The 111,633-nt window shown below is 59.2% G+C and carries 109 protein-coding genes, 1 other RNA gene and 1 pseudogene (1 of these 111 only partly in view); 69 read left to right on the top strand and 42 right to left on the bottom strand.

Annotated elements, in window-relative coordinates:
- Window positions 1–64, bottom strand: the 5' portion of a protein-coding gene (gene gatC, locus ACIGHL_RS10415; RefSeq protein WP_064480528.1) for an Asp-tRNA(Asn)/Glu-tRNA(Gln) amidotransferase subunit GatC. It extends 224 nt beyond the left edge of the window; 64 of the gene's 288 nt are visible here — the first part of the coding sequence; its start codon is at window positions 62–64; the stop codon falls past the left edge of the window.
- A 302-nt stretch (window positions 65–366) separates the two neighbouring features.
- Here gatC and mreB point away from each other — a divergent pair, with 302 nt between their 5' ends.
- The 8 genes from mreB to tldD all read left to right on the top strand — a co-directional run bounded on the left by mreB (window position 367) and on the right by tldD (window position 11,387).
- Window positions 367–1,404 (top strand): rod shape-determining protein MreB, encoded by a 1,038-nt coding sequence (mreB, locus tag ACIGHL_RS10410; protein ID WP_045424672.1) that lies wholly within the window; start codon window positions 367–369, stop codon window positions 1,402–1,404.
- A 121-nt stretch (window positions 1,405–1,525) separates the two neighbouring features.
- A complete protein-coding gene (gene mreC / locus ACIGHL_RS10405) occupies window positions 1,526–2,509 on the top strand; it encodes a rod shape-determining protein MreC (protein WP_216707196.1) in 984 nt (327 codons plus the stop codon).
- Window positions 2,506–2,994 (top strand): rod shape-determining protein MreD, encoded by a 489-nt coding sequence (gene mreD, locus ACIGHL_RS10400; RefSeq protein ID WP_128120057.1) that lies wholly within the window; start codon window positions 2,506–2,508, stop codon window positions 2,992–2,994. The genes mreC and mreD overlap by 4 nt, the downstream gene beginning before the upstream one ends.
- A 69-nt stretch (window positions 2,995–3,063) precedes the next feature.
- A complete protein-coding gene (locus tag ACIGHL_RS10395; RefSeq protein WP_128120056.1) occupies window positions 3,064–3,654 on the top strand; it encodes a Maf family protein in 591 nt (196 codons plus the stop codon).
- Between the two features lie 89 nt (window positions 3,655–3,743).
- Window positions 3,744–5,201 (top strand): ribonuclease G, encoded by a 1,458-nt coding sequence (gene rng / locus ACIGHL_RS10390; protein ID WP_128120055.1) that lies wholly within the window; start codon window positions 3,744–3,746, stop codon window positions 5,199–5,201.
- Between the two features lie 49 nt (window positions 5,202–5,250).
- Window positions 5,251–9,051, top strand: a complete 3,801-nt coding sequence (locus tag ACIGHL_RS10385) for a YhdP family protein (RefSeq protein ID WP_128120054.1) — start codon at window positions 5,251–5,253, stop codon at window positions 9,049–9,051.
- Window positions 9,052–9,096: 45 nt separating this feature from the next.
- On the top strand, window positions 9,097–9,942 hold the full coding sequence (locus tag ACIGHL_RS10380) for a carbon-nitrogen hydrolase family protein (RefSeq protein WP_128120053.1): 846 nt from the start codon (window positions 9,097–9,099) through the stop codon (window positions 9,940–9,942).
- A gap of 2 nt (window positions 9,943–9,944) precedes the next feature.
- Window positions 9,945–11,387, top strand: coding sequence for a metalloprotease TldD (tldD, locus tag ACIGHL_RS10375; RefSeq protein ID WP_128120052.1), 1,443 nt, complete (start codon window positions 9,945–9,947; stop codon window positions 11,385–11,387).
- Window positions 11,388–11,454: 67 nt separating this feature from the next.
- Here the strand turns inward: tldD and yjgA are convergent, their stop codons facing one another.
- A complete protein-coding gene (gene yjgA / locus ACIGHL_RS10370) occupies window positions 11,455–11,976 on the bottom strand; it encodes a ribosome biogenesis factor YjgA (protein WP_128120051.1) in 522 nt (173 codons plus the stop codon).
- Window positions 11,977–12,082: 106 nt separating this feature from the next.
- Between yjgA and pmbA the strand changes: the two genes are divergently transcribed.
- Entirely contained in the window at window positions 12,083–13,429 is a 1,347-nt protein-coding gene (pmbA, locus tag ACIGHL_RS10365; RefSeq protein ID WP_128120050.1) for a metalloprotease PmbA, read from the top strand.
- 96 nt (window positions 13,430–13,525) lie between these two features.
- On the opposite strand, the gene ACIGHL_RS10360 is transcribed toward pmbA, so the two are convergent.
- The 10 genes from ACIGHL_RS10360 to ACIGHL_RS10315 all read right to left on the bottom strand — a co-directional run bounded on the left by ACIGHL_RS10360 (window position 13,526) and on the right by ACIGHL_RS10315 (window position 20,853).
- Window positions 13,526–13,798 carry an HPr family phosphocarrier protein gene (locus tag ACIGHL_RS10360; RefSeq protein ID WP_128120049.1) on the bottom strand — a complete coding sequence of 91 codons (273 nt, stop codon included), beginning with the start codon at window positions 13,796–13,798 and terminating at the stop codon, window positions 13,526–13,528.
- 8 nt (window positions 13,799–13,806) lie between these two features.
- Window positions 13,807–14,664 (bottom strand): RNase adapter RapZ, encoded by an 858-nt coding sequence (rapZ, locus tag ACIGHL_RS10355; protein ID WP_064480521.1) that lies wholly within the window; start codon window positions 14,662–14,664, stop codon window positions 13,807–13,809.
- 329 nt (window positions 14,665–14,993) lie between these two features.
- Window positions 14,994–15,458 (bottom strand): PTS IIA-like nitrogen regulatory protein PtsN, encoded by a 465-nt coding sequence (ptsN, locus tag ACIGHL_RS10350; protein WP_128120048.1) that lies wholly within the window; start codon window positions 15,456–15,458, stop codon window positions 14,994–14,996.
- 6 nt (window positions 15,459–15,464) lie between these two features.
- The gene (hpf, locus tag ACIGHL_RS10345) at window positions 15,465–15,773 is read right to left on the bottom strand and encodes a ribosome hibernation-promoting factor, HPF/YfiA family (protein ID WP_045424707.1); all 309 of its coding nucleotides are present in this window, start codon (window positions 15,771–15,773) and stop codon (window positions 15,465–15,467) included.
- A gap of 79 nt (window positions 15,774–15,852) precedes the next feature.
- A complete protein-coding gene (locus ACIGHL_RS10340; protein WP_128120047.1) occupies window positions 15,853–17,370 on the bottom strand; it encodes an RNA polymerase factor sigma-54 in 1,518 nt (505 codons plus the stop codon).
- Between the two features lie 145 nt (window positions 17,371–17,515).
- Window positions 17,516–18,241, bottom strand: coding sequence for an LPS export ABC transporter ATP-binding protein (gene lptB, locus ACIGHL_RS10335; RefSeq protein ID WP_045424713.1), 726 nt, complete (start codon window positions 18,239–18,241; stop codon window positions 17,516–17,518).
- Window positions 18,241–18,789, bottom strand: coding sequence for a lipopolysaccharide transport periplasmic protein LptA (gene lptA, locus ACIGHL_RS10330; protein ID WP_128120046.1), 549 nt, complete (start codon window positions 18,787–18,789; stop codon window positions 18,241–18,243). Before lptA ends, lptB begins: the two co-directional genes overlap by 1 nt.
- A complete protein-coding gene (lptC, locus tag ACIGHL_RS10325) occupies window positions 18,776–19,348 on the bottom strand; it encodes an LPS export ABC transporter periplasmic protein LptC (protein ID WP_128120045.1) in 573 nt (190 codons plus the stop codon). Before lptC ends, lptA begins: the two co-directional genes overlap by 14 nt.
- A gap of 8 nt (window positions 19,349–19,356) precedes the next feature.
- Window positions 19,357–19,878, bottom strand: coding sequence for a KdsC family phosphatase (locus ACIGHL_RS10320; protein ID WP_128120044.1), 522 nt, complete (start codon window positions 19,876–19,878; stop codon window positions 19,357–19,359).
- Entirely contained in the window at window positions 19,879–20,853 is a 975-nt protein-coding gene (locus tag ACIGHL_RS10315; RefSeq protein WP_128120043.1) for a KpsF/GutQ family sugar-phosphate isomerase, read from the bottom strand.
- A 260-nt stretch (window positions 20,854–21,113) separates the two neighbouring features.
- Between ACIGHL_RS10315 and ACIGHL_RS10310 the strand changes: the two genes are divergently transcribed.
- The 11 genes from ACIGHL_RS10310 to hisC all read left to right on the top strand — a co-directional run bounded on the left by ACIGHL_RS10310 (window position 21,114) and on the right by hisC (window position 29,708).
- Window positions 21,114–21,929 (top strand): ATP-binding cassette domain-containing protein, encoded by an 816-nt coding sequence (locus tag ACIGHL_RS10310; RefSeq protein ID WP_046163078.1) that lies wholly within the window; start codon window positions 21,114–21,116, stop codon window positions 21,927–21,929.
- Window positions 21,922–22,719 (top strand): lipid asymmetry maintenance ABC transporter permease subunit MlaE, encoded by a 798-nt coding sequence (gene mlaE / locus ACIGHL_RS10305; protein ID WP_128120042.1) that lies wholly within the window; start codon window positions 21,922–21,924, stop codon window positions 22,717–22,719. The genes ACIGHL_RS10310 and mlaE overlap by 8 nt, the downstream gene beginning before the upstream one ends.
- Window positions 22,719–23,177 carry an outer membrane lipid asymmetry maintenance protein MlaD gene (mlaD, locus tag ACIGHL_RS10300; protein WP_045424730.1) on the top strand — a complete coding sequence of 153 codons (459 nt, stop codon included), beginning with the start codon at window positions 22,719–22,721 and terminating at the stop codon, window positions 23,175–23,177. Before mlaE ends, mlaD begins: the two co-directional genes overlap by 1 nt.
- 10 nt (window positions 23,178–23,187) lie before the next feature.
- Window positions 23,188–23,838 (top strand): MlaC/ttg2D family ABC transporter substrate-binding protein, encoded by a 651-nt coding sequence (locus tag ACIGHL_RS10295; protein ID WP_128120041.1) that lies wholly within the window; start codon window positions 23,188–23,190, stop codon window positions 23,836–23,838.
- Window positions 23,831–24,157, top strand: a complete 327-nt coding sequence (locus ACIGHL_RS10290) for an STAS domain-containing protein (RefSeq protein WP_128120040.1) — start codon at window positions 23,831–23,833, stop codon at window positions 24,155–24,157. The genes ACIGHL_RS10295 and ACIGHL_RS10290 overlap by 8 nt, the downstream gene beginning before the upstream one ends.
- Complete coding sequence (locus ACIGHL_RS10285; protein WP_045424739.1) at window positions 24,157–24,639, top strand: phosphate-starvation-inducible protein PsiE; 483 nt, start codon at window positions 24,157–24,159, stop codon at window positions 24,637–24,639. Before ACIGHL_RS10290 ends, ACIGHL_RS10285 begins: the two co-directional genes overlap by 1 nt.
- A gap of 99 nt (window positions 24,640–24,738) precedes the next feature.
- A complete protein-coding gene (locus tag ACIGHL_RS10280) occupies window positions 24,739–24,978 on the top strand; it encodes a BolA family protein (RefSeq protein ID WP_045424742.1) in 240 nt (79 codons plus the stop codon).
- A 102-nt stretch (window positions 24,979–25,080) separates the two neighbouring features.
- The gene (gene murA, locus ACIGHL_RS10275) at window positions 25,081–26,346 is read left to right on the top strand and encodes a UDP-N-acetylglucosamine 1-carboxyvinyltransferase (protein WP_446697542.1); all 1,266 of its coding nucleotides are present in this window, start codon (window positions 25,081–25,083) and stop codon (window positions 26,344–26,346) included.
- A 115-nt stretch (window positions 26,347–26,461) separates the two neighbouring features.
- Entirely contained in the window at window positions 26,462–27,091 is a 630-nt protein-coding gene (gene hisG, locus ACIGHL_RS10270) for an ATP phosphoribosyltransferase (protein ID WP_045424748.1), read from the top strand.
- 131 nt (window positions 27,092–27,222) lie between these two features.
- On the top strand, window positions 27,223–28,533 hold the full coding sequence (gene hisD / locus ACIGHL_RS10265) for a histidinol dehydrogenase (protein ID WP_446697543.1): 1,311 nt from the start codon (window positions 27,223–27,225) through the stop codon (window positions 28,531–28,533).
- A 119-nt stretch (window positions 28,534–28,652) separates the two neighbouring features.
- Window positions 28,653–29,708, top strand: a complete 1,056-nt coding sequence (hisC, locus tag ACIGHL_RS10260) for a histidinol-phosphate transaminase (protein WP_446697544.1) — start codon at window positions 28,653–28,655, stop codon at window positions 29,706–29,708.
- Between the two features lie 255 nt (window positions 29,709–29,963).
- Here the strand turns inward: hisC and algW are convergent, their stop codons facing one another.
- Window positions 29,964–31,121 (bottom strand): Do family serine endopeptidase AlgW, encoded by a 1,158-nt coding sequence (gene algW / locus ACIGHL_RS10255; RefSeq protein WP_045424755.1) that lies wholly within the window; start codon window positions 31,119–31,121, stop codon window positions 29,964–29,966.
- A gap of 214 nt (window positions 31,122–31,335) precedes the next feature.
- On the opposite strand from algW, the gene ACIGHL_RS10250 reads away from it, so the two are divergent.
- The 3 genes from ACIGHL_RS10250 to cysN all read left to right on the top strand — a co-directional run bounded on the left by ACIGHL_RS10250 (window position 31,336) and on the right by cysN (window position 35,100).
- The gene (locus tag ACIGHL_RS10250) at window positions 31,336–32,094 is read left to right on the top strand and encodes a Nif3-like dinuclear metal center hexameric protein (RefSeq protein ID WP_446697545.1); all 759 of its coding nucleotides are present in this window, start codon (window positions 31,336–31,338) and stop codon (window positions 32,092–32,094) included.
- Between the two features lie 177 nt (window positions 32,095–32,271).
- Complete coding sequence (cysD, locus tag ACIGHL_RS10245) at window positions 32,272–33,189, top strand: sulfate adenylyltransferase subunit CysD (protein ID WP_446697546.1); 918 nt, start codon at window positions 32,272–32,274, stop codon at window positions 33,187–33,189.
- A 12-nt stretch (window positions 33,190–33,201) separates the two neighbouring features.
- Window positions 33,202–35,100 (top strand): sulfate adenylyltransferase subunit CysN, encoded by a 1,899-nt coding sequence (gene cysN / locus ACIGHL_RS10240; protein ID WP_446697547.1) that lies wholly within the window; start codon window positions 33,202–33,204, stop codon window positions 35,098–35,100.
- A 417-nt stretch (window positions 35,101–35,517) separates the two neighbouring features.
- On the opposite strand, the gene ACIGHL_RS10235 is transcribed toward cysN, so the two are convergent.
- Window positions 35,518–35,955 (bottom strand): YtoQ family protein, encoded by a 438-nt coding sequence (locus ACIGHL_RS10235; protein ID WP_128120034.1) that lies wholly within the window; start codon window positions 35,953–35,955, stop codon window positions 35,518–35,520.
- Window positions 35,956–36,294: 339 nt separating this feature from the next.
- On the opposite strand from ACIGHL_RS10235, the pseudogene ACIGHL_RS10230 reads away from it, so the two are divergent.
- Window positions 36,295–36,845: pseudogene (locus ACIGHL_RS10230) on the top strand (REP-associated tyrosine transposase).
- Between the two features lie 203 nt (window positions 36,846–37,048).
- On the opposite strand, the gene ACIGHL_RS10225 reads toward ACIGHL_RS10230, so the two are convergent.
- Window positions 37,049–37,504 (bottom strand): pilin, encoded by a 456-nt coding sequence (locus ACIGHL_RS10225; protein WP_128120033.1) that lies wholly within the window; start codon window positions 37,502–37,504, stop codon window positions 37,049–37,051.
- Window positions 37,505–37,731: 227 nt separating this feature from the next.
- Between ACIGHL_RS10225 and pilB the strand changes: the two genes are divergently transcribed.
- The 5 genes from pilB (at window position 37,732) to yacG (ending at window position 42,685) form a co-directional block, all read left to right on the top strand.
- The gene (pilB, locus tag ACIGHL_RS10220) at window positions 37,732–39,435 is read left to right on the top strand and encodes a type IV-A pilus assembly ATPase PilB (protein ID WP_128120032.1); all 1,704 of its coding nucleotides are present in this window, start codon (window positions 37,732–37,734) and stop codon (window positions 39,433–39,435) included.
- A gap of 1 nt (window position 39,436) precedes the next feature.
- Entirely contained in the window at window positions 39,437–40,654 is a 1,218-nt protein-coding gene (locus tag ACIGHL_RS10215) for a type II secretion system F family protein (protein WP_128120031.1), read from the top strand.
- A gap of 2 nt (window positions 40,655–40,656) precedes the next feature.
- Window positions 40,657–41,523, top strand: coding sequence for a prepilin peptidase (locus ACIGHL_RS10210; RefSeq protein ID WP_128120030.1), 867 nt, complete (start codon window positions 40,657–40,659; stop codon window positions 41,521–41,523).
- A 359-nt stretch (window positions 41,524–41,882) separates the two neighbouring features.
- Window positions 41,883–42,491: a dephospho-CoA kinase gene (gene coaE, locus ACIGHL_RS10205; protein ID WP_128120170.1), complete on the top strand. Its 609-nt coding sequence runs from the start codon at window positions 41,883–41,885 to the stop codon at window positions 42,489–42,491.
- The gene (gene yacG, locus ACIGHL_RS10200) at window positions 42,488–42,685 is read left to right on the top strand and encodes a DNA gyrase inhibitor YacG (protein WP_128120029.1); all 198 of its coding nucleotides are present in this window, start codon (window positions 42,488–42,490) and stop codon (window positions 42,683–42,685) included. The genes coaE and yacG overlap by 4 nt, the downstream gene beginning before the upstream one ends.
- A gap of 53 nt (window positions 42,686–42,738) precedes the next feature.
- Here the strand turns inward: yacG and ACIGHL_RS10195 are convergent, their stop codons facing one another.
- Window positions 42,739–43,431, bottom strand: a complete 693-nt coding sequence (locus ACIGHL_RS10195) for an energy-coupling factor ABC transporter permease (protein WP_128120028.1) — start codon at window positions 43,429–43,431, stop codon at window positions 42,739–42,741.
- Window positions 43,432–43,524: 93 nt separating this feature from the next.
- Window positions 43,525–44,562 carry an NADP(H)-dependent aldo-keto reductase gene (locus ACIGHL_RS10190; protein ID WP_128120027.1) on the bottom strand — a complete coding sequence of 346 codons (1,038 nt, stop codon included), beginning with the start codon at window positions 44,560–44,562 and terminating at the stop codon, window positions 43,525–43,527.
- 420 nt (window positions 44,563–44,982) lie between these two features.
- On the opposite strand from ACIGHL_RS10190, the gene rplM reads away from it, so the two are divergent.
- The 7 genes from rplM (at window position 44,983) to ACIGHL_RS10155 (ending at window position 49,824) form a co-directional block, all read left to right on the top strand.
- Complete coding sequence (gene rplM / locus ACIGHL_RS10185; RefSeq protein ID WP_019342644.1) at window positions 44,983–45,411, top strand: 50S ribosomal protein L13; 429 nt, start codon at window positions 44,983–44,985, stop codon at window positions 45,409–45,411.
- A gap of 14 nt (window positions 45,412–45,425) precedes the next feature.
- Entirely contained in the window at window positions 45,426–45,818 is a 393-nt protein-coding gene (gene rpsI, locus ACIGHL_RS10180) for a 30S ribosomal protein S9 (protein ID WP_021209313.1), read from the top strand.
- A 263-nt stretch (window positions 45,819–46,081) separates the two neighbouring features.
- Window positions 46,082–46,675 (top strand): ubiquinol-cytochrome c reductase iron-sulfur subunit, encoded by a 594-nt coding sequence (gene petA, locus ACIGHL_RS10175; protein WP_128120026.1) that lies wholly within the window; start codon window positions 46,082–46,084, stop codon window positions 46,673–46,675.
- Window positions 46,675–47,886: a cytochrome b gene (locus ACIGHL_RS10170; RefSeq protein ID WP_128120169.1), complete on the top strand. Its 1,212-nt coding sequence runs from the start codon at window positions 46,675–46,677 to the stop codon at window positions 47,884–47,886. Before petA ends, ACIGHL_RS10170 begins: the two co-directional genes overlap by 1 nt.
- Complete coding sequence (locus tag ACIGHL_RS10165; RefSeq protein WP_128120025.1) at window positions 47,886–48,695, top strand: cytochrome c1; 810 nt, start codon at window positions 47,886–47,888, stop codon at window positions 48,693–48,695. The genes ACIGHL_RS10170 and ACIGHL_RS10165 overlap by 1 nt, the downstream gene beginning before the upstream one ends.
- 85 nt (window positions 48,696–48,780) lie before the next feature.
- Window positions 48,781–49,398, top strand: a complete 618-nt coding sequence (locus tag ACIGHL_RS10160) for a glutathione S-transferase N-terminal domain-containing protein (RefSeq protein WP_128120024.1) — start codon at window positions 48,781–48,783, stop codon at window positions 49,396–49,398.
- Window positions 49,399–49,410: 12 nt separating this feature from the next.
- Window positions 49,411–49,824, top strand: coding sequence for a ClpXP protease specificity-enhancing factor (locus ACIGHL_RS10155; RefSeq protein ID WP_128120023.1), 414 nt, complete (start codon window positions 49,411–49,413; stop codon window positions 49,822–49,824).
- Between the two features lie 88 nt (window positions 49,825–49,912).
- On the opposite strand, the gene ACIGHL_RS10150 is transcribed toward ACIGHL_RS10155, so the two are convergent.
- From ACIGHL_RS10150 to ACIGHL_RS10135, 4 genes are all read right to left on the bottom strand, one after another.
- Window positions 49,913–50,491 (bottom strand): BON domain-containing protein, encoded by a 579-nt coding sequence (locus ACIGHL_RS10150; RefSeq protein ID WP_128120022.1) that lies wholly within the window; start codon window positions 50,489–50,491, stop codon window positions 49,913–49,915.
- Window positions 50,488–51,081 carry a phosphoheptose isomerase gene (locus ACIGHL_RS10145; protein ID WP_128120021.1) on the bottom strand — a complete coding sequence of 198 codons (594 nt, stop codon included), beginning with the start codon at window positions 51,079–51,081 and terminating at the stop codon, window positions 50,488–50,490. The genes ACIGHL_RS10150 and ACIGHL_RS10145 overlap by 4 nt, the downstream gene beginning before the upstream one ends.
- Window positions 51,082–51,190: 109 nt before the next feature.
- On the bottom strand, window positions 51,191–51,559 hold the full coding sequence (locus ACIGHL_RS10140) for a YraN family protein (protein WP_128120020.1): 369 nt from the start codon (window positions 51,557–51,559) through the stop codon (window positions 51,191–51,193).
- Window positions 51,556–53,322: a penicillin-binding protein activator gene (locus tag ACIGHL_RS10135; RefSeq protein ID WP_128120019.1), complete on the bottom strand. Its 1,767-nt coding sequence runs from the start codon at window positions 53,320–53,322 to the stop codon at window positions 51,556–51,558. Before ACIGHL_RS10135 ends, ACIGHL_RS10140 begins: the two co-directional genes overlap by 4 nt.
- 92 nt (window positions 53,323–53,414) lie before the next feature.
- Between ACIGHL_RS10135 and rsmI the strand changes: the two genes are divergently transcribed.
- The 18 genes from rsmI to lpxC all read left to right on the top strand — a co-directional run bounded on the left by rsmI (window position 53,415) and on the right by lpxC (window position 72,808).
- Window positions 53,415–54,320, top strand: coding sequence for a 16S rRNA (cytidine(1402)-2'-O)-methyltransferase (gene rsmI / locus ACIGHL_RS10130; protein ID WP_413818149.1), 906 nt, complete (start codon window positions 53,415–53,417; stop codon window positions 54,318–54,320).
- A gap of 94 nt (window positions 54,321–54,414) precedes the next feature.
- An RNA gene (gene rnpB / locus ACIGHL_RS10125) (RNase P RNA component class A) lies at window positions 54,415–54,773 on the top strand.
- A gap of 292 nt (window positions 54,774–55,065) precedes the next feature.
- Complete coding sequence (mraZ, locus tag ACIGHL_RS10120; protein ID WP_046164246.1) at window positions 55,066–55,521, top strand: division/cell wall cluster transcriptional repressor MraZ; 456 nt, start codon at window positions 55,066–55,068, stop codon at window positions 55,519–55,521.
- Window positions 55,518–56,465, top strand: coding sequence for a 16S rRNA (cytosine(1402)-N(4))-methyltransferase RsmH (gene rsmH / locus ACIGHL_RS10115; protein ID WP_128120017.1), 948 nt, complete (start codon window positions 55,518–55,520; stop codon window positions 56,463–56,465). Before mraZ ends, rsmH begins: the two co-directional genes overlap by 4 nt.
- 17 nt (window positions 56,466–56,482) lie before the next feature.
- Window positions 56,483–56,752 (top strand): cell division protein FtsL, encoded by a 270-nt coding sequence (ftsL, locus tag ACIGHL_RS10110; RefSeq protein ID WP_234463424.1) that lies wholly within the window; start codon window positions 56,483–56,485, stop codon window positions 56,750–56,752.
- Window positions 56,749–58,479 (top strand): peptidoglycan D,D-transpeptidase FtsI family protein, encoded by a 1,731-nt coding sequence (locus ACIGHL_RS10105; RefSeq protein WP_128120016.1) that lies wholly within the window; start codon window positions 56,749–56,751, stop codon window positions 58,477–58,479. The genes ftsL and ACIGHL_RS10105 overlap by 4 nt, the downstream gene beginning before the upstream one ends.
- Complete coding sequence (locus tag ACIGHL_RS10100; RefSeq protein WP_128120015.1) at window positions 58,479–59,942, top strand: UDP-N-acetylmuramoyl-L-alanyl-D-glutamate--2,6-diaminopimelate ligase; 1,464 nt, start codon at window positions 58,479–58,481, stop codon at window positions 59,940–59,942. Before ACIGHL_RS10105 ends, ACIGHL_RS10100 begins: the two co-directional genes overlap by 1 nt.
- Entirely contained in the window at window positions 59,935–61,311 is a 1,377-nt protein-coding gene (locus ACIGHL_RS10095; protein WP_128120014.1) for a UDP-N-acetylmuramoyl-tripeptide--D-alanyl-D-alanine ligase, read from the top strand. Before ACIGHL_RS10100 ends, ACIGHL_RS10095 begins: the two co-directional genes overlap by 8 nt.
- Complete coding sequence (mraY, locus tag ACIGHL_RS10090; protein WP_045424838.1) at window positions 61,311–62,393, top strand: phospho-N-acetylmuramoyl-pentapeptide-transferase; 1,083 nt, start codon at window positions 61,311–61,313, stop codon at window positions 62,391–62,393. The genes ACIGHL_RS10095 and mraY overlap by 1 nt, the downstream gene beginning before the upstream one ends.
- A 6-nt stretch (window positions 62,394–62,399) precedes the next feature.
- Window positions 62,400–63,743: a UDP-N-acetylmuramoyl-L-alanine--D-glutamate ligase gene (gene murD, locus ACIGHL_RS10085; RefSeq protein ID WP_128120013.1), complete on the top strand. Its 1,344-nt coding sequence runs from the start codon at window positions 62,400–62,402 to the stop codon at window positions 63,741–63,743.
- Window positions 63,743–64,975 carry a putative lipid II flippase FtsW gene (gene ftsW / locus ACIGHL_RS10080; RefSeq protein ID WP_128120012.1) on the top strand — a complete coding sequence of 411 codons (1,233 nt, stop codon included), beginning with the start codon at window positions 63,743–63,745 and terminating at the stop codon, window positions 64,973–64,975. Before murD ends, ftsW begins: the two co-directional genes overlap by 1 nt.
- Entirely contained in the window at window positions 64,965–66,035 is a 1,071-nt protein-coding gene (murG, locus tag ACIGHL_RS10075) for an undecaprenyldiphospho-muramoylpentapeptide beta-N-acetylglucosaminyltransferase (RefSeq protein WP_128120011.1), read from the top strand. Before ftsW ends, murG begins: the two co-directional genes overlap by 11 nt.
- Entirely contained in the window at window positions 66,028–67,488 is a 1,461-nt protein-coding gene (gene murC, locus ACIGHL_RS10070) for a UDP-N-acetylmuramate--L-alanine ligase (RefSeq protein WP_045424848.1), read from the top strand. The genes murG and murC overlap by 8 nt, the downstream gene beginning before the upstream one ends.
- Window positions 67,485–68,429: a D-alanine--D-alanine ligase gene (locus tag ACIGHL_RS10065; RefSeq protein ID WP_128120010.1), complete on the top strand. Its 945-nt coding sequence runs from the start codon at window positions 67,485–67,487 to the stop codon at window positions 68,427–68,429. Before murC ends, ACIGHL_RS10065 begins: the two co-directional genes overlap by 4 nt.
- A gap of 3 nt (window positions 68,430–68,432) precedes the next feature.
- On the top strand, window positions 68,433–69,290 hold the full coding sequence (locus ACIGHL_RS10060; RefSeq protein ID WP_127840006.1) for a cell division protein FtsQ/DivIB: 858 nt from the start codon (window positions 68,433–68,435) through the stop codon (window positions 69,288–69,290).
- Window positions 69,291–69,302: 12 nt separating this feature from the next.
- On the top strand, window positions 69,303–70,550 hold the full coding sequence (gene ftsA / locus ACIGHL_RS10055; RefSeq protein ID WP_128120009.1) for a cell division protein FtsA: 1,248 nt from the start codon (window positions 69,303–69,305) through the stop codon (window positions 70,548–70,550).
- Between the two features lie 47 nt (window positions 70,551–70,597).
- Window positions 70,598–71,785, top strand: coding sequence for a cell division protein FtsZ (gene ftsZ / locus ACIGHL_RS10050; protein WP_128120008.1), 1,188 nt, complete (start codon window positions 70,598–70,600; stop codon window positions 71,783–71,785).
- Between the two features lie 111 nt (window positions 71,786–71,896).
- Window positions 71,897–72,808 (top strand): UDP-3-O-acyl-N-acetylglucosamine deacetylase, encoded by a 912-nt coding sequence (gene lpxC, locus ACIGHL_RS10045; protein ID WP_128120007.1) that lies wholly within the window; start codon window positions 71,897–71,899, stop codon window positions 72,806–72,808.
- Between the two features lie 82 nt (window positions 72,809–72,890).
- Here the strand turns inward: lpxC and ACIGHL_RS10040 are convergent, their stop codons facing one another.
- Both ACIGHL_RS10040 and ACIGHL_RS10035 read right to left on the bottom strand, forming a co-directional pair.
- Window positions 72,891–73,424 (bottom strand): ferritin-like domain-containing protein, encoded by a 534-nt coding sequence (locus ACIGHL_RS10040; protein ID WP_128120006.1) that lies wholly within the window; start codon window positions 73,422–73,424, stop codon window positions 72,891–72,893.
- Window positions 73,425–73,673: 249 nt separating this feature from the next.
- Window positions 73,674–74,072 (bottom strand): Rho termination factor N-terminal domain-containing protein, encoded by a 399-nt coding sequence (locus ACIGHL_RS10035; protein WP_128120005.1) that lies wholly within the window; start codon window positions 74,070–74,072, stop codon window positions 73,674–73,676.
- Between the two features lie 371 nt (window positions 74,073–74,443).
- Here ACIGHL_RS10035 and rfbD point away from each other — a divergent pair, with 371 nt between their 5' ends.
- Together rfbD and ACIGHL_RS10025 are read left to right on the top strand one after the other, a co-directional pair.
- A complete protein-coding gene (rfbD, locus tag ACIGHL_RS10030) occupies window positions 74,444–75,370 on the top strand; it encodes a dTDP-4-dehydrorhamnose reductase (RefSeq protein WP_128120004.1) in 927 nt (308 codons plus the stop codon).
- 135 nt (window positions 75,371–75,505) lie between these two features.
- The gene (locus ACIGHL_RS10025; RefSeq protein ID WP_128120003.1) at window positions 75,506–76,405 is read left to right on the top strand and encodes an AEC family transporter; all 900 of its coding nucleotides are present in this window, start codon (window positions 75,506–75,508) and stop codon (window positions 76,403–76,405) included.
- 9 nt (window positions 76,406–76,414) lie between these two features.
- Here the strand turns inward: ACIGHL_RS10025 and ACIGHL_RS10020 are convergent, their stop codons facing one another.
- A complete protein-coding gene (locus ACIGHL_RS10020) occupies window positions 76,415–77,161 on the bottom strand; it encodes a VC0807 family protein (protein WP_128120002.1) in 747 nt (248 codons plus the stop codon).
- Between the two features lie 88 nt (window positions 77,162–77,249).
- The gene (locus ACIGHL_RS10015; RefSeq protein ID WP_128120001.1) at window positions 77,250–78,200 is read right to left on the bottom strand and encodes a lysylphosphatidylglycerol synthase transmembrane domain-containing protein; all 951 of its coding nucleotides are present in this window, start codon (window positions 78,198–78,200) and stop codon (window positions 77,250–77,252) included.
- 322 nt (window positions 78,201–78,522) lie between these two features.
- Between ACIGHL_RS10015 and ACIGHL_RS10010 the strand changes: the two genes are divergently transcribed.
- Window positions 78,523–79,656 (top strand): cytochrome P450, encoded by a 1,134-nt coding sequence (locus tag ACIGHL_RS10010; RefSeq protein ID WP_241509107.1) that lies wholly within the window; start codon window positions 78,523–78,525, stop codon window positions 79,654–79,656.
- Window positions 79,657–79,669: 13 nt separating this feature from the next.
- On the opposite strand, the gene ACIGHL_RS10005 is transcribed toward ACIGHL_RS10010, so the two are convergent.
- The 12 genes from ACIGHL_RS10005 to ACIGHL_RS09950 all read right to left on the bottom strand — a co-directional run bounded on the left by ACIGHL_RS10005 (window position 79,670) and on the right by ACIGHL_RS09950 (window position 94,250).
- Complete coding sequence (locus ACIGHL_RS10005; protein ID WP_128119999.1) at window positions 79,670–82,468, bottom strand: hybrid sensor histidine kinase/response regulator; 2,799 nt, start codon at window positions 82,466–82,468, stop codon at window positions 79,670–79,672.
- A 115-nt stretch (window positions 82,469–82,583) separates the two neighbouring features.
- Window positions 82,584–83,873 carry a phosphoribosylamine--glycine ligase gene (purD, locus tag ACIGHL_RS10000; RefSeq protein ID WP_128119998.1) on the bottom strand — a complete coding sequence of 430 codons (1,290 nt, stop codon included), beginning with the start codon at window positions 83,871–83,873 and terminating at the stop codon, window positions 82,584–82,586.
- Between the two features lie 87 nt (window positions 83,874–83,960).
- On the bottom strand, window positions 83,961–85,565 hold the full coding sequence (gene purH / locus ACIGHL_RS09995; protein ID WP_128119997.1) for a bifunctional phosphoribosylaminoimidazolecarboxamide formyltransferase/IMP cyclohydrolase: 1,605 nt from the start codon (window positions 85,563–85,565) through the stop codon (window positions 83,961–83,963).
- An 83-nt stretch (window positions 85,566–85,648) separates the two neighbouring features.
- Window positions 85,649–85,969, bottom strand: a complete 321-nt coding sequence (fis, locus tag ACIGHL_RS09990; protein ID WP_021208373.1) for a DNA-binding transcriptional regulator Fis — start codon at window positions 85,967–85,969, stop codon at window positions 85,649–85,651.
- Window positions 85,966–86,979 carry a tRNA dihydrouridine synthase DusB gene (gene dusB / locus ACIGHL_RS09985; protein ID WP_128119996.1) on the bottom strand — a complete coding sequence of 338 codons (1,014 nt, stop codon included), beginning with the start codon at window positions 86,977–86,979 and terminating at the stop codon, window positions 85,966–85,968. Before dusB ends, fis begins: the two co-directional genes overlap by 4 nt.
- Before the next feature lie 198 nt (window positions 86,980–87,177).
- Window positions 87,178–88,452, bottom strand: a complete 1,275-nt coding sequence (locus ACIGHL_RS09980) for a DUF3426 domain-containing protein (RefSeq protein ID WP_128119995.1) — start codon at window positions 88,450–88,452, stop codon at window positions 87,178–87,180.
- Window positions 88,453–88,548: 96 nt separating this feature from the next.
- Window positions 88,549–89,430, bottom strand: coding sequence for a 50S ribosomal protein L11 methyltransferase (gene prmA / locus ACIGHL_RS09975; RefSeq protein WP_128119994.1), 882 nt, complete (start codon window positions 89,428–89,430; stop codon window positions 88,549–88,551).
- Between the two features lie 144 nt (window positions 89,431–89,574).
- Window positions 89,575–90,924: an acetyl-CoA carboxylase biotin carboxylase subunit gene (gene accC, locus ACIGHL_RS09970; RefSeq protein ID WP_128119993.1), complete on the bottom strand. Its 1,350-nt coding sequence runs from the start codon at window positions 90,922–90,924 to the stop codon at window positions 89,575–89,577.
- 17 nt (window positions 90,925–90,941) lie between these two features.
- Complete coding sequence (accB, locus tag ACIGHL_RS09965; RefSeq protein WP_128119992.1) at window positions 90,942–91,397, bottom strand: acetyl-CoA carboxylase biotin carboxyl carrier protein; 456 nt, start codon at window positions 91,395–91,397, stop codon at window positions 90,942–90,944.
- Between the two features lie 80 nt (window positions 91,398–91,477).
- Window positions 91,478–91,921, bottom strand: coding sequence for a type II 3-dehydroquinate dehydratase (gene aroQ, locus ACIGHL_RS09960; RefSeq protein WP_045424891.1), 444 nt, complete (start codon window positions 91,919–91,921; stop codon window positions 91,478–91,480).
- Between the two features lie 152 nt (window positions 91,922–92,073).
- Window positions 92,074–93,855: a protein-disulfide reductase DsbD gene (locus ACIGHL_RS09955; protein ID WP_128119991.1), complete on the bottom strand. Its 1,782-nt coding sequence runs from the start codon at window positions 93,853–93,855 to the stop codon at window positions 92,074–92,076.
- Window positions 93,856–93,926: 71 nt separating this feature from the next.
- Complete coding sequence (locus ACIGHL_RS09950) at window positions 93,927–94,250, bottom strand: Rieske (2Fe-2S) protein (RefSeq protein ID WP_128119990.1); 324 nt, start codon at window positions 94,248–94,250, stop codon at window positions 93,927–93,929.
- Window positions 94,251–94,437: 187 nt separating this feature from the next.
- On the opposite strand from ACIGHL_RS09950, the gene ACIGHL_RS09945 reads away from it, so the two are divergent.
- The 3 genes from ACIGHL_RS09945 to ACIGHL_RS09935 are packed head-to-tail and all read left to right on the top strand — an operon-like array spanning window position 94,438 to window position 97,086.
- On the top strand, window positions 94,438–95,421 hold the full coding sequence (locus ACIGHL_RS09945) for a FecCD family ABC transporter permease (protein WP_181689989.1): 984 nt from the start codon (window positions 94,438–94,440) through the stop codon (window positions 95,419–95,421).
- A complete protein-coding gene (locus ACIGHL_RS09940; protein ID WP_128119988.1) occupies window positions 95,421–96,188 on the top strand; it encodes a heme ABC transporter ATP-binding protein in 768 nt (255 codons plus the stop codon). Before ACIGHL_RS09945 ends, ACIGHL_RS09940 begins: the two co-directional genes overlap by 1 nt.
- A gap of 10 nt (window positions 96,189–96,198) precedes the next feature.
- Complete coding sequence (locus tag ACIGHL_RS09935; protein WP_128119987.1) at window positions 96,199–97,086, top strand: ChaN family lipoprotein; 888 nt, start codon at window positions 96,199–96,201, stop codon at window positions 97,084–97,086.
- Window positions 97,087–97,312: 226 nt separating this feature from the next.
- Here the strand turns inward: ACIGHL_RS09935 and ACIGHL_RS09930 are convergent, their stop codons facing one another.
- From ACIGHL_RS09930 to ACIGHL_RS09915, 4 genes are all read right to left on the bottom strand, one after another.
- Window positions 97,313–98,116 carry a cyclic nucleotide-binding domain-containing protein gene (locus ACIGHL_RS09930; protein ID WP_128119986.1) on the bottom strand — a complete coding sequence of 268 codons (804 nt, stop codon included), beginning with the start codon at window positions 98,114–98,116 and terminating at the stop codon, window positions 97,313–97,315.
- 105 nt (window positions 98,117–98,221) lie between these two features.
- Entirely contained in the window at window positions 98,222–98,494 is a 273-nt protein-coding gene (locus ACIGHL_RS09925) for a TfoX/Sxy family protein (protein ID WP_128119985.1), read from the bottom strand.
- Window positions 98,495–98,502: 8 nt separating this feature from the next.
- The gene (locus tag ACIGHL_RS09920; protein ID WP_128119984.1) at window positions 98,503–99,255 is read right to left on the bottom strand and encodes a class I SAM-dependent methyltransferase; all 753 of its coding nucleotides are present in this window, start codon (window positions 99,253–99,255) and stop codon (window positions 98,503–98,505) included.
- A gap of 152 nt (window positions 99,256–99,407) precedes the next feature.
- Window positions 99,408–100,970: a bifunctional aminoglycoside phosphotransferase/ATP-binding protein gene (locus ACIGHL_RS09915; protein WP_128119983.1), complete on the bottom strand. Its 1,563-nt coding sequence runs from the start codon at window positions 100,968–100,970 to the stop codon at window positions 99,408–99,410.
- A gap of 155 nt (window positions 100,971–101,125) precedes the next feature.
- On the opposite strand from ACIGHL_RS09915, the gene mrcB reads away from it, so the two are divergent.
- Genes mrcB through ACIGHL_RS09900 form a run of 3 tightly spaced genes read left to right on the top strand, consistent with a single transcriptional unit; the run spans window position 101,126 to window position 104,538 of the window.
- Window positions 101,126–103,438 (top strand): penicillin-binding protein 1B, encoded by a 2,313-nt coding sequence (mrcB, locus tag ACIGHL_RS09910; protein ID WP_128119982.1) that lies wholly within the window; start codon window positions 101,126–101,128, stop codon window positions 103,436–103,438.
- Window positions 103,439–103,492: 54 nt separating this feature from the next.
- Entirely contained in the window at window positions 103,493–104,206 is a 714-nt protein-coding gene (locus ACIGHL_RS09905; protein WP_128120168.1) for a tetratricopeptide repeat protein, read from the top strand.
- Entirely contained in the window at window positions 104,206–104,538 is a 333-nt protein-coding gene (locus ACIGHL_RS09900; RefSeq protein WP_128119981.1) for a YqcC family protein, read from the top strand. The genes ACIGHL_RS09905 and ACIGHL_RS09900 overlap by 1 nt, the downstream gene beginning before the upstream one ends.
- A gap of 37 nt (window positions 104,539–104,575) precedes the next feature.
- Here the strand turns inward: ACIGHL_RS09900 and ACIGHL_RS09895 are convergent, their stop codons facing one another.
- Window positions 104,576–105,007: a DUF4124 domain-containing protein gene (locus tag ACIGHL_RS09895; protein WP_128119980.1), complete on the bottom strand. Its 432-nt coding sequence runs from the start codon at window positions 105,005–105,007 to the stop codon at window positions 104,576–104,578.
- Window positions 105,008–105,410: 403 nt separating this feature from the next.
- Between ACIGHL_RS09895 and ACIGHL_RS09890 the strand changes: the two genes are divergently transcribed.
- The 6 genes from ACIGHL_RS09890 to msrQ all read left to right on the top strand — a co-directional run bounded on the left by ACIGHL_RS09890 (window position 105,411) and on the right by msrQ (window position 111,381).
- Window positions 105,411–107,135: an acetolactate synthase 3 large subunit gene (locus ACIGHL_RS09890; protein WP_128119979.1), complete on the top strand. Its 1,725-nt coding sequence runs from the start codon at window positions 105,411–105,413 to the stop codon at window positions 107,133–107,135.
- Between the two features lie 2 nt (window positions 107,136–107,137).
- Window positions 107,138–107,629, top strand: a complete 492-nt coding sequence (gene ilvN, locus ACIGHL_RS09885; protein ID WP_045424913.1) for an acetolactate synthase small subunit — start codon at window positions 107,138–107,140, stop codon at window positions 107,627–107,629.
- 46 nt (window positions 107,630–107,675) lie between these two features.
- The gene (gene ilvC, locus ACIGHL_RS09880; RefSeq protein WP_045424915.1) at window positions 107,676–108,692 is read left to right on the top strand and encodes a ketol-acid reductoisomerase; all 1,017 of its coding nucleotides are present in this window, start codon (window positions 107,676–107,678) and stop codon (window positions 108,690–108,692) included.
- A 149-nt stretch (window positions 108,693–108,841) separates the two neighbouring features.
- Window positions 108,842–109,675: a CDP-diacylglycerol--serine O-phosphatidyltransferase gene (gene pssA, locus ACIGHL_RS09875; RefSeq protein WP_128119978.1), complete on the top strand. Its 834-nt coding sequence runs from the start codon at window positions 108,842–108,844 to the stop codon at window positions 109,673–109,675.
- Window positions 109,676–109,735: 60 nt separating this feature from the next.
- A complete protein-coding gene (gene msrP, locus ACIGHL_RS09870; RefSeq protein ID WP_128119977.1) occupies window positions 109,736–110,743 on the top strand; it encodes a protein-methionine-sulfoxide reductase catalytic subunit MsrP in 1,008 nt (335 codons plus the stop codon).
- Window positions 110,743–111,381, top strand: coding sequence for a protein-methionine-sulfoxide reductase heme-binding subunit MsrQ (gene msrQ, locus ACIGHL_RS09865; protein WP_128119976.1), 639 nt, complete (start codon window positions 110,743–110,745; stop codon window positions 111,379–111,381). Before msrP ends, msrQ begins: the two co-directional genes overlap by 1 nt.
- Window positions 111,382–111,633 lie beyond the last annotated feature (252 nt).

Here is a 111,633-nt window from a genome sequence, read left to right as displayed (position 1 = left end):
CTTCATTCAGACCCAGGCGGGCCAGATGAGCGATCTTTTCCACCTCGGAGCGTTCAAGCGCCATCGGGATTCTCCAGCGGGAAGCGAGTCGGGTGCGCCTTTCGTCGGCAAAGCACGACGAGGGGCGGCGGGTTCGAGCCGCAGCAGTGGGCATTCGAGCCCGGAAAAGCCGTCAATCTTACATGCCTGGGGGGCTTCTCGGTAGCACGGCTGCGCCTTGCGGGGTTTTTCCGAGGCGTATGCATTTCGCGCAATGGCTCACGTATGGCCCGATAAGCACGGACTCTCGCCTTGCCCTAACTTCGCACCATTGTTAGAGTTTGCGGCACTTTTTTCCCCACGCGTTTGCCCCAGGGCCCTTTACCCATGTTCAAGAAACTGCGTGGCATGTTTTCCAGCGATTTGTCGATCGACCTGGGCACTGCCAATACCCTTATTTATGTGCGCGATCGCGGCATCGTCCTGAACGAGCCCTCGGTCGTTGCCATCCGTACCCATGGCAACCAGAAGAGTGTTGTCGCCGTGGGTACCGACGCCAAGCGCATGCTTGGGCGCACCCCAGGTAACATCAACGCCATTCGCCCAATGAAAGATGGCGTCATCGCTGACTTCAGCGTCTGCGAAAAGATGCTTCAGTACTTTATCAACAAGGTTCACGAAAACAGCTTCCTGCAGCCCAGCCCGCGGGTGTTGATCTGCGTGCCCTGCAAGTCCACGCAAGTTGAGCGTCGTGCGATCCGCGAGTCCGCCTTGGGCGCGGGCGCGCGTGAAGTGTTCCTGATCGAAGAACCCATGGCCGCCGCCATCGGTGCCGGCCTGCCAGTAGACGAAGCGCGCGGCTCCATGGTCGTGGATATCGGTGGTGGCACCACTGAAATCGCCCTGATTTCGCTGAATGGCGTGGTTTACGCTGAATCCGTTCGCGTCGGTGGTGACCGTTTCGACGAATCCATCGTGACCTACGTACGCCGTAACTACGGCAGCCTGATCGGCGAGTCCACTGCCGAGCGCATCAAGCAGGAAATTGGTACCGCATTTCCAAGCAGCGATATCCGTGAAGTCGACGTACGTGGCCGCAACCTGGCCGAAGGCGTACCGCGAAGCTTTACCCTCAATTCCAATGAAGTGCTCGAGGCGCTGCAAGAGTCCCTGGCCACCATCGTTCAGGCGGTCAAGAGTGCGCTGGAGCAGTCACCACCAGAGCTCGCTTCCGATATCGCCGAGCGCGGCCTGGTCCTGACGGGTGGCGGCGCCCTGCTGCGTGACCTGGACAAGCTGCTGGCGCAGGAAACCGGCTTGCCAGTCATCGTCGCTGAAGAGCCACTGACCTGCGTAGCGCGCGGCGGCGGCCGGGCACTGGAAATGATGGACCGTCACGCCATGGATTTGCTGTCCACGGAGTGAGCTAACAGGCTCTAATTACAAGCCGATGACAGGGCCTGCCCTGCTCTCGGCTTTTCGCGTTTAGTGTGAAGCCTGCAGCTGCGAGGACCCGCCCATCAAACCGCTTTTCGCCAAAGGACCCTTGCTCGGAGTGCGCTTGCTGGTGCTCTCCGTGCTCTGTGTCGTGCTGATGGTGGTGGATGCGCGTTTCGAGACGCTGAAGCCTTTGCGTAGCCAGATGGGGCTGGTGCTCACCCCCTTTTATTGGCTGGCCGATTTACCGGTTCGCACCTGGCAGCGGGCGACCGAACAGATCAGCAGCAGCACCAGCCTGGTGGCCGAAAACGAAAAATTGAAGGCCGAAGCATTGCTCATGCAGCGGCGCCTGCAAAAGCTGGCGATGCTGACGGAGCAGAACGTGCGCCTGCGCGAATTGCTCAACTCTGCCGCGCTGGTTGACGACAAGGTGATCGTCAGCGAGCTGATTGGGCTGGACCCGAATCCTTTCACCCACCGCATCCTGATTGACAAGGGGGAGCGCGACGGCGTGTTTCTCGGCCAGCCAGTGCTCGACGCCAGCGGGCTGATGGGGCAGGTCGTCGAGGTCATGCCCTACGCGGCACGCGTGCTGCTGTTGACAGACGTGACGCACAGCATTCCGGTGCAGGTCAATCGCAATGGATTGCGCGCCATTGCGGTTGGCACCGGGAGCCCGGATTATCTCGAGTTACGTCATGTCGCCGAGACGGCGGACATCAAAGAAGGCGATCTTTTGGTCAGTTCCGGTTTAGGGCAGCGCTTTCCCAGTGGCTATCCGGTTGCCCAAGTCACGGAGGTGGTTCGCGGCTCCGGTCAGCCCTTCCTGATCGTTCGCGCCATTCCAACCGCCATGCTCAATCGCAGCCGTTACCTGTTGCTGGTCTTCAGCGATGCAAGGACGCCTGAAGAGCGAGCGACTGCTGCGGCCCAGGCTCAGGAGTCCGCCGACCGCAAGGCGGAAGAAGCAACGGCTGGCGACAGTGCGGTTTCGGAGCAGCCGGCGCCCGCCGCGCCCGCTGCACCAACAGGGGCCGATACGCCATCGCCATCGCCATCACCGGCACCTGCACCGGAGGAGCGGCCATGATTAATGGTCGTTCAAACAATGGCTGGGTTATCTGGCTGTCGCTGTTGCTGGCGCTACTGCTGAGCGTGGCCCCCATGCCCCAGAGTTTCGGCTTGGCGCGTCCGCTCTGGCTCGGCATGTTCATCGCCTACTGGGCAATCGCCCTGCCGCATCGAGGAGGGATGGCAGCGGCCTTCTTCTTTGGGCTGATGCTGGATGTGTTGTCGGGCACTTTGCTTGGGCAGAACGGCTTACCACTGCTGTTGATTACCTTTCTGGTGCTGAGCCTGCAACAGCGCCTGCGTATGTTCCCGTTGCTTCAGCAAAGCCTGGTGCTGCTGGTGATTCTAGGAATCGGGCAACTGGTGCAGTTGTGGCTCAATACACTGACCGGCAACCGACCACCGACACTGTTGTTTCTGGTCCCCGTACCGGTCAGTGCACTCTTTTGGCCCTGGGTGTTTGTCGGGCTGGAATGGGCGCGGCGGCGCTTCAACGTCTATTGAACTTCCAGACGGCTTTCGATCGTTGTTCGGATGTGTGAATCTGCTGCGCTCGTCCACCAAGGAGCCGGCATGCCCATTTTGTTTCTTGCCTCCGCGTCGCCACGACGCCGTGAATTGCTGACTCAGATCGGCGTTCCATTCTCTCTTCTTTCCGTCGCTATCGACGAAACGCCCAGCGCGGCGGAAGCGCCTGACGTCTATGTCCAGCGCCTGGCGCGGGAGAAGGCCTTGGCTGGCCTGTCGCTTGTAAGCGACGACTCTGCTTGTGTGATGGGCGCAGACACGACGGTTGTGCTCGATCAGCAAATTCTGGGCAAGCCGGTCGACAAGGCGGATGCTCTGGCAATGCTGGGCGCCCTCTCTGGGCGTGAGCACGAGGTGATGACGGCCGTTGCATTGGCTAACCGGTCGGGTTGCGAGGTGCGTCTGGTTACCAGTCGGGTGCGCTTCCGACCGATCAGTGCCGACGAAGCCGAAGCCTACTGGGCCAGTGGCGAGCCTCAAGACAAGGCAGGCAGTTACGCGATTCAGGGCTGGGGTGCGGTCTTCGTAAGCGCGCTGGAAGGCAGCTATTCGGCAGTGGTTGGGCTGCCGTTGTGTGAAACGGCCCAGCTGCTCGACGCATATGGGCTCCGCTACTGGTGTAAAAGCTCGGTATAGAGCCTGGGGCTTGGCGGCTTATGCCGTTAGAATCGAGCCAACTCGTCAGCTTCGGCTGCTATACCCACCGCCATCGGCCGAGAACAATAATGAGCGAAGAAATCCTGATGAACATCACCCCCATGGAGTCGCGGGTGGCGGTGGTGGAAAACGGTGTCCTGCAGGAAGTGCACGTTGAGCGCACCCAGCGTCGGGGCATCGTCGGCAACATCTACAAAGGCAAGGTGGTGCGGGTCCTGCCCGGCATGCAGGCGGCTTTCGTCGACATCGGGCTGGAACGCGCGGCTTTCATCCATGCCTCGGAGATCTCCAGCCGTGAAGGCAATGCTGTCGAACCGATCAGCGCGTTGGTCCATGATGGGCAGGCTTTGGTCGTGCAGGTGACCAAGGACCCGATCGGCACCAAGGGCGCGCGGCTGACGACTCAGTTATCGATACCTTCGCGCTACCTCGTGTACATGCCCAAAACCAGCCATGTCGGGATTTCTCTGCGTATCGAGGATGAAGGCGAGCGCGAACGTCTCAAGCAAGTAGTGGCTGAGTGCGTTGCGGCCGAAGGGATCAAGGAAACCGGTGGCTTCATCCTGCGCACCGCAGCGGAGGGCGCCGGCAGCGATGAGATTTTGATGGACATCCGCTACCTGCGCCGCTTATGGGAGCAAATCGACGGGCAAATGAAAACGGCCGGCGCGCCCTCGATCATCTACGAGGACTTGTCTCTGGCCATGCGCACCCTGCGTGATCTGGTCAATCCGCGTATCGAGAAGATTCGCATCGACTCTCGGGAAAACTTTCAGAAAGTCAGCCAGTTCGTCGGTGAGCTGATGCCCGAGCTCGGCGAGCACCTTGAGCATTACCCCGGTGAACGGCCGATCTTCGACCTGTACAGCGTCGAGGACGAGATCCAGAAAGCGCTCGAGCGCAAGGTCATGCTCAAGTCTGGCGGTTATCTGATCATTGATCCGGCCGAAGCGATGACCACCATCGACGTCAACACAGGTGCTTTCGTCGGTCATCGCACCCTCGAAGAAACCATTTTCAAGACCAACCTCGAGTCGGCCACCGCGATTGCGCGCCAGCTGCGACTGCGCAACATCGGCGGCATCATCATCATCGATTTCATCGACATGGAAGATGAAGAACACCGGCGCCAGGTTTTGCGTACGCTGGAAAAGCAGCTTGAACGCGATCACGCCAAAACCAACATCATCGGCATCACCGAGCTGGGCCTGGTGCAGATGACCCGCAAACGCACCCGCGAAAGCCTCGAGCAGGTGTTGTGCGAGCCCTGCATGTGTTGCCAAGGGCGGGGCAAATTGAAAACTCCGGAAACCGTCTGCTACGAGATCTTCCGGGAGATCCTCCGTGAAGCACGCGCGTACCAGCCTGAAGGCTATAGGGTACTGGCGAATCAGAAGGTCATTGACCGGCTGCTGGATGAGGAGTCGGGCAACGTCGCTGATCTCGAGAGCTTCATTGGCCGCTCGATCAAATTCCAGGTGGAGACCATGTATTCCCAGGAACAGTACGACGTGGTGCTGCTCTGACTAGATGCAAGCCTGGCCGCTTGGGCCTGGGCGCGCGGAGCGTATCCGTATGAGTCGGCTCTTGGCTATCGTGCTGGCCGTTTTGCGCCGCAGCCTCTGGCTGGGTGCAATGGGCCTCATATTGCTTGCGCTCTATGTGAGCCTCGGGCGGCAGTTGGTGCCGCTAGTGGCTGAATATCGCCTCGAGGTTCAAGACAAAGCGCGCGACCTGCTCAATATGCCGGTTACGCTCGGCCAGCTGGAAGGTCGCTGGGAGGGCTTCGCTCCTCAACTGGTGGCCCATAATGTGATTCTCGGTGAGGGCGACGGGGCGGTGCGCCTGGATCGTTTCGCTCTGGTGCCTGACGTTTCGGGCAGTCTTCTGGCGCGACAGCTGAAACTGGATACCGTTGAATTGGCCGGCCTACACCTCGGTCTGGTGCAGACGGCTGAAGGTAAATGGCGTGTCGATGGCCTGCCCGAGCGGGCTGACCAACCGCCTCTGAACCTGTCGCAGCTGATCACTCGATTGCAGAGTATCGGGCATCTTCGGTTGCTGGATAGCCAGATTACCGTTGAGGCGCTCGACGAAGCGCCTCTGACGTTGACTTACGCCAATCTCGAATTGCACAGCCTGGGGCAGCGTCTAGCGCTGGATGGTCGCCTGTTGCTTCCCGATGGGCAGCCGCTGAGCCTGCATGCCGAGGCGCAGGTTCAGCCGACGGATTGGCTGGCCAGCGACGCTGAGCTGTACCTCAGCTTGCCGCAAAGTGACTGGGCGGCCTGGTTGCCTGCGAGCCTGACTGGAAGCTGGAACCTCGAGCAGCTCAAGGCGGGCGGCGAGGTGTGGCTCGACTGGCGCGAGCGCGGACTGTTTCGAGCAGTCGCTCGGCTGAATGCGCCCGCGGTGCAGTTGGGCCGGCAGGCAGGTGGTCCGTTAACGATCGAGGATCTCGTGGTAAATGCCTACATTGACCGAGCGAGCGAGGGCTACCGGCTCCAGTTCGACGGGCTGGCGTTCACCTTCGACGATGACCGTTGGCGGGATACAACGCTGGTTGTTCAGCAGAATCTTGCTGAGGAGAGCTGGCGATTGCAGGCTGATCGCATCGCTGTCGCGCCGGTGGCAAAACTGGTTGAGGCGATACTGCCACTGCCTGAGTTGGCCAGCGAATATCTGCGAGGTCTTGCTCCCAGCGGAACGCTGCGCAATCTGCAAGTCGATTATCGGCCCGCGGCGACCAGTGACGAGCGCCTGGCCTTCACTGCCAACCTCGATGCAATCAGTATCGCTGCTCATCAGTGGGTGCCGGCTGTGCGCAACGTCAGCGGCGAGGTGCGGGGCAATCTGGGCGGGGGCGAGCTGCGCTTCGATAATCGGGATTTCGCGCTGCATCTGGCCAAACTGTTTCCGCGCCCTTGGGATTATCAACGTGCCCGTGGACGCCTCCGTTGGACCCTTGACGATCAGGCGTTCACCCTCGCCGCGCCCTACCTGCAGGTGGAAGGCGAAGAGGGCCATATTGCTGGCGATTTCCTCATCCGTCTGATGCGCGATCCGGCTGCTGAGGACTATATGGACTTGCGTGTTGGCCTATCAGATGGAGACGCGCGCTACACCGAGAAGTATCTGCCGACACGCTCGTCAGCGCTGAGCCCGGCATTGACCGAGTGGCTGAACACCGCGATTCGCGGCGGCACGGTCGAGCAGGGCTATTTTCAGTATCAGGGTTCGCTGAACAAGGACGCTGCGGTTACCGCGCGCAGCCTGAGCCTGTACTTCAAGGTGAAAGATGCCGAGTTAGCGTTCCAGCCGGGCTGGCCGGTGTTGCGTGAAGGTCGCGCAGAGGTACTCATCGAGAACAGCGGAGTACGCGTGCGCCTCGCCGATGCACGGATGCTCGACAGCCGTGTGCACGACGCGACGGCTGAGATCCTTCGCAACCACGATGCCCAGGCGCCAATGCTGAAAATCAACGGGCAGGTCGACGGCTATGTTCGGGATGCATTGACCCTGATGCAGGTGGCGCCAATCGGCACGAATACATTATTTGCCGGTTGGCACGGCGATGGGCCGTTGAGCGGCAGGCTCAGGCTGGGCATTCCTCTAGCCAAAGGCGGGCAGCCTCAGGTCGATGCCGAGTTTTCGACGGCTGATGCCTCTCTATACATCGCACAGGCGGATCTGCAAATCGGGGCGCTGGACGGTGCCTTTCGCTACGACAGCGAACGTGGCTTCAGTGCAAAGGCTTTTCAGGGTCGCGCGCTGGGCAGTGCGATCAAGGGGCGGGCATTTGCGTCCGGCGAACCGGGCAGACCATCCACGCGGATCGAAGCGACCGGGACGGTCGGCGTGCCTCCACTTCTGGCCTGGCGCAACATTGAACAACCCTTGCCTGCCTCAGGGACGCTGCCCCTGCGGCTGAGCCTTTTTCTGAGTAGTACGGACAACCATCTGCAGGTGGACTCCTCTCTGTTGGGCACCACGTTGGCGCTTCCTGCGCCGTTCGGCAAAACGGCCGGGGAGCGGCGCGACACGACGTTACGTATGACTTTCGGTGGTGAGCGGCAGCGCTATACGCTCCGATATGACGCGCTGGCAGCACTGACCTTCGTCGCGCCGAACAATGACTGGCGCGAGGGCGGCGGTGAGTTGGTGCTCGGTGGCGCTGCGGCGAACCTGCGCACCGATGAGGGCTTCTATGTGCGCGGCAGCGTGCCGCGCTTCGATTTGAGCGAGTGGCAGACCTTGCTGGATCAATATGGCGGAGCGGCAACGGCTCCAGGCGGTTCGATGTTACGGCGCGCTCAACTCGAAATCGGTGTCTTTTCTGGACTTGGCACAGAGGTCGAAAATCTTCGCGTCGACCTGCAGCGCCGGCGAGCAGGCTGGCGGCTTGGCTTGCAGAGCGACACGGTGGCGGGGACCGTTCGCTTGCCAGATGCCGAGGGCGAGCCGATCGCGGTTGACCTGTCGCGCTTGCGCTTTCCGGGCGCCGAACCAAAGGACGCTGAGGCGCCGTTTCAGGATCCCCTGGCTGGCGTCGATCCGAAGGCTCTGCCTGCGGTTGATATTGCCGTAGCCGAACTGCTGCGGGGCGATGAGCTGCTGGGGGCGGGCGCATTGAAGATGCGACCCAGCGCAGAGGGGGTCACATTTCTTGACCTCAACCTGAATCTCAAGGGGCTGAAGATCGGCGGTACTGGCGGATGGAACGGTTCGCGGACCTGGTACAAAGGTCGGTTGGAGGGTGGGGATCTTGCCGATGTTCTGCTGGCCTGGGGCTTCGCACCCTCGACCACCAGCGAGGATTTCCGGCTGGACGTGGATGGCGGCTGGTCGGGCTCACCGGCGGTCTTCGCGCTAAATCGGTTCTCCGGCCGGCTCGACGCTCGGTTACGCAAGGGCCAGCTCCGTGAGGTAGACGGCGGCGCGCAGGCGCTACGGGTATTTGGCTTGCTGAATTTCGATTCGATTGGGCGGCGGCTGCGGCTGGATTTTTCGGACCTGTTCAGCAAGGGCCTGAGCTACGACCGAATCAAGGCCGAGTTGCGTGCGACGAACGGCGTCTACGTGACGACCGAGCCGCTGACAGTCGCAGGGCCCTCCAGCAACCTCGAGCTGGATGGCCGCCTGGATCTGGTCGAGGATCGCATCGACGCCAAGCTGTTGGTGACGCTCCCAGTGAGCAACAACTTACCGTTGGCCGCGCTGATTGTCGGCGCACCGGCCATCGGTGGCGCCCTGTTCGTCGTCGATAAATTGTTGGGCGACAAGGTCGCACGCTTTGCGACTGTTCAATACAGCGTCGAGGGGCCTTGGCAGGCACCGAAAATCAGTTTCGATAAGCCCTTCGAAAAGCCCAACTGATCCGCGTTCCGACAGATGGAAGCGTGCTGCAGAGAGAGTCCCAATGTGACCCTAGCGGTAATTCAGATGGCCAGCCAGGCCGACATCCTGGCGAACCTCGCCAACGCCAGACGGCTGCTGGAGCGAGCCGCTGAGGCGGACGCACAGCTTGCGGTGCTGCCAGAGAACTTCGCAGCCATGGGCCGCACCGATCTGCGGGCAGTCGGGCGTGCCGAAGCCGAAGGGATCGGGCCGATACTGCCCTGGTTGAAACGGACTGCCATCGACCTCAGGTTATGGATAGTTGCTGGCACGCTACCGCTGCCGGCGGATGGTCAGCCGCAGTCCAAGGTTCGGGCTTGCTCGCTGCTGGTGGATGATCAGGGGCAGCGAGTAGCACGCTACGACAAGTTGCATCTGTTCGATGCGCAAGTCAGCGATGCGCGTGGCCGCTATCAGGAGTCGAATGACTATGCGGCAGGCGACCGCTTGGTGGTTGTCGACACGCCGGTTGGTCGGCTGGGCATGAGTGTCTGTTACGACCTGCGATTCGCTGAGTTGTACACGGCTCTGCGTCTGGCTGGAGCCGAGTTGATCAGTGTTCCGTCGGCGTTTACTGAAGTGACCGGCCAGGCGCATTGGGAGATGTTGTTGCGCGCGCGGGCCATCGAGACGCAATGCTATATGCTGGCGGCAGCGCAGGGTGGCGAACACCCAGGCGGGCGGTTGACCCACGGCCATTCATCTATTGTTGATTACTGGGGCCGAGTGATGCGCGAGCAAACAACCGGCGAGGCTGCATTGGTCGTCGGGCGAGACACGGTTGGTCAGGCGGAGACGCGCCAACGTATGCCGGTGCTGGATCATCGTCGTTTTACCACGCCCCGTATCGTTTCGGGGACATTGGAGTAGATATGAGTGAAATGTTGTTACCTGTCACCGAGCGTTTGCTAACCCCGGGCGGGTTGGGCCTTGATGACTTGCCTGAGTTGCTTGGCGAGTTGGCAGGCCCCGGGATCGACGCCGCCGACCTTTATTTCCAGGATCAGGTGACCGAGTCCTGGGTGTTGGAAGATGGGATCGTCAAGGAAGGCGGTTTCCATCTGGAGCAAGGCGTAGGTGTTCGCGCGCTGTCCGGTGAAAAGACCGGCTTCGCCTACAGCAATGCGATCACTGCCGAGGCGCTACGCCAGGCCGCCGAAGCGGCTCGTTCGATTGCCAGAAACGGCCAGCAGGGGCGTGTCAAAGTGCTGTCCAAAGCAGCTTTTTCGCCGCTGTACGGTCAGGACAATCCGCTGGACGGGCTCGGTCGAGCAGAAAAGGTCGAGCTGCTCAAGCGTATCGATGTCGCCACACGGGCGCTGGATCCGCGTATCAAGCAAGTCACCGTAAGCCTGGCGGGCGTATGGGAACACATTCTGGTGGCTGGCCTGGATGGCGGAATGGCGGCCGACATACGTCCGTTGGTGCGCTTCAACGTCAGCGTTATCGTTGAGCAGAACGGACGTCGTGAGCGCGGTGGCCAGGGCGGCGGCGGCCGTACCGGCTACGAATATTTTCTCAGCGAGGACCGAGCAATGGGCTATGCCCGCGAGGCCTTGCGTCAAGCGCTGGTGAATCTGGATGCCGTTGCCGCACCCGCCGGGACGCTCCCGGTAGTGTTAGCGCCGGGCTGGTCGGGCGTATTGCTGCACGAGGCAGTCGGGCATGGCCTGGAAGGCGACTTCAATCGCAAGGGCAGTTCGGCCTACAGCGGCCGGATAGGTCAGCAGGTCGCCTCCAAGCTGTGCACCATCGTAGATGACGGCACACTGGCCAATCGGCGTGGCTCATTGAGCGTCGATGACGAGGGCACGCCGACGCAGTGCACCACGCTGATCGAGAACGGAATACTCAAGGGCTACATCCAGGACAAGCTCAACGCACGCTTGATGGGGGTTGCACCGACCGGCAACGGACGGCGCGAATCCTATGCTCACCTGCCAATGCCGCGGATGACCAATACCTACATGTTGGCGGGCGAAAGTGACCCAGAGGAAATCATTCGCTCGGTAAAGAGGGGGATCTACTGCGCGAGTCTCGGTGGCGGGCAGGTGGACATCACCAGCGGTAAGTTCGTGTTCTCGACCAGCGAGGCGTATCTGATCGAGGACGGCAAGATTACCGCGCCAGTGAAGGGGGCGACCCTGATCGGTAACGGGCCCGAGGTGATGAATAGAGTGTCGATGGTGGGTACCGATCTGGCCCTGGACAGCGGCGTCGGCACCTGTGGAAAAGACGGCCAGTCGGTACCGGTCGGCGTAGGTCAGCCGACCGTGAAAATCGACGGGATTACGGTCGGAGGAACCGGGGCCTGAAGGCAGCCGCAGGCCAGAGACCTGCGGCGCTGTGCTTATGGATCGGGGTTGCGGCCTGCAGCTTGGTTTAACGCAATCCCCGTTGGGTTTCGTCCAGCTCGCGGATGTACTTGAAGATCTTGCGGCTGGCGGCCGGCGGCTTTTCCCGCGCAGCTTCGTGTTGGGCATGGCGGATCAGGCCGCGCAGGTGCTGACGGTCTGTTTCGGGATATTCGATGATGAAGGCTTCGAGTGTCTCGTCATTGCCAGCGATCAAACGGTCGCGCCAGCGCTCTAGTGCGTGGAAGCGTTCGTTGTACTGGCGGGTTGAGGCATCGAGCTGGTCGACCAGGGCGAGGATGGCATCGACATCCTGATCACGCATCAGTTTGCCGATGTATTGCAGGTGGCGTTTGCGCGCGATATGCGCAGTGTGTTTCGGTGAGTCGGCAAGCGCCTTGCGCAGTGCATCGGTAAGTGGAAGGCGGTCTAGCACATCGGGTTTTAGGGTAGCGAGGCGTTCACCCAGATCTTGGAGAGCATGCAGTTCGCGCTTGACCTGGGTTTTGCTTTTTTCCTCGAAACCGTCGAGATCGGAAATATCAGACATGGGGCTGGTCCAGTAGGTAATGCCGCCATGATAACAGTAGCCTAGCGACGGAGCTCAGCCGAGCACCGCTGGCTGCAACTTGATCGAATCAGTTGTTGGAGTATGTATGAGTGAAGTCGAGGGGATCGGTCCGCATGCGTTGCCAGGCTTGCGTGAAAAGGTCGAGAAGATCTTAGAGGAGGCCAGCCGACAAGGTGCTAGTGCCTGCGAAGTCTCCGTCTCGATGGAGCAGGGCCTGTCCACAACGGTCCGCCAGCGGGAAGTGGAAACGGTCGAATTCAATCGCGATCAGGGCTTCGGCATCACGCTTTACGTCGGCCAGCGCAAAGGCTCGGCGAGCACGACTGGCAGCGGCGACGAAGCGGTCCGCGAAACCGTAGCGGCTGCTTTGGCGATCGCCAAACACGCGTCTGCCGACGAGTTTGCCGGGCTTGCTGATCCGGCGTTGATGGCGAAGGAGGTGCCGGACCTGGATCTCTATCATCCTTGGGGGATCTCTCCTGACGAAGCCATCGAGCTGGCGCTCAGTTGCGAGGCGGCGGCTTTCGCTACGGACAAACGCATTCTCAACGCCGACGGCACCAGCCTGAGCACCCACCAGGGGTGCCGTGGTTATGGCAACAGCAATGGCTTCATCGGTGCTTATTGCAGTTCTCGTCACAGCCTCAGCAGCGTGATGATTGCCGAGGCCGACGGGCAGATGCAGCGGGATTATCACTACGATGTCTCGCGTGTGGCAGCTGACCTGGCCTCTGCTGAGTCGATTGGCCGGCGTGCCGCCGAGCGTGCCGTTCGCCGGCTCGGTGCGCGCCCTGTACCGACCTGCGATGTGCCGGTGTTGTTTTCCGCGGACCTCGCGACGGGGCTATTTGGACATTTTCTCGCGGCGATCTCTGGCGGGAATCTCTATCGAAACTCGTCCTATCTAGAAGGCGCACTGGGGCAGACGCTGTTTCCTGAGTGGCTGAATCTCGACGAACGTCCGCATCTGCCTCGCGGGCTGGCCAGTTCGGCTTATGACGGCGATGGCCTGGCGACCTATGCCAAGCCGTTCGTCGAGAATGGCAAGCTGGTCTCTTATGTGCTTGGCACCTATTCCGGGCGCAAGCTGGGCATGCCCAGTACTGCGAATGCGGGTGGGGTACACAACCTTTTCGTCACCCAAGGTGATGAAGACCAGGCCGCATTGATCCGCCGTATGGGGCGTGGGCTGTTGGTCACCGAGCTGATGGGCCAGGGCCTGAACCTGGTGACGGGTGACTATTCGCGCGGCGCCGGTGGTTATTGGGTCGAGAACGGCGAGATTCAGTTTCCGGTGCAGGAGGTCACCATCGCGGGAAACCTGCGGGACATGTTCCGGCAGATCGTTGCGGTTGGCTGTGACGTCGAGTCGCGCAGCAGCATTCACACCGGGTCGGTGCTGATCGAGCGCATGAAGGTGGCGGGTCAGTAGATAATCAGTAGCAAGCAAAGCGAAAAGATAACGTACAGGAGAACACCTGGCGTTATCTGGCCTGAAGCCCTTGTTATCGGCCGCGTTTGCCGCTTGCTATTCGCCTTCTTCGAAATAGTCTTCGATCAGGGCGATCAGCGCCTGGAGCGCTTCATGCTCCTGCTCGCCCTCTGTCTGCACGTGCAAACGGGTGCCTTTACTGGCAGCGAGCATCATCACCGCCATGATGCTTTTGCCATCTATGAGGCTGGAGGGGCAGCGCCCCAATCGGATGTCGCAAGGGAATCGATTAGCAACGCCGACAAACTTGGCAGCTGCCCGGGCATGCAGACCGAGCTTGTTGATGATGGTGATTTCGCACGACGGCATGTGTATTCCTAAGCCAGGTCGCGGTGGCGGACCTGGACGTTCTTTAGAGGTGCGCGCAGCGCATGACCGAGCCGCTCGGCCAGATAGACCGAGCGGTGGTGCCCACCGGTGCAGCCAATGGCGACCGTGACATAGGCGCGGTTGCTGGCGGCGAAGCGGGGAAGCCACTTGCTCAAGTAGGCCAGGATGTCTTGGAACATTTCCTCGACGTCCGTTTGTGCAGCGAGATAATCGACAACAGGCTGATCCAGCCCCGAAAAATCGCGCAGATCGGCCTTCCAGTAAGGATTCGGCAGGCAACGCACATCGAATACCAGATCGGCGTCAACCGGCATGCCACGTTTAAAGCCAAAGGACTCGAAGAGAAAAGCCGTACCCGGCTCTGGCTTGTCCAGCAGGCGAAGCTTCAGCGTGTCTCGCAGCTGATAAAGATTCAGGTGCGTGGTGTCGATCTTCAGGTCGGCGTGATCGATGATAGGCGCCAGAAGCAGTTCTTCGTCACGGATGGCTTCGGCCAGGGAGCGGTTCTGGTTGGTCAGCGGATGCCGCCTACGGGTCTCCGAAAAGCGCTTAAGCAATGTCTCGTCGGCGGCATCGAGATACAGTACATCGCACTGGATATATCGGGCACGGACATCTTCGAGCAGCTCGGGAAAGCGTTTCAGTTGACTCGGCAGGTTGCGCGCATCGATAGATACCGCGACTTGTGGCTGCAGCAGCTCTGTGTGCAACAGTGCCCTTTCTGCCAGCTCTGGCAGAAGGCCGGCGGGAAGGTTGTCGATACAGTAGAAACCATTGTCTTCAAGGACATTTAGCGCAGTGCTCTTGCCCGATCCAGAGCGCCCACTGACGATGATCAACCGCATCGAACTGTTCCATTCAGCAAGGCTTGGCCTCGAAAACCTTTTTTCGCGTCGCGCCGGCAGGGTGTGTATTGGCAGATAAGGGGCACGTTTCTTTCCTCACTCAGCTTAGGGCGACAGAATATTGCTCTGTCCTAGCAGGCTGTTGGGAAACTACTCGAGTAGACATGTCTCGTTAAAACAGCCACGGCCTCGACCCCAGCCAGAACGCATCGATAGCCAATCAAGGTGCGTTTTTCCGTCTGTTAACCTCGGTCCAGCCTTAGGCTTTGTTCCAGGGAACCCGGTGGTTGGGATTGCCAGCCACCGCTTATGTTGTCCCGGACGGCCAACTAACGACCGTTCTGAATATCCATCACAGCCTGATACAGTTCCTGTCCCGACGTGGTCCCGCGCAGCCGTTCACGGACCTCTTCGCGATCCAGCATGCTGGCAATCTGGCGAAGCAGCTCCAGATGTTCATCGGTGGCTGCTTCTGGCACCAGCAATACGAACAATAGATCGACGGGAGCGCCGTCGATTGCATCGAAATCTACTGGTGTATCGAGTCTCAGCACTGCACTGAGCGGCGATGTGCAGCCGGGCATACGGCAGTGCGGGATAGCAATGCCATTGCCGAAGCCGGTTGAGCCAAGCTTCTCGCGGGCGATGAAGCTTTCAAAGATCGCTTGGCTATCAAGATCTGGCAGATCCCCACCAAGCACCTTGGCGATCTGCTCCAGTACGCGCTTCTTGCTGCCGCCCGGTACGCCCACTAGGGCGCGGCCGGGGGTTAGGATATTTTCGATTCGGATCATGATGGGTTAGCGAGCCAGGGCGCCCTGATGGTGGTCGAGCTGTTTTTCTTTGTGCTTGATGAGCTGCCGATCGAGCTTGTCCGCAAGCAGATCGATCGCGGCGTACATGTCGCTGTGCTCGGCGTTAGCGACAACTTCGCGGCCAGCTACATGTAAGGTCGCTTCGGCCTTCTGCCTCAGCTTCTCGACTTGAAGAACGACTTGAATGGCAATGATGCGATCGAAATGCCGTTCTAACCGCTCGAATTTCTCTTCGACGTAGTCACGCAGGGGTTCTGTGATTTCCAGGTGAAGGCCAGTGATGTTGACTTGCATACTGCATCTCCTTTTTGCCACATGCGGATTGGTGGGCAGCAAGCCCGCCATTCGGAAGAACTCGACCAGTGCTCTGGTGTTACATCAGCCGCTTGCGCTCGCTGGATGGCGCGATACCGAGTGATTCGCGGTACTTTGCGACGGTGCGGCGTGCGACCTGAATCCCCTGTTCCTCCAGTAGACCAGCGATCTTGCTGTCGCTCAATGGCTTTTTCTGGTTTTCCGCGGCCACCAGTTTCTTGATGATTGCGCGGATGGCAGTGGACGAGCACTCGCCGCCTTCGGCAGTGCTCACATGGCTCGAAAAGAAATATTTGAGTTCATAGATGCCCCGGGGCGTGTGCATGAACTTTTGCGTCGTGACCCGCGAAATGGTCGACTCATGCATACCCACCGCTTCGGCGATGTCGTACAGCACTAGCGGCTTCATGGCCTCGTCGCCGTGCTCGAAAAAGCCCCGCTGATGCTCGACGATCTGGGTGGCCACCTTCATCAGCGTTTCGTTGCGGCTGAGCAGGCTTTTGATGAACCAGCGTGCTTCTTGCAGCTGGTTTCGCATGAAGGTGTTATCCGCGCTTGAATCGGCCCGTTTGACGAACCCGGCGTATTGCGCGTTTACCCTCAGGCGAGGCATTGCCTCCTGATTCAGTTCCACCAACCAGCGGCCATTGTGCTTGCGCACGATAACGTCAGGCACCACATATTCGGGCTCACCCGCTTCGATCTGAGAGCCGGGGCGTGGATTGAGCGTTTGAATCAAGTCGATGATCTGGCGCAGTTCGTCTTCTTTGAGCTTCATCCTGCGCATCAGCAAGCTGTAATCGCGCCCGCCAAGAATATCCAGGTGGTCACTCACCAGCCGGATGGCCTCACTCAGCCACTCGGTGCGTTCGGGCAGTTGACGAAGCTGCAGCAGCAGGCATTCACGCAGGTCACGCGCTCCGATGCCTGCGGGCTCGAACTGCTGAATTCGGCGCAGCACCACCTCGATCTCGTCGAGTTCGATTTCAAGCTCGGGGTCAAACGACTCGAGTACTTCTTCAAGCGTTTCGTCGAGATAACCCTGTGGATTGATACAATCGATCAGGGTGGCCGCGATGAGACGGTCGGTATCGCTCATCGGTGCGAGGTTGAGTTGCCAGAGCAGATGGCTTTGCAGGCTTTCGCCGCTAGAGGTCCGGCTGGTGAAATCCCACTCATCGTCATCGCTGCTCGGCAAGCTGCTGGCGCTGGTCTGATAGATGTCTTCCCAAGCGGTGTCTACCGGCAGCTCATTTGGGATGCGGTCGCCCCAGTCGCCTTCTTCGAGGTTCTCCACCGTGTTGATGGGCTCCTCGTAATTGTTGTCCGGCTCGCTTTGCACGGTTGAGTCAGTCGAAGGGCTTTCGCTTTTCTTTTCGACAGACTCGGCCATCGGATCGGAGTTGTCGAAATCATCCCCGTCTTCTTCGCGCTCGAGCATGGGATTGGAATCCAGCGCTTCCTGAATCTCTTGTTGGAGATCAAGCGTGGATAGCTGGAGCAATCGTATGGCTTGTTGCAGCTGCGGTGTCATCGTCAGCTGCTGGCCCATCTTCAGGACTAGCGATGGTTTCATGGCAGAGGACTTCGAACCTTTTTTGCCGGCGCAACCGCGCCTGTTCCGATTTCGCTGGCGCCGCGCGCCCGTGTAAGCAAATTATATGCCTGCCATTGAAGCCTTTGCCTAGCCCTGTAGGTTCGTCCGGGCAGAAAAAACGACTTCAAAGTCGGAATTCGTGTCCCAGATAGACTTCCTTGACCAGCTGGTTGGCCAAGATGGTCTCTGCGTCGCCTTCGGCGATCAATTGACCGTCGTTGACGATGTAGGCGGTTTCGCAGATATCCAGCGTTTCGCGGACGTTGTGATCGGTGATCAGGACGCCGATGCCCTTGGCCTTCAGGTGATGAATGATCTGCTTGATGTCGCCGACCGAGATGGGGTCGACGCCTGCGAAGGGTTCGTCAAGAAGAATGAACTTGGGTGCCGTGGCCAGGGCGCGGGCTATCTCGACGCGGCGTCGTTCGCCACCGGACAGGCTCATGCCGAGGCTGTCACGGATGTGGTGAATGTGAAACTCCTGCAGCAGGCCTTCGAGGGCTTGTTGCCGACCGCTGCGATCAAGGTCCTTGCGCGTTTCAAGGATCGCCATAATGTTGTCGGCTACCGACAGCTTGCGAAAGATCGAGGCTTCCTGCGGCAGATAGCCAATACCGGCTCGGGCTCGGCCGTGCATGGGCAGGTGCGTCACGTCCTGGTCATCGATCAGGACCCGGCCCTGATCCGCTTTTACCAAACCGACGATCATGTAGAAGCAGGTGGTCTTGCCGGCACCATTTGGGCCCAGCAGGCCCACGATCTGGCCGCTTTCGATGGAGAGACTGACATCACGCACGACCTGACGACTCTTATAGCTCTTAGCTAAATGCTGGGCCTTGAGAATTGCCATTACTCGGTCTGCTCCGTTGCCGGCTGATCTTTATTACGCGGCTGGATGACCATGTCCACACGAGGGCGTGGAGTGGTGACATCAGTATTGGTGGCGCGACCAGCATTGACGATCTGCCTCTGGGTGTCATAGACGATCTTTTCGCCTTCGAAAGTGTTGCCTTCCTGCACGACCTTGGCCTGGTCGATCAGCACGATCCTTTCGTTCGCGGCGAAATACTGGATGGTTAGCCCATAGGCCGTGACGATTTCCTTGTCTACCGCTGGTTTCTGCTCGTAGTAGGCCGGCTTGCCGATGGCGGTGAAAACCTCGACATCACCGTTTTCGGCCTGGGTGATGGTGACCGTGTCGCCAGTAATTTTCATGGTGCCTTGGGTGATGACCACATCGCCGCGATACACGGCGACGCCCTGTCGGTCGTCCAGTTCGGCGGTGTCGGCCTGCACACGGATAGGCTGGTTGCGGTCCTCTGGGAGCGCATGGGCGTTCGAACCGAGCAGGAAGATAGTCAAACCGATCAAAAGGGGGAGGGTCTTAACGCAGCTCATGCTGGCCTCTTACGTTGGATAGCAGGAGCATCCTGCCTTCATCTAGATACGCTTTCATGCCCGTAGCGGTCGTTACACCGTTTGCGGCGATGATTCTAACGGGTTGGCGGGTCTCGGCATAATCCTTCTCGGGGAGCACCGTCATCCTGCTGGTGGTAATGATCGTCGGGCGGCCTTTGGCGTCATTGCGTTCGATCCTGACGTTGTCGATCAGCTCGACTTGCTCGCCCTGCGGGCCCACTTCGCCGCGCTCGCTGGTGACGTGCCACGGTAGCTCGGAACCTCGAAAGGACCGAAGGTCGGGGCGGGTCAGCAAGCTGACATCGCTGGCCTTGATATGCTCCACCTTTTCGGCAGTCAGCTCATAGTTGCGCTTGCCGTCCGGCTGGTATTGCACGGTGCGGGAGTTGGTGACGTAGAAGTCGATGGGCGACTCTTGACCCTGTGTCGCTGGAGCGTCCTGCATGAAGCTCTCGGGGCGAATGTTCCAGTAGCCAATCGCGATCAGAAGCAGGGCGATGAATAGCAGGATGACGGGGAAGCGGAGTCTGCTTAGCATGGATGCCTCTAGAGGTAAGCGGTCTGAGCGGCTTCGAGGCGGCCCTGGGCTCGCATGATCAGTTCGCAGAATTCTCGCGCCGCGCCCTCGCCACCACGGGCGGTGGTGACGCCGTGAGCATGCTGACGAACGAAAGCGTCGGCACTGGCGACCGCCATGCCCAGGCCTACCCGGCGAATCACCGGCAGGTCTGGTAGGTCATCACCGAGATACGCGACCTCGGCGTAGTCCAGGCCGAGTTCGCCGAGCAATTCATCAAGCACCACGAGCTTGTCTTCACGCCCCTGATAAAGGTGCTGGATGCCCAGGTTTTGCGCCCTGCGTTCAACCACCGGCGTCTTGCGGCCGCTGATGATCGCGGTGCGTACGCCGGAATTGATCAGCATCTTGATGCCGTGGCCGTCGAGTGTGTTGAAGGTCTTGAACTCGCTGCCATCGACAAGGAAGTACAGTTTGCCGTCGGTGAGTACGCCATCGACATCGAATATGGCCAAGCGAATGTCGCGGGCACGCCGTAATAAGTCGTTCACTTACATCACTCCTGCGCGCAACAGATCGTGCATGTTCAACGCGCCAATCGGTCGGTCGTTTTCATCAACCACCACGAGCGCGTTGATCTTGTTGTCTTCCATAATTTTCAGTGCTTCGGCAGCAAGCATGTCGGCGTTAGCGGTCTTGCCATGCAGTGTCATGACCTGATCGATGCTGGCTTGACGAATGTCGATGCCCTTGTCCAGCGTGCGGCGCAAGTCGCCGTCGGTGAAGATCCCCGCCAGGCGGCCGTCTGCCTCTACCACGGCCGTCATCCCAAGTCCTTTCTGGGTCATTTCCAACAGGGCCTCGCGGAGGGATGTGCCACGATTGATCAGCGGCAGGCGATCACCAGCGTGCATCACATGCTCGACCTTCAGCAGTAGGCGTCTGCCCAAAGCGCCGCCCGGATGTGAGAAGGCGAAATCCTCGGCAGTAAAGCCACGCGCTTCCAGCAGCGCAATCGCCAGCGCATCACCTAGTACCAGGCTGACGGTCGTCGATGAAGTCGGTGCCAGGTTCAGGGGGCAGGCCTCGATGGCGACGCTGGCGTCGATGTTGACCTCTGCCGCCTTTGCGAGCACTGACTCGGGGTTGCCCGTCATGCTGATCAAGGTGATGCCGAGGCGCTTGATCAACGGCAGCAAGGTGACGATCTCGCTGGTGGTTCCCGAATTGGAAAGCGCCAGCACCACGTCATCATGCGTGATCATTCCCATGTCGCCATGGCTGGCCTCGGCCGGATGGACGAAGAACGCCGTGGTGCCGGTGCTGGCGAGCGTGGCGGCGATCTTATTGCCGATATGCCCAGACTTGCCCATGCCGACGACGACGACTCGGCCCTTACTCTGCAGGATCAGCTCGCAGGCTTTGACGAAGTGCTCATCGATGCGTGTGCTGAGCTGTTCCACCGCCTCCATTTCCATGCGGATGGTGCGTTGGGCAGTCTCGATCAACTGGCTGCTCTGGCTCATGTATGGGTCATCGCCTGAATGAAAACGCGGGATTATAGCGGTAAACCGGACGCCGCTCACTGAAAAGCCTGGCGCGGATCGTCGCGTTTGAAGCTGAACCCAGGCTGAACGAATGTGCGCTCGCTCATGCAACGACACAGAGACCAGCTTGGGGTGCACATGGCGCGGTGCTATAGTTCGCGCCGCCAAAAACGGCTCTGCGAAGTATCTCCGAAAGAACGGGGGGCGTCTGATTCGCAAGCTGTATCCGAGGAGATCCGATGAGCGCCGCCAACGCTAACGCCGTCGAGCTGAAGGGTGTGACCTTCAAGCGCGGTGAGCGGAGCATTTTCAATAACGTCGACATTGTCATTCCCCGCGGCAAGGTGACGGCCATCATGGGCCCTTCCGGCTGTGGCAAGACTACGTTGCTGCGCCTGATCGCCGCCCAACTCAAACCGACCCGCGGTGAAGTCTGGGTGTCTGGAACCAATTTGCCGACGCTGTCGCGTCGCGAGCTGTTCGACATGCGCAAGCAGATGGGCGTGCTGTTCCAGAGCGGCGCCTTGTTCACGGACCTAGATGTGTTCGAGAACGTCGCCTTCCCGCTACGCGTCCACACCAAGCTGCCCGAAGAGATGATTCGCGACATCGTGCTGATGAAGCTGCAGGCGGTTGGCTTGCGTGGGGCAGTCGAGCTGATGCCAGAAGAGCTGTCGGGAGGAATGAAACGACGGGTGGCGCTTGCGCGTGCGATCGCGCTCGACCCGCAGATCCTGATGTACGACGAGCCGTTTGCGGGACAGGACCCCATTGCAATGGGCGTTCTGGTACAGCTGATTCGATTGCTAACCGACGCGCTGGGAATCACCAGTATCGTCGTCTCCCACGACCTGGCCGAAACCGCGAGCATCGCTGACTACATCTACGTGGTGGGCGACGCCCAGGTATTGGGGCAGGGGACGCCGGCGGAGCTTCACGAATCGACCAATCCGCGGATTCGGCAATTTATGAAAGGGGCCGCGGATGGTCCGGTACCGTTCCATTTTCCGGCGCCGGCCTATGCCGAGGATCTTTTGCGAGGCTCAGATGCGTAAGCGTTCTTTGATCGAGCGTGTCCGCCTGGTAGGTGAGGCTGGAATGAACGTAGTCGCGGCTCAGGGGCGCGCGACGTTGTTTCTTTTTCACGCATTGTTTGGCCCCAGCGGGTTGGACGGTCGTTTTTCTCTGCTGATCAAGCAGTTGTATTCGATTGGCGTGCTGTCTCTCGCGATTGTCGTGGTCTCAGGGGTGTTCATTGGCATGGTCTTGGCTCTCCAGGGCTATAGCATTCTCAGTAGTTATGGCTCCGAGCAGGCCGTGGGGCAAATGGTGGCGCTGACACTGCTGCGCGAATTGGGGCCAGTGGTCACGGCATTGCTGTTTGCCGGGCGTGCGGGCTCGGCGCTGGCGGCCGAGATCGGCAACATGAAGTCCACTGAGCAGCTATCCAGCCTGGAGATGATCGGTGTCGACCCGTTGAAGTACATCGTTGCGCCGCGGTTATGGGCCGGTTTCATATCGCTTCCTTTGCTCACCGTAATCTTCAACGTCGTCGGCATCTGGGGCGGCGCCATGGTTGCGGTGGACTGGCTCGGCGTCTATGAAGGCTCGTTCTGGGCCAACATGCAGAACAGTGTCACCTTCTCTACCGATGTGTTGAACGGCGTCATCAAAAGCATGGTGTTTGCCGTCGTGGTGACCTGGATCGCGGTATTTCAGGGCTACGACTGCGAACCGACGTCCGAAGGGATCAGTCGCGCCACCACCCGAACCGTGGTTTACGCCTCGTTGGCAGTACTCGGTCTCGACTTTATTCTGACCGCTTTGATGTTTGGAGATTTCTGATGCGTATCCGCACCCTGGAAATAGGTGTTGGTCTGTTTCTGCTAGCGGGCGTTCTGGCCTTGCTGCTGCTGTCGCTGCGGGTCAGCGGTCTGAACGTCGCCAGTACCGATACCTACAAGCTGTACGCCTATTTCGACAATATTGCCGGTTTGAGTGTCCGATCCAAGGTCACCATGGCTGGTGTGACCATCGGCAAGGTGACGGCGATCGATCTGGATCGCGAAAGCTATACCGGCCGTGTCACTCTGGAAGTTCAGAAAGACGTCGACATCCTGCCGACCGACTCCACCGCTTCTATCCTGACTGCCGGGTTGCTCGGCGAGAAATACATTGGCATCAGCGTCGGTGGCGAAGAGGAAACACTCGGCGACGGCGACACGATCCGCGATACCCAGTCGTCGTTGGTGCTGGAAGAGCTGATCGGCAAGTTTCTACTCAATTCAGTCAATAAAGAGTGAGGTGCAACCCATGATGACTGCCCTGCGTCGCGGCGTGCTGGTGCTGCTGGCTGCCTTTCCCCTCCTGGCTCAGGCGGCGCCCAGCGCCCATGAAGTGATCCAGCGCACCACTGATGAATTGCTTGCTGATCTCAAGGCGAACAAGGAGCAGTACCGGCAGGATCCAAGCGCATTTTACGAGTCGCTCAACGATATTCTGGGGCCGGTGGTGGATGCCGAAGGAATTTCACGGAGCATCATGACCGTGAAGTACTCGCGTAATGCGAGCCCTGCCCAGATGACTCGCTTTCAGGAAAACTTCAAACGCAGCCTGATGCAGTTCTACGGAAATGCGCTGCTGGAATACAACAATCAGCAGATCAAGGTCCTTCCCGCCAGTGGCAAGCAGGATCCGGAACGCACCAGTGTCGGTATGGAAGTGACGGGTCGTCAGGGCGAGATTTATCCCGTGTCCTACACCATGGTCAATCATGATGGGGTTTGGATGGTTCGCAACGTCATCATCAACGGAATCAATATCGGCAAGCTGTTCCGAGATCAATTTTCCGATGCGATGCAGAAGAACAATGGTGATCTGGATAAGACCATCGATGGTTGGGCCGAGGTAGTGGCGCGAGCGAAGGACACCGAGGCGGGTCAACGGGCGGCGGGCGATGAGTGACGGACGGGTTGAGCGGGGCGCTGACGGCGAGATTCGCCTGTCGGGCGTGCTCGACTACCAGTCCGGCCCGGCCTTGCGTCGGCAGGGGCAGGTGCTGATTCGTCAGGCCAAGGGTGCGCGCGTGTCGGTCGATTGCTCCGCGGTTGAACGATCCAGTAGCGTCGGCTTGTCTTTGCTTTTGGCTTTCACCCGGGATGTGCAGAAACAGGGCGATGAGCTTGTTATTACTGGTTTGCCCGCTGACATGCGGGAGCTAGCGCGGGTATCCGGTCTGCTGGATGTTCTTTCGCTGGCGGACGAAACAGAAGGAGCTGTGTAATGTTGCTGCGCTGGGCGGAAGCGACGCGGGCCAAGGTGCACTTGGCCGCTGAGTCGTTGGGTAACCTTCTGGTCGAGACCTTTCACTACCTTTCGCTGTTCGCGATCGGTGCCGTCACCGCCTGGGCGGGGTTGGTTGCGTTTCTGGGCATGGTCGAGAAAGGCAGCATCAGCGTTGATGACATTCTGCTGCTATTCATCTATCTCGAGCTCGGTGCGATGGTGGGTATCTACTTCAAGACCAACCACATGCCGGTGCGCTTTTTGATCTATGTGGCGATCACCGCATTGACCCGACTGCTGATCTCCGACGTCTCGCACCACCACCGTCCGGATATGGGTGTCGTCTATATTTCCGGAGCGATCCTGCTGCTGGCGGTGGCTATTCTGGTGGTGCGCTTCGCGTCATCTCGTTTCCCCGCGGTGGCGCCCAGCAGCCGACATCCGCAGCGGCGCGACGCCGATGCCGAAACGCTCGACTGAATGCAGCTTCGTCAGTCAGCGAGGCTTCGGGGTTCGCAGCCTCCGGGCTTTTTTGTATGATGACCGGCCGTGCGCGTCCGGCGCCGATCGAGGTTGAACATGCAGGCCGTAGAAGTTAAGAATTTTCTGGAAGAGAAGCTTTCAGGTGCTCAGGTGGAAGTCGAAGGCGAGGGCTGCAACTTCCAATTGAATGTGATCAGCGACGAGTTGGCGGGCATGAGTCCGGTCAAGCGTCAGCAACAGATTTATGCTCATCTGAATCCGTGGATCGCCGACGGCAGCATCCACGCCGTTACGATGAAATTCTTCAGCCGTGCCGACTGGCTTGCGCGTGGCTGATCGCCGGTCATAACAGGCATCTCTACAGTCCGTGCGCGACCGTCAAAATCGTGCGCGACTCTTCTTCGCCAGTGCTTCGAGCCTGCGGTAACGGGAACATTCATGGATAAATTGATCATCACCGGCGGTGCCCGCCTCAACGGCGAGATCCGCATCTCCGGCGCCAAGAACTCGGCCCTTCCGATTCTGGCCGCTACCTTGCTCGCCGATACACCGGTAACCGTCTGCAACCTGCCGCACTTGCACGACATTACCACCATGATCGAGCTGTTCGGTCGCATGGGTGTGCAGCCGGTCATTGACGAAAAACTCAGCGTTGAAGTCGACGCCAGCAGCATCCAGACGCTGGTCGCGCCGTACGAACTGGTCAAGACCATGCGTGCTTCGATCCTGGTTCTGGGGCCAATGGTGGCTCGGTTCGGCGAAGCCGAGGTGGCCCTGCCCGGCGGCTGTGCCATCGGCTCACGTCCGGTGGATCTGCACATACGTGGCCTGGAGGCAATGGGCGCACAAATCGACGTCGAAGGCGGTTACATCAAGGCCAAGGCGCCAGCTGGCGGCCTGCGCGGTGCGCACTTCTTCTTCGATATAGTCAGCGTGACCGGTACCGAGAACATCATGATGGCGGCGGCATTGGCCAATGGTCGTTCTGTGCTGGAGAACGCTGCGCGTGAGCCTGAGGTGGTCGACCTGGCCAACTTCCTCAACGCCATGGGCGCACAAGTATCCGGCGCCGGTACCGACACCATCACCATCGACGGTGTGAAGCGCCTGGGTGGCGGCCGTTATAGCGTGATGCCTGATCGCATCGAGACGGGCACCTACCTGGTGGCCGCTGCCGCCACTGGCGGGCGCGTAAAACTCAAGGATACCGATGCGACGCTGCTCGAGGCGGTGTTGCACAAGCTCGAAGAGGCTGGTGCCCACATCGACACCGGGAGCAACTGGATCGAGCTGGACATGAAGGGCAATCGGCCAAAAGCGGTGAATGTCCGCACAGCGCCTTATCCTGCGTTTCCGACCGATATGCAGGCGCAGTTCATTGCCATGAACGCGATCGCTGAAGGCACTGGGACGGTTATCGAGACGGTGTTCGAGAACCGCTTCATGCACGTTTACGAAATGAATCGCATGGGTTCGCAGATTCTTGTCGAGGGCAATACCGCTATCGTGACCGGCGTACCCAAGCTCAAGGGTGCTCCGGTCATGGCGACCGACCTGCGCGCGTCAGCGAGCCTGGTCATCGCGGGCCTGGTGGCTGAAGGCGATACATTGATCGACCGCATCTACCACATCGACCGCGGTTACGAGTGCATCGAGGAAAAGCTGCAATTGCTGGGCGCCAAGATTCGCCGCGTACCGGGCTAACTGAGGGAATAGGCTAGGGTTGCCGGCTCGATGTTGGCAGCCCACCGCCGAGGTCTGCAATTGCCCGGGCCGATGCCAAGGTCGCCATCAATAGGCTTCAAGGAATAAACCGTTCATGCTCACCATCGCCCTGTCCAAAGGCCGCATCCTCGACGATACGCTGCCGCTGCTCGCCGCCGCCGGTATCGTCCCCACCGAGAATCCGGAAAAAAGCCGTAAGCTGATCATCCCGACCACGCAAGATGATGTGCGCCTGCTGATCGTGCGTGCCACGGATGTACCGACCTATGTCGAGCACGGCGCCGCGGACCTTGGCGTCGCGGGCAAGGACGTGCTGATGGAATACGGCGGGCAAGGGCTGTACGAGCCGCTGGACCTGCGGATCGCCAACTGCAAGTTGATGACGGCCGGAAAGGTCGGTGCAGCAGAGCCCAAGGGACGTCTGCGGGTTGCGACCAAATTCGTCAACGTCGCCAAGCGCTACTACGCCGAGCAAGGGCGGCAGGTCGATATCATTAAGCTCTACGGCTCAATGGAGCTTGCGCCTCTGGTGGGGTTGGCAGACAAGATTATCGACGTCGTCGACACCGGTAATACGCTGCGCGCCAATGGGTTGGAGCCCCAGGAACTGATCGCCATGATCAGCTCGCGCCTGGTGGTCAACAAGGCCTCAATGAAGATGCAGCATGCGCGCATCCAGGCCCTGATCGATGCGCTCCAGAGCGCCATTGCCCACCACGAGTGATCAACAGCCGGGCGGTACACGGCCGGCCAGCCTATCCGCGTCATAGCCTAAATATCCAGGTGCCCGCGCGGTCGGCTTGTTAGTCTAGGGCGCCTGACTATCGCTGTACTCATCCCTTCATGAGGCCCGTTATGACCGCTCCCATCGACATCCGCCGACTCAATGCAGCTGATCCCGATTTCGCGCGACACCTGGATCATCTGTTGAGCTGGGAAAGCGTGTCCGATGATGGTGTCAATCAGCGGGTGCTGGAGATCATCAAGGCCGTCCGCGAGCGTGGCGATGCCGCACTGGTGGAGTTGACCCAGCGTTTTGATGGCCTTGAAGTCGCCTCCATGGCTGACCTGATTTTGCCGCGTGAGCGGCTTGAACTGGCGCTTACACGGATCAGCCCGGCCCAGCGCCAGGCGCTGGAAGCTGCCGCTGAACGTGTCCGCCTCTATCATGAAAGGCAAAAGCAGGAATCCTGGACCTACACCGAAGCTGACGGCACCGTGCTTGGTCAGAAAGTCACGCCGCTTGATCGCGCGGGCCTGTACGTGCCAGGTGGCAAGGCATCGTATCCATCGTCAGTGCTGATGAACGCCATCCCCGCGAAGGTTGCGGGGGTGCCGGAGGTCGTGATGGTGGTCCCCACTCCGCGCGGTGAAATCAACGAGCTGGTGCTGGCTGCCGCGTGCATCGCTGGCGTCGATCGGGTATTCACCATCGGTGGGGCTCAGGCTGTCGCTGCGCTGGCCTACGGAACCGAAAGCGTCCCGCCAGTCGACAAGATTGTCGGGCCAGGCAACATCTATGTCGCGACGGCCAAGCGCCACGTATTCGGCAAGGTCGGTATCGACATGATCGCCGGCCCATCCGAGATTCTGGTGGTGTGCGACGGCCAGACCGATCCCGACTGGATCGCCATGGATCTGTTTTCCCAGGCCGAGCACGACGAAGATGCGCAGTCGATTCTGGTCAGCCCGGATGCAGCTTTCCTCGACCGGGTCGCTGAAAGCATCTCCCGTTTGCTGCCGACCCTTGAACGTAGCGAAATCGCTCGCGCCTCGCTGCAGGGGCGCGGGGCATTGATTCAGGTTGCTGACATGCAGCAGGCGATTGATGTCGCTAATCGCATCGCGCCCGAGCACCTCGAGCTATCAGTGGCTGAACCCGATGCGTGGCTGCCGCAGATTCGACATGCGGGAGCGATTTTCATGGGGCGTTACACAGCCGAGGCGTTGGGCGATTACTGCGCTGGGCCGAATCATGTCTTGCCAACCTCGGGCACTGCGCGATTCTCGTCACCCTTGGGCGTGTACGATTTCCAGAAACGCTCCTCGATCATCAACTGTTCGGCTGAAGGTGCATCCGAGCTGGGCAAAGTCGCATCGGTACTCGCGCGGGGTGAGTCTCTTACCGCTCACGCACGCAGCGCCGAGTACCGAATCAAGGGGTAACTGTAACCAAGCGGAGCGGATGAGGCTTCGCTTGTTCTGTCTTGCCACCCGACCGGTAGGGAACGCCTCACCGATTCCCCCCGGCGGCAATCGATCATTTTCTGAGGAGAGAAGGGCGGATGAGCAAATTCTGGAGTCCCTTCGTAAAAGAGCTAGTTCCCTATGTGCCCGGTGAGCAGCCGAAGCTGACCAATTTGGTCAAGCTCAACACCAATGAGAACCCCTACGGCCCTTCGCCCAAGGCGCTCGCAGCGATGCAGGCCGAGCTGACCGACAACCTGCGCCTGTATCCAGACCCGAACGGTGAGCGACTCAAGCGCGCCGTCGCTGATTACTATCACGTCCGGCCGGACCAGGTTTTCGTCGGCAATGGCTCGGACGAGGTACTGGCCCACGTCTTTCACGGGCTCTTCCAGCATGGCAAGCCGCTGCTGTTTCCCGACGTAACCTACAGCTTCTACCCGGTCTATTGCGCCCTGTATGGCATCGCCTATGAGGCTATCGCGCTGGATGACAAGTTTCAGATCGAGCTGGCCGATTACGCTCGGCCAAACGGGGGAATCATTTTTCCCAATCCCAACGCGCCGACAGGTTGCCTGCTGCCGCTTGAGGCCATCGAGCGGCTGCTGCAGAAAAAACCCGATTCGGTCGTTGTGGTCGATGAGGCCTATATCGACTTCGGCGGTGAGTCGGCAATCGCATTAGTGGATCGTTACCCGAACCTGCTGGTCACCCAGACATTATCCAAATCTCGCTCCCTGGCAGGGCTGCGTGTGGGTCTTGCGGTAGGGCATCCGGATCTGATTGAGGCGCTGGAGCGCATCAAGAACAGTTTCAACTCCTACCCGCTGGACCGCATCGCCATTGCCGGCGCTGCGGCTGCGTTCGAAGACCGCGCTTATTTTGAGCAAACCTGCCAGCAGGTGATCGCCAGTCGCGAGGCCGTGACGGTTGCGATGCAGGCGTTAGGCTTTGAGGTGCTGCCCTCGGCAGCGAACTTCATCTTCGCCCGGCATCCGCAGCGCGACGCTGCTGCGCTGGCAGCCGGGCTTCGCGAACACGGCGTTATCGTGCGGCACTTCAAGCAGGGGCGCATCGAACAGTTTCTGCGGATCAGTATCGGGGCGCCGGAGCAGAATCAGGCATTACTCGATGCGCTAAAGCACATCGGCTAATCCGGCGCGCTGCAAGCGTCCAGTCACATTCAGCTGCTATCTCCGGCGTCGGTGGTAGCAGCGACTAGTTCGATCGTATCGCCGTCCCCGAACACTCCGCTCGGCGAAGACCGGGCAGGAGTGTTTCGTTCCTACAGTGGCCTCTCTGCTCAGTTGAATTACCGCTACGGTTTTTCGCCTCACTGCGAACGCAAAGCCTGGGCCTGCTCGAGCGTCGAGTACGCCCCCCGCTTGATGCTTGGCCGAACGAGCGGGCTATTGCGGAGCTTTCTCCACCAACGGCCGCATGCCCACCTCGGCCGTCAACGTCAGCGGCTTGCCGTTACGCAGAATGTCGATATCGATTTTGTCCCCGGGTCGCACCTGGGCAACCTGGTTCATTGAACTGCGACCATCGCTTGCCTGCGCACCATCGATGCTGAGGATGAGGTCGCCCGGCAGCAGACCAGCGCGTTCAGCCGGCCCATCGCGGTAGACACCAGCAACAACGATTCCGGGCCGACCGGCTTGGCCGAAGGACTCTGCCAGTTCCGGTGTGAGCGATTGCACCTCGACACCTAGCCAGCCGCGAATGACTTGGCCATGCTCGATGATGGATTTCATTACGTCCATGGCGAGCTTCACCGGGATGGCGAAGCCGATGCCCTGTGATCCGCCGGACTCGGAGATGATTGCCGTGTTTATGCCGATCAGGTGGCCGGCAGTATCCACCAGCGCACCACCCGAGTTACCGCGGTTGATCGCCGCGTCGGTCTGGATGAAGTCCTCGTAAGTATTGAGACCCAGCTGGTTACGGCCGGTTGCGCTGATAATGCCCATCGTCACGGTTTGCCCCACGCCGAACGGATTACCGATCGCCAGCGTCACGTCCCCGATGCGAATGCCATCCGAGCGGCCGATGGTGATCGCAGGCAGGTCCGCCAGGTCGATCTTGAGCACCGCTAGATCGGTCTCAGGGTCGCTGCCGATTACCCGTGCCAGGGTCTCCCGACCATCGCGCAATGCCACGACGATCTGTTCCGCATTCGCCGTGACGTGGTTGTTGGTCAGCAGGTAGCCTTCCGGGCTCATGATCACCGCCGAGCCCAGGCTCGATTCCATGCGGCGTTGACGCGGCAGGTTGTCCCCGTAGAAGCGCCGGAACAGCGGATCGTCCTTAAGCATGGGCGGCTGGCTGGCGCTATCAATCACCTTGGTGGTGTAGAGATTAGCCACTGCGGGCGCAGCGCTGCTGACTGCGTTGGCATAGGAGTAAGGGCCTTGCTGGGGGATGCCGATCAGCGGCGCTTGCTGCAGGCTGTACTCCGGCTCGGCGCCGAGCCCTACCAGATGCGGGTAGCGCTGAATGATCAGCAGGGCCACTAGCAGGCCTACCAGCAACGGCCAGCCAAAAAAACGCAGGGCATTGATCATCGCGATGTGACGTCCGAGCAGGTTGCGGAGGGCGAGAGCGCCTCTTAAGGTGGCGGCATTATACGAAGCTGGCTGTGAAATGCAGCCTTGCCGGCGGCAAAACTGCAACGCACCGTCTAGAACGGTTAATCCGCAACATTTTCTGATGTTGTCTCGTCTGTTTTTTCGTTAATAACGCCGCTTTCTAGTCACTGATTCCGTAGGAGGATGCTGCATGGCCGTCGCGCTGACCACTCTGGTCGATGAATCCGACCGCTTCCTGAATGCTGCGAAGATTCCCGATTATTGTCCTAACGGCTTGCAAGTGGAGGGGCGCCCGCAGGTACAGCGCATCGTCAGCGGCGTCACCGCTAGCCAGGCGTTGCTGGATGCAGCTGTCGAGGCGCAAGCCGATGTGGTGCTGGTGCACCACGGCTATTTCTGGAAGAACGAAGATCCGCGGGTAGTTGGGATCAAGCAGCGCCGGCTGAAAACCCTGCTCAGCAATGACATCAGTTTGCTTGCCTATCACCTGCCACTCGACGTCCATCCCGAGGTAGGTAACAACGTGCAGTTGGCGCGCCTGCTCGGGTTGACCATTGAGGGCGCTTTGGAGCCGGATAATCCTCGTTCGGTCGGGCTTGTGGGCGCCCTCGACACGCCGCTTATGCCGGCTGATTTCATGCGTCGAGTTCACGCTGCGCTTGGGCGTGAGCCGCTGATGGTCGAAGGGCCTGGCCTGATCAGGCGGATTGCCTGGTGCACTGGCGGTGCACAGGGCTATATCGATCAAGCGGTAACTGCAGGCGTCGATGCGTACCTGACGGGAGAAATTTCGGAGCCCACGGTGCATATCGCACGCGAAAACGGACTGAGCTTTTTCGCCGCCGGTCATCACGCCACTGAGCGGTATGGCGTTCAGGCACTGGGTGAACATCTGGCGAAGCGGTTTGCCATCGAGCATCTGTTTATCGATTGTCCAAATCCCGCGTGACGCGGCGCCTTCGAAGGCTGCGGGGCTGTGTGATTCGGAAAGTAGGGAAGGCTTCGCCCGGCATAAAGCTAGAGCATTTAGATCTAACAGGCGTCCTGATTAGAATCTAATGCCGTGCTAAAGTTGCGCCTCGTTCCGGCCGTGCCGGCCGTCCCATCTGCAAATTCGTGAGTAGCCATGGTCGACAAACTGACGCATCTGAAACAGCTGGAGGCGGAAAGCATCCACATCATCCGTGAGGTGGCCGCCGAGTTCGACAATCCGGTGATGCTCTATTCCATCGGTAAGGATTCGGCCGTGATGCTGCATCTGGCGCGCAAGGCCTTCTTCCCTGGGCGTCTGCCGTTTCCGGTGATGCACGTGGATACGCGCTGGAAGTTCCAGGAGATGTACCGGTTCCGCGAGCAGATGGTCAACGAGATGGATCTGGACCTGATCACGCACATCAACCCGGATGGCGTGGCGCAGAACATCAACCCGTTCACCCATGGCAGCGCCAAGCACACCGATATCATGAAAACCGAGGGCCTCAAACAGGCGCTCGACAAGCACGGCTTCGATGCAGCTTTCGGCGGAGCCCGCCGCGACGAAGAGAAGTCTCGTGCCAAGGAGCGCGTCTACTCCTTCCGCGACAACAAGCACCGCTGGGACCCAAAGAATCAACGCCCGGAACTCTGGAACGTCTACAACGGCAACGTGAAGAAGGGCGAGTCCATCCGCGTCTTCCCCTTGTCGAACTGGACCGAACTGGACATCTGGCAGTACATCTATCTGGAACAGATCCCGATCGTGCCTTTGTATTTCGCCGCCGAGCGCGAGGTGATCGAGAAGAACGGTACGCTGATCATGATCGACGACGAGCGCATCCTCGAGCACCTCACCGACGAGGAGAAGGGACGCATCGAGAAGCGCATGGTCCGCTTCCGTACCCTTGGCTGCTACCCATTGACCGGTGCGGTGGAATCGACGGCGTCAAGCCTTCCCGAGATCATCCAGGAAATGCTCCTGACGCGTACTTCCGAACGTCAGGGCCGTGTCATCGACCACGATGGCGCAGGTTCGATGGAAGAAAAGAAACGTCAGGGCTACTTCTAAGGATTCCGCACCATGTCTCATCAGTCTGATTTGATCAGCGAGGACATCCTCGCGTACCTGGCGCAGCACGAGCGCAAAGAGCTCCTGCGCTTTCTCACTTGCGGCAACGTCGACGACGGCAAGAGCACCCTGATCGGGCGCCTGCTGCACGACTCCAAGATGATTTACGAAGATCACCTCGAAGCCATTACCCGCGACTCGAAAAAATCCGGCACCACGGGCGATGACGTCGATCTGGCGCTGCTGGTCGACGGCCTGCAGGCCGAGCGCGAGCAGGGCATTACCATCGATGTCGCCTATCGCTATTTCTCCACTGCCAAGCGCAAGTTCATCATCGCCGACACCCCCGGCCATGAGCAGTACACGCGCAATATGGCCACCGGTGCATCTACCTGCGACCTGGCGATCATCCTGGTCGACGCCCGCTACGGCGTGCAGACCCAGACCAAGCGCCACAGCTTCATCACCTCGCTGCTGGGCATCAAGCACATCGTCGTGGCCATCAACAAGATGGACCTGATGGACTTCGACCAGTCCGTATTCGAGCGAATCAAGGCCGATTACCTGGCCTTTGCCGAACGTATCGAGCTCAAGCCGTCGTCTCTGCACTTTGTGCCGATCTCCGCGCTCAAGGGCGATAACGTGGTCAACCGTTCCGAGCGCGCGCCTTGGTATGAAGGGCAGTCGCTGATGGAGATTCTCGAGAGCGTCGAGATCGCTGGCGACCGCAATTTCGACGACCTGCGCTTCCCCGTGCAGTACGTCAACCGTCCCAACCTCAACTTCCGCGGCTTTGCTGGCACGCTGGCAAGCGGCATCGTGCGCAAGGGCGATGAAATCGTTGTACTGCCGTCCGGCAAGCGCAGCACGGTCAAATCCATCGTGACCTACGACGGCGAGCTGGAGCAGGCGACACCAGGCGAAGCGATCACTCTGACGCTGGAAGACGAGATCGACGTCTCCCGTGGTGACATGCTCGTGCATGCCGACAACCTGCCGTGCATCACTGACAGTTTCGACGCCATGCTGGTTTGGATGGCTGAAGAGCCGATGCTGCCGGGCAAGAAATACGATATCAAACGCGCCACCAGCTACGTGCCGGGCTCCATTGCCAGTATCACCCATCGCGTGGACGTGAACACGTTGGAGCATGGCCCGGCCAGCAGCTTGCAGCTCAACGAGATCGGACGGGTCAAAGTCAGTCTGGACGCTGCGATTGCGCTGGATGGATATGCGCGGAATCCAGCTACTGGCTCGTTCATCATCATTGACCGCCTCACCAACGGCACCGTCGGCGCAGGCATGATCATCGCCGAGGCTGTTGCTCATGGTTCGTCCGACCATCACGGTGCGCTGGCTCATGTATCCACCGAAGAGCGTGCAAGCCGTTTCGGTCAGCAGCCCGCTACTGTGCTGTTCACCGGCCTGTCCGGCGCCGGCAAGAGCACGCTGGCCTATGCGGTTGAGCGCAAGTTGTTCGACATGGGCCGCGCTGTGTATGTGCTGGATGGCCAAAACCTGCGTCACGACCTAAACAAGGGGCTGCCGCAGGACCGTGCTGGGCGGACCGAAAACTGGCGCCGTGCCGCCCATGTGGCGCGTCAGTTCAACGAGGCCGGTCTGCTGACCCTCGCCGCGTTCGTCGCTCCAGATGCCGAAGGTCGCGAACAGGCCAAGGCGTTGATCGGCACCGATCGGGCTATCACCGTTTATGTTCAGGCTTCACCGCAGGCCTGCCAACAGCGCGATCCGCAGGGGCTGTATGCAGCTGGCGGCGACAACATTCCGGGTGAGTCCTTCCCCTACGATGTGCCGGTGAACGCTGATCTGGTGATCGACACCGAGTCGCTTTCGGTCGAGGAGAGTGCAAAGCAGGTTATCGATCTGCTGCGTACGCGTGGAGCCATCTAAGCGAGCTATCTGTCGCAACGAAGCGCCCTGCAGAAGCAGGGCGTTGAGGCTGACGAACCCCGCCCACTGGCGAGGTTTTGTATTTGGGCAGTGTGGTGTATTGGGTGTCTCGTCTCGGAGAGAGGCGCAAGACATTGATGGGGCTTCGGTCCGCTTCGCCGCGGGTCGCGCCTCCCACAAAAAAGCAGTCCGTTGCTTTGCTTTGTGGACGGGCTGGCCCAGCGCACCCATTGGCTCACCGACTGCACTCGCCGCGACGTAGCCACTCCAAAGATCGTGACGCACCGGCCGTTTGGTGGGAGGCCCGCCCCGGGGCGAAGATTTTTAGCTTATCGGTCCCCGAATTTTCTGTAGATGAAGGCCTTGTTCGTCATGCGGGAAGTGTTACGCAAATTGACCGCAACCTGCCTGAACCGGCTATTGCACTACGTATCTCAGGATTTCCACGACCTGTTCGGTGGTGGTGGCCCAAGCCATGGCAGCCGCATCGACCTCCTTCAGCGGGTGCACGATGTCGGCGTCATGCAGCGTGACATAAGGCTTGCCCAGCGCCGCGCAGTAACCGGCATCGAACGCCGCGTTCCACTGCTTGTACTTGTCGCCAAAACGCACCACCACAAGGTCCGCTTGCTGGATCAGCGTCTGGGTGCGGATTGCATTGACCTTGGACGACTTGTGGTCGCGCCAGAAGGCGTTGGGCTCGACGCCTAGGCAATCACCGGCGGCATCGCTGGCTTCGTGATCGGTTACGGCTGAGGTGAATCGAACACCCAATCCGGCTGCGGCAGCGCCACGCTTGATCTCGTCACGCCAGTCGGTGTGAATTTCGCCGGACAGGTAAACGGTAAAGCTCATGAGTCCTCCAGAAAAAATTTTCGTTTTGTATTGAAATCGGTATATAGACGCCGAATTACGCCATAGCACTCGGCGACGGGCATGATCGAACGACGCTGGACGGCGGCTTTGGGTGAACAGGCCGCCGCTGGTGTATCGCTTGTCGGCAAGGCTTGCCTGCAAGAATAGGCGGAGTATAGCGGGGCGACTCTCCGCGTGGCCCGAGCGATCGGCACCGTAGGGCGGGTGAAACCCGCATGGCATGGCTCTGCGATGGCGAGTTTCGCTTACCTTGCCCGCTTGTTGCGGCTCGACACTGAATCGTTCAGGATCGTTATCCGTTCAAACAAGGATGTTTGCATGTCTCGTTTTCGTCGCGCAAGAGTAGCCGGAGGGTGCTATTTCTTCACTGTGATTGCGGAGCGTCGCCAGCCAATCCTTGCTAACCACGACATGCGTCTGGCCTTGCGCGAGGCTATTACCCAGGTTCGACAGGTATTGCCGTTTCGTATCGATGGGTGGGTGTTGCTGCCTGATCATCTCCACACGATCTGGACGTTGCCTGAGGGCGATGCCGATTTCTCCAATCGTTGGCGCTTGATCAAACGTCACGTGACCCGCACCTGTGGATCGAAGTATTTTCGACCTGACTTTCTCACGCAGCGGCGCTCGTCCAAGCAGTGCGGGACCTTATGGCAGCACCGGTTTTGGGAGCACCTCATTCGAGACGATCAAGACTTCCGCCAGCACATGGACTATCTGCACGCTAATCCGGTTAAGCACGGTTAGTTGGCTCTATTGCTGACTGGCCGTGGTCGTCGTTCCATCGTTGGGTCGAGCGAGGTGTGTATCCAGCAGATTGGGCCGGCACTTCAGGAAAAGCGGATGGCTGCATCTCTGATGTTGAATAAGCGTACGGGTGCAACCCGCCGATAGCAGGTCGGCGCGACGCGAATCGTCATCCAGAGAGCAACCGATTGTTCCGTCATGTTTGGCCATGTTCCGGTGATCCTATAAAACAAAACCCCGCCGGTGAGGGCAGGGTTTTAGGTTTCGGTCAGGCGATGTGTAACCGTGCGGGTTTCACCCGCCCTACAGGGCTACAGGGCTGAGTTTACACACCCTCGGTGCAGCTCTTAAAATACTTGCCAAGACCAGTGCCAACCTTGCAAGTCCAGCTTGCACTCCCCCCATTCTCTGCACGCGTAAAAGTAACGGTTTGTGCCTTGATGTTGGAGTTTATGTCTGAGGTGTTAACTGTCTTAATTGCGACGGTGCAGGCAGGAGCAGTGCCGGCAGTTGTTACTGACTCAACATACTTGCCCTTCATGTCTGCAGCTTTGGGAATGTCACCCACTGCAGCCGATGTGTTAGCTGGGCACGCTCCGGTTCCGAGCGACTCCTCCATACGGGTCTTCAAACCGTCCATCATTACAAACACTTCGGATGCTTGAGCCCGTGCCGTGTAATCCTGATAAGCCGGCAACGCCACCGCAGCCAGAATCCCGATAATCGCCACAACGATCATCAGTTCAATCAGGGTAAAACCTTTTTGCATCTGAGCTTTCATGTGTTTCTCCTTGAAATGTTCAGGCAGTTGAGCCTGCTCTCACCATTGCAGCCGGCGTGCCAACTTGTTTACCCCACAAAACACGCCGCTCTCAGAGAATGTGTGAACCGTGCACGGTGCCTGGATTCGCGCCCTTCTGACAATTCTTGTCACCTGGCTCGACGGCATTTGGCACCCTCCCTTATCTACGCTATAAGGCGTGGCATTAATACGGGAGAACCACGCCCATGACGGACAATATCGCCCTATCCGGCCTGGCCAAGCAGATGGTGCTGACCGGCCTGCTCGACGACAAGACTGCACTGCAAGCGCAACAGCAGGTGGCGCGTAACAAGCTGTCGCTGGTGACCTATGTCGTGCAGAACAAGCTCGCCAATGGCCGGGCGGTCGCTGAACTGGCCGCTGAACAGTTTGGTGTCGCGTACATGGACCTCAATGCGTTGGATAAGGAGATCCAATTAAAGGACGTTGTGTCTGAAAAGTTAGCGCGCCAGCATCGTGTATTGCCGCTGATTAAGCGCGGCCATAAGCTGTTCGTGGCGGTATCGGATCCGACCAATCAGCAGGCCGTAACAGACATTCAGTTCAGCACCGGGCTGACCACCGAGGCGATACTGGTCGAGGACGACAAGCTCGGGCTGGCCCTCGACAAGTTTTTCGAAAACGCAACCTCCGGGCTGGAGGATCTCGGTGATGTCGACTTGGACGGGGTCGATGTTCAGACCGTGTCGGATGATTCAGCGAATGATGACGCAGGCGAGGCCGCCGACGACGCTCCGGTCGTTCGCTTCGTCAACAAGATGCTGCTTGACGCCATTCGTGGCGGCTCTTCCGACCTGCACTTTGAACCTTATGAAAAAGCATTTCGCGTACGCCTGCGTACGGATGGCATCTTGCATGAAGTGGCGCGGCCACCGATCCAGCTCGCTCCGCGTATCTCAGCACGCCTAAAGGTTATGGCCGGGCTGGATATCTCGGAGCGCCGAAAGCCGCAGGACGGCCGAATCAAGATGAAGTTATCCAAGACGAAGTCCATCGACTTCCGCGTAAATACGCTGCCGACCTTGTGGGGCGAAAAGATCGTGATGCGGATTCTCGACCCCTCCAGTGCGCAAATGGGCATCGATGCGCTGGGGTATGAGGAAGATCAGAAACAGCTGTACATGAATGCGCTCAAACAGCCGCAGGGCATGATTCTGGTCACTGGCCCGACGGGTTCGGGCAAGACGGTATCGCTGTATACGGGGCTGAACATTCTCAATACGGTGGATGTGAATATATCCACCGCCGAAGACCCGGTGGAGATCAACCTGGAGGGTATCAACCAGGTCAACGTCAACCCTCGTCAGGGCATGGATTTCTCCCAGGCGTTGCGGGCGTTTCTGCGCCAAGACCCGGACATCATCATGGTCGGCGAGATCCGTGACCTTGAAACCGCCGAAATCGCGATCAAGGCGGCACAGACGGGCCATATGGTGATGTCGACGCTGCACACCAACAGCGCCGCCGAAACCCTGACGCGTCTGCGCAACATGGGCGTGGCGGCCTTCAACATAGCCACCTCGGTGAACCTGATCATTGCCCAGCGCCTAGCGCGCAAGCTTTGCAACACGTGCAAGAAAGAAGTGGAGCTGCCCCGCGAATCCCTACTGGAAGAGGGCTTCCCTGCCGATAGGATCGGAACCTTCAAGATTTACGGCCCGATAGGCTGTGAAAATTGCAAAGGCGGATACAAGGGCCGTGTCGGTATTTATGAAGTGGTTAAAAACACGCCGGCACTGGCCAGGATTATCATGGAAGACGGCAACTCCATCGACATTTCCACCCAGATGCGTAAAGACGGCTTCAATGACCTGCGTACCTCGGCTCTCGTAAAAGCCATGCAGGGCGTGACCAGCCTGGAAGAAGTCAACCGGGTGACCAAGGACTAACATGGCGCAGAAAGCTATAAAAACCAGTGTCTTCGCCTGGGAAGGTACCAACAGGCAGGGCGCAAAGATTAAGGGCGAGCTTAGCGGCGTCAGTCCGGCGATGGTCAAGGCGCAACTGCGCAAGCAGGGCGTCAATCCGCAAAAGGTGCGCAAGAAATCGGCTTCGCTGTTCAGTGCCGGCAAAAAGATCAAGCCGATGGACATTGCCCTGTTCACCCGGCAGATGGCGACAATGATGAAGGCCGGCGTGCCGCTGCTGCAGTCGTTCGACATCATTGGCGAGGGTTTCGATAACCCGAACATGCGCAAGCTTGTGGATGACCTCAAGCAAGAGGTCGCCGCCGGCAACAGTTTCGCCACCGCGCTGCGCAAGAAGCCGCAATATTTCGATGATCTCTATTGCAATCTGGTCGATTCGGGCGAGCAGTCCGGCTCCCTGGAAACCTTGTTGGATCGCGTTGCGACCTACAAGGAAAAGACCGAGGCGCTGAAGGCCAAGATCAAGAAAGCGATGAACTACCCGGTCGCGGTTGTGCTGGTTGCGGTGATCGTGTCGGCCATTCTGCTGATCAAGGTGGTTCCACAGTTCCAGGACGTGTTCGCTAACTTCGGCGCCGAACTGCCGGCGTTTACCCTGATGGTCATCGGGCTGTCAGAGGCCTTGCAGGCCTGGTGGCATCTGGTATTGCTTGGCCTGTTTGGTGCTGCTTATGCCTTCAAAACGGCGCATAGCAAGTCCGAGAGTTTTCGTAACTGGTTCGATCGGTTCCTGCTCAAAATGCCGATCGTGGGGGACATCCTCTACAAGTCAGCGGTGGCGCGGTTCGCGCGGACCTTGGCGACTACTTTCGCGGCCGGTGTGCCGCTGGTAGATGCGCTGGACTCGGTAGCCGGCGCTACAGGCAACGTGGTGTTTCGCAATGCTACGATGAAGGTCAAGAGCGATGTGTCCAGCGGTATGCAGCTGAACTTCTCCATGCGCACCACTGGGACCTTTCCGAGCATGGCCATCCAGATGACCGCCATCGGCGAAGAGTCCGGCTCGCTGGATGAAATGCTGGCGAAGGTTGCGACCTTTTACGAAGACGAAGTGGACAATATGGTGGACGGGCTCACTGCACTCATGGAGCCGATGATCATGGCGGTATTGGGTGTGCTGGTGGGTGGTTTGATCATTGCCATGTACCTGCCGATCTTCCAGCTTGGGGCTGTCGTCTAACAATGGATTTGGTGACTTTCCTGGCCAGCAACACGCTGGCCTTTGTTTTATGCGCGCTGGTGCTGGGGCTGCTGGTGGGCAGTTTTCTCAACGTGGTGATCCACCGCCTGCCGATCATGATGCAGCGGGACTGGCGCGCTCAGGCGCGTGAGTTTCTGGAGTTGCCGGTCGAGCCGACTGCGACCTTCAATCTGATTCTGCCTAACTCTCACTGCCCGCAGTGCGATCATGAAATACGACCTTGGGAAAACATTCCCTTGGTCAGCTGGTTAGCGCTGCGTGGCAAGTGCTCGTCGTGCCGTACGCCGATCAGCAGTCGCTACCCCTTGGTCGAGTTGCTCTGCGGTCTTTTGTCCGGCTATGTAGCCTGGCACTTTGGCTTTTCCTGGCAGGCCGGGGCGATGCTGTTACTGACTTGGGGCTTGCTGGCGATGAGCATGATCGATGTCGATCATCAGTTGTTGCCTGATTCCCTTGTGCTGCCACTGCTTTGGCTGGGCTTGATCGCTAACCATTTTGGTTTGTTTGCGCCGTTGCCTGATGCAGTGTGGGGGGCGGTTGCTGGGTATCTCAGTCTGTGGTCGGTGTACTGGTTGTTCAAACTGGTGACCGGTAAGGAGGGCATGGGCTATGGCGACTTCAAGCTGCTGGCGATGCTGGGCGCTTGGGGTGGCTGGCAAGTTTTGCCGCTGACCATTCTTCTCTCGTCCGTCGTGGGTGCGGTCCTGGGAACTATCATGCTGCGCATGCAAAAGGCGGACAGCGGCGCGACCATTCCCTTCGGCCCGTACCTCGCGATTGCGGGTTGGGTCGCGCTGCTCTGGGGTGATGAGATCACGTCGGCCTATCTGCTGTTTGCCAGGTTCTAGCGGTTGGTTATCCAGGGCCGGTTCGCTTTAGCGGTTTCCCGTTTCGCAAGTTGGCCACCCCGCTCACCAGCTGTGGAGTGATAGGCTGGCCGCATAGGCAGCAGCTCGTTGCTGGTCTCACTTCTGATAGCTGTTTGTAACACCGTGAATCCAAATAAGTGCACAGCGACGTCGAATCCCCACCATCGCTCAATAGGCTGCAACGTGTTGCATTAGTGTGACGTTCGCTCCCTTGGCGAATGCCAGCTTCCTCAGTTCTGAAAAGGTCGATCCATTCGATCGGGCATTTACCTTGCGCTTGCATCCTCGGATTTCAGACGTTACTACTGCGCGTCGTTTTATCCTTTGGACGGATCGTGATGAAGCCTTGGGTGCTTGGTTTGACCGGTGGTATCGGTAGCGGCAAGAGTGCGGTTGTGGAAGCGTTCGGCCGCCTCGGGGTGCATTGGGTCGATGCTGATCATGCTGCGCGCTGGGTTGTCGAGCCAGGCCGGCCGGCCCTGGGGATGATTGTCGAACGGTTCGGTGAAAGTGTTCTCGCGTCCGATGGTGGTCTGGATAGAGCGGCACTGCGTGAGCGGGTGTTCCGTGAGCCGGAACAGCGCAAATGGCTTGAACAGCTATTGCATCCGCTAATACGCCAGGAGACCGCTGAGCACCTCGCTCGGGCTAGCTCGCCGTACGCGATCATGGTCTCGCCGCTATTGGTGGAGTCCGGTCAGTACCAGCAGGTTGCTCGCGTGTTGGTGGTTGATGTACCAGAGGCGTTGCAGTTGGAGCGCGCCATCCAGCGTGATCAATCCAGCGAAGCGCAGATCCGTGCCATTCTCAAGGCACAGGCCAGTCGCGAAGAGCGTTTGCGCCATGCTGATGATGTGCTGGTCAATGATCGGGACCGGGCCTGGCTGGAGAGTGAGGTTAGACGTTTACATGATTTTTATCTGACGCTAAGAGGAGGTCAGGAATGAGTATTCCTGTTGTCGAATGCCCAACATGCGGCGCGCCGGTCGAATGGAGTGTCAAAAGTGCGAATCGACCTTTCTGTTCGGAGCGGTGCAAGCTGATCGACTTAGGTGCCTGGGCATCGGAGGAGCATGCGATCCCGGGTAATGAGCTTGAGGATGATCTGTTTTCCGACGATATGCCGCCGCGCCAGCACTGAGGGCGCGTTCGCGTCGCGGCTTGGTTGTGCGGCTGGCTAGCGCTACGGCTTACTCACATATCATCGTTGCTGTCGTCTTTCCAAGGAGCTTGCAAGTAGCGACTGCGGTTGAAAGTTTCCATCCAGTCCGGATAGAAAACCACTAACGCACTGACGACCGCGCCGTTGATAAAAGCCTCGGGAAACATCACCAGCCAGATGTACCCGGCGAAGTCATCCAGCCAGGGAGGCATTGGATAGAGGCCGTCGATTAGCAAGATTCCGAGCCCTGCCAAGATGCAGATCAGGGTCGCGAGGCCGGCCGCAAAAAAACCCGAAAAGAATATATAGACGAATAGATTGCGAGGCTGGGTGCGCTCCACGGCGATCGCGCAAGCTTCGGTGACCGTCACGGGTATCAATACCAGCAGCACGCCATTCAGGCCGAGGGCAACCAGTTGCTGGTGGCCTGTGACCGTCAATCCAAGTTGGGCGATAAAGGCAGCGAGAATCGCCAAGGGCCAGTCAAGCAGTAGCGTGACCGCCGTCAGTCCAATGAAGTGGAAAGATAAACCCGAATCGAAGTCACGGCGGACCAACCAAAGCAGAAAGATCGCCAGGACCGCACCGAACAGCAGGTGCTGGCGCCGCGTATCGCTGAACAGCTCGACCCAGGGCGCACGCATGCAAGCCCATATCAGTCCGGCGGCATAGAGCAGCCATCCCAGCACAAGGCTGGTCGGCGCGAGCAGTTCGGCAGCGATCATCTACGGGCTCCTCACGCAAGAGGCTGACTTGGTGGTCGCATCGACAAGGCTTGCGCCTTGTTTCGGTCAGCGGATAGTTGGTTCAAGAGTTCCTCAAGGGGCGGGGTTGGGTTGTTCGGTGTGAATTGCTTCGATGGCTTCGAGCACCTCTGCTGATAATTGCAGTTCGGTGCTAGCGAGATTGCTTTCCAACTGTTCGATTGAAGTGGCACCGATAATGTTGCTGGTTACAAAAGGCTGTTGGGTCACATAGGCCAGTGCCATTTGTGCAGGGTCCAGGCCATGCTCCCTGGCAAGCGCCACATACCGGGAGCATGTCGCCTGCGATTGTGGGTTGGCGTAGCGAGCGAAGCGGCTGAACAGCGTCAGGCGTGCTCCGGCTGGCCGCGCGCCTTGCTCGTACTTGCCGCTGAGCATGCCGAAGGCCAGCGGAGAGTAGGCGAGGAGTCCGCACTGCTCGCGCATGGCAATTTCGGCGAGCCCGACCTCAAAGCTTCGATTGAGCAGGTTATAGGGGTTCTGAATGGATACGGCGCGCGGCCAACCTCGGGCTTCCGCGATCTGCAGGAACTTCATGGTGCCCCACGGCGTTTCGTTCGACAGGCCGATATGGCGGATCTTGCCGGCCCTTACTTGCTCGTCTAGCACTTCCAGGGTTTCTTCGATTGGCGTGAAGTCCTGATCCTGGTGACGGTAGCCGAGCTGGCCGAAGAAGTTTGTGCTGCGCTCCGGCCAATGCAGCTGATAAAGATCTATCCAATCCGTTTGTAGGCGCTGCAGGCTCGCATCCAGTGCAGCAACGATGTGCTGGCGGTTCATCTTCAGGTGACCGTCGCGGATGTGGCTGATGCCGTTGCCGGGGCCGGCGATCTTGCTGGCCAGGATCCAGTCGGCACGATTACCGCGTGCCTTGAAGTAGTTACCTATGTAGCGCTCAGTGGTGGCATAGGTGTCCGGCTTCGGCGGTACCGGGTACATTTCGGCGGTGTCGACGAAATTGATACCGGCAGCTTTCGCGCGGTCCATCTGGGCGAAAGCTTCGCTTTCATTATTCTGCTCGCCCCAGGTCATAGTGCCCAGGCAGAGGGCTGTGACATTGAGTTCGGTACGGCCGAGTTGGCGCTGTTCCATGCGGTGTCCTTGCGTTTGAAGAGTTCTCAGATTGGGATGGTAGCGCAGGCGGTAAGTTTCTTGTCTTCGCCTGCAGCGATGGTGCCATCGTCGCGGTAGCTGGTAGCAGGTAGCAGGTAGCTGGTAGCTGGTAGCGTCGATTGGATCGCGATGCGTCGTACCAATGCGCGGAAGGCCGAGAAGCTGCTTGCTATTTGGCTGGTAATCCGGATAATTCCGCAGCCTGTCGCCGGGGATGCCTAGCCCGTTGACGCAAAAACAAGGTAGGGGATGCCTAGCCTACCGAACACTGCCGTAGCGGACGCGCTGACCCGAGCCCCCGATAGCGTCTGTTTCCGGCTGTCCTGGTCTTGCCAGGGCGAGCACCATTCAGTAAGATTCGCCGTCTTATTTTCAGGGCGGCCCCTGAGGCTATAACGAATGAAGACTTTTACTGCTAAACCGGAAACCGTCAAGCGCGACTGGTTCGTCGTCGACGCTGCCGGCCAGACCCTGGGTCGTCTGGCAACCGAAATCGCTAGCCGCCTGCGTGGCAAGCACAAGGCGGAATATACCCCTCACGTCGATACCGGTGATTACATCGTCGTTATCAATGCCGAGCAAGTGCGTGTTACCGGTGCGAAAACCACCGACAAGATGTACTACTCTCACTCCGGTTTCCCGGGTGGCATCAAGTCGATCAACTTCGAGAAGCTGATCGCCAAGGCGCCAGAGCGTGTGATCGAGACCGCGGTCAAGGGCATGCTGCCTAAGAACCCGTTGGGTCGCGACATGTACCGTAAGCTGAAGGTGTATAAGGGTGCTAATCATCCGCATACCGCTCAGCAGCCCCAAGAACTGAAGATTTAACGGAATAGTTCATTATGTCGGCGACTCAAAACTACGGCACTGGCCGTCGTAAGACTGCAACCGCGCGCGTATTCCTGCGTCCGGGTACTGGCAAAATCTCCATCAACAACCGTGAGCTGGACAACTTCTTCGGGCGTGAAACCGCTCGCATGGTCGTTCGTCAGCCTCTGGAACTGACCGAGACTGTCGAAAAGTTCGACATCTACGTGACTGTTCTGGGTGGTGGTGTGAGTGGTCAGGCCGGTGCGATCCGTCACGGTATCACTCGTGCCCTGATGGAATATGACGAGACTCTGCGTCCTGCTCTGCGTAAGGCTGGCTTCGTCACTCGCGATGCTCGCGAAGTTGAACGTAAGAAAGTCGGTCTGCGTAAGGCGCGTAAGCGTCCGCAGTACTCGAAGCGCTAATTCAGGCTTCTCAAAAAGAACGCCCAGCTTCTCACGGAGCTGGGCGTTTTTTTATGGCTGCCGTTTCGCTGCTGCGACAGCTTGTCACGCGTCAGGCCCCGATTTTCGGGGCCTGACGTAAGGTTGTATCCCGTTATTACCTTGTCATGCGAGGGGGTTTTCTTTACCATTTGGCGAATTTTTAGCGGCCTCGTTTTACGGTAGACGCACGTAGTAGACGCCTGCTTTCGGTAGGCCATAAGAAACTGATGGGAGACGACTGAATGAGCAATGACGGCGTGAATGCTGGCCGGCGTCGCTTCCTGGTAGCCGCTACTTCGGTAGTAGGTGCTGCAGGAGCGGTGGGTGCCGCGGTCCCGTTTGTGGGATCGTGGTTCCCGAGTGCCAAGGCCAAGGCAGCCGGTGCACCGGTTAAGGTAAATATCAGCAAGATCGAGCCGGGCCAGCAGATGGTTGCCGAATGGCGCGGTCAGCCGGTGTTTATCCTTCGTCGTACCGAAGAGGCGTTGACGAATCTAGGCAAGCTGACTGATACGGTGGCGGATCCCAGTTCCGAGGCTTCGGTACAGCCGACCTATGTCGATCCGACGGTTCGCTCGATCAAGCCAGAAGTGCTTATTGTGGTCGGACTGTGCACGCACCTTGGTTGTTCCCCATCCTTCCGTCCGGAAGTGGCTGCGCCTGATCTAGGTGCTGATTGGCTCGGAGGCTATTTCTGCCCTTGCCACGGTTCGAAGTATGACTTGGCTGGCCGCGTCTACAAGGGCCAGCCTGCGCCCTTGAACCTGCCGGTTCCCCCACACACCTACGAGACGGACACCATCGTCGTCATCGGCGTGGATCAGGAGAGCGCATGATGAGCAAGTTCATGGAATGGGTCGATGCGCGCTTCCCCGCGACCAAGATGTGGGAGGACCATCTAAGCAAGTACTACGCGCCGAAGAACTTCAACGTCCTGTATTTCTTTGGTTCTCTCGCCTTGTTGGTTCTGGTCAATCAGATTCTCACCGGTATCTGGCTGACGATGAGCTTCGAGCCGTCTGCAGAAGGTGCGTTCGCCTCCGTCGAATACATCATGCGCGACGTCGAATACGGTTGGATCATTCGCTACCTGCATTCCACGGGAGCGTCGGCATTCTTCGTCGTGGTCTATCTGCACATGTTTCGTGGGATCCTGTATGGCTCCTATCAGAAGCCGCGCGAACTGGTCTGGATCTTCGGCATGATGATCTATCTGGCGTTGATGGCAGAGGCTTTCATGGGCTACCTGCTGCCTTGGGGGCAGATGTCCTACTGGGGCGCTCAGGTGATCATCTCGCTGTTCGGTGCTATCCCGGTTATCGGCGACGATCTGACTCAGTGGATCCGTGGTGATTACCTGATTTCCGGCATCACCCTGAACCGCTTCTTCGCGCTGCACGTGATTGCGCTGCCGATTGTGATCTTGGGGCTGGTTGTACTGCACATCTTGGCGTTGCATGAAGTCGGGTCGAACAACCCGATGGGTGTCGACATCAAGAAAAGCAAGAACGAAGCCGGCGTGCCGCTCGATGGTATTCCGTTTCATCCTTACTACACGGTGAAGGATATCGTCGGTGTAGTCGTGTTCTTGTTCGTGTTCTGCGCCATCGTGTTCTTCTTCCCGGAAATGGGCGGTTATTTCCTCGAGAAGCCCAACTTCGAAGTGGCGAACGCCTTCAAAACGCCTGAGCACATTGCGCCGGTTTGGTACTTCACCCCGTACTACGCAATTCTTCGCGCGGTCCCGGACAAGCTGCTTGGTGTAATTGCCATGGGCGCCGCCATCGCTGTGCTGTTCGTGCTGCCCTGGCTTGACCGTAGTCCGGTCAAGTCGATGCGTTACAAGGGCTGGATGAGCAAAGTTGCGCTGCTGTTGTTCTGCGTCTCCTTCGTCATCCTTGGCGTGCTTGGTGTGCTTTCTCCGACGCCTGAGCGCACATTGGTATCTCGGATCTGTACTGCTATCTACTTCGGTTACTTCATCCTGATGCCGTTCTACACCAAGCTCGAGAAGACCAAAGTAGTTCCGCAAAGGGTGGCTGGCTGATGAAAAAGCAATTTGCTGCATTGATTCTTGCACTGGTGCCAGCCTTCGGTTTCGCCGCTGGCACTGGCGTTCACCTGGATGAGGTCGATATTGACCTGACTGATAAGGTGGCGTTGCAGGATGGTCTACAGACCTTTACCAACTACTGCATGGGCTGCCACAGCGCGCAGTACCAGCGGTACGAGCGCGTTGCGACAGATCTGGGTATTCCCGAAGAGATCATGCTCGACAACATAGTGTTCACTGGCGCCAAAATCGGCGACCACATGAAGATCGGCATGACGCCGGACGATGCAAAGACCTGGTTTGGTGCCGCTCCGCCGGACCTGACGCTAGTAGCGCGAGTGCGTGGGAACGACTGGCTATACACCTACCTGCGCAGTTTCTATGAAGATCCTACGCGTCCGTATGGGGTCAACAATGCGGTGTTCCCTAATGTGGGCATGCCGCATGTACTGGCCCCGTTGCAGGGGCGTCAGGTGTTGCCAAGCAGGCTGCCTGAAGGCGAATCGGTTGCGTGCAAGCAGGTTCAAATCGTCGAAGACGGTCGCAAGCAATTCGATCCGCTGACCGGTACTCCGATCACGCACGAAGACTGCCATGCCATGACGGTTGTGCCAGGTACTGGTGAGCTTACGGAGGCCGAATACGACGAGAAGATCAAGAATCTGGTGGCCTTCCTTGCGTACTCGGCTAACCCGGTCAAGTTAGAAAGCCATCGTATCGGTACCTATGTGCTGCTTTTCCTGGCCTTCTTCTTCGTGTTTGCCTATCTGCTCAAGCGGGAATATTGGAAAGATATCCACTGATTCTTCGCTTATTAGCGTTACCCTGCGCGCGCCCTCATGGGCGCGCGTTTTTTTCTGCCATCGCATATTTTTGAGGAGGGACCCTATGGCCGCTACCAACCGGTTGGCCTGCTATTCCGATCCCGCCGACCACTATTCGCATCGAGTGCGTTATGTGCTTGCTGAAAAGGGCGTCAGTGTCGAAATAATTGACGTTGATTCGGCGCACTGTCCGGTCAGGCTGACCGAGGTGAATCCGTACGCCAGCGTACCGACGCTAGTGGATCGTGATTTAGCGCTATATGAGCCGAGTGTGATCACCGAGTATGTCGAAGAGCGCTATCCGCACCCGCCGTTGCTCCCTGTCTACCCCGTGGCCAGGGCCAATACGCGCCTGCTGATACATCGGGTACAGCGCGACTGGTGTGCACTGGTGGATCGGATCGGCGATCGCCGCACAGCTGATGCGGCGCGTGCCCAGGCGCAAAAAGAGCTGCGCGAAAGCCTAACGGGCGTGTCGCCGGTATTTGCTGAAAAACCTTTCTTCATGAGTGATGACATCAGCTTGGTTGACTGCTGCTTGTTGCCTATCCTGTGGCGTTTACCCAAACTTGGAATTGACTTGCCGCGAGCGGCGAAACCGCTGCTCGATTACATGGAGATCAATTTTGCTCGGGAGGCCTTCCAGGTCAGTCTATCCGCCGTTGAGCGCGGCATGCGTTAAGAGGGGCTGTATATGACATCGAGTCGACCTTATCTGGTACGGGCGTTGTACGAGTGGATCGTCGACAACGACTGCACTCCGCATCTGCTGGTCAATGCCGATCATGCAGGTGTTCAGGTGCCTGATGGCTTTGCCAGTGATGGCCAAATCGTCTTGAACGTGGCGCCCAGTGCGGTACGTCAATTGAAGATGGATAACCAGGCGATCAGCTTCGAAGGGCGCTTCGGTGGTATTCCGCATAGCTTGCACGTCCCGTCTGCAGCGGTCATGGCTATCTACGCTAGGGAAAATGGGCAGGGGATGGTGTTCGAGGTTGAGCCTACTCCGCCGGATGACGAGACTCCATCCGATGATGCTTCGGCCGGGACGAGCACGCCGTCACGTCCAGCCCCGGGTGGGCGTCCTAGCTTGAAAGTAGTTAAATAATTGAGGCCGATAGGCAATTGAGGCTGAAAGGCAAATCGGTGGGATGCAAGGCTGCACCCACCTATTACGCTTTCCGCCTCTAAGCCTTTTAATCGATATATTCGAACAGCTTGACGATGCGCTGCACGCCGGAAACGCCTTGCACCACGCTCGTTGCACGATTGCCTTCCTGCCGCGTGACGAGGCCAAGCAGGTAAACAATGCCGTTCTCGGTAATGACTTTTATGCGGGAGCCAGGAACGCTCGCGTCTGCCAGCATCTGTGCTTTGATTTTGGTGGTCAGCCAGGAGTCGTTGCTGCGAGCCAGGGCGGATGAAGGTTTTAGTACCTGAATTTCGTTGTGTACACGTTTGACGCGCTGAACTGAGCTGGCGGCCTGTTCGGCTAGCTGTTTCAATTCTGCACGTGGTGTTTGACCCGCCAGCAGAACCACGCCGTTGTAGCTGGCAACGATGATATGGGATGCCTGATCGAGGTCCGGGTGGGCCTTTGCAATATTCACGGCTGCTTTCGTTTCGATTAGCGAGTCGTCAATGGTACTGCCGATCGTGCGGGTTCCCCGATTATCGTCAATTGGGTCGTCGCGTGTGGCGGTAAGCACGGAACTACAGCCAGTGACGGCGAGGCACAGCGCGAGCGTAAGCGCATGCAGGTGGACTGAAGTCATTCTTCGCTCCCAAAGAGTTGGTTGTCGATCAGGTCGCATAGGCAATGAATGGTCAGCAGATGGACCTCTTGAATACGTGCGGTCACCTTGGCGGGCACTCGGATTTCAACGTCTTCCGGTAGCAGTAGCGAAGCCATTCCACCACCGTCGCGACCGGTGAGGGCGACCACTACCATTTCTCGGTCGTGCGCGGCCTGTATCGCCTGGATGACATTGGCGGAATTGCCGCTGGTTGAAATTGCCAGCAGCACATCACCCGGCTGACCCAATGCGCGGATCTGCTTGGAAAACACTTCGTTGTAACTGTAGTCGTTGGCGATGGATGTCAGTGTCGAGCTGTCCGTCGTCAGCGCGATTGCCGGCAGGCTAGGGCGCTCCCGCTCGAAACGGTTGAGCAGCTCTGAGGAGAAATGCTGAGCATCGCCGGCGGAGCCGCCGTTTCCGCAGGTCAGGATTTTGCCTTCGCTGAGCAAGGCATTGACCATCACTTGCCCGGCCTGCTCGATGCTGGGTGCGAGCACTTCCATCGCGCTTTGCTTGGTTTCGATGCTGGCGAGGAAGAGCTGACGTATACGGGATTGCATGTCCATCGGAAATAAACCTTCAGGTGACGGGCTGGGCTGCTTTAGCCGTGCCGCAAGGATCTATTGGTGCAGATGTGATGTTTGCGAGATGCTGCGAAACTCGCATGGAGCGTTTTCAGCTATCGAAGGCATTTCGAATCCAGCAGGGCTTCGCTCCGCTCTCGGTCGAGTCTATGGCAACGACATCGAAGCGACAGGGATGTTTTGCCCAGCGACTCTCCTTTAGTAGGAACAGCTGGGCCGCCTTGATCAGCTTCTGCTGTTTGCGCAGGTCTACGCTCTCGAGTGCGCCGCCCCATGCGGCATGGCGCCTGTACCGAACCTCGACGAATACTACTGTATCGCCATCGAGCATGACCAGATCAAGCTCGCCGCTGCGGCAGCTCCAGTTGCGGCAGAGCAGGCGTAGCCCGTGCGCCTGAAGATGCTGCAATGAAAAATCTTCTGCGCGCTTTCCGCTGAGCTGTTTGCTGGTCGCTATCAATCTGGAATATCCGGGAGCGGCTGGACTTCCCCGTCCCGGAACTCGGCCCACGGCAAGCGCCGTTCGATCCGCTGCTGCGGAGTTAGGCTGAGCGTCCCCGAAAGGCCATCAATCTGTGTGTCAGGTAACGCAAGAAGCTGATTCAGGCGCGGCGCCAACTGGTAGGCATCGGCACCCATGGCATACAGCCTGCCTAGGCTGCCCCGGGCTTGCGGCCACTTGCGCTCGATCTCCTGGCGCAGGGGCAATTGCGGATCGAGCAGCCAGGGGGTTTCGGTGAAGCGAATGCCTTCGAGATCCAGGTATTGCGTGCGGTTATCTGTGGCGGCATGTAGGTGCGAAGTCGCGTAGACGGGGAGGTCGCCGGCGTACTGGAAAATCAGGGTGGGTTTGACTTGTTGCGCCTGTTGCGGCGTGGCGGCAAGAAACAGGAAATCAATATCTTGGCGACGCGATGGCTGCGACTCGTCGCTGCCTCCGTTACTGCGTATCTGCAGCATATCGGCAATCTGGTTTGCTAGCTCGATGGGTTCGGCCAGGGGTTCAGCGGCAACCACTGTGCCACCTAGCGTCTGCCATTCCTGGCGGAAAGCTTCAAACACCCGATTGCCCCAGTCGCCGCGAGGCGTCAGAGCCACTGCGCGGCGGTGCCCATCGGTCCAGGCGCGGCGCGCGACTTCACGAGCTTCGTCTTCTGCCGCCAGCCCGAACTGGAACAGTTGCGGCGGCACCTGTTGGTTCGCATCGCTGTAGTTCAGGGCCAGGGTGGTAATGGGCAGCTGTTCGCGATCGGCCAGTTGGCGGACCATATCCTTTTCCAATGGGCCGATCACCAACTCAACACCCGAGGCAGACGCTTGCCGGTAAAAGTCGTCTAGAGAAGACAGGCGGGTGCTGTCGAACAGTTCGATTTTCAGGTCCTGTTGCCCTGCAAGATGGGCTGCTAGGAATCCGTCGCGCAAGGCGCGTGCAACGCTGGCCAGCGGCCCTTCCATCGGCAGCAGAAGCGCTACGTGCGATAAGGGTTTGTCTGCCAGCTGCTTGAGCTTTAGCAGCGGGTCGGGCAGGCGCCGTGCGGCTGGGTGATTTGGGTTTTGCTGCTGCCAGGCCTCGATGGCGCGTTTTTGCTGGACGAGCGTGCCGGCCTGTTTGACGGCGGTAGCCAGCGATATCCATCCTGCGAGGTCGGTGTCGGCGGTCTGTTGCAGTTGCTCCGGCGCGAGATTCGAGACCAGAGACCAGATCGTCTCGTGATTGTGCTCAGCCGCTTCACCGCTAAGTAGGGGCGCGATGAAGGTGCGCTCGCGCGCTGCATCGAGCGGCTGGTTGTTTGCTTCGAACGCCTCGGCGCGAGCCAGTTGGGTGCGAAGTTGTTGCTCTACAGGGAGTTCTGCGAGACGTTCAAAGGCTGGATGCTGTAACGCTTGGAGCGCGCCTTCGGGCTTCCCAGCGGCCAGGGCCAGCTCGGCTTCCAGCGTTTTGGCGAACATCTGCTGCGCTGGCATCAACTGATCAATGGCGACTTGTTCCAGTATCTGTCGCGCTTGGGTCAGGTTGTCTTGCTGGATGCTCTGGTCGGCTGCTGACAGCCGCAGCAACGCAGCCTTGCCTGGATCGCTGGCATCGGCATCTTTCAGCAGTTGTTGCGTCGATGCCTGTGGGGTGCGAGGCAGTTCACCGAGGGTGGAGGATGGCGAGCTGGCGCAGGCCGACAGCAAGGCAGCAATGCATAAGAAGATTAGCGGGCGAAAGCGGGCCGTCATGTGTTCATTCCTGAAAAGGCGCTGGCGGGTGTCGGTGGATTGTACCCAAGCGTTGGTGGGGTCGCGATGTCGCGGCCCGTAAACGGGCTACAATGCGCGTTTTAGTGACTGAGGTAAGCCTTGTGACTGCGACAGATGATGTGAATTCCGCGGCGGGAACGCTCTATGTCGTCGCCACACCTATCGGCAATCTCGAAGATATAAGCGCGCGGGCTTTGCGCGTGTTATCCGAGGTCGCACTGATTGCGGCGGAAGATACCCGGCATTCATCTCGCCTGCTGCAGCACTTTGGCATCACCACACCCTTGGCTGCATGTCATGAGCATAACGAGCGAGGCGAGGGAGGGCGTTTCATCCGGCGACTGTTGGCTGGCGAAGATGTGGCCTTGATCTCCGATGCTGGCACACCCTTGATATCCGACCCGGGTTACCACCTCGTCAGGTATTCCCGCGCCGCGGGTATCCGGGTCGTTCCGCTGCCCGGTGCGTGTGCGCTTATTGCTGCGCTCTGCGCTGCCGGGCTGCCGTCCGATCGCTTTATCTTTGAGGGGTTTCTGCCTGCTAAGCAGGCTGCACGCCTTGCTCGCCTGGAGCATCTTCGGGCTGAGCCGCGTACGTTGATCTTCTACGAGGCGCCGCATCGTATTCTTGCTGCGCTTGGCGACCTCGAATCAGTGTTCGGGTCCGATCGACCTGCGGTGTTGGGGCGGGAGTTGACCAAGACGTTCGAGACGCTGAAAGACCTTCCTTTGGGTGCATTGCGCGCTTGGGTAGAGTCCGATGCCAATCAGCAGCGCGGCGAGTGCGTGCTTGTAGTGGGGGGCTGGCAAGCGCCGAATGAAGACGAGGCGGTCGATGTAGATGCGCGCCGGATTTTGGATCTGCTCTTGGCTGAGCTACCGGTCAAGCGAGCCGCGGCGCTTGCTTCGGAAATTACTGGAGTCAGAAAGAACCTGCTTTATCAGCTGGCCTTGCAAGAAAAGGGTGCCAGTCAGTAAGTGCACCGGGTGGCCAGTTCGAGAGCTTCTGATGCTAAGGCGGCCAACTATCAAGCTTGCGGGTGTCGGCGTAGACAAGTACCCTGGCCGCCGGAGAGTCGATCGGACAGTCGCTGTCTCTTTTTGTTCCGCAAGAAGGGAGGGAGGAAAGTCCGGGCTCCATAGGGCGAAGTGCCAGGTAACGCCTGGGAGGCGTGAGCCTACGGAAAGTGCCACAGAAAATAACCGCCTAAGCGTTTCGGCGCCGGTAAGGGTGAAAAGGTGCGGTAAGAGCGCACCGCGCGGCTGGCAACAGTCCGTGGCTAGGTAAACCCCACTTGGAGCAAGACCAAATAGGGATCCATTGGCGTGGCCCGCGCTGGATCCGGGTAGGTTGCTAGAGGCAGTCAGTGATGGCTGTCGTAGAGGAATGACTGTCCTCGACAGAACCCGGCTTACAGATCGACTCTCCGACTTTTCTTGAAATATCCCGCCTGTCTTAGTCCAAAAAATTCTTGCTCTTCACAAAGTACTTTAACTTCGAAGTGCAGGTTTCTGCGTTTGCTGCATATCTCTATCAGCTATCCCTTCCGGTTTACCGTTTATCTCCGTTTCGGTTGCTAAATTCCCGTCACATAAGGGTTTTTCCCGTCAGGCGTACCTTGACGGTGGGGCTGCTGCATTTCTATAGTGCGCACAAGTGGTAGAAAGTGGAACGAAGTGGGTATTTATGGGCATGGAAAGCTAAATCAGGGGAAGCGCAACCGTGTTTCGCGGAGCAAACGCCATCAGTCTCGATGCCAAAGGCCGGCTAGCCATGCCCAGCCGGTATCGTGACGAGCTCGTTTCGCGTTGCGAGGGGCAGTTGATCATCACCATTGATGCCGTCGACCGTTGTCTCGGAATTTACCCATTGCCGGAGTGGGAGCAGATCGAAGCCAAGTTGCGCGAGCTGCCCTCTCTTAGAGAAGAAAGTCGCCGGCTGCAGCGCTTGCTCATTGGTAATGCGGTCGATCTTGAGATGGATGGTAATGGTCGCGTCCTGGTGCCACCGCGTTTGCGCGAATACGCCGGTCTGGACAAGCGGGCCATGCTGGTCGGTCAGCTGAACAAGTTCAGCTTGTGGAACGAGGACGACTGGAACGCGCAAGCAGATGCGGACCTGGCGGCCATCAAACAACCCGGTGCTTTGCCGGAAGAATTGCGTGATCTAATCCTGTGAGCCAGACCAGCAGCTATAACCATGTGACCGTTTTGCTCGACGAGGCCGTCGCGGCACTCGCCGTGCGCCCGGATGGCCGCTATCTGGACGGGACCTTTGGGCGCGGCGGGCATAGCCGTCTGCTGTTGCGGCAGCTTGGGCCTGATGGCTGTTTGCTAGGATTCGATAAAGACCCGCTAGCAATCGCTACGGGGCAAGCACTGGCGGCCGAGGATGGCCGCTTTGTCGTTGTGCAGAGAAGTTTTGCCGAGCTTGGCGCAGAGCTCGCGCAGCGCGGCTGGACTGGCACATTGAGCGGTGTGTTGCTAGATCTTGGCGTGTCTTCGCCGCAGCTGGACGACCCCGAGCGCGGTTTCAGCTTTCTGCATGATGGCCCATTGGACATGCGCATGGACCCGAGTCGGGGGGTCAGCGCCGCCCAGTGGATCGCAACGGCCAACGAAGACGATATCGCCCGAGTGTTCAGGGAGTACGGTGAGGAGCGCTTTGCCAAGCGCATGGCCCGCGCCGTGGTACAGCGTCGGGCTGTGCAGCCTTTCGAGCGTACGGCGGATCTCGCCCAAGTGTTGACGGTGGCCAATCCCGCTTGGGAGAAAGGCAAGAACCCAGCGACACGCGCCTTTCAGGGGCTGCGCATTTTTATCAATAACGAGCTTGGCGACCTGGAAGCTGGGCTTGAAGCCGCTCTTGAAGCGCTGGACGTCGGCGGCCGGCTGGTCGTTATCAGCTTTCACTCGCTGGAAGACCGCATCGTCAAACAGTTCATGCGCCGGCATGCGAAAGGCGAGGCCGATACCTTGCCGCGCGACCTCCCGATCATCCCTGAAAAATTCGTGCCGCGCCTGAAGCTGCTGGGCAAACCGCAATACGCGTCCGCCGAAGAGGTCAAGGCGAACCCCCGTTCGCGCAGTGCAGTGATGCGTGTGGCGGAGAAGTTGCGGTGAATCAGCTGCGCCGCGCCATGCCCCACGGCAGCCTGCTGATGCTGGTGTTGTTTATTGCCGTGCTGATGTCGGCGATTGCTGTCGCCTATAGCGCGCACTGGAACCGCCAGTTGCTCAATGAGCTGTACGGCGAACTCAGTGTGCGTGACAAGGCGCAGGCTGAATGGGGCCGCCTGATACTTGAGCAGAGCACTTGGACTGCTCACAGCCGCATCGAGACCTTGGCTTCCGAGCAGTTGAAGATGCACATTCCTGAAGCGGGCGCTGTCAGGTTGGTGGCGCCATGAAACTCCAGGGCGCGCTCTATCCATGGCGTTTTCGCATCGTGGTCGCTCTGCTGGCATTGATGGTAGGGGCCATTGCATGGCGAATTGTCGACTTGCAAGTGCTGGATCAGGGGTTTCTAAAAGGGCAGGGAGATGCGCGCAGCGTGCGGCATATTCCAATCCCAGCACACCGTGGCCTCATGACTGATCGTCATGGCGAGCCCCTGGCGGTGAGTACTCCGGTCACCACGCTATGGGCGAACCCGCGCGAAATGCAAAGTGCACAGGCCCGCTGGCCCGAACTGGCTGAGGCGCTGGGGCAGGACCCTGCTGGGCTGCATCAGCGCCTCAAGGATCAGGCCGAGCGAGAATTCATGTACTTGGTGCGCGGCCTGACACCTGAGCAGGGGCAGCGAGTTCTGGATATGGAGATACCGGGCGTTTACGCGCATGAAGAGTTTCGCCGTTTCTACCCCGCTGGCGAAGTGGCCGCTCATGTGGTTGGTTTTACCGATATCGACGACCACGGTCGTGAAGGCATGGAACTGGCCTATAACGAGTGGTTGGCCGGTGTTCCGGGCAAGCGACAGGTGCTCAAGGACCGTCGTGGCCGTTTGATCAAAGATGTTCAGGTCGTAAAAAATGCCAAGGCCGGCAAGGCGCTTGCGCTGTCCCTTGATCTGCGCCTGCAGTATCTGGCGCATCGCGAGCTGCGTAACGCTTTGTTGGAGTTCGGCGCAAAAGCCGGCAGCTTGGTCGTGCTCGACGTGAAAACGGGCGAAGTGCTGGCCATGGTCAATCAGCCGACCTATAACCCGAACAATCGCCGGAATCTGCAGCCAGCGGCGATGCGTAACCGAGCAATGACGGACCTGTTTGAACCGGGTTCGACGATGAAACCCATCTCCATGAGCGCGGCCCTTGAAACGGGCCGGTGGAAGCCCAGCGACCTGGTTGAGGTTTGGCCAGGTTCGCTGCGCATCGGTCGCTACACGATCCGCGACGTGTCCAGAACCGAAGGCCGTGAGCTTAGCCTGACGGGCATCCTCATTAATTCTTCCAACGTCGGTATGAGCAAGGTTGCTTTTGATATCGGCGGCGCTGCGATTCATGAGGTCATGCGCAAGATCGGTTTCGGACAAGACACCGGTTTGGGCTTCCCTGGCGAGCGAGTCGGCAATCTTCCAACACATCGTGAATGGCGCCAGGCCGAAACTGCCACGCTTTCATATGGTTATGGCCTGTCGGTAACCGCTGTGCAATTGGCTCACGCCTATGGCGCGCTAGCCAACGATGGCCGCTTGGTGCCGATGTCATTGACCAGGGTCGATCACAAGCCGGAAGGCGTAGAGGTGGTGTCGCCGCAGGTCGCGAAAACGCTCCAAGGCATGCTGCAGGAGGTCATCGAGGCCCCGCGTGGCGTGTTCCGCGCCCAAGTGCCGGGTTATCACGTAGCTGGCAAGAGCGGTACCGCGCGCAAAGCTTCGACCGACAGTCGGGGTTATCAGGAAAATGCCTACCGTTCGATGTTTGCGGGTTTCGGGCCCATGAGTGATCCGCGTATTGCCATCGCAGTGGTCATCGATGAGCCCAGCAAGAGCGGCTATTACGGGGGACTGGTTTCGGCCCCGGTGTTCAGTCGTGTGATGTCCGGCGCGCTGCGCCTGATGAATGTTGCTCCTGACAACTTACCGCCCGAAGACGTCAAAACCGCCGACGCTGACAAGAGCAAGGGAGGGCGTATCTGATGCCGATGCCGCTGAATCAGTTACTGCCTCAAGCTGCCAGCGATACCCTCATTCGAGAGCTGACGCTAGACAGCCGCAAGGTCCGTCCGGGCGATTTGTTTCTGGCTGTGCCCGGATACCAGCAAGACGGCCGCGTGCACATTGCAGATGCGATTGCCCACGGCGCAGCCGCTATCGCTTACGAAGCCGAGGGTGCTGCGAAAATGACTGCGGCAAGCGCCGAGTTGGTGCCGGTTCGCAACCTGGCGGGGCAGCTATCGGCAATCGCAGGGCGATTCTATGGCGAACCAAGCCGCAGTCTGCACCTGGTCGGCGTTACCGGGACCAATGGCAAGACCAGCGTGACCTACCTGATTGCCCAAGCTCTGGACCGCTTGGGTGAGCGTTGCGGGATCATCGGCACCCTCGGTACCGGCTTTCACGGAGAGTTGGTCCTCGGTCAGCACACCACGCCTGATGCGATCGGCGTACAGGCCAACCTGGCGAGCCTGAGGAAACAGGGCGCGCGCGCCGTTGCGATGGAGGTGTCCTCGCATGGCCTGGCGCAGGGACGTGTTGCAGCCCTGGCGTTCGATGTGGCTGTGTTTACCAATCTTTCACGAGATCATCTTGATTATCACGGCTCCATGGAGGCCTACGGTGAGGTCAAGTCGCGGTTGTTCGCCATGCCCGGGCTCAGCTGTCGGGTGATTAATCTGGACGACACCTTGGGCCGTTCGCTCGCGGCACAGCACGCTGATTCACGACTGATCACGTACAGTCTTGAAGATGTGTCGGCTTATCTGTACTGCCCCGAAGCGCGGCTAGACGATAGCGGAATCCACGCACGCTTGGTGACGCCCCAGGGTGAACGTTCGCTGCGTAGCCCTCTGCTCGGTCGGTTTAACGTCAGCAATGTGCTCGCTGCAGTAGGCGCTTTGCTGGGAATGGATTACCCGCTAGACGAAATTCTCGTGGCGCTGCGGGAAGTAGACGGCCCTGCCGGTCGAATGCAGCGGCTCGGTGGCGGTGATCGCCCGTTGGTCGTGGTCGATTATGCCCATACGCCCGATGCGCTGGAAAAGGTGCTTGGCGCCCTACGCCCGCATACCCGCGGTAAGTTGTTGTGTCTGTTCGGCTGCGGTGGCGACCGCGACCGTGGCAAGCGCACGCTGATGGCCCAGGTAGCCGAGCGTTTGGCAGACCACGTCACGGTCACCGATGACAATCCGCGCAATGAAGATCCGTTACAGATCCTCGATGAGATTCGTGCAGGTTTCAGCGCACCCGAACAAGCCCTATTTGTGCCGGGGCGCGCCGCAGCGATTGCCCGCTGTATTGAAAGCAGCGGTATTGACGACGTGGTGCTGCTAGCCGGCAAGGGGCATGAGGACTACCAGGAGATAAAAGGCGAGCGCCTGCCATTCTCCGATCTCGAACAGGCCTCGACGGCCCTGGCTGCCTGGAGGGGTTCTCATGCTTGAAGCCAAGCGCCTTAGTGCTCTGGTCGAGCCGTTATCAGCCAAGTTGATCAATGCCGATGCAGCGTTTAGCTCTGTCAGCACCGACAGCCGCGCGATCGAGCCTGGACAGCTTTTCATTGCACTCACCGGGCCTCGCTTCGACGGCCATACCTACCTTGCAGAAGTTGCGGCCAAGGGCGCCGCCGCCGCGCTGGTTGAGCGCCATGTACCAGAGGTTTCGTTGCCTCAGCTTGTTGTTGCCGATAGCCGTATCGCTCTAGGCCAGCTGGGCGCATTGAACCGCAACGCGTTCAACGGTCCGGTCGCCGCCATTACCGGCTCCAGTGGCAAGACCAGCGTCAAGGAACTGCTTGCCAGCATCCTACGCGCTGCCTATGGCGACGATGCGGTTCTCGCCACCCGCGGCAATCTAAATAACGATCTGGGCGCACCGCTCACGCTCCTGGAACTGGGCTTACAGCACAAGGCTGCGGTGATTGAGCTAGGCGCTTCACGTGTCGGCGAAATTGCCTATACCGTCAGCCTGACTCGGCCAGATGTCAGCTTGATTACCAACGCGGGCACGGCTCATGTTGGCGAGTTTGGTGGTCCGGAGAAAATCGTCGAGGCCAAGGGCGAGATTCTCGATGGCCTCGGCCCAAATGGCGTTGCCGTGCTTAATCGAGACGACCGCGCCTTTTCAGTTTGGGAACGCCGAGTAGCAGGCAAGCACGTCGTGAGCTTTGCGTTAACGAGTCCGCTGGCCGACATCCACCCCGCTTCGATTGCCTACGACCTTCGCGGCTGCCCCAATTTCGTACTGACTGGACCGGCTGGGTCGGTGCGCGTCCAGCTGAATTTGCTCGGACGCCACAGCGTAGCCAATGCCTTGGCCGCAGCCGCGGCCGCCAGTGCGATGGGCGTTTCGCAGGAACACATCGTCGCCGGGCTCGAGAGTCTGCAGCCAGTGAAAGGGCGAGGCGTGGCGCAGATGCTGACTAATGGCGTTCGCCTCATAGACGACACCTACAACGCCAATCCGGCATCCGTCTGCGCAGCTATTGACGTGCTGGCGGGGTTTGCCGGACGCACAGTACTGGTACTGGGTGACATGGGTGAGCTGGGCTCGTGGGCCGAGCAGGGGCACCGAGAAGTCGGCTGTTATGCCGTAGGCAAAGTAGACACCTTATTTGCGGTCGGGCCGCTAATGAAGTACGCCGTCGATGCCTTCGGCCATGGCGCACGCCATTTCTCCGATCAGCAGAGCCTGATCGAGTCTTTGCGACTGGAGCAAGGCAATGCGACCACCATTTTGATCAAGGGATCACGGAGTGCTGCGATGGACAAAGTCGTCGCAGCGCTTTCCGCTTCCGGCATGGAGAAACATTAATGCTGCTGCTACTCGCTGAGTACCTGCAACAGTTCCACACGGGCTTCGCGGTCTTTCAATACCTCTCCCTGCGTGGAATTCTTGGCGTACTGACCGCGCTGGTCCTGTCGCTGTGGTTGGGACCCTGGCTGATCCGTACGCTTCAGCTGCGCCAAATCGGCCAGGCGGTACGCACTGATGGGCCACAAACGCATCTGTCGAAATCCGGCACGCCAACCATGGGCGGGGCACTGATCCTCAGCGCGATCGCCATTAGCACATTGCTCTGGGCCGATCTGTCTAATCGCTATGTTTGGGTAGTGCTGGCTGTGACCTTGTTGTTTGGCGCGATAGGTTGGGTTGACGACTACCGCAAGGTGATCGAGAAGAATTCTCGCGGTCTCCCGAGTCGCTGGAAATACTTCTGGCAGTCGGTCTTCGGTGTCGGCGCTGCGATCTTCCTTTATATGACCGCACAGACCCCGGTCGAAACCACCTTGATACTGCCGCTGCTGAAAAACATCGAGATCCCGCTGGGGATCGGCTTCATCGTGCTGACCTATTTCGTCATCGTCGGCTCAAGCAATGCGGTAAACCTCACCGATGGGCTGGACGGCCTGGCGATCATGCCGACCGTGATGGTTGGTGGTGGTCTGGGCATCTTCTGCTACCTGTCGGGCAACGTGAATTTCGCCGATTACCTACTGATTCCATACATCCCGGGAGCCGGTGAGCTGATCGTGTTCTGTGGTGCGCTGATCGGCGCCGGGCTCGGCTTTCTCTGGTTCAACACCTATCCAGCGCAGGTGTTCATGGGCGATGTGGGCGCCCTCGCGCTTGGCGCGGCCTTGGGCACCATTGCCGTGATCGTCCGGCAGGAGGTGGTGCTGTTCATCATGGGCGGGGTCTTCGTGATGGAAACCCTGTCGGTGATGATCCAGGTCGCCTCGTTCAAGCTGACCGGTAAGCGCGTGTTCCGCATGGCGCCGATTCATCACCATTTCGAGCTCAAGGGCTGGCCAGAGCCCCGAGTGATCGTGCGCTTCTGGATCATCACGGTGATCCTGGTGCTGGTCGGTCTCGCCACGCTGAAATTGAGGTAATAAAGAGTGCTCATCGCTTCCGATCAGTTCCGCATCGTTGTAGGCCTCGGCAAGAGCGGCATGTCCTTGGTTCGCCATCTGGCCAGCCGTGGTGTGCCGTTTGCCGTCGCTGATACGCGTGCGAACCCACCGGAGCTGGCCACTCTGCAAGCGCAGTATCCCAATGTCGAGGTTCGTTGTGGCGAGCTCGATCCGCAGTTCCTCAGCCGCGCCAGCGAACTGTTGGTCAGTCCGGGCCTGCCGATCAGCACGCCGGCGTTGCAGGCCGCCGCGGCCAACGGGGTGAAGCTGTCCGGTGATATCGAACTGTTCGCGCGCGAAGCCAAGGCGCCAATCGTGGCTATCACCGGATCGAACGCGAAAAGCACGGTGACCAGCCTGGTTGGCGAAATGGCTATTGCCGCCGGTCGCAAGGTGGCTGTGGGAGGGAATCTGGGTACGCCAGCGCTGGATCTGCTCAATGATGATGTCGAGCTCTACGTGTTGGAACTGTCGAGCTTCCAGTTGGAAACCACCGACCAGCTAAATGCCGAGGTCGCAACCTGCCTGAATATCAGCGAAGACCACATGGATCGCTATGACGGGCTGCCGGCCTACCACCAGGCCAAGCATCGTATATTCCGTGGTGCACGTCAGGTTGTGATCAACCGTGATGATCGCCTCAGTCGGCCGTTGATTGCAGATGATCTACCCACCTGGTCCTTCGGACTCGGCAAGCCTGATTTCAAGGGCTTCGGGTTGTTCGAAGAAAATGGCGAAAAGTATCTCGCCTTCCAGTTCGATGCCCTGATGCCGGCCAACCAATTGAAGATGCGTGGGGCTCATAACCAGTCCAATGCGCTGGCAGCCTTGGCTCTCGGCCACGCTGTCGGCCTCCCGTTCGAGCCGATGCTCACGACCCTGCGAAACTTCGGCGGGCTGGCCCATCGCTGCCAATGGGTCGGAAAACGCAAAGGCGTTACCTACTACGACGACTCGAAGGCAACTAACGTCGGAGCTGCTCTGGCCGCAATCGATGGGCTGGGTAGCGACATCACGGGTGAGTTGGTGCTCATCGCCGGTGGCGATGGCAAGGGTGCCGATTTTTCGGCCTTGCACAGTCCGGTCTCGCATCAATGCCGTGCGGTCGTTTTGCTGGGGCGCGATGCGCAGCTGCTAGCGGCTGCGCTTGAAGGGGCTGCACCCATCCACCGCGTCCAGACACTCCAAGACGCTGTAGAGCTGGCCGCCAAGCTGGCCCAGCCCGGCGATGCGGTCCTACTGTCGCCAGCCTGTGCCAGCCTCGACATGTTCGAGAATTTCGAAGATCGCGGACGTCAGTTCGCCGCCGCGGTGGGGGCGCTCAGCTGATGCTCGCATTCTTGCGTAGTGCGCCTTCGCCCCTGTTCAGCCGTCGCGGACTGGACCTCGACTTCCCTATGCTCGCAGGCTGCCTGGCTTTGTTGGGCCTTGGCTTGGTCATGATCACTTCCGCGTCCTCCGAAGTCGCGGCGGTGAATGCCGGCAATCCCATGTATTACATGATCCGCCATCTGGTGTACGTCCTGCTCGGACTTGGCGCCGCAGCCCTGGTTCTGTTGGTGCCCCTCTCAGCTTGGCAGCGGTTGGACTGGATGCTGCTGATCGGTGCATTTGTGCTGTTGATTCTGGTGTTGATTCCAGGCATCGGTCGCGAGGTGAACGGTTCCATGCGCTGGATCGGTTTCGGCGCATTCAACGTACAGCCGTCGGAATTGGCCAAGCTGTTCGTCGTGGTTTACCTGGCCGGTTATCTGGTGCGCCGCCAACAAGAGGTGCGCGAAAGCCTATGGGGCTTTCTCAAGCCGTTTCTGGTTTTGCTTCCCATGGCCATGCTGCTTCTGCTTGAGCCGGATTTTGGTGCAACCGTGGTGATGATGGGCGCGGCGGTTGCCATGCTGTTCCTCGGGGGCGTCGGCCTGGTTCGATTCAGCCTGCTGGTTCTGCTCGCAGTCGGCGCGGTGTTCGTTCTGGTACAGACGCAGGAGTACCGACTGCAGCGGTTGATTACCTTCACCGACCCCTGGGCCGATCAGTACGGTGCGGGCTACCAGCTGACGCAGGCCTTGATCGCATTTGGGCGTGGTGAATGGCTGGGTGTTGGTCTTGGCAACAGCGTGCAGAAGCAGTTCTATCTGCCTGAGGCGCATACCGATTTCGTCTTTTCCGTGCTTGCCGAAGAGCTGGGCATGGTGGGCGCGCTGCTGACCATCCTGCTGTTCGCTTTCGTTGGTGTTCGCGCCTTGTACATCGGGCTTGCGGCCGAGCGGGCGCGGCAGTTCTTCGCTGCTTATATCGCCTGGGGCGTTGCGTTCCTTTGGCTCGGTCAGTTCCTGATCAACGTTGGCGTGAATATCGGGCTGTTGCCGACCAAAGGTCTGACCTTGCCGTTCCTGAGTTATGGCGGCAGCTCGCTGGTGGTGACCTGCGCCAGCATGGCCTTGCTGCTGCGCATTGAGTGGGAAAGCCGCACGGTGCTGGGCAGCGAAGATGCCGAGTTCAGCGAAGAGGATTTTGCCGAGGCGCCTGCCCCCCAGAGCAAGGGGGCCGCGTATGGGCGGTAATGTTTTGATCATGGCGGGCGGAACCGGGGGGCATGTATTCCCGGCGTTGGCCTGCGCTCACGAGTTCCAGAGCCGTGGCTATAGCGTGCACTGGCTTGGCACGCCGCGAGGCATCGAAAACGAAGTGGTTCCTGCTGCTGGACTGCCGCTGCACCTGATTCAGGTAAGCGGATTGCGTGGCAAGGGACTGGGATCTCTGCTCAAGGCGCCGTTCCAACTGCTGCGCTCGCTTGGTCAGGCGCGGCGCGTGATCCGTGAACTCCGACCGGTTTGTGTGCTTGGGCTTGGTGGCTACGTGACCGGCCCGGGTGGGTTGGCCGCTAGGTTGGCAGGGGTCCCCTTGGTGATCCACGAGCAGAACGCTGTCGCCGGAACTGCCAATCGCAGTTTGGTGCCGTTTGCGCAGCGCGTCTGCGAGGCGTTTCCGAATACATTCAGCGCAAGCTCGAAGCGCCGCACCACCGGTAATCCCGTGCGCAATGAGCTGTTTCTCGAGACGCCGAGACAGACGTTGCTTGGCCGCCGCCCACGGCTGCTGGTCCTAGGCGGCAGCCTGGGTGCTGAACCGCTGAACAAGCTTTTGCCAGAGGCGCTCGCCCAGTTGCCTAGCGAGCTGCGTCCTGAGGTCTTCCATCAGGCGGGCAGGCAGCACGCTGAGATTACTCAGGAGCGCTATGTCGCGGCAGGCGTCGACGCTGAGGTCGCCCCGTTCATAAAAGATATGGCGCGGGCTTATGCCTGGGCCGATCTGGTGATCTGCCGCTCCGGCGCGCTGACGGTGTGCGAGCTGGCAGCTGCCGGGCTGCCTTCGTTTCTGGTGCCACTGCCCCACGCGATCGACGACCACCAGACCCGTAACGCCGAATATCTGGCGAAGGAAGGCGCCGCCGTTCTTCTTCCCCAAGCAAAAACCGATGCTGCCGCACTGGCCGCGCAGTTGACCGAGGTAATGATGCAGCCGGAAAAACTCAAGGCCATGGGAGCCACGGCACGTCGCCTGGCTCGGCCGGACGCCACCCGAACCGTCGTCGATATCTGTCTGGAGGTGGCGCATGGCTAAGTCCCCAGCTGCGGTCAAAGCCGAAGTACGGCGCATGCGCCGCATCCGCCGGATTCACTTCGTCGGAGTGGGTGGCGTTGGCATGTGCGGCATCGCCGAAGTGCTGCTGAACCTCGGTTACGACGTTTCCGGTTCGGATCTCAAAACCTCGGCGAGCACCGAGCGCCTGCAGAATTTCGGCGCGCACATTTTCATCGGCCACCAGGCTGGGAACGTCGCTGGGGCTGATGTACTGGTGGTTTCCAGCGCGGTCAACGCTTCCAATCCGGAAGTGGCCTTTGCGCTCGAGCAGCGAATACCAGTCGTGCCGCGTGCCGAGATGCTCGCCGAGCTGATGCGCTATCGCCACGGCATTGCCGTAGCAGGTACCCATGGCAAGACCACTACCACCAGCTTGCTGGCTTCTGTGTTTGCTGCGGGTGGGCTGGATCCAACCTTTGTGATCGGTGGCCGCCTGACCGCGGCTGGCACCAATGCCCAGCTGGGTTCCAGCCGGTATCTGATTGCCGAGGCCGACGAAAGCGACGCCAGTTTCCTGCATTTGCAGCCGATGGTCGCTGTCGTCACCAACATCGATGCCGACCACATGAGCACCTATGGCGGTGACTTCGGCAAGCTAAAGAAGACGTTCGTCGAATTCTTGCACAACCTTCCGTTCTACGGGCTGGCGGTGCTGTGTGTCGACGACCCGGTAGTGCGCGAAATCATTCCACAGGTGGGACGCCCTATCACTACGTACGGCATGCATGAAGATGCTGATGTAAGGGCGATAAATGTTCGTCAGGAAGGGATGCGCACCTATTTCACGGTGCTGCGGGACGGCTTCGACGCGCTCGATGTGTCGGTCAACATGCCCGGCAACCATAATGTGCTCAACGCCCTGGCAACTATCGCGATTGCCACTGACGAGGGCATCGACGACGAGGCGATCGTCCAGGGCTTGTCTCAGTTTGGTGGTGTCGGCCGGCGTTTCCAGGTTTACGGCGAGTTACCAGTCGAAGACGGCAGTGTGATGCTCGTCGACGATTACGGCCATCACCCGCGTGAAGTGGCCGCCGTGATCCAGGCCGTCCGGGGCGGGTGGCCCGAGCGTCGCTTGGTCATGGTCTATCAGCCGCACCGCTTCAGCCGGACACGTGATCTCTACGACGACTTCGTGCAGGTGTTGAACGACGCGAATGTGTTGCTCGTGATGGAGGTGTATCCAGCCGGCGAGGAACCTATTCCTGGCGCCGACAGCCGCCATCTTTGCCACAGCATCCGCCAGCGCGGCCAACTCGACCCGATCTACATCGAGCGCGGTGTCGACTTGGCTCCGTTGGTCAAACCGCTGCTGCGTCCGGGCGACATTCTGCTTTGCCAGGGCGCTGGCGACATAGGCGGGTTGGCCCCGCAACTCATCAACAGTCCCCTGTTTGCTGGCGCAGCAAGCGCCACGAGGAAGAGCGAATGACGGCCCTGCAATCGACCCTTGACCCCCGAACGTTCGGCCGGGTCGCCGTGCTCTACGGTGGCAAGAGTGCCGAGCGCGAGGTGTCGCTGAAGTCTGGAGCGGCAGTGCTCGCGGCTCTGCAGTCGGCCGGTGTTGACGCGTTCGGCATCGACGTTGACGATAATCTGTTGGCTCGGCTGAGCAGCGAACGCATTGATCGCGCCTTTATCGTGCTGCATGGGCGTGGCGGCGAAGACGGCAGCATGCAAGGCCTGCTCGAGTGCGCCGGAATTCCTTATACCGGGAGCGGCATCCTTGCATCGGCCTTGGCCATGGACAAGCTGCGCACCAAGCAGGTATGGCAGAGCCTTGGTCTGCCGACCCCGCGGCATGCCGTGCTGGCCAGCGAGGCCGATTGTCGGGCCGCGGCCGAGAGTCTGGGTTTTCCGCTGATCGTCAAACCGGCGCACGAGGGCTCGAGCATCGGCATGGCGAAGGTCGGCGGTGTCGCTGAACTTATCGCTGCCTGGCGCGGGGCGAGTGCTTACGACTCGCAGGTGCTGGTCGAGCAATGGATCCAGGGGCCGGAGTTCACTATCGCCACTCTGCGCGGCACGGTGCTCCCACCGATTGGTCTGGGTACGCCGCACACCTTCTACGACTACGACGCGAAGTATGTCGCCAACGACACCCAGTACCGGATCCCTTGCGGGCTGGATGCGGCCAAAGAACAGGAGCTGAAGGACTTGTCCGCTCGCGCCTGCGAAGCAGTGGGTATCCAGGGCTGGGCGCGTGTCGATGTTATGCAGGATGACACGGGGGCTTTCTGGCTACTGGAAGTCAATACCGTACCGGGCATGACCGATCACAGCCTGGTGCCGATGGCTGCGCGGGCCGCAGGGCTGGATTTCCAGCAGCTGGTACTTGCAATTCTGGACGCCAGCCTGGCGACGGAGAACTGATCGATGATCACCACGCTGCGTCACTCTCAACCCGCCACCGGCCGCACCTCGCGCAAGCCGGTACAGCGGGGTGCGAGCCGCCTGGTGCAGCGCGAACCGCTTTCGGCGCGCTTGCCGCGGCCGAGCCTGGGTTCGCTCAAGCGTGCACTGTGGCCGGTATTGCTTGTGGGGCTGGCTGTGGGGCTTTACCAGCTGGGTGACTATCTCGCGCCCTATGCCGATCGGCCGATTGCCAAGGTAAGCGTTCGGGGCGAACTGACCTACGTCGATCAGCAAGCGGTGCAGGCGCGCATGGCGCCGTTTGTCGAGGCCAGTTTCTTTAAGGTTGATCTCGACGCTTTGCGTCGCGACCTTGAACAGATGCCGTGGATAGCCCATGTCGAAGCGCGCCGAATCTGGCCAGACGAGGTCATGGTGCGTCTTGACGAGCAGTTGCCCATTGCTCGCTGGGGCGACGAATCGCTGTTGAACAATAACGGTCAGGCCTTCGCCCCGGACAACTTGGCTCGGTATGAACACTTGCCGCAGTTGTATGGTCCGAAGCGGGCCCAGCAGCGAGTGATGCAGCAGTACCAGGTGCTCAGCCAGATGCTGCGGCCACTCGGTTTCTCCATTGCTCGCCTGGAGCTGCGAGCACGAGGCAGCTGGTTTGTGACGACCGGGCAGGGCGTCGAGCTGCTACTGGGAAGGGATCAGATAATCGAAAAAATGCGGCGCTTCACTGCCATCTACCAGCAAGAGCTGGCGCAGGAGAGCGACAAAATTGCGCGGATCGACCTTCGCTACGCCAATGGCCTCGCCGTTGCGTGGCGGGAGCCGAGCCCGACCACGACGGACGAATCCGTCGTAGCGAAGAATTGAGGAATGAAACACATGTCTAGCGTGCAAAGCGGCAAGATGATCGTCGGTCTCGACATCGGCACTTCCAAGGTGGTGGCGCTGGTCGGCGAAGTGACGCCGGATGGCGAACTCGAGATCGTCGGGATCGGGACCCATCCGTCGCGTGGATTGAAAAAAGGCGTGGTGGTCAATATCGAGTCCACCGTTCAGTCGATCCAGCGCGCCGTTGAAGAAGCTCAGCTGATGGCGGGCTGCCGCATCCATTCTGCGTTCGTCGGCCTGGCTGGCAGCCATATCCGCAGCCTCAACTCGCACGGCATCGTTGCCATCCGTGATCGTGAAGTCAGCACCGCAGACCTCGAACGTGTGCTCGACGCTGCACAGGCTGTGGCGATCCCGGCCGATCAAAGGGTTCTGCACACGCTGCCACAGGATTACGTGATCGATAACCAGGAAGGCGTGCGCGAACCACTGGGCATGTCCGGGGTTCGCCTGGAAGCCAAGGTTCATGTGGTCACCTGTGCGGTCAATGCAGCGCAGAACATCGAAAAGTGCGTACGCCGTTGTGGTCTAGAGGTTGACGACATCATCTTGGAACAGCTCGCCTCGGCCCATGCCGTGCTGACCGATGACGAGAAAGAGCTGGGCGTCTGCCTGGTGGATATCGGTGGCGGGACCACCGACATTTGCATATTCACCGAAGGCGCTATCCGGCACACCGCTGTCATTCCGATCGCAGGTGACCAAGTCACCAACGACATCGCCATGGCGCTGCGCACTCCGACTCAGTATGCGGAGGAGATCAAGATCCGCTACGCCTGCGCACTGGCGAAGTTGGCTGGGCCCGGCGAGACCATCAAGGTACCGAGCGTCGGCGAGCGGCCGCCGCGGGAACTCTCACGTCAGGCTCTGGCCGAAGTCGTGGAGCCGCGCTATGACGAACTCTTCACTTTGATTCAGGCCGAGCTGCGTCGAAGCGGCTACGAGGATCTGGTTCCGGCAGGGATCGTTCTCACAGGCGGTACAGCCAAGATGGAAGGTGCCGTCGAACTCGCAGAAGAAATCTTCCACATGCCGGTGCGCCTAGGCGTACCCCATAGCGTCAAAGGACTCGCGGACGTGGTCCGCAATCCCATCTATTCAACGGGTGTGGGCCTGTTGCTTTACGGAATGCGCAAGCAGACCGACGGCGCATCCATGTCCGGTCTCGGCAATTCCGCCGAAGAACCCAAAACATCTGTCGTGGACCGGCTCAAGAGCTGGATCCAGGGCAATTTCTGAGCAGTGCGGCTGTACCTAAAACTAGAAAGCTGGAAGGAGAGAGGGAAATGTTCGAACTCGTAGATCATACCCCGCAAAGTGCAGTGATTAAGGTCATTGGCGTAGGCGGAGGCGGCGGCAACGCCGTCAATCACATGGTGCGCAACAACGTTGAAGGTGTGGAGTTCATCTGCGCCAACACCGATGCTCAGGCGCTGAAGAAAATCGAAGCCCGGACTGTACTGCAGTTGGGTTCGGCCATTACCAAGGGGCTGGGCGCCGGTACCAATCCTGATATCGGTCGTCAGGCCGCGATGGATGACCGCGAGCGCATTGCCGAGGTGCTGCAGGGCGCCGACATGGTATTCATCACCACCGGCATGGGCGGCGGTACCGGCACCGGCGCCGCGCCGGTCATCGCTTCGGTGGCCAAGGAAATGGGCATTCTCACCGTTGCAGTCGTGACCCGTCCGTTCCCGTTCGAAGGGCGTCGTCGCATGCAGGTCGCCGACGAAGGCATTCGTCAGCTGTCCGAGTGCGTCGACTCGCTGATCACCATCCCCAACGAAAAGCTGCTGACCATCCTCGGCAAGGATGCGAGCCTGCTGTCCGCCTTCGCCAAGGCTGACGATGTACTGACCGGTGCCGTGCGCGGCATTTCCGACATCATGCAGCGCCCCGGCCTGATGAACGTCGACTTCGCTGACGTTAAAACGGTCATGGGCGAGATGGGTATGGCCATGATGGGAACTGGTTGTGCCACCGGTCCGAACCGCGCTCGCGAGGCCACCGAGGCCGCGATCCGCAACCCACTGCTGGAAGACGTCAACCTGCAGGGCGCGCGTGGCATTCTGGTTAACATTACCGCTGGTCTGGATCTTTCGCTGGGCGAGTACGCTGCGGTGGGTGAGATCATCGAGGCGTTCGCCTCCGACGAAGCGACCGTTAAGGTCGGCGCCGTTATCGACCCCGATATGCTGGACGAACTGCATGTGACGGTTGTGGCCACTGGTCTCGGACCGCGCAATGAGAAGCCGGTCAAGGTTGTAGACAATACCCTGCAGACTGCAGCCGTCGCGCCCCAGGCCGCCCCAGTCGCGCGTCAGGATCAGGCCGCGGTGAATTATCGTGACCTGGACCGACCAACCGTGATGCGTAATCAGGCCCACGCAGCGGCTACCGCGGCGAAGATGAATCCTCAGGAGGACTTGGATTACCTGGACATCCCGGCGTTCTTGCGTCGTCAGGCTGATTGATTGGATGTATCAGGACTATCGGGGTGATTGGTATTCAGCAAAGTTGGGTTCTGCTATGATCGCCACCTTTGTTGGAAACCATTCGCAACAGCGCACTAGCGAAAACGAGCCATGATCAGACAACGCACCTTGAAGAACATCATTCGCGCCACTGGCGTCGGCCTGCACTCGGGGGAGAAGGTTTACCTCACCCTGAAGCCGGCTCCCGTGGATACCGGAATCGTGTTCTGCCGCACCGATCTCAACCCGCCTGTGCAGATTGCCGCACGGGCCGAGAACGTCGGCGAGACGACCATGTCGACTACGCTGGTCAGCGGTGACGTCAAAGTGGATACGGTGGAGCATTTGCTTTCAGCGATGGCTGGGCTGGGCATCGACAATGCCTATGTTGAGCTTTCCGCTTCGGAAGTGCCGATCATGGACGGTAGCGCTGGGCCCTTCGTATTCCTGATTCAATCGGCCGGCCTGCAGGAGCAGGACGCGCCCAAGAAGTTCATCCGCATCATCCGCGAGGTTTCGGTGGAAGATGGCGACAAGCACGCCACATTCCTGCCATTCGAAGGCTTCAAGGTGAGTTTCGAGATCGATTTCGACCATCCGGTTTTCCGAGGCCGAACTCAGACCGCCAGCGTGGATTTCTCCAGTACTTCCTTTGTCAAGGAGGTCAGTCGCGCGCGCACGTTCGGTTTCATGCGCGACATTGAGTTCCTTCGCTCGCACAATCTCGCCCTAGGCGGAAGCGTCGAAAACGCCATCGTGGTCGATGAAGACCATGTGCTTAACGAAGACGGCCTGCGGTATGAGGACGAATTCGTGAAACACAAGATTCTCGATGCAATTGGTGATCTTTACTTACTGGGCACTAGCCTGATCGGCGAATTCCGCGGCTTTAAATCCGGACATGCCTTGAACAACCGTTTGCTGCGCACTCTGATGGAACAAAAGGATGCGTGGGAAATGGTGACGTTCGAAGAGTCCCAGACCGCACCGATCTCCTACATGCGTCCGGCAGCAGCCGGCTGAGCTGTACTCTCTTTCCTTTTTTTGAGGCCACCTTTTGGGTGGCCTTTTTTTTGAGGGGCAGCGAAAGGTGTGTACGGTTCGGTCAGTTCAAACCATCTAGCAGACCGGCCATGTCATCGGCGTGCTCTTCTTCCTGAGCAAGGATGTCCTCGAAGATGCGCCGCGTAGTTGGGTCTTTATCTCCGATGTATTGGACGATCTCGCGGTAGCTGTCGATCGCGATGCGCTCCGCCACTAGGTTCTCGAACACCATGTCACGCAGGCCGTTTCCCTCAGCATATTGCGCATGGGCGCGCTCGGTGAGACCGTCCGGGTTGAAGTCCGGGGCACCACCGAGCTGAACGATGCGTTCGGCCAGACGGTCGGCGTGCTCTTGTTCTTCATTGGCGTGCTCGAGAAACTCGTCAGCGGCGACGCTCGATTTCAAGCCTGTGGCCATATAGTAATGGCGCTTATAGCGCAGGTAGCAGACCAGTTCGGTCGCCAGCGCCTCGTTGAGCAGGTTGATCACCGTATCGCGATCGGCCGAGTAGCTTTCGGTCACCGCGCCGTTTTCGACATGCTGGCGTGCGCGTTCGCGCAAAGTCTGTTTATCGCTCAATTGCACGTAACTCATCACGGTCTCCTGGGTCTGTGGCGCGCGATATGCGCAGCCGGGTAGCCGTCGCGCCTGTCGGCGTCTCGCTGGGCCCTAAGCTGTGATAGGCAGGGATGCGGAAAGTTTAGCCGCGTCCGTCACTGGGGCGTTCCGGCTTGCCCGGCTCTTCAATAGGAATTGGCTCGCCGGGTTCTTTGCGTTCAGGCTCGGGAATCGGGCTTGGTGTCCCGTCGTCCCGAGGGTCGGGTTTCTGCATTCTATCAGCCATCAACTGAGCGCCTTTATCAGCTCGTCCTTGCGCATCTTCGAACGACCGTGCACATCACGCTCCTGCGCTTTATGCATCAGTTCGTCGCGGGTGAGATCAGTAAGGGATGTGCTACCTGAGCGGTCGCTACGTGCCGAGCCCTTGTTGGGTGAATCGCCGGAGCGAGCCTCTGCAGCTCGATGTGCAGAATCCTTGCGGTCGGCTCGCTTGGCTGTCTCGCTTTTCTCTTGCCCCGAACCGCCCTTGCGTTCGCCCCCACCGGATTGTTTGTTGACAGTGGCCCAAGCTCGCGCTTCTGCTTCTTTAGCTGGTACGCCGCGCTCTTCATAGCTGTCTTCGATATGTTCGGCTTTACGTTGTTGTTTATCGGTGTATTTCGATTTTTCGCCTCTAGGCATAACGGCGTCCTCCTGTTGGGATGGCGATGTGGACCTACTGGCAGTGGCGTCTGGCGATTTGCCGCAATATCTATCCTGTTTGGTCCGCGGTGCCGGCCTCAAGTTTCACTCGTGTTAGCATTGCCGGCTGGCACAACCGGCCCGCCGACGGCACGGATGACATGCTTCTCACGCCCCGAGGCGCCGCGTTAGGTCAGCGCGAGCACAATAATTCTTGCTACGCCTCGATCGAGCGGAACAAAACGCATTTATGCTGGCCTGAACCAAGCGCGGGCCGCGCTATCTCGGTAGCTGCAGACTGATGCGTGTATCGAGTTTGTTACGAATCCATGCCTGCCGTTCACGCAGGCCTTGAACGAGGCGCTAACCAGATGCGAATTCTAGTATGCGGAGCCGGTGGCCAGGTCGGTCACGAATTGATAAACCGTGCCAGCGGGTACGGTCTCGAAGCGCTCGGCATGACTCGCGACAATCTAGACATCACGGATGCCGGGCAGGTGGCTGATCTGGTTAGCCGGCTCAAGCCGGGGCTTATCATCAATGCGGCGGCTTACACGCATGTCGACAATGCCGAGACGCACGGTGAGAGGGCCTATAGCGTAAACCGCGACGGTGCAGAACGGCTGGCGCAAGCGGCTCGTCAAGCCTCCATTCCTCTGCTGCACATATCCACGGATTATGTGTTTTCCGGAAACGCTCGAGCGCCTTATAGAGAGGAAGATGAAGTCGCGCCAACAGGTGTTTATGGTGCTAGCAAGCTAGCGGGCGAAGCGGCCATTCAAGCCGTGCTGGACGAGCATCTTATTTTGCGAACCAGCTGGGTCTATGGGGTGCATGGCCACAATTTCGTGAAAACCATGCTACGCCTTGGCTGCCAGCGCGACGCCCTATCGGTAGTTGCCGATCAGTATGGCTGCCCCACTCAGGCGGGTAGCATTGCCGACGCATTGCTGGAACTGGCGCAGCGTTATGCCCAGAACGGCGTTTTGGCGTGGGGTCTCTACCATTACAGTGGGCGTTCCCCGTGTACCTGGTTCGATTTCGCCGTGGAAGTTTTCCGTCAGGCGGAAGCCAAGGGCATGCTTGCTGCCCGTCCCAAGGTATCGCCTATTAGCACCGCTCAATACCCCACTCCTGCGCGCCGGCCGGCTTGGTCGGTACTCGATTGCTCGAAGTTCGAGACGACCTTTGGCATCGAGACCCACGACTGGCATGACGACCTGTCCATTGTGCTCGATGCGCTGGCCGAGGCGGTAGCTGTTGCAGCCGCAGGTGCCGCGCAGCACACCCAAGCCTGAGCACCCAAGCGCGGCGATGTCTACGCTAGGGTGCATCGGCCTAGGCCTGATGTGGTGATCTGACGCGAGACTCGGGTATTCTGCGCGGTCTTTTGCGGGGCGACATGAAGTCGCAACGATTCCTGGAGAAGCCGCGTGGTGGTGTTTCAGGCAATATTGCCAATCTTCGGCTTGATCATGCTCGGCTACCTGTTGGGGTGGCGTGGCTGGCTGGCGGGGGAGGCGGCAGCTGGGCTCGCCAATATAACCTTCAAATTGTTCATGCCGGCAGTCTTGTTCACCGGCATTGCCCGTGCGCAGCTTAGCGACGGGATGTCAGTGACACTGTTATTGGCCTATTTCGGGCCGGTACTTACCGTTTTCATGCTGGTGTCGCTGATTGCCCACCGTCTGCTCGGGCGAGCGTCGCCCCTAGGCTTGACCGCAGCCTACTCGAATAACGTATTGGTTGGGATCCCCCTGGTGACCACGTTGCTCGGGCCGGCGAGCCTCGTGTACGTTTTTGCCATTCTGGTGTTTCACAGCCTGGTCCTGTTCTCGCTACAGAGCTTTTACAACGCGTTCGGTTCGGGGCAAAAGGTCAATGCCGCGGCGTTGCTGAAGAATTTGGCCAACCCACTCATTGTTGGCCTGTTGCTCGGTGCGTTGTTGAATATATCCAGCTTGGACCTGCCGCTGCCGATCTGGCGTGTCGCTGATTGGCTCGCCCAGGCTGCATTGCCTTGTGCGCTGATGGTGCTGGGCATCAGCCTGTCACGTTATCGGTTGCGGCCTAGCGCCACGGCTCTCGGACTGGCGCTGGTGAAGCTCGCTCTGTTTCCACTGCTGGTCTGGTATGTCGGCCAATGGTTGCCGGGCCTTAGTCATGACGCCTTGAGCGTGTTGGTATTGCTGGCTGCGTGCCCGAGCGGTGTCAACGTGCTGGCCTTCGTGGTCAATCAGGAAGACACCCGCGCAGTTAGCTCGACGGTGTTTCTCTCGACCCTCTTGGCGGTGATCAGTCTGCCGCTGTGGATGCTGCTACTGTCGACCTGACCGCCGTGGTCAGGTTTGCTTATCGGTACGCGCATGGTTGGCGACGATGTCTTCCAGGCGCAGCCCGGTCAGGCCGTGGATGGTCTTCCAGAGGTAGTAGAAGATCGCCATCATCATCACCATGCTCGGGATTGCAATCATCGGATAGCTGAGCAAGGTCATACGGCCGAGTTCTGCGTTGAATGCCTCGCTACCGGCGGGGCTATTGACGATCCATTTGGCTAGTACGTAGTTCATGAACGACGAAAAGAAGAAGGTGGCACTGAGAAAATAGGTCGCGCGCAGCAGGCGCGTCTCGAAGTGAGCGGTTTGCCCGTTGCGCTCAAGTTGCTCATGAACCTTATCTACATTCAGCACCTTGGGGTTGTAGAGCAAGGTGCGAATCAACGGAAAGCGTGTGCGGGTCGAGGCCAGTACGGCGACACCAATGATGCCGGGAATTGCCGCTTCCTTGATCGCCAGCCATTTCGGATCGAGCTGCAGCAAGCCGATGCCGCCGGTAAGCAGCACGCTGACCAGGCCCAGCAGGGCTATCCAATTGAACTTGCGGTATTTCACCAGCTCGAACAACCCCCAGCCGAGCGGGAAGGCCAGCGCCAGCAACAGTGCGCCATCCGCGCCGAGGCGGTCTTCGCCGCTGAGTTTCATCAGGATCAGCGATGGGATGACGATGCTGATTGCCAGGTCCATTAAAGGGCGCGGCTTATGCGCGGCCGGTTGCTCGGAGCTGGGTCGGTTGGTGCGGGTATTGGTCATTTGATTCGCTTTCGGCTCGTAAGAGGACGAATGATCGCGCGGCAAGACGCGCATAGCCATAGGGCAATGGTGTTGTTTCGTGACGCGCTCAGCGCCTCGCAGGGCCGGTGCGTCGCCGCAGCGACCACTGTCCCGCTTCAAACAGCGCGACTACCAGAATTGCCAGGGCAAGCGGCAGAAGCAGGTAAAAACCCCTGAATACGATTAGCGCGGCTAGCACATCAGCCGTAGGCAGCTCTGGCATGGCGGCCAGGAAGGTCACTTCCAGCACCCCGAGTCCACCGGGTGCGTGTGACAACAACGCCAGCGAAAATGAGGCAAGGAATACGCCGAGCACCACCAGATAGCCGGGATTGCCTGTCTCGGGCAGGGCAAAATAGATGATTGCCGCGGCACACGCGAGCTCCAGTGGCGCGGCAATCAGCTGTCTCCCAACAATAGGCAGGCGCGGGTAGGTGATTCGCCATTTGCCCAGCTGCATTGGCGGGAAATGTCGCCAGGCGCCGATCACGTAAAGCCCGATAAGGCATAGCAGCGAAGCGCCTATTGCAATCGATAGCCATCGCTCGGCATCGACGAGCCTGTTGAGCAATTCCGGTCTGCAGATCAACACGATGCCGCTGGCCAACAGCGTACCAAGGATAAAGGTCAACGAGCAGAACACGATCAGTACGCCGATTTCGTGAGGCGTCAGTCCTTTGCTGCGGTACGCACGGTAACGCACGACTGCACCAGAAAACACGGACGCGCCAACATTATGAGCGAGGGCGTAGGTGGTGAACGAGCAGAGCGTGATGAACCACCATGAGATGTGCTTACCCAGGTGGGCTATGGCGATTCGGTCGTACCAGGCCAATGCAAAGTAGGCCCCCAGCGTTGCCAGTCCGGCCAGCATCCAATTATGTGCGCTGATCGCGGCGAGGCTGTCGGTCAGTTCGGCCAGTGAAAGATTGCGAATTTCCTGATAGAGCAGATAACCGGACAGCACTACCGCCGTGATGCCCACAAGGGTCCAGGCGACATCGCTCCTCTTCATCATTGCGTGGGCTCCTTGGCGACGGCTCATGCCTCGAAGCGAAGGTTCGGACAATGGGTAATGCTACGTCGCTGAATAATTCGGCCGGTCTTTTATCGGCAGCGGACCGGGCGTTTTGTTCATTGTTGAACGAAAGGTACCTAACTGGGGCACCCCTGTACCGCGGTGGAGTCCATCGTGGAGCAACTACAAAGGAGTGCTCATGCCAGATATTCCCCGCGTTTCCCAGGCAGAAAGCTCGCTTTCGTTACTTGGCGAAGGCTATTCATTTATCCCCAGTCGCTGCCACAGACTTGGAACAGATATTTTCCAGGTTCGGCTGCTTATGCAGAACACTATCTGCATGAGTGGCAAAGAAGCGGCGACGCTGTTCTATGACGAGCGGCTTTTCCAGCGTCAGCACGCAGCGCCGCGCATGTTGCAGAAGACGCTGTTCGGGGAGGGTGGTGTGCAGGGCTTGGATGACGAAGCCCACCGGCATCGAAAGGCATTGTTCATGTCGCTGCTGTCCGACGAGGCCGTGGTAGAGCTGGTCCGTTTGAGCGAGGCCTATTGGCAAGCGGCCATCGAGACGTGGCAGCACCGTGATCGCCTGGTTCTGATGACTGAGGTACAGACGATCCTTACCCGTACCGTATGCGAGTGGGCTGGTGTGCCGCTCGCGGAAGACGAAGTGACTCAACGTCGTGACCAGTTGGCCGCCATGATTGACGGCGCGGGTGGCATTGGGGCCCGTCATTGGCATGCCCGACGATCCCGCAAAGAAGCCGAGACCTGGATGGTCGAGCTGATCAGGCAATGGCGAGCTGGCGCGTTGAAGGTCGATAAGGACCGGCCCCTGGCGGTTATCGCTCGGCATCGTGATACGGATGGTGCGTTGCTGAACGAGCGAGTGGCTGCGGTCGAAATGCTTAATCTGTTGCGCCCCACCGTCGCGGTAGCACGCTTTGTAATCTTTGCCGCTGTGGAACTGCTGGCGCACCCCCAGTGGCGACAGCGCCTGCAGCAAGAGGATTCGGCGTTAGAGCCTTTCGCTCAGGAAGTTCGCCGGTTGCATGCCTTCTTCCCGTTTACAGCCGCTCGGGTGCGAAAGGATTTTGAATGGAGGGGCTATTTCTTTCAGAAGGGCACGCGGGTGCTGCTGGATCTCTACGGTACCAATCGCGATGCCAGACTCTGGGAGGAGCCCGAAGCGTTTCGGCCCGAACGTTTTTCGACCTGGGATGGAGGTGCCTTTAACTTCATTACTCAAGGCGGCGGCGACGCTGCGACGGGCCATCGTTGTCCGGGGGAACCACTGGCGATTGCTTTGCTGGTGAACGCCCTGCGGATGCTGACCCGACGCATGAGCTATGCGGTGCCGGCCCAAGACCTGGAGATCAAAGCGTCTCGGATGCCTGCCCAACCTGAAAGCCTGCTGATCATCAGTGATGTCAGGTATGTACCGCCAACCCGCTAGGCATGACCAAAGCCTAGCGATCCGCTGTGGCTGCTCGGGACCGGGCCCAGTGCTCGATCAGCTCGCGTAGCTGGGACATTTCGACAGGTTTGGCCATGTGCCCATCCATCCCGGCTTCGCGGGCACGCTCTCGGTGCTCGCTGAGAATATGCGCAGTCAGCGCCACCACCGGCGTCCGCGGCCTGGCCTCGGAGGTTTCCCAGGCCCGTAGTTGTGCGGTTGCCTCGAAGCCGTCCATCACCGGCATCTCACAGTCCATGAGCACCAGGTCGTAGGGGTGCGTTTTGATCAGTGCAAGCGCCTCCGCTCCATTGCTGGCGGTATCCGGTTTGAGGTTGAGCTTGCTCAGCATGCCGCGGATGACTTTGGTGGATATGCTGTTGTCTTCTGCGACCAAGATGCGGAAATCGTCAGGCACCGTAAGCGGTGCGTTGGCTTGGGTCGCCGAGGATTGCGTGATCGCGTTGGTGCGGCGCGCCAGCTCGTCCGCTAAGGTGGTTTTCAGCGTGTAGCCGGCGACGGGTTTGGCCAGGATGCGTTTGATGCCAGCGTTGCGTGCGATGATCTTGCTCGGCGCGCTGCTCATGCCGGTCAGCATAATCAACAGGATGTCGTGGTTAAGGCTGAAGTCTTCCTTGACTCTGCTCGCCAGCTGCATGCCCGTCATACCGGGCATGTCCTGATCAAGCAAAACCACGTCGAAATACTCGCGTAGGTGCGCCTTGGTTCGCAGTAACGCCAAGGCCTCTTTGCCTGAGGCAACCGCACTGACCTCCATGCCCCAGCTGCTGCACTGCTGGCCGAGCACCTTTCGGCAAGTATCGTTGTCATCCACCACCAGCAGCCGGGCGCCTTTAAGCTGATTATCCAGATCGCTAGCGGGCTCGGCGATCTCGGCCGCTAGTGGCAAGCTCATCCACAGCGTGTTGCCGGCAACGCCGCCGGTCTGAATGCCGAACTCGCCATCCATAAGGTGTACCAGCTGTCGGGCGATGATCAAGCCGAGGCGGCCGCCATGGCGCGTCGCGGCGAGAAAGTCGCGGCTATCCAACGCAGCGTTGAGCAGGGCATCCCGCTCCTGTGTTTCCAGCGGTCGTCCACTGTCCTGTACGGTGATGCGCAGGCGGGGCTGGCCCTCGCGGTCATCGACCGCTGCGGTCAGTAGCACCTCGCCTTCTTCGGTTTGCTTGAAGGCGTTCTCGAGCAGATTCAACAATGCCTGGCGCAAGCGAGTCGGGTCGCCAGCAACCACATGCGGCATCTGAGGCTGGACAAAGCTGATCAGCTCGACTCGCTGCTGTTCGGCCTTGGCGCGGAAAATGCTGAGGCAATCTTCGATAAGAGCGTTGAGATCAAACTGCACGTCGTCCAGCTCGATCTGTCCGGACTCCAGCTTGGAAATGTCCAGAATCTCGTTGATCAAATTGAGCAACTCGTTACCGGAGCTGTGAATGGTTTGAACGTAGTCACGTTGTTTGGCTGATAGCGAGGTGCTGAGTAGCAGTTCACTCATGCCAAGCACACCGTTCATTGGAGTACGAATCTCGTGGCTGATCTTTGCCAAGAAGTCCGCTTTGGTCCGCAATTCGGCGCTATTAACGGCTTCCGCTGTATGTTGATTGCGGCTGTCCGACTGAATTTGTCGCTGCCGCTCAAGCAGTGCGAAGCTGAGGATCAACCCAGAGCAGGTGGCCACACTGAACATGATCCCGGTCAGCCAATCCGGGTCGAATTGATTGAAGCCCAGTAGAACGGGCAGGACGAGGACGAAGCCGCCATCGAACAACAGCATGCCAGCAACCAGCAATCGAGCGGGTTCGTAGCGCTGCCGCCAATGATGAATTGCCACGACGGTAACGGTGGCGGCGGTACCTAGCACCAACGCATATATCAACCAGCTGAACCAGAGGTGGGCGGTGAACAGTATGGTTGCTCCGAGCGCGCTGACGAGGCCTGTTTCCAGCGCAAGCACCCCGGTTATCCAGGGTACCTTGCGGTTATGGAAGAAGCCGTAAGTGAAGCTTAGCAAGGAAATACAGGTCAGCAGTGCGGCCATATCGGCGATCAGCGGCTGGCTATAGATCAGCTTGGGCGACCAGACTGCAAGCAGACCCAGATTCGCGATCGCAGAGGTCAGGAGGGTGCCGTGTAGCAAGGCAAGCCAAACATGGCTGTAGCTCAAGGTGTAGGCAAAGCGCAGCAGGTTGTAGATAGTCAGCAGGGCCAGGGCACCAAACAATGCACCAAATAGGTAAGCTGGGCGCGCCAGCCCGACAAGCCCTATCTCATCCACGGTCCTGAACCAGGCCATGATCGGGTGGGACGATTGCAGGCGGATGTAGGCCTCGCGAGGCGTGTTGTCATTGGGAAGCGAAAACAGATATGCACGAGTGGGCAGGGGGCGCGACTCGAGAGGCCTGAGCTCGCCTGTTTGAATATGGCGTTCCAGTTGGCCATCGCGCAACAAGTAAAAATCGAGGTATTGCACGCGTGGCGCGAAGATCCACAACCAGTTCGGGTCGACGAACGCCGGGAGGGTCACCTGCAACCAGACGGCGTTTTCGCTCGCGGGTGCGGCATAGGCATGTTTGTCGATTCGCTGGAACAGGCTGCGCTGAGCCAGAACCTCGTCAAGGGTGAGGAGCCCGGATTGGTCAATGAGCAAACGCCAGTTGGGCTCTGTCGCCGGCAGGGCATCTGGCGATACGGGGAGGGGAGCCGGCTCGCTAACGGCGGCGAATGCAGGCCATGCGACCAGCGCAGCCAACAACAGACTGAAGGTAAAAGCAATGGCGACCCAGAGTCGACGCACGATTGAAGTCCCTTCATGTGTGTGACGGTGGATTATAACCACCGTGCTGGCGCTCAGTGATGCACGCAACGAGCGATAAGGGTTGCCGTCGCGCACATTACCGCAATTTTCGCGCTTAGCTTCCGCCCTGCTCACGTGCAATTGCACGATAGCCGATGTCATGGCGGTAAAAATGGCCGTCCCACTCAATGCGAGCGGCCAGTGCATAAGCATTTTGCTGAGCTGCGGAGACCGTATCGCCAAGGGCTGTAGCGCAGAGCACGCGACCGCCAGCGGTGGTCACCGCTCCGTCCGCCAATACGGTTCCGGCATGGAACACCTTGCCCTCCAGTTGAGCCGCAGCGTCCAGACCACGGATCGCGGCGCCTCTGCTGTAGTCACCCGGATAGCCTCCCGCAGCCAGTACTACGCCCAGGCTCGGCCGCGCATCCCACTGCGCTTCGATCTTGTTCAGCGCCTTGGCCAAAGCTGCTTCGACCAGCAGCACCAGGCTCGACTGCAGGCGCAGCATGATCGGCTGGGTTTCCGGATCGCCAAAGCGGCAATTGAATTCGATGACTTTGGGCGCGCCGTTGCGGTCGATCATCAAGCCGGCGTAGAGGAAGCCGGTATAGACGTTGCCCTCGGCAGCCATGCCCTTAACGGTCGGCCAGATCACCTCGTCCATCACACGTTGATGGACTTCGGCGGTCACCACCGGCGCCGGAGAATAAGCGCCCATTCCACCCGTGTTTGGGCCGGTGTCGCCATCGCCGACACGCTTATGGTCCTGGCTGGTGGCCATTGGCAACACATTGGTGCCATCGACCATGACGATGAAGCTGGCTTCCTCGCCGTCGAGGAATTCTTCGATCACTACCCGTGCGCCCGCATCACCGAACGCGTTGCCGGAGAGCATGTCGCGCACGGCTTCTTCCGCTTCGGCCAGGGTCATGGCGACGATCACGCCTTTGCCGGCCGCAAGACCGTCGGCCTTGATCACAATCGGTGCGCCTTTTTCTTGCAGATAGGCAAGTGCCGGTTGGACTTCGGTGAAATTCTGGTAATCGGCGGTAGGAATGTTGTGACGGGCGAGGAAGTCTTTGGTGAACGCCTTGGAGCCTTCCAGCTGTGCTGCGGCAGCGGTCGGGCCGAAGCAGTCGAGCCCGCGCGAGCGGAACAGGTCGACGACACCTTTGACCAGTGGCGCTTCGGGACCGACGATGGTGAGCTGCACGTTCCTCTCGGCGAAGTCTGCCAGTTGCTCTATGGCGAGTACGTCGATCGCGACGTTTTCACACTTCACTTCAGTTGCCGTGCCGGCATTGCCAGGTGCGACGAAAACTTTCTCTACGCGGGGGTCCTGCGCGACCTTCCAGGCCAAGGCATGCTCGCGGCCGCCGCTGCCGATGATTAAAACGTTCATACTCGAATCTCTCGTCTGAGAGCTGGAAGCCGAAGCCGGAAGCCGGAAGCAGTAGGCTTCAGTCTTCCAGCTTCAGACTTCGAGCTTTTAGTGCCTGAAATGGCGCATGCCGGTGAACACCATGGCGATGCCGGCTTCGTCTGCAGCCGCAATCACCTCAGCGTCGCGCATCGAACCACCTGGCTGGATTACCGCGGTAATACCGGCTTTGGCGGCGTTATCGATGCCATCCCGGAACGGGAAAAACGCATCGCTGGCCATCACCGCACCGGGCACCGGCAGGCCGGCATGCTCAGCCTTAATCGCTGCGATCCGTGCGGAGTTGACCCGGCTCATTTGTCCGGCGCCGACACCGACTGTCTGCCGATTCTTGGCGTAGACGATGGCATTGGACTTGACGAACTTGGCTACTTTCCAGGCGAAAATCAGGTCGTGGATTTCCTGTTCGGTCGGGGCGCGCTGGGTGACGACCTTCAGGTCGGCTTCGCTGATCATGCCAATGTCGCGGCTCTGTACCAAAAGACCACCGTTGACGCGCTTGAAGTCCCAGCCCGGTGCCCGATCAGCCGGCCACTGGCCGCATTCGAGCAGGCGTACGTTGGCTTTGCTTGCGACCACTTGGCGGGCTTCGGCCGATATGCTTGGTGCAATGATCACCTCGACGAACTGCCGTTCGACGATGGCTTTTGCCGTTTCGCCATCCAGCTCCCGGTTGAAGGCAATGATGCCGCCGAATGCCGATTCGCTGTCGGTCGCATAAGCCAGTTCATAGGCCTGACGGATGCCGCCCTCAGCATCCGGAACGACGGCGACACCGCACGGGTTTGCGTGTTTGACGATTACGCAGGCTGGCTTGACGAAGCTCTTCACGCACTCAAGCGCCGCGTCGGTATCGGCGACGTTGTTGAACGACAATTCCTTGCCCTGCAGCTGGCGGGCGGTGGCAACGCAGGCTTCGTCCGCGGTCTCGACATAGAAGGCCGCGATCTGATGTGGGTTCTCACCGTAGCGCATGTCCTGCGCCTTGACGAACTGGGTGGTGAACGTCCGCGGAAGCAGGCTGCGTCCCTCGGTCGAAAGCGTCTCAGCGCTCTGGTCGACGGTCCCCAGGTAATTCGCGATCATGCCGTCATAGGAGGCCGTGTGTTCGAAGGCCTTGAGCGCCAGGTCGAAACGCTGCGCATAGGTCAGGCCGCCGTTTTTCAGGTTGTCGATGACGTGAACGTAATCGTCGGCGTTGACGACGATGGCGACATCCTTATGGTTCTTTGCGGCGCTGCGGACCATGGTCGGGCCACCGATGTCGATGTTCTCGATGGCGTCCGGCAGCGTACAGCCAGGCTTGGCGACGGTAGCGGCGAAGGGATACAGGTTGACTGCAACCAGGTCGATCGGGTTGATGCCATGCTCGGCCATGACTGCGCCATCCATATCACGGCGGCCAAGGATGCCGCCGTGAATCTTCGGATGCAGCGTCTTGACCCGACCGTCCATCATCTCCGGAAAGCCGGTGTAGTCGGCTACTTCGACGGCGGCGATGTCATTGTCGCGCAGCAGTTTAAAGGTGCCGCCGGTGGACAGGATCTCGACGCCCAGAGTGACGAGTGCGCGGGCAAAATCAACGACGCCGGTCTTGTCGGACACGCTGATCAGCGCGCGGCGGACGGGAAGGCGGGTGCTTTGGTCGGTCATGGACATTTCCTAAGAGCTACAGGCTGCAAGCGGATAGCTCTTAGGAAGACGGCTTGCACCGTTCCATCGGAGCTCACCGCTGATCAGAGAAGGTCGTACTGCTTGAGTTTCTTACGCAGGGTGCCACGGTTCAGGCCCAACAGCTCCGAGGCCTTGGTCTGGTTGCCCTTGACGTAATTCATCACGGTTTCCAGCAGTGGGGCTTCCACCTCGGAAAGCACCAGGTTGTAAACGTCCGTAACGTCCGCGCCTTCTAGGTGCGCGAAATAGTTATGCAACGCCTTCTCCACACTGCCTCGCAAGGTCTGACCTGCTTCGCTCGGCGTATTAAGGTGTTGCTTGAGGTTCACGTTGTCGCTCACGGATGTTGTTCCAGTTAACAAGGTTTCGTTCAACAGCGTCATGCAGCCACCCCTTTTCCTTCCCCCGAATCAGGGCGTGTACGGCGTTCGGCGAAAAATCCCCGAACGCTGGCGCATTGCGCATCCCTGTCTTCCAAACCGTTGAACCGGCCGCGGTATTCCTGCGCGCCGGGTAGTGTTGCCAGGTACCAACTGACGTGCTTACGGGCGATACGTACACCCATCACATCGCCATAGAACGCATGCAGTGCCTCGAGATGCTGCAGCAGGATACTCTCGACCTCTCCCATCGACGGAGATGCCATCAGGTCGCCTGTCGTGAGGTAATGGTTTATCTCACGAAAGATCCATGGTTTACCCTGCGCGGCTCGGCCAATGAGCAGTCCGTCCGCACCCGTGGTGTCGAGCACCTGGCGGGCCTTTTCTGGCGTATCGATGTCGCCATTGGCAAACACCGGTATCGACACGGCCTGCTTGATCGCCGCGACGGTCTCGTATTCCGCTTCACCTGTGTAGAGATCGGCACGCGTTCGGCCATGCACGGCCAGCGCGGCGATCCCAGATTGCTCGGCAATTCTCGCCACTGCGAGCCCGTTCTTGTTCTGCCTGTCCCACCCGGTACGGATTTTTAGGGTTACTGGCACATCAACCGCAGCGACCACAGCCTCGAGTATTTCCGATACCAGCTTCTCATCCTTCATCAACGCCGAGCCGGCGGCCTTGTTGCACACTTTCTTGGCTGGGCAACCCATGTTGATGTCAATAATCTGCGCGCCCAGTTCGACGTTGCGAGCGGCCGCTTCGGCCAGCATTTGTGGATCGCCGCCGGCGATCTGCACCGAGCGCGGTTCTGGATCCCCGTCGTGCAGCAAGCGCAGGCGCGATTTGCGGCTGTTCCACAGGCGCACATCGCTGGTCACCATTTCCGACACCACCATGCCAGCGCCTAGACGTCGGCATAACTGGCGGAACGGCTGATCGGTCACGCCGGCCATGGGCGCGAGGATCAATCGATTCGGAAGGATATAGGGGCCGATGCGTACCGCTGACATGAAGATTCCCTGCTTGGAGCCTGCTTGTTAGGTCGATCGGGACAGCAAAAAAGGGTGTGCATAATACCCGCTACGGATGACGGGTTAAAGGCTGTTCTGAACAAAATCTGAACAGCTCCGAGCTTATAACCAGCGGTAGCATGCCGCCCCGAAAAAGGGGGCGGCAAAGGCCACTTATCGTCTCAGGCTGTGCGGTCGTTAATCGGGGGAGCGAAACGCGAGGCTGTAATTTACTGCCGTAATGCCCGGGTCGAGAATATCCAGAGCAATGTGGATAGGTATCTGCGAAGGCATTTCCCGCTGTCCGGCGAGCTCTCCTGAGAGGTATTCGCCGGGCTTGAACGTACGCCGCGCAAGTGTCTGGCCCTGAATGTCGGCGAAGCGCACTTCCAATAATGGGAAAGGCTGGGCAAAGGGTGCGCGGTTGTAGATGATCGCATCGACAACCAGCGCCCCAGCGAAGTCCGGGTGGCTGCGTACCACTAGATTGCTGCTCTTGATCTGGCTGATGTCGACTCTGGGCGGCAACTCGCAGCCAAGAGCAGGGCAGATTTTCTCCAGCCAAGGGCGGTACTCATCTTGTCGCGCGAGCTCGTCGAAGTTATAGGCGGCATACTGCGCTGCTAAGCCAAGCAGGGCGATTAGGTTCAATAAGCCCCAACCCAACCAGCGGCCCCAGGGGCGCCGGCGCGCCTGCCAATCGAGTTGCAATGGTTCATCGTCCAGTTCGAACAGCCGCTCCCCTCGGCCGTAGTCTCGCTCGGTGCTGACTGATTTTCGGCCCGCCAGGGCAGACTGCGCACTGTTTTCGTCGGAATCGAACGGCCGATCGAGCAGGGGCTCGGTGCGTCCCGCTGAATTGAGCTGGCCGATCAATGGATCAGTAGTGCTTGCCAGTGGGCTCGGCGGCGCGGGGTGTTCGGCGCTCACTGGGGTGAAGTGGATATCCGAAATATCGGTGCCGGGCTCGGCGGTATGTTCTGGCTCCGCCTTGAGCGGCTCGTTGCGTATTTGGGGTGCTGATTCCGCGCTCAACAGCTGCTCGGCCCACGCTTCGTCGTCATCAATTGAATGGTCCGTGTGTTCGCTGTGCTGCTGTTCACCAGGTTGCGGTTCAAGCTCCAGGAACTCGCGGGACAGTTCCAACTCCTGTCGCTCAAGCTTTGCCAACTCTTCATCAAGATCAAGGCTATCCAGATCCAGATCGTCGTGGATCCAAAACGTGTCGTCTTGATCTACAGGTTTGTCTGGCAGCGCTCGCGCTTTTGGCGCGTCGCTGGCGGCGGAGAGGTGAGTGGCGTCTGCGCCCGCGTCGCTGTTGCCAGTCGTGTCTGCTTCTTGCAGGTAGCGGGCGGCATTGAAGAGCTCCATGCACGCACCGCACCGCACCACACCCTGGGCAGCGGCGAGCTGGGTGCGGCTGACGCGGAAGCTGGTCTGGCAATGGGGGCACTGGGTGACGAAGCTGGTCATGCGTTGGTCCGGCTTAAATGGCCGTAGTCTAGCGCATGCACGCCAGTGAGCCGCAGTGGAGAACGGCCGAGTTGAGTGCTCGGCCAGAGACTTTAATCACAGCCGACGGGTGCCGGTAATTCGCACCCAACCGTCTTTGTCCGCCGTCGCATCAAGCTCGAATTGATCTGCATAGGCGGCACGGACCTCTTCAGCCTGCTCAGCCAATACTCCCGACAGGGCCAGACGGCCGCCGGGCTTGACCCTTTCGATGATACTCGGTGCCAGTGCCACCAGCGGGCCGGCGAGGATGTTGGCGACCACCACGTCAGCCTGGCCATCGGGAAGCTGCTCGGGCAGATAAAGCGGGAGGCGTGCTGGGTCGATGCCGTTGCGTCCCGCATTGTCACGCGATGCCTCGAGCGCCTGCACGTCGATGTCGGTTCCCACCGCTTGCTTCGCCCCTAAAAGCAGGGCAGCAATGGCCAAAATGCCGGAGCCACAGCCGAAATCCAGCACGTCCAAACCATCTAGCGGCTGCGCGTCCAGCCACTCCAGACAGAGCGCCGTGGTCGGGTGAGTACCGGTGCCAAAGGCCAGGCCGGGATCGAGCGATAGGTTCACCGCGTTCGGTTCTGGAGCAGCATGCCAGCTCGGCACGATCCACAGGCGGCTGCCGAAACGCATCGGGTGGAAGCTGTCCATCCAGCTGCGTTCCCAATCCTGGTCTTCGATCCGCTCGAGCTGATACTCGGGCAGCTCGCCGCCCGTTAGGAGCTGCAAGTGGGCCAGGAGGTTGCTTTCGTCGGTATCGCCTTCGAATAGCGCCAGCAAATGTGTGTGTGACCACAGCGGGGTGGTGTTGAGATCGGGCTCGAATATTGGTTGATCTTCGGCGTCCATAAAGGTTACGGACACTGCGCCAACGCCCAATAGTGCGTCTTCGAGGGCTTCTGCCTGTTCCGGTGAGATGGCGAGACGAAGTTGTAGCCAGGGCATTGTGGCCTCTCGGAGCGAACGGCCGGGATAGGCGGCCGGGGAAAAGTCGAAATATTACTGGAGCCTGCGTGCAGCTTCCATCCGGCTGAAGCCAGAAACGACAAGGGCTGCCAATCGGCAGCCCTTGTCAATGTCAGCACTCGATCAGTGCTTGTCCATTCCCAGCTTCTTTTCCAGGTAATGGATGTTCACGCCGCCTTTGCAGAAGCCGTCATCTCGGACCAGATCCCGGTGCAGCGGGATGTTGGTTTTGATGCCATCGACAACGATTTCGTCCAGAGCGTTGCGCATGCGAGCCATGGCCTCTTCACGTGTCGCGCCGTAGGTGATCAGCTTGCCGATCAGCGAATCGTAGTTCGGTGGCACCGAATAACCGCTGTACAGGTGCGAATCGACCCGGACGCCATTGCCGCCAGGCGCGTGGAAGTGCTTCACCTTGCCGGGGCTGGGCAGGAAGTTGGAGGGATCTTCGGCGTTGATCCGGCATTCCAGCGAATGCCCGCGAATGACCACGTCTTCCTGCTTGATCGACAATTTGTTGCCGGCAGCGATGCTGAGCATCTCCTTGACGATGTCGATGCCAGTGACCATTTCGGTTACCGGATGCTCTACCTGTACGCGCGTGTTCATTTCGATGAAGTAGAAGCGACCGTCTTCGTAAAGAAACTCGAACGTACCGGCGCCCCGGTAGCCGATCTCGACGCAGGCATCGGTGCAGCGCTTGAGTACTTCGGCACGTGCTTTTTCGTCGATATAAGGGGCAGGTGCTTCTTCCAGAACCTTCTGATGGCGGCGCTGCAGCGAGCAGTCGCGGTCGCCCAGGTGCACAGCGTTGCCCTGTCCATCGGACAGCACCTGAACTTCGACGTGGCGCGGATTGCCCAGGAATTTCTCGAGATAGACCATCGGATTGCCGAACGCTGCGCCCGCTTCGGTACGAGTCAGCTTGGCCGATTTGATCAGGTCTTCTTCTTTGTGGACCACGCGCATGCCGCGGCCGCCACCGCCGCCTGCTGCCTTGATGATCACCGGATAGCCGACTTCGCGTGCGATGCGCAGCGCTTCGTTTTCATCTTCCGGTAGCGGTCCCTCGGAACCCGGCACCACAGGCACGCCTGCTTTGATCATGGCTTCCTTGGCCGAGACCTTGTCGCCCATCAGGCGAATGGTTTCCGCTTTAGGGCCGACGAAGGCAAAACCGGACTTCTCCACCTGCTCGGCAAAGTCGGCGTTCTCAGCTAGAAAGCCATAGCCGGGATGGATCGCCGTGGCGCCGGTCACTTCTGCGGCGGCAATAATCGAGGGGATGTGCAGGTAGGAGTTGGTGGCGAGGGCCGGGCCGATGCAGACGGACTCGTCGGCCAGGGCCAGGTGCATCAGCTCTCTGTCTGCGGTCGAGTGAACTGCAACGGTCTTGATCCCCAGCTCTTTGCAGGCTCGCAGAATCCGCAGGGCAATTTCACCGCGGTTGGCGATTAGTACTTTTTCCAACATCGCTGGTTCTCCGCAGTTCAAACGATGGTGAACAGCGGCTGGTCGTATTCGACCGGCTGACCATTCTCCACCAGGATGGATTCGATGGTGCCGCTGGTTTCGGCCTCGATGTGGTTCATCATCTTCATCGCTTCAACGATGCACAGAATGTCGCCTTTCTTGACGCTTTGACCCACTTCAACGAAGTTGGCCGCTTCAGGCGACGAGGCACGGTAGAAGGTGCCGACCATTGGCGAGCGGACCACGGTGCCGTTGAGCTTGGGCTGCACCGGTGCGGCGTCGGCGGCTGGCGCTGCAGCAGGAGCGGCTACCGGTGCTGGCATCGGTGCCTGGGCGTAGTAGGGCTGCTGCATTGCAACCTGCTTGCTGTGACGGCTGATGCGAACGGACTCTTCGCCTTCGTGAATTTCCAGTTCGTCGATACCGGACTCTTCCAGCAGTTCGATCAGTTTCTTGACTTTGCGAATATCCATGAAGCGGTGACTCCCAAGTAGGTTCAAAGGGCATTGCTGCTCGCTTCTTCGAGGCCGGGCGCGTGTCGCGCGCGGTCCTGTCAGGAAGCAGCGAGTTGTTCCAAGGCGGCCTCCAATGCCAGGCGGTAGCCGCTGGCGCCAAGGCCGCAGATCACCCCTACCGCGACATCCGAGAAGTAGGAGTGATGGCGGAAAGGTTCACGCTTGTGCACGTTGGACAGGTGCACTTCGATGAATGGGATGCTCACCGCCAGCAGCGCGTCACGTAAGGCGACGCTGGTATGTGTGAAAGCGGCGGGATTGATCAGGATGAAGTCCACGCCTTCACCGCGTGCGGCATGGATGCGCTCGATCAGTTCGTACTCGGCATTGGATTGAAGGTGCAGCAGGTGATGGCCGGCGTCGCGGGCTCGCTGCTCCAGATCCTGATTTATCTGAGCCAGTGTTATGGCGCCATAAACGCCAGGTTCGCGAGTGCCAAGCATATTCAGATTCGGGCCGTGGAGGACCAGAAACGTCGCCATGAGTATTCCTTGTTGTTCTATCCAAACAGCCGCTTGGAGCGCGTCGGTCGGTGAGGGGAAAAACTATGCCCGAAGCAAGGGCTGACTGTCCAGTCATGTCTTGATCGGCGTAAATGCCGACATTATGACTGGAGATTGCCGCAGGGAATCGTCTAGAGAGAGGTTTCGGCGCGGTCCAGTCGTTCAGCAAACTGGCTGGCATCGATTTCACCGACGACCCTGACGTCGGTCAGTTCATTGCCGGCGCGATCGAAGAATAGAACCGCAGGCGGTCCGAACAGCTTATAGCGATCCAGCAAGGCCCGCTGTTCCGGGTTACTGTCCGTAATGTCGAAGCGAACCAGGCGGTAGTCTTCCAAGCGGGGTGCAATTTGAGGGGCGGCGAACACTTCGCGTTCTATCACCTTACAGCTGATGCACCAATCGGCGTACCAGTCGAGCATCAACGGCTGGCCGGCTGCTTGGGCCGCTTTGAGCTGGGCGTCGAGTTCATCTGGGGTGGTTATCGTGCGCCAGGCTTCAGTTTCGCTGGCCAAACTGTTGCCGACGGCTGACGTCGAGTGGGGCAATGGCCGAAGCGGATCGGAGCCACCTTGCAGCGCACCGACCCAAGTCGCCAGGGCATAGACCAGCAGGACCAAGCCCAGTAATTGTGCCAATTTTTGTTGGGGGGTCTTGAGACCGAACTCCAAGGTGCCAAGGAACAATGCCGTGCCGGCGGCCAGCAAACCCCACAGTGCCAGCGCCAGCGGACCTGGCAAAACCCGCTCGAGCATCCATACCGCGACTGCCAGCAGCAGCACACCGAACACGTTGCGCACCGTGACCATCCATGGTCCGCTCTTGGGGAGCAGGGCGCCGCCGCCAATGGCGAATAGAATCAGCGGTGTGCCCATTCCCAGACCAAGGGCAAACAGTTTGAGTCCGCCACCCAGCGCATCGCCACTGGCGCTGATATACAGCAGAGCGCCAGCAAGCGGTGCCGAGACGCATGGCGAAACCAGCAGGCTGGAGACAGTGCCGAGCAGTGCGGCACCGACGAAGGAGCCGCCCTTGGCGTTACCCGCAATACGCTCGAGGCGGTAACCCATGACCTGCGGGACGCGCAGCTCGAACAGTCCGAACATGGCCAGGGCAAAGGCGACGAAAAATAGCGCGAACGGCACTAGGATCCAGGGAGATTGCAGGCGTGCCTGCAGATTCAGCTCGGCTCCGAACATGCCCATGAGCGCACCGAGCACGGCGAAGCCGGCCGCCATTGGCAAGACGTAGGCGAGCGATAGACCAAAACTGCGCATCCCGCCGATCTGTCCGCGCAAAACGACCCCGGACAGAATCGGCAGCATTGGCAAGACGCATGGTGTGAAGGTCAGCCCCAAACCCGCGAGAAAGAATAACGCCACCGAGCGCCAGGAGAGACCGGCACTGGCATCGGTCGGACTGTCTGGAGTCGATGCTTTGGGCGGCCCTGTCGGCGCGCCACCAATGTCGAGAGATTCGGTTTCCGGCGGATAGCACAAGCCTTTGTCTGCGCAACCTTGGTAAGTCACCTGCAAGGTAAAGGGTTGGTTCTGCGGGTTGCGAATCGGTAGCTCGACGTCGAGCACGCCGTAATAGACTTCGACTTCGCCGAAATAGTCATCGGTCTTCTGCTCGCCGGCTGGAAGATTCGCCTCGGCGACCACAACCCCAGGCGTATCGGTCCTGAATTTGAACTGGTGCCGGTAGAGGTAATAGCCTTCCTGTGCTACGAAACGCAGTTTCACCAGCTCCGGCGAGGCGTCGATCAGGTTCAGGCGAAACGCCTCGCGTACCGGCAAGAAGTCTGCGCTGTTGTTCAGGCCTCCAAGCGTAACGCTAGGACGGCTGTCAAACAGGCCTGCGGCGGCAGGGAGGGCGAAGAAAAGGAGCAGCAGACTCAGCAAACGGCGCATGGTCATCTCACAGGAAGCAGTGACCGCATGATACCCAACGCGGCCAATCGTCGCTCGTACGCAACGTCGCACTAGCGCACGTTCTGTAACCAGATGGTGCCGTCTTGCTCGATGCATGGCAGCGCTCGCAATGCCTGTCCTGCACAGGGGCCGGCCACGCATTCGCCACTGTCGATGAGAAACAGGGCGCTGTGGGTGGCGCACTGGATCAGGCTGCCGCTGCTGTCGAGGAACTGGTCCGGCAACCATTCCAGGGGGATTCCGCGATGTGGGCAACGATTCTGATAAACGTAGAGTGTGCCCTCCTTGCGTATTGCCAGCAGGCGCTGCCCTTCTCGTTCGAAACCCTTGCTCTGTCCCTCCGTCACCTCTGTGGTCTCGCACAATCGAATCATCGGGTCCTCCTTAATATGCGAAGAATTATCACCCAATCAGCTAGCGACAGGGTCGACGAACCGCTGATAGCGCTGGCGGAGTCAGTGGCTGGCTTTTATTCTTCTGCTCAAATTTCAACTGGCGAAACTTTTGATGAGCCCAGTGCTATCCGCACGCCCGCTGTTTATTTCGCTGGGACTCGTGTGGCTGATCGCCTTCTGGTTGTCGCTGTCGCTTGGGCCGGTCACTCTACCGCTGGGCGATACCTTAAAAGCCTTGCTGCAACTGTTTGGCTTATCGATTGCGGGCGAGGGCGCTGACCAAGCCGCTCTGATCCTCGGACAGATACGCTTGCCACGCGCCTTGCTCGGGTTAAGTGTGGGGGTGGTACTCGCATTGTCCGGCGTCGCCATGCAGGGGTTATTTCGCAATCCACTGGCTGACCCTGGGCTGGTCGGTGTTTCCAGTGGTGCCGCACTAGGCGCCGCCGCCACCATCGTTGGTGGTGAGCTCGTCGGCGGAATCTCCCCGCTGCTGGAGCCTTATCTGCTGTCAATCAGTGCGTTTCTCGGTGGCCTGGGTGTCACCTGGCTGGTTTATCGGCTTGGTCGTCGGGACGGGCGCACGCATGTCGCGACGATGCTGCTCGCTGGCATTGCACTGACCGCTCTTGCTGGAGCGGTGATCGGGCTCTTCACCTACGTTGCGGATGACAAAGCGTTGCGTACGTTGACCTTCTGGAATCTCGGCAGCCTCAACGGGGCGAGCTATGCACGGCTCTGGCCGCTATTGCTGGTGACTGTGGCGGTGACGTTCTGGTTGCCTCGCCGTGCGCGGGCACTGAATGCGCTGCTGCTGGGCGAATCGGAGGCACGTCACCTCGGCTTTGATGTGGAACAACTCAAGCGCGAACTGGTGTTTTGCACAGCGCTCAGTGTCGGCGCTGCGGTAGCGGCGGCCGGCATGATCGGCTTCGTTGGGCTGGTGGTTCCACATCTGGTGCGGCTGATGATCGGTCCCGACCACCGGTTACTGTTACCGGCTTCGGCGTTGGCTGGGGGGAGTCTGTTGCTGCTTGCCGATCTCCTTGCCCGGCTTCTGCTGGCACCTGCCGAGTTGCCGATCGGTATCGTCACTGCATTGCTGGGCGCGCCTTTCTTTCTTTACCTGTTATTGCGGCAGCCACAGTGATGCTCAGTATTCGCGGTGGCTCAGTTCGGCGAGGCGCTTCCGACGTCCTCGCTGACGTTAACGTGGCTTTGGACGCAGGCGAGGTTTTAGGGGTGCTGGGGCCAAACGGAGCAGGGAAGAGCACCCTGCTTGCCGCGCTGAGTGGCGAGCTGCCTGTCGGTGCTGGCGAGGTGCTGTTGCATCAGAAACCGCTGCACAGCTGGAGTGGTCCGGAGCGCGCGCGCTGTCTGGCGGTTTTGCCGCAGAATTCAACCTTGAATTTCGGTTTTCGCGTCGACGAAGTGGTCGGCTTAGGTCGGCTGCCACATGAAAGCGGTCTCGAAGCCGACCGGGCTATCGTCTCGGCTGCACTGGGTGCTGCAGATGCGCAGCATCTGGCCCAGCGCAGTTACCTGTCGCTGTCCGGAGGCGAACAGCAGCGCGTGCACCTTGCGCGGGTACTCGCGCAGCTATGGCCCGGGCGTACTGGGCAAGTATTGTTGCTCGACGAGCCTACGGCCATGCTCGATCCGTTGCATCAGCACAGCATCCTTTACGCGATCTGCCAGTTCGCCAAACTGGGCGGCGCGGTACTGGTCATCCTGCATGATCTCAACCTTGCGGCACGCTACTGCGATCGTCTGGTGCTGCTGGCTAACGGACGTGTACATCTGAGCGGTACGCCCGAACAGGTGTTGCGGTCTGAGCCACTGAAGTCGGTGTTCGGCCTCGATGTGCTGATCCAGCGCCACCCGGAAAGAGACCACCCGCTCGTTATTGCTCGCTGAGGATTGATGTATGCGATTGCTATTGCCCCTGGTCGTGATCTTGCTCACCGCCGCTTGTCAGTCACTACCACCCTTGCCAGCCTGGCAAAGTCCAGAGGGTCTCGAGCATCCCGACCTGGGGCGGATCGTCGATCTGCAAAGCGGCGAACAGATATCGCCGAGGCGGTTGCTCGACGAGCTAGCCAAGGTCGATGAGGTATTGGTAGGGGAGCGCCATGACAACCCAGACCACCATGCCCTCCAGCTTTGGCTTCTTCAGGCCTTGGCACAGCGCCGGGCGCAGGGGAGTCTGCTGCTGGAAATGCTCAACCCGGATCAGCAGGACAAGGTCGCTAAGGTGCAAGCATTGGTTGACCGTGGGCAGTGGCCAGCTGACCTGCCTGCTGCGCTGGACTGGCAAAAAGGTTGGGAATGGCGGTTGTACGCCCCGCTGGTCAAGCATGCGTTGGCGCAGCCCTATCCTTTGCTGTCAGCCAATCTCGATCGAGAGGAAATCATGCGTGTCTACCGCCGTATACCAACGCTCACCGGTGCGGCCGCTGACAAGAACGTGCAGGGGATCTTGCTCGCGCAGATTCGGACGTCCCACTGCGACCTGCTGCCAGAGAAGCAGCTGCCCGCCATGCTCGCAGTCCAGCAGCAACGCGACCTGCGAATGGCCGAGCAGCTGAATTCCGCGCCGAAGCCGGCAATGCTAGTGGCAGGTGCTTTTCATGTCCGGCGTGATCTCGGCGTGCCTTTGTATCTTTCGAGTCGAGATCGCAATCCCGCGACGCGAGTATTGATGTTCGTCGAAGTGGGAGACAGGGCTCCCTCCGATCAGGCCGATTTCGTCTGGTTTACCCCGGCTCAGCCGCAGCAGGATCATTGCGCCGAACTTCGTAAGGCAACCGAGTAGCTGGGAACAGAGGTTCAGCGGAGCTAGTGTTTCGCGGGCAAAAAAAGACCCGGCAAGAGCCGGGTCAAAACCGTGATTAGCCTGATGAGGAGATAACCTGAAAGGCCGACTGCCCGTCCTTTCAGTTTACCGGCTGATCTTGCGACCAGTGGTGCTAATAATAACAATTCTCATTCGTTAGTCAACAGCCGAACTCAAATAAAGTTTTCGTCCAAGATAATGGGATCTACGCGCTGGCGGTGAGGGGCATGCGCAGCTGCGTCACCTCTTTGTTCAGCAAATCGATGCGCCTGGCCATGCTTTCGATGAGGCTGTGCGCAATCTTGGGATTGCTGTGCATCAGGCTGAGAAATTGGTCCTTGGGGATAAGCATAACGGTGCAGGCGACAGTGGCGACGACGGTCGCGCTGCGCTTCTCTTGGGTGAATACGGCCATGGCCCCAAAGATCTCATCGCGCTGTACGTCGCCGACTTTCTGTCCATCGACAAGCGCGTCGGCATGGCCTTCGATGATGATGAACACGTTGTCCGCATCGTCGCCCTGTCGAATCAATTCCTCTCCCGCGGCGAAATGCTGAAACCCGGTGGTGGGGTGGATCTCGGGTTGCTTCAGTCGCGCCAACGCATCTGACAACAGCGCTGTCTGCCCAATCAGGTATTGGGTGAAGAGCTCTTGCCGCCGCTGATCCGCATGAATATGGCGAAACACCGCACTGCGTGCATAGGGAACCAGACGAATCGATTCATCGCTGCGATAACGGCACAGCGGCAGTTCGATTCCTTGGCGTAGTCCGAGCAGGTCGCCTTCCTGCATGTAGAACAATGGTCTTTCGTCGACCAGTGCATGCAACAGGCCGCTCTCGATGACGAATAGGTGCTGCTCGGGTAGGTCTTCCGCCAGATCGTCGGAACCCTTGATCTCGATAGGTGGTGCAGAAGGGGTGAGCCCTTCAAGCAGTTGCGCGGGGATCCCCTGCAAACGGTTGATCAGTTGATCGGCATAGGCCGGTTGTTCCCCGAGTAGATACATGTCGGCAATCCTTGGACAAGCGGGCTCACAGAGGTGGAGCGATGCGCGTGCTCACCATAAGGCCGCGCCTGACGAGAGTAAATCGCGCCGAGCGGGCATTGTGAGCTAGCTCTTGTCTCGGTAATCACACCGGGCCAGGTGCTGGTTCAGCTCGGTTTTCAGGGGGGCCGGCAGTTCCTTCCAATTAATGTCTCGCAACGCCCCTTCGATGGCATAAAGCAACACTCTCGAGGCGCTGAATCCCCGTGACTTAACCGCCTGGTAGGCACTGACCGCGCCGAGTCGACGCAGGTCATCGGCCGTATGGATGCCCGAGGCGTGCAGCCATTGCGCGGATGTCTTGCCAAGATTTCTCAAGGTCAACAGTTCGTCGTGCATGATTGCTCCTATCGGCCTGGGTAGCCGGCGAGGAAATGAAGCGGCCAGCGAACCCGGCGCTGGTGTTCCGGATTCCCCCATAGACGCTTGAACTCAGATTCGAGTGAAGTCACCGGATCTTGGCCATGGATCTGCTGCCACTGCTTCACTGCCGACCAAGTGCGCAGGTAGCCAAGCAGCTGCGGCAGGTTCCAGTGGGCTTCGAGGGCAAATTCTGGAGGTTGGAAGGTTGTGAATGGTGCTTGGATATCTCGATAGCCCGCATCGACGCTGGCGCGTCCTGGTGGCCAGTAGCCGCTCAGGGTTTCGCCATGCAGCTGCTCGATCATGGCATCCAGCGGCGGTTCGATACGAAGCAAGCTGTAGCACCACGCGCAGAACAGCCCATCTGCTGACAGCACTCGCTTCGCTTCGTCAAAGAAGGCCGGGGTAGCGAACCAGTGCAATGCCTGTGCGACCACAATCAAGTCGGCCACACTATCGCGCAGCGGCAACTGCTCAGCTTGCGCCGCGAATCGCTCCGCAGATCGCCAGTCGGTACTGCCGGTCAGTTGGCCAGGGCTGGCATCGCACGCCACAACTCGGTCGAAGTGGTCCACCAATCCCCGTGTAGCCTGGCCAGTGCCAGACGCAACGTCGAGTGCGCAGCTGGGCACCGAGCACTGTTCGGCGAGCCAATTGAACATGCTGCTCGGATACGTGGGGCGGAACTGTGCGTAGTCGTCAGAACGAATTGAAAAGAGCTGGACGCTATCACCCATGGCAACGGTCCAGCGATACCAATGGCAGAACACAGTGAGACATGGCCGACTTCCGCTGACAGACATGTTCAGTATAGAAGCACCGCTGGGTTCTGCCTTCAGCGGTGCTTGGATGGCGCTTTTCCGTACAGGAAGCGTTGTCCTCCCGGGTGTCAGAGGCCCGGCAGGCGCTGCCGAATTGCGCTCACCAACGCGTCAAGGCTCCCCGCTTCGGGTGTGTTGATCTGCCGGTTAAGTAACTGCTCACTCTCGCTCAGCGGCTCGCGAGATGACTGTTGAGCGTTGATCACAGCCATCGTGGCATCGGACGGATCGCCGCCCTTGGCCTGGCGCTGGGTGAGCCACTGTTCGATGACGGCGTCGGGCGCCTCGCAGCTCAGGATCATAAAGGGCACGCCGGTAGCCTCTGCAACTTGCCAGGCCGCTTGACGATACTGATGTTTCAGGTAGGTCGCATCAATGACCACCGAGAAGCCGGCGCTAAGCGCGGTCTCGGCTAGCGAGTGCAACCGCTGATAGGTGGCATCGCCAGCCTCGGCATTGTAGATGCCGGCATTTACCTCGGACGCCAGGGCCTCTGGTTGCTGACCGTAGAGCCGTTTGCGTTCGACATCCGAACGTATACGGATAGCGCCCAGAGCCTCTACCAGGCGCAGCGCAACCTGGCTCTTGCCAACCGCCGATACGCCGTGAGTGATGGCAAGGAAGCGGGAGGGGATAGCGCTGTAGCTTTCGGCCAGATTGGCGTAACTACGATACTGGCGCAGGACGATCCGGCGCTGCACGGCGTCCTCTTCCTGGTGCAGCCGGAATAGGCTGACCTTCGCCCTAACAAGCGCTCGGTAAGCTTTATAGAGGTTGAGCAGTTGCAGCGCGGCGTAGTCGCCAGTGCGTTCTAGCCAGCCGTTGATAAAGCGCCGTGCCTGACACTTCAAACCTCGGTCTTCTAGGTCCATCGCCAGGAAGGCTGCGTCGGATGCGATGTCGATCAGGCGAAATGGCTCGTTGAATTCGATGCAGTCGAACAGCACCACTTTGCCTTTTATGATGGCGGCATTGCCCAAATGCAGATCGCCGTGGCATTCACGAATGAAGCCTTGCTGGCTGCGTTGCTCGAGCAATGGCTGCAAACGGGCGATGCTGGTTTCGGTCCAGTCCAGCAGGGCATCGAGTTGCTGCAGGTCTGCTTGCTCGGTGAGCAAAGGCCGAATCTGCTCGAAGTTCTGCCGCATCGGCGCGACGATCCCTTCGGCGCTGTTCAGCGGATGGTCCGCAGCCACCTGCGGAATGCTCAAGTGGAACCCGGCGATTTGCTCGGCGAGGGCATCAATGTGATTGTCCGTCAGCTCACCCCGTGCCTGTACCTCCGCCATCAGCTGCGTTTGTGGGAACTCGCGCATTTGCAACAGGTATTCGATGGGTTCCCCATTTCCACCGATTTCCGGTTCTTCGACACTGCCAGTGACAGGCAGAACCTGGAGATACAGATCCGGCGCCATACGCTGGTTCAGGCGCAGCTCTTCCTCGCAATAATGCTTGCGTGCCGTGAGGTCGGTGAAGTCGAGGAAGCCGAAATCAACCGGCTTCTTCATCTTGTAGGCGTGCGCGCCAGTAAGGATGACCCAGGAAATATGGGTCTCGATGACTTTAAAGCCGTCGACCGGGTGGGGGTACAGGGCCGGATTCTGCAGTGCAGCAATCAGAGCTTGGCTCACGGTCACTCCTTGTAGGTTTGTTGGACGGGTGTGTGAGCACTTTCGGGAGACAGTTCACACAGTCAAAAACGCTCCATTATGTCCATCCTCGGTAAGCGTGCAAACCGCCAAGAGGCCGTCTTCGGCGCAAATCAAAGTGCGTATAATGCGCCGCCATGACTAAATCACGCTCGTCTCGCTCCCGTTCCAAACGCCGTTCCGGTGCTTCGCGCCCCTGGCTAGGCTGGATTATCAAACTCTCCATCGTCGCGCTGGTACTGCTGGCTGGCGTCGCGGTATATCTCGATGCGGTGGTGCAGGAGAAATTTTCCGGCAAGCGCTGGACGATCCCTGCGACGGTTTATGCCAGGCCGCTGGAATTGTTTGTTGGGCAAAAACTCGACAAGGATGACTTTCTCAACGAGGTCGATGCGTTGGGCTATCGCCGAGAGAAATCGGTGAGTGGACCGGGAACTGTGTCGGTCGCCAGCAATGCGGTCGAAATGCATACACGGGGTTTCCGCTTCTATGAGGGTGCGGAAGAGTCTCGGCGGATCCGTGTGCGGTTTTCTGGAGACTTCGTCGCGGGGCTTGCGCACATGGACGGTGGCGAGCTGCCGGTAGTACGTCTCGAGCCACTGGTCGTGGGCGGGTTATACCCCGCGCACAACGAAGACCGCATTCTGATCAAGCTTGATCAGGTACCGCCCTATCTGGTTGAAACACTGGTTGCTGTTGAAGATAGGGAGTTCTTCGATCATTTAGGCGTGTCGCCTAAATCCATTGCGCGTGCCGTCTGGGTGAACCTTACTGCTGGGGAGGTTCGCCAGGGCGGCAGCACACTGACGCAGCAGCTGGTGAAGAACTTCTATCTCACCAACGAGCGCAGCCTGAGTCGTAAGGCTACCGAAGCCATGATGGCAGTGCTGCTTGAGCTCCACTACGACAAGCCAGAGATCCTCGAAGCCTATCTGAACGAGGTTTTTCTTGGTCAGGATGGTCGTCGCGCCATTCACGGCTTCGGTTTGGCAAGCCAGTATTTTTTTGGAAGGCCACTGGCAGAGCTCAAGCTCCAGCATGTGGCCCTGTTGGTCGGCATGGTCAAGGGGCCGACTTACTACAATCCTCGCCGCCATCCTGAACGTGCCTTGGAGCGGCGTAATCTGATCATCGATCTGTTGGCTGAGCAGCAGGTAATCAGCCCGGAGGAAGCTGCCCAGGCGCGGCAAGCGCCGCTTGGCGTGACGCAGCGTGGCAGCCTGGCTGACAGCTCCTATCCGGCATTTCTCGACCTTGTGAAGCGGCAGTTGCGAGAGGACTATCGCGACGAGGACCTTACTGAGGAAGGACTGAGGGTTTTCACCAGCTTCGATCCGATCATTCAATCCAAGGCTGAAAAGGCCATGACCGACACGCTTAAGCGTCTGGGCAAGGCAGCCGAGGGCGTTGAAGGCGCGATGCTGGTCACCAACCCGGAAACCGGCGAGCTGCAGGCCATGCTGGGTAGCCGCCATCCAGGCTTTGCCGGCTTCAATCGGGCGCTGGACGCATCGCGTCCGATTGGCTCGCTGATCAAGCCGGCGATCTATCTCGCTGCGCTGGAGAAGCCCAGCCAATACACCCTGACCAGCCTGCTGGAGGACGAGCCGTTCTCAGTCAAGGGAACCGACGGCAAGGTGTGGAAACCACAGAATTACGGGCGTACCGCTCATGGCACGGTCTATCTCTATCAGGCCTTGGCCAACTCCTACAACCTGTCGACCGCGCGGCTTGGCCTGGATCTCGGCGTGCCACACGTGCTCAAAACGCTGGCGCGCTTGGGCGCTTCGCCCGACTGGCCGGCCTATCCCTCGATGCTGCTGGGGGCGGGCGGATTGCGCCCGATCGAAGTTGCAGGGGTTTACCAGACGATAGCCAACGGCGGCTTCAACACCCCGTTGCGGGCCATTCGCAGTGTCGTCGCGGCCGATGGCGAACCCCTAAGTCGCTATCCGTTCAAGATTGAGCAGCGGTTCGATCCTGGTGCTATCTACCTGACGCAATACGCCATGCAGCGAACGATGCTCGAAGGGACTGGGCGTTCTGTCTACAATCAGGTCCCGAAATCGCTGGCACTGGCAGGCAAGACTGGTACTACCAATGATTCGCGTGATAGCTGGTTTGCGGGCTTCAGTCAGGATTTGCTCGCGGTAGTCTGGTTGGGGCGCGACGACAACGGCAAGACCTCGTTGACCGGCGCCACAGGTGCGTTGCAGGTATGGGCTGATTTCATGCGTCGTGCCGATCCACTCCCCCTGCAAATGCCCGTGCCGGATAACGTCTCCATGGCCTGGGTCGATGCACAAACCGGTGAGGGGACATTGGAAAACTGCCCGGGCGCCGTACAGATGCCCTATATCCGCGGCAGCGAGCCGGCGCCGGGGCCGGGTTGCGGTATGCAGGCCCCGGCTGAGTCGGTCATGGATTGGGTTCGTGGCTGGTTGCCATAGCTGGCGGCTGGCCGGTTGGTTTATCAAGAGGTTTGAACTGTGAACAAGCAATGGATGATCGTATTGGTGGCGGCGGTGCTACTGCCGGGTTGCGCCTCGGTCAAGCGCGGCGCAATACCCGTCGTTGATTCGGGGGCGCCGGTATCGGAGGAGGCTTCTGCGCGTCAGCCCAACCGCCGGGCTAATGCACCTGCGGTCACCGCGCAATCTGTGCCTGCGGACTCGGGCGTGATGGTCATGGTGCCGCAGCACAGCTCCGAACCGTTGCAAACCTTCGGTGCACCCGATGGCGCCTTCTCTGGAGACTCTGCGCAACCGCCTGTAGGCGGGACAGGTCAGTGGACGCCGCCCGCTCAGTCCGCGCCGATGCCCGCCCCGGCCCAGCGACAGCCAATGCCCAGCGGAATCCCGTCAAGCAGCGGCACCTTGTCAGCAGACGAACAGCTTGATGGGCCGGTGCTGGCACTGCTCACCACTGCGCAGCAACTACAGGGCGGAGGTGACCTCAACGGAGCTGCGTCCAGTCTCGAGCGTGCTCAGCGAATCGCCCCGCGCGAACCTCAGGTGCTCTATCGTCTGGCTCAGGTTCGTCTGGCGCAAGGGGATGCCGTTCAGGCTGAACAGCTGTCTCGGCGCGGGCTGAGTTATGCGAGCGACCGGCCAGCTCTGCAGGCCAGTCTCTGGGAACTGATTGCCCAGGCACGTGAGCGTCAGGGAAATGCTGCTGGCGCTGCTCAGGCGCGCGAGCGGGCCAAGGTCTCGATGTGATGGACGATCGGGTGCCGGCGTTGGCTGACCAGTTGCTACTGATCGAGCGCGAGCTTCGGGTGCTTGGGGTTTGGGCGTCGTCGCCGCCTGCGCCTGAGGCGCTCGCCAGTCAGGAGCCGTTCTGCGTCGATACACTGGCGTTCGATCAGTGGTTGCAGTGGATTTTTCTGCCCCGCATGAAACACATTCTGGAGCAAGGCCAGCCGCTCCCGACTGTGTCGGGGATTCTGGCGATGGCCGAAATGGTTTATCAAGATCAGCCGCAGCGCGTGGTCGGGTTGTTTGAGACGCTTGAAACTTTCGATCGGTTGATCAGTGGCGGCGAGGGCTAACCAACGCCCGCAGGTAGGCAGACGTTGATTGCTGTGTTCAGTTGCAGTTGTCGGCGATTTTCTGTTTTGTTTCGCCAATACGCGCCTGGCGCTCCTCTTCGTTCAGGCGTCGATTACCACCTTCTTCTTCTACGCGCACGCGCGGGTTGTTCTGCAGTTGCGCCAGGTTGGTGCGCAGGGTAGTGCAATATTGCTGCCGCTCGGCTTCCTGCTCTGCTACCTGTTGCTTCACCTTGCGGTCAATGTCGCGCTGTTCGGACTCGCCTGATTGTTGCGAAGCGGCGCTTTCGGTCATGGCCGGCTTTGGCGGGGCGATGGCCGTATTCAGCGTTTCGGCCGGCCGGCCTTGGGGTGGCTGTGCTCCGAAATGTGTAACGCCTTCAGCATCGACCCACTTATAAACCTGGCCGGCCATGATATTGCTGCTCAGTGCAAGCAGCAGGCCGCCTGCGAGAATGGTCAAACGCATGCTTTTCCCTTTAGTGGATGCAAAACCAAGCCGGTACTATACGCAAAAGACAGAGGGCTTCATTCTGCGCTGGATCACAGCTGAATACAGCCGAAGGGCAACAGCAGACTTGACTTGGCCAAGCCTAATCCGAACAATTCCATGCTTGCTGTTCTGAGGGGCCGCCGCAAGCGAGCCCTTCGCTCAATCATGAGGTGCATACCCGCGCCGACCTGCAACACCCGCAACGCGTTACCTCGCGCTGGGAGGGGCGCCCCGCAACACTTTGGGGCTTCCCTAATACTCGCTTTGACAGTAGCTGACGTAGTCGGCGACCACCGTCGCTCACGCACTGCTTGGCAGTAAACCTAATTCTGGCCGGTCCGACGCGGAGCGGCTATCTGGCGTTCTAGAGGTGAACAACGTGGAACTTTTATCCGGCGCTGAAATGGTCGTCCGCTTCTTGCGCGACGAAGGCGTTAAGTACATCTACGGTTATCCCGGCGGCGCCTTGCTGCACATCTATGATGCGCTGTTCAAGGAAAAGGAAGTCACGCATATCCTTGTTCGTCATGAGCAGGCAGCCACTCACATGGCCGATGGCTATGCGCGTGCCACTGGTAAGGCCGGTGTGGTACTGGTTACCTCTGGTCCAGGCGCGACCAATGCCATCACTGGCATTGCAACTGCCTATATGGACTCGATCCCGATGGTGGTTATATCGGGGCAGGTTGCCAGCAATATGGTTGGCACCGATGCCTTCCAGGAAACCGACATGATCGGTATTTCCCGCCCCATCGTTAAGCACAGTTTCATGATCAAGCATCCTTCGGAAATTCCCGATGTGATGAAGAAAGCGTTCTACCTGGCTCAGTCCGGCCGTCCCGGTCCTGTCGTTGTCGACATCCCTAAGGACATGACCAACCCGGCCGAAAAGTTCGAATACGTCTATCCGAAAAAAGCCAAGCTGCGTTCATACAGCCCGGCCGTTCGTGGGCATTCCGGGCAGATTCGCAAGGCGGCCGAGCTCCTGCTGACGGCCAAGCGACCGATCATCTATGCCGGTGGCGGCGTGATCATGGGTGGCGCATCTTCGCAGCTCACTGAGCTGGCCAAGATGCTCAATCTTCCGGTCACGAACACGCTCATGGGGTTGGGCTGCTATCCAGGCAGCGACCGTCAGTTCGTCGGTATGCTGGGTATGCACGGTAGCTACACGGCAAACCTGGCGATGCACCATTCCGATGTCATCCTGGCCGTGGGTGCACGCTTCGACGATCGTGTGATCAATGGCGCGACCAAGTTCTGCCCGAACGCCAAAATTATTCACATCGACATTGATCCGGCTTCCATCTCCAAGACCATCAAAGCGGACATCCCGATCGTCGGCCCGGTCGATAGCGTGCTCACCGAGATGGTCGCTATCGTCAAGGAGATCGGTCAGACACCAAACGCCGAGACCGTCGCCAGTTGGTGGAAGCAGATCGAGGAATGGCGCGGCAGCCGTGGCCTGTTTCCCTACGATAAGGGCGACGGCACCATCATCAAGCCTCAGGCGGTTATCGAAACTCTGTGTGAAGTAACCAAGGGCGACGCTTACGTGGCTTCGGACGTGGGTCAGCACCAGATGTTTGCCTGCCAGTACTACAAGTTCGACAAGCCGAACCGCTGGCTGAACTCCGGTGGCCTTGGGACCATGGGCTTCGGATTTCCAGCTGCGATGGGCGCAAAACTGAACTTCCCTGAAGCCGACGTCGCCTGTGTAACGGGTGAAGGCAGCATTCAGATGAACATTCAGGAGCTGTCGACCTGCCTGCAGTACGACCTCCCGGTGAAGATCATTAATCTCAACAACGGTGCGTTGGGCATGGTTCGCCAATGGCAGGACATGCAGTACAACAGCCGCTACTCGCACTCCTACATGGAGTCGCTGCCTGACTTCGTTAAGCTGGTCGAAGCGTATGGGCATGTTGGGATGCGCATCACTGAGCTGAAGGATCTAAAGCCAAAAATGGAAGAGGCCTTTGCCCTGAAAGACCGTTTGGTCTTCTTGGACATTGCGGTCGACACCAGCGAGCACGTCTATCCGATGCAGATCAAAGACGGCGCCATGCGCGATATGTGGCTCAGCAAGACGGAGCGGACCTGATCATGAGACACATCATTTCTCTGCTGATGGAAAACGAACCAGGTGCATTGTCTCGCGTGGTCGGACTGTTCTCGCAGCGCAACTACAACATCGAAAGCCTGACCGTAGCACCAACCGAAGACCCAACGCTGTCCCGGCTAACGCTGACGACGGCGGGCCACGAGGAAGTGATCGAGCAGATCACCAAGAACCTCAACAAGTTGGTCGAGGTCGTCAAGCTGGTCGACCTATCCGAGAGTGCTCACATCGAGCGCGAGCTCATGTTGATCAAAGTGAAGGCAACCGGAGCGCAGCGTGCCGAAGTCAAGCGTACGACCGACATCTTCCGTGGGCAGATCGTCGACGTGACCTCCAACGTCTATACCATCCAGCTGGCCGGTACGACCGACAAGCTGGACAGTTTCATCCAGGCCATCGGTACGACATCGATTCTGGAAGTGGTGCGCAGCGGTGTTACGGGTATATCTCGCGGCGACAAAGTGCTGAGCATCTAATACGACTTATCGAATGGCCCAACCGGCCAGCAACAGGGGTAATTCCATGAAAGTTTTTTACGATAAAGATTGCGACCTTTCCATTATCCAGGGCAAGAAAGTCGCCGTTATCGGCTACGGCTCCCAGGGCCATGCTCATGCATGCAACCTTAAAGATTCCGGTGTAGATGTAACCGTTGGCCTGCGTGCCGGCTCCCCGTCGGTAGCCAAAGCCGAAGCCCACGGCCTGAAAGTGGATAACGTAGCCGCCGCTGTTGCCGCTGCGGATGTCGTTATGATTCTGACGCCCGACGAATTCCAGGGCCGCCTGTACCGCGACGAGATCGAGCCGAACCTGAAGAAGGGCGCTACGCTGGCTTTCGCGCACGGCTTCTCCATTCACTACAATCAGGTTGTACCGCGTGCCGACCTCGACGTGATCATGATTGCACCAAAGGCGCCGGGCCATACCGTTCGCTCCGAGTTCGTCAAGGGTGGTGGTATTCCTGATCTGATCGCGATCTACCAGGACGCCTCCGGTAACGCCACGAACGTTGCTCTTTCGTACGCATCGGGCGTCGGCGGCGGCCGTACCGGCATCATCGAAACCACCTTCAAGGACGAGACCGAAACCGATCTGTTCGGTGAGCAGGCAGTTCTGTGTGGTGGTTGCGTCGAGTTGGTCAAGGCCGGTTTCGAAACACTGGTCGAAGCCGGTTATGCGCCGGAAATGGCTTATTTCGAGTGTTTGCATGAGCTGAAGCTGATCGTCGACCTCATGTTCGAAGGCGGTATCGCCAACATGAACTACTCCATCTCCAACAACGCGGAGTACGGCGAGTATGTGACCGGCCCGGAAGTCATCAACGCCGAATCCCGCGCCGCGATGCGCAATGCGCTGAAGCGTATTCAGGACGGCGAGTACGCCAAGATGTTCATCACCGAAGGCGCTGCAAACTACCCGTCGATGACAGCCTATCGCCGTAACAACGCTGCGCATGGCATCGAAGTGGTCGGTGAGAAGCTACGCTCCATGATGCCGTGGATCGCAGCGAACAAGATCGTCGACAAGAGCAAGAACTGATACCTGGTTTTGCTTGAAAGAACGCGGCCTAGGCCGCGTTTTTTCGTTATGGCGCGTGTCTCTGGTATAAACCGATGCTTGGCTGAGGGGTGAACCCGCTGTGCCAGGGCCTGTCGAAATTATTCAAACCTGCTGTAAGGTGAATTTGCATGAGTGAGCATCCCGAAGAGCCGAACAAACCCATCGAACCGGAAAGTCTTCTGCCAATTGACGAGCACATCGAAGAGAGCCAGGACGCCGAAGGTCGTAAGGTTCGCCATCGTGGTATCTATCTGCTCCCCAACTTGTTCACGACGGCCAATCTGTTTGCCGGTTTTTTCTGCATCATCACGGCAATCAACGGCAACTTCTATGTCGCTGCTGCCACCGTTTTTGTCGCGATGGTGCTGGATAGCCTGGACGGCCGAGTCGCGCGTCTTACCAACACCCAGAGCGCATTCGGTGCGGAGTATGATTCGCTATCTGATATGGTCGCTTTCGGTCTAGCTCCGGCCGTACTCGCCTATCAATGGGCACTCTCCAGTCTCGGGAATGTCGGGTTGACTGTCGCCTTCATTTACGTGGCCTGCGCAGCCTTGCGGCTTGCGCGCTTCAACACCCAAATAGGCAAGGTTGATAAAAAGTGGTTCATTGGCTTGGCGAGCCCTGCGGCTGCAGGGGTTGTGGCTGGCTCTGTCTGGGCGGTCTGGGCGCTTGATGAGCCAGGGGTCCGCGGTCTCGATCTGCCATTGGCGGTGATCATGTTGTTTGCACTGCTGGTTGCTGCTGCGGGGCTGCTGATGGTCAGTAACATCAAATACTACAGCTTCAAGGATCTCGATCTGAAAGGGCGGGTGCCCTTTGTGGCGATACTGATCGTAGTCCTGGTGTTTGCCGTGGTTTTCAGTGATCCGCCGCGTATTCTGCTTCTGATCTTCCTCGCCTACGCCGTTTCTGGACCGGTACAGTTTCTGATGCGTCGCCGCAAACGCGCCGAAAGTTGATTTTTGAAATGATCCGCTGTCTAGTGGTTGTTCATACAGCCTCAGACAGCGGAGCACATCATGCTTATCAGAACGCCGCGTCGCAGTGATTGTCTCGAATCAGAGGTAACCCCGGAAGCGCTCTATCTGAACCGTCGTCGGTTCATGCAAGGAGCAGCGTTCTCCGCTGCGGCCGCTGGGCTGCCTGCTATCGCTCAAGCCGACCCTCGCTACGCAGGCGTGGAGCCGGCTAATGCTCCCGTGTGGTTTGACGAAAAGCTACGTCAAGCCAATTGGGGTGCGGTCACGGTTAAAAACGAAGCCATCACCCCTTATCCTGACGCTACGCATTACAACAATTTCTACGAGTTCGGGCCGGATAAAGGCGATCCGGCGCGGCATGCGTCACAGCTTGTTACTGAGCCTTGGGTTGTGACTGTCGATGGAGAAGTGGCGAAGCCAGGGAAGTATTCGATCGAAGACCTTGTTTCAGACGCCGCGCTTGAAGAGCGAATCTACCGCCTGCGTTGCGTCGAAGCCTGGTCAATGGTTATACCTTGGCTTGGCGTTTCTCTGGCTGATTTGATCAGTCGGTTGGAGCCCACTACCGACGCTAAATATGTCCGCTTTGAAACACTGGCGCGTCCCGAACAGATGCCTGGCATGCGTACTGGGTTTTCCCTTATCGATTGGCCCTATGTCGAAGGTTTGAGAATGGACGAGGCCATGCATCCGCTGAGCTTGATCGCTGTCGGGATGTACGGCCGCGTGTTGCCAAACCAGAATGGCGCGCCGATGCGTCTTGTAGTGCCCTGGAAGTATGGATTCAAAAGCATCAAGTCAATCGTTCGGATCAGTTTCGTTCGTGAGCAGCCTGCGACCACGTGGGAATCGATGGCTCCTCAAGAGTATGGTTTCTACGCTAACGTCAATCCCAACGTTTCCCACCCTCGCTGGTCTCAAGCTCGTGAGCGACGTTTGCCAGGGAGCCTTTTTAGCCCGAATGTACGCGAGACGCAGATGTTCAATGGGTACAAGGAAGAGGTCGCGCACTTATATACAGGGATGGATCTGAGAAAGAACTATTAATGCGCTATCCCTGGTGGAGGTTGCTGCTTTTTTGCTCCGTTGCCGGCGTGCCGTGCTATTGGCTCTATCTCGCCGCGGCCGCTGCGTTGGGGCCGGATCCCGGTAAAGTGTTGGTTGATAATCTCGGGCAGGGCGCGTTGGTCCTTCTTCTAGCCTCACTGGCGATGACGCCTCTACGAATCCTGACAGGCTGGTCTGGCTGGATCGCGTTTCGACGGCAGATCGGGCTGTGGGCATTCGGTTACGCCGCGCTTCATCTAGCTGCTTATCTATATTTCCTGTTGGGTTTGGAATTCAGCGAGTTTGCTGCTGAGCTGGTTGAGCGTCCTTACATCGCTTTGGGTGCTATCGCGCTGGCCGGCCTATCGACGCTCGCAATGACCTCGACGCGCTGGAGCATGCGCAAACTCGGTAAGCGCTGGAAGAAGCTGCACCGCATCGTCTATCCGACGCTGCTGGTCGTATTGCTTCATATGCTTTGGGTCGTTAGGTCCGATGCCGGCCAGTGGAGCCTCTACGCAACAGTCGCAGCGGTTCTGCTTGCTTCACGTGTGCCGTCTGTTGAACGACGGCTGGTCAGAACCAGCGCGGTATGGCGTGGCGAGCAGGCGGCAAATAAAGGCCGAAACAACGGTTGACGTGAGAATCTGAGTGCCTATAATGCGCACCTTCTCCGGCGCAGGCCTTTAGCTAAACCTCTTGTAAATCAAGAAGTTAGCAAAAATGAAGGGTTGCACGGATGGCGAATTCGAGTAGAATGCGCCGGACTGGCAGGGCGGTGGTTGAGTCCTGTTGGTGGCTTCGGTCAGGTTGATCGGAAGCGGTTGAAAGAGGTGGTTGACAGCGGTTTTAGACGCTGTATGATTCGCCTCCCGCTAACGAGAGACGCT

This window comes from Pseudomonas sp. NPDC077451 (assembly GCF_044543345.1).
GTDB lineage: Bacteria > Pseudomonadota > Gammaproteobacteria > Pseudomonadales > Pseudomonadaceae > Stutzerimonas.
This window is presented reverse-complemented; position numbering and strand designations above follow the sequence as displayed.

Bases quoted from the DNA above. Each gene is read 5' to 3' on its own strand.
- hisG (WP_045424748.1), top strand. From the start codon at position 26,462: ATGCTCACCATCGCCCTGTCCAAAGGCCGCATCCTCGACGATACGCTG.
- rapZ (WP_064480521.1), bottom strand. From the start codon at position 14,664: ATGCGGTTGATCATCGTCAGTGGGCGCTCTGGATCGGGCAAGAGCACT.
- ACIGHL_RS10340 (WP_128120047.1), bottom strand. From the start codon at position 17,370: ATGAAACCATCGCTAGTCCTGAAGATGGGCCAGCAGCTGACGATGACA.
- ACIGHL_RS10360 (WP_128120049.1), bottom strand. From the start codon at position 13,798: ATGCCGTCGTGCGAAATCACCATCATCAACAAGCTCGGTCTGCATGCC.
- ACIGHL_RS09930 (WP_128119986.1), bottom strand. From the start codon at position 98,116: ATGTATCTACTCGGGGAACAACCGGCCTATGCCGATCAACTGATCAAC.
- purD (WP_128119998.1), bottom strand. From the start codon at position 83,873: ATGAACGTTTTAATCATCGGCAGCGGCGGCCGCGAGCATGCCTTGGCC.
- fis (WP_021208373.1), bottom strand. From the start codon at position 85,969: ATGACGCTGTTGAACGAAACCTTGTTAACTGGAACAACATCCGTGAGC.
- ACIGHL_RS10010 (WP_241509107.1), top strand. From the start codon at position 78,523: ATGCAGAACACTATCTGCATGAGTGGCAAAGAAGCGGCGACGCTGTTC.
- ACIGHL_RS09895 (WP_128119980.1), bottom strand. From the start codon at position 105,007: ATGCGTTTGACCATTCTCGCAGGCGGCCTGCTGCTTGCACTGAGCAGC.
- accC (WP_128119993.1), bottom strand. From the start codon at position 90,924: ATGTTGGAAAAAGTACTAATCGCCAACCGCGGTGAAATTGCCCTGCGG.
- pmbA (WP_128120050.1), top strand. From the start codon at position 12,083: ATGAGTGAAGTCGAGGGGATCGGTCCGCATGCGTTGCCAGGCTTGCGT.
- ACIGHL_RS10165 (WP_128120025.1), top strand. From the start codon at position 47,886: ATGAAAAAGCAATTTGCTGCATTGATTCTTGCACTGGTGCCAGCCTTC.
- cysD (WP_446697546.1), top strand. From the start codon at position 32,272: ATGGTCGACAAACTGACGCATCTGAAACAGCTGGAGGCGGAAAGCATC.
- ACIGHL_RS09905 (WP_128120168.1), top strand. From the start codon at position 103,493: ATGATCGTATTGGTGGCGGCGGTGCTACTGCCGGGTTGCGCCTCGGTC.
- ACIGHL_RS10315 (WP_128120043.1), bottom strand. From the start codon at position 20,853: ATGAGCCAGAGCAGCCAGTTGATCGAGACTGCCCAACGCACCATCCGC.
- mrcB (WP_128119982.1), top strand. From the start codon at position 101,126: ATGACTAAATCACGCTCGTCTCGCTCCCGTTCCAAACGCCGTTCCGGT.
- coaE (WP_128120170.1), top strand. From the start codon at position 41,883: ATGAAGCCTTGGGTGCTTGGTTTGACCGGTGGTATCGGTAGCGGCAAG.
- ACIGHL_RS10235 (WP_128120034.1), bottom strand. From the start codon at position 35,955: ATGAGCTTTACCGTTTACCTGTCCGGCGAAATTCACACCGACTGGCGT.
- ftsW (WP_128120012.1), top strand. From the start codon at position 63,743: ATGCTCGCATTCTTGCGTAGTGCGCCTTCGCCCCTGTTCAGCCGTCGC.
- dusB (WP_128119996.1), bottom strand. From the start codon at position 86,979: ATGTCAGCGGTACGCATCGGCCCCTATATCCTTCCGAATCGATTGATC.
- ACIGHL_RS10290 (WP_128120040.1), top strand. From the start codon at position 23,831: ATGAGTGACGGACGGGTTGAGCGGGGCGCTGACGGCGAGATTCGCCTG.
- aroQ (WP_045424891.1), bottom strand. From the start codon at position 91,921: ATGGCGACGTTTCTGGTCCTCCACGGCCCGAATCTGAATATGCTTGGC.
- ACIGHL_RS10100 (WP_128120015.1), top strand. From the start codon at position 58,479: ATGCCGATGCCGCTGAATCAGTTACTGCCTCAAGCTGCCAGCGATACC.
- ftsZ (WP_128120008.1), top strand. From the start codon at position 70,598: ATGTTCGAACTCGTAGATCATACCCCGCAAAGTGCAGTGATTAAGGTC.
- cysN (WP_446697547.1), top strand. From the start codon at position 33,202: ATGTCTCATCAGTCTGATTTGATCAGCGAGGACATCCTCGCGTACCTG.
- ACIGHL_RS10150 (WP_128120022.1), bottom strand. From the start codon at position 50,491: ATGACTTCAGTCCACCTGCATGCGCTTACGCTCGCGCTGTGCCTCGCC.
- ACIGHL_RS09940 (WP_128119988.1), top strand. From the start codon at position 95,421: ATGCTCAGTATTCGCGGTGGCTCAGTTCGGCGAGGCGCTTCCGACGTC.
- rsmI (WP_413818149.1), top strand. From the start codon at position 53,415: ATGCGCGTTTTAGTGACTGAGGTAAGCCTTGTGACTGCGACAGATGAT.
- ilvC (WP_045424915.1), top strand. From the start codon at position 107,676: ATGAAAGTTTTTTACGATAAAGATTGCGACCTTTCCATTATCCAGGGC.
- hpf (WP_045424707.1), bottom strand. From the start codon at position 15,773: ATGCAAGTCAACATCACTGGCCTTCACCTGGAAATCACAGAACCCCTG.
- ACIGHL_RS10215 (WP_128120031.1), top strand. From the start codon at position 39,437: ATGGCGCAGAAAGCTATAAAAACCAGTGTCTTCGCCTGGGAAGGTACC.
- msrP (WP_128119977.1), top strand. From the start codon at position 109,736: ATGCTTATCAGAACGCCGCGTCGCAGTGATTGTCTCGAATCAGAGGTA.
- murG (WP_128120011.1), top strand. From the start codon at position 64,965: ATGGGCGGTAATGTTTTGATCATGGCGGGCGGAACCGGGGGGCATGTA.
- ACIGHL_RS10060 (WP_127840006.1), top strand. From the start codon at position 68,433: ATGATCACCACGCTGCGTCACTCTCAACCCGCCACCGGCCGCACCTCG.
- ftsL (WP_234463424.1), top strand. From the start codon at position 56,483: ATGCCCCACGGCAGCCTGCTGATGCTGGTGTTGTTTATTGCCGTGCTG.
- mraY (WP_045424838.1), top strand. From the start codon at position 61,311: ATGCTGCTGCTACTCGCTGAGTACCTGCAACAGTTCCACACGGGCTTC.
- prmA (WP_128119994.1), bottom strand. From the start codon at position 89,430: ATGCCCTGGCTACAACTTCGTCTCGCCATCTCACCGGAACAGGCAGAA.
- ACIGHL_RS10295 (WP_128120041.1), top strand. From the start codon at position 23,188: ATGATGACTGCCCTGCGTCGCGGCGTGCTGGTGCTGCTGGCTGCCTTT.
- algW (WP_045424755.1), bottom strand. From the start codon at position 31,121: ATGATCAATGCCCTGCGTTTTTTTGGCTGGCCGTTGCTGGTAGGCCTG.
- hisD (WP_446697543.1), top strand. From the start codon at position 27,223: ATGACCGCTCCCATCGACATCCGCCGACTCAATGCAGCTGATCCCGAT.
- ACIGHL_RS09950 (WP_128119990.1), bottom strand. From the start codon at position 94,250: ATGATTCGATTGTGCGAGACCACAGAGGTGACGGAGGGACAGAGCAAG.
- lptA (WP_128120046.1), bottom strand. From the start codon at position 18,789: ATGAGCTGCGTTAAGACCCTCCCCCTTTTGATCGGTTTGACTATCTTC.
- ACIGHL_RS10155 (WP_128120023.1), top strand. From the start codon at position 49,411: ATGACATCGAGTCGACCTTATCTGGTACGGGCGTTGTACGAGTGGATC.
- ACIGHL_RS10040 (WP_128120006.1), bottom strand. From the start codon at position 73,424: ATGAGTTACGTGCAATTGAGCGATAAACAGACTTTGCGCGAACGCGCA.
- ACIGHL_RS10210 (WP_128120030.1), top strand. From the start codon at position 40,657: ATGGATTTGGTGACTTTCCTGGCCAGCAACACGCTGGCCTTTGTTTTA.
- purH (WP_128119997.1), bottom strand. From the start codon at position 85,565: ATGACCGACCAAAGCACCCGCCTTCCCGTCCGCCGCGCGCTGATCAGC.
- ACIGHL_RS10395 (WP_128120056.1), top strand. From the start codon at position 3,064: ATGCCCATTTTGTTTCTTGCCTCCGCGTCGCCACGACGCCGTGAATTG.
- mreD (WP_128120057.1), top strand. From the start codon at position 2,506: ATGATTAATGGTCGTTCAAACAATGGCTGGGTTATCTGGCTGTCGCTG.
- ACIGHL_RS10195 (WP_128120028.1), bottom strand. From the start codon at position 43,431: ATGATCGCTGCCGAACTGCTCGCGCCGACCAGCCTTGTGCTGGGATGG.
- murC (WP_045424848.1), top strand. From the start codon at position 66,028: ATGGCTAAGTCCCCAGCTGCGGTCAAAGCCGAAGTACGGCGCATGCGC.
- ftsA (WP_128120009.1), top strand. From the start codon at position 69,303: ATGTCTAGCGTGCAAAGCGGCAAGATGATCGTCGGTCTCGACATCGGC.
- ACIGHL_RS10015 (WP_128120001.1), bottom strand. From the start codon at position 78,200: ATGATGAAGAGGAGCGATGTCGCCTGGACCCTTGTGGGCATCACGGCG.
- mreB (WP_045424672.1), top strand. From the start codon at position 367: ATGTTCAAGAAACTGCGTGGCATGTTTTCCAGCGATTTGTCGATCGAC.
- ACIGHL_RS10285 (WP_045424739.1), top strand. From the start codon at position 24,157: ATGTTGCTGCGCTGGGCGGAAGCGACGCGGGCCAAGGTGCACTTGGCC.
- hisC (WP_446697544.1), top strand. From the start codon at position 28,653: ATGAGCAAATTCTGGAGTCCCTTCGTAAAAGAGCTAGTTCCCTATGTG.
- ACIGHL_RS10095 (WP_128120014.1), top strand. From the start codon at position 59,935: ATGCTTGAAGCCAAGCGCCTTAGTGCTCTGGTCGAGCCGTTATCAGCC.
- yjgA (WP_128120051.1), bottom strand. From the start codon at position 11,976: ATGTCTGATATTTCCGATCTCGACGGTTTCGAGGAAAAAAGCAAAACC.
- ACIGHL_RS10105 (WP_128120016.1), top strand. From the start codon at position 56,749: ATGAAACTCCAGGGCGCGCTCTATCCATGGCGTTTTCGCATCGTGGTC.
- ACIGHL_RS10280 (WP_045424742.1), top strand. From the start codon at position 24,739: ATGCAGGCCGTAGAAGTTAAGAATTTTCTGGAAGAGAAGCTTTCAGGT.
- ACIGHL_RS10145 (WP_128120021.1), bottom strand. From the start codon at position 51,081: ATGGACATGCAATCCCGTATACGTCAGCTCTTCCTCGCCAGCATCGAA.
- petA (WP_128120026.1), top strand. From the start codon at position 46,082: ATGAGCAATGACGGCGTGAATGCTGGCCGGCGTCGCTTCCTGGTAGCC.
- rpsI (WP_021209313.1), top strand. From the start codon at position 45,426: ATGTCGGCGACTCAAAACTACGGCACTGGCCGTCGTAAGACTGCAACC.
- pssA (WP_128119978.1), top strand. From the start codon at position 108,842: ATGAGTGAGCATCCCGAAGAGCCGAACAAACCCATCGAACCGGAAAGT.
- lptB (WP_045424713.1), bottom strand. From the start codon at position 18,241: ATGGCAATTCTCAAGGCCCAGCATTTAGCTAAGAGCTATAAGAGTCGT.
- ACIGHL_RS09955 (WP_128119991.1), bottom strand. From the start codon at position 93,855: ATGCGCCGTTTGCTGAGTCTGCTGCTCCTTTTCTTCGCCCTCCCTGCC.
- ACIGHL_RS10190 (WP_128120027.1), bottom strand. From the start codon at position 44,562: ATGGAACAGCGCCAACTCGGCCGTACCGAACTCAATGTCACAGCCCTC.
- ACIGHL_RS10135 (WP_128120019.1), bottom strand. From the start codon at position 53,322: ATGACGGCCCGCTTTCGCCCGCTAATCTTCTTATGCATTGCTGCCTTG.
- ACIGHL_RS10035 (WP_128120005.1), bottom strand. From the start codon at position 74,072: ATGCCTAGAGGCGAAAAATCGAAATACACCGATAAACAACAACGTAAA.
- ilvN (WP_045424913.1), top strand. From the start codon at position 107,138: ATGAGACACATCATTTCTCTGCTGATGGAAAACGAACCAGGTGCATTG.
- ACIGHL_RS10250 (WP_446697545.1), top strand. From the start codon at position 31,336: ATGGCCGTCGCGCTGACCACTCTGGTCGATGAATCCGACCGCTTCCTG.
- ACIGHL_RS09925 (WP_128119985.1), bottom strand. From the start codon at position 98,494: ATGCACGACGAACTGTTGACCTTGAGAAATCTTGGCAAGACATCCGCG.
- ACIGHL_RS09900 (WP_128119981.1), top strand. From the start codon at position 104,206: ATGGACGATCGGGTGCCGGCGTTGGCTGACCAGTTGCTACTGATCGAG.
- ACIGHL_RS10020 (WP_128120002.1), bottom strand. From the start codon at position 77,161: ATGACCAATACCCGCACCAACCGACCCAGCTCCGAGCAACCGGCCGCG.
- lptC (WP_128120045.1), bottom strand. From the start codon at position 19,348: ATGCTAAGCAGACTCCGCTTCCCCGTCATCCTGCTATTCATCGCCCTG.
- rfbD (WP_128120004.1), top strand. From the start codon at position 74,444: ATGCGAATTCTAGTATGCGGAGCCGGTGGCCAGGTCGGTCACGAATTG.
- accB (WP_128119992.1), bottom strand. From the start codon at position 91,397: ATGGATATTCGCAAAGTCAAGAAACTGATCGAACTGCTGGAAGAGTCC.
- ACIGHL_RS09980 (WP_128119995.1), bottom strand. From the start codon at position 88,452: ATGACCAGCTTCGTCACCCAGTGCCCCCATTGCCAGACCAGCTTCCGC.
- lpxC (WP_128120007.1), top strand. From the start codon at position 71,897: ATGATCAGACAACGCACCTTGAAGAACATCATTCGCGCCACTGGCGTC.
- mlaD (WP_045424730.1), top strand. From the start codon at position 22,719: ATGCGTATCCGCACCCTGGAAATAGGTGTTGGTCTGTTTCTGCTAGCG.
- msrQ (WP_128119976.1), top strand. From the start codon at position 110,743: ATGCGCTATCCCTGGTGGAGGTTGCTGCTTTTTTGCTCCGTTGCCGGC.
- tldD (WP_128120052.1), top strand. From the start codon at position 9,945: ATGAGTGAAATGTTGTTACCTGTCACCGAGCGTTTGCTAACCCCGGGC.
- ACIGHL_RS10385 (WP_128120054.1), top strand. From the start codon at position 5,251: ATGAGTCGGCTCTTGGCTATCGTGCTGGCCGTTTTGCGCCGCAGCCTC.
- ACIGHL_RS10170 (WP_128120169.1), top strand. From the start codon at position 46,675: ATGAGCAAGTTCATGGAATGGGTCGATGCGCGCTTCCCCGCGACCAAG.
- ACIGHL_RS10310 (WP_046163078.1), top strand. From the start codon at position 21,114: ATGAGCGCCGCCAACGCTAACGCCGTCGAGCTGAAGGGTGTGACCTTC.
- mlaE (WP_128120042.1), top strand. From the start codon at position 21,922: ATGCGTAAGCGTTCTTTGATCGAGCGTGTCCGCCTGGTAGGTGAGGCT.
- murA (WP_446697542.1), top strand. From the start codon at position 25,081: ATGGATAAATTGATCATCACCGGCGGTGCCCGCCTCAACGGCGAGATC.
- ptsN (WP_128120048.1), bottom strand. From the start codon at position 15,458: ATGATCCGAATCGAAAATATCCTAACCCCCGGCCGCGCCCTAGTGGGC.
- rplM (WP_019342644.1), top strand. From the start codon at position 44,983: ATGAAGACTTTTACTGCTAAACCGGAAACCGTCAAGCGCGACTGGTTC.
- ACIGHL_RS10160 (WP_128120024.1), top strand. From the start codon at position 48,781: ATGGCCGCTACCAACCGGTTGGCCTGCTATTCCGATCCCGCCGACCAC.
- ACIGHL_RS09935 (WP_128119987.1), top strand. From the start codon at position 96,199: ATGCGATTGCTATTGCCCCTGGTCGTGATCTTGCTCACCGCCGCTTGT.
- ACIGHL_RS10065 (WP_128120010.1), top strand. From the start codon at position 67,485: ATGACGGCCCTGCAATCGACCCTTGACCCCCGAACGTTCGGCCGGGTC.
- yacG (WP_128120029.1), top strand. From the start codon at position 42,488: ATGAGTATTCCTGTTGTCGAATGCCCAACATGCGGCGCGCCGGTCGAA.
- pilB (WP_128120032.1), top strand. From the start codon at position 37,732: ATGACGGACAATATCGCCCTATCCGGCCTGGCCAAGCAGATGGTGCTG.
- ACIGHL_RS10225 (WP_128120033.1), bottom strand. From the start codon at position 37,504: ATGAAAGCTCAGATGCAAAAAGGTTTTACCCTGATTGAACTGATGATC.
- rng (WP_128120055.1), top strand. From the start codon at position 3,744: ATGAGCGAAGAAATCCTGATGAACATCACCCCCATGGAGTCGCGGGTG.
- ACIGHL_RS09920 (WP_128119984.1), bottom strand. From the start codon at position 99,255: ATGGGTGATAGCGTCCAGCTCTTTTCAATTCGTTCTGACGACTACGCA.